This is a genomic window from Streptomyces kanasensis (genome assembly GCF_043077165.1).
In the GTDB taxonomy this organism is placed as follows: domain Bacteria; phylum Actinomycetota; class Actinomycetes; order Streptomycetales; family Streptomycetaceae; genus Streptomyces; species Streptomyces changanensis.
Map to the genome: position 1 here is coordinate 115,344 of NZ_JBIBSF010000002.1, position 113,501 is coordinate 228,844.

Consider the following 113,501-nt stretch of genomic DNA (forward strand, 5'->3'; position numbering starts at 1 on the left):
GCTGGCGCAGTACGACCAGTGGGACCGGTACGACTTCGACGGCGACGGCAACTTCAACGAGGCCGACGGCTACATCGACCACTTCCAGATCGTCCACGCGGGCGAGGACGAGTCGGCCGGCGGCGGCGCCGAGGGCACCAACGCCCTGTGGGCCCACCGCTGGTACGCCTACGGCACCGACGCCGGCAAGACCGGCCCGGCGAACAACAAGGCCGGCGGCACCCAGATCGGCAACACCGGCATCTGGGTCGGCGACTACACGATGCAGCCCGAGAACGGCGGCCTCGGCGTCTTCGCCCACGAGTACGGCCACGACCTCGGCCTGCCGGACCTGTACGACACCTCCGGCCGCGCCGGCGCCGAGAACTCCACGGGCTTCTGGTCCCTGATGTCCTCCGGCTCCTGGCTGGGCACCGGCAAGGACGCCATCGGCGACATGCCGGGCGACATGACCGCCTGGGACAAGCTGCAGCTGGGCTGGCTCAACTACGAGAAGGCCAAGGCCGCCACCCCGTCCCGCCACAAGCTCGGCGTCGCGGAGTACAACACCAAGAACCCGCAGGCGCTCGTCGTCGAGCTGCCGAAGAAGAAGGTCACCACCCCGATCGTCAAGCCCGCCCAGGGCGCCACCCAGTGGTGGAGCAACATGGGTGACGACCTCAAGAACACCCTCAGCCGCTCCGTCGACCTGACGGGCAAGTCGAAGGCCGCCCTGACCCTCGACGGCTGGTGGGACATCGAGGAGGAGTACGACTACCTCTACGCCGAGGTCTCCACGGACGGCGGCGCGCAGTGGACCGCCCTCGACGGCACCGCCGACGGCGCCCCGATCACCAAGGACGCCGGCGGCGCCACCGCCCTGACCGGTGTCTCCGGGGCCTTCAAGAAGCTGGCCTACCCGCTCGACGCGTACGCCGGCAAGAAGATCGACGTCCGCTTCCGCTACCAGACGGACGGCGGCGTCGCGCAGAAGGGCTTCGCGGCGGACAACATCGCCGTGACCGCCGACGGCGCGCCGCTCTTCGCGGACGACGCCGAGACCGAGGTCGCCGGCTGGGCGTCCAAGGGCTTCTCCCGCATCGGCGAGGCCATCACGGACGAGTACCCGCAGTACTACCTCGCCGAGAACCGCCAGTACGTCTCGTACGACGCGACCCTGGAGGTCGGCCCGTACAACTTCGGCTTCGGCGGCGACAAGGCCAGCTGGGTGGAGCACTACCCGTACCAGACCGGTCTGCTGATCTGGAAGTGGGACACCTCCCAGAAGGACAACAACACGGCCGTCCACCCCGGTGAGGGCATGGTCCTCCCGATCGACGCCCACGCCACGCCGCTGACCTGGAAGGACGGGACGCTGATGCGCAACCGCGTGCAGTCGCACGACGCGCCGTTCAGCCGCTTCCGCACCGACCGGATCACCCTGCACAACGCGGACGTGCCGCAGCGCATCGGCGGCCTCGCGGGCAACCCGGTCTTCGACGACCGCAAGGGCGTCTACTGGTTCGAGACCAACCCGCGCGCCGGCGTCAAGGTGACCGACACCAACACCCGGATCGCGATCACCGACCAGCCGCGCAACGGCCGGACGATCAGCGTCCAGGTCGGCCCGTCGAGCAAGTGAGTCGATAGACCGCAGGTCAACGCATGATCGGCCGTCGCCCCCTGGCGGGCGGCGGCCGATCGTGTTTAGGTGCAGCTGACCGGTTTCTCATGACCCACAGCTCGACGGGGGAGCGTTCGACATGCCCGGTGGTGGTTTCTGCAGGTTGCCCGGCGGCAACATGGTGGTCGCGCTGAGCCTGCCCCACCCGGCCGGCGACGGCGACGTCCGGATACTCGTCCACGCCGCCAACCGCCCCCGAGCCCTGACCCGCCTGCGCAACCTCGGACTGCGGGCCCACCTGCGCGGCAACACCCACCCGCCGACGCCCGACGAGATCACGGCGGTCCTGCACCACCCGGACGGGCTGCTGTGGCGCACCGCCCCCGGCCGCGACCAGGACCTCTGGCGCCCCATCCGCGCCCTGCTGCGCCCCTGACCGCCCGGCGGGCCCAGGCGGCCGGACGGGCTCAGACCACCGGCTTGCCGGTCAGTTCCACACCCGCCGCGCGCAGCTCCTCCAGGGCCTTCTCCGTGGTCGCCGCGGCGACGCCGGCCGTCAGGTCGAGCAGCACCTGCGTACGGAACCCCTCGGCGACGGCGTCCAGGGCGGTCGCGCGCACACAGTGGTCGGTGGCGATGCCCACCACGTCCACCTCGGTCACGCCGTGGGCGCGCAGCCAGTCGGCGAGGCGGACGCCGTTCTCGTCGCTGCCCTCGAAACCGCTGTACGCGGCGGAGTACGCCCCCTTGTCGAAGACGGCCTCGACGGCGCCCGAGGCGACGGCGGGTGCGAAGTTCGGGTGGAAGCCGACGCCCTCCGTCCCGGCCACGCAGTGCGGCGGCCACGAGCGGACGAAGTCGGGGGCGGTGGAGAAGTGGTCCCCGGGCTCGACGTGGTGGTCCCGGGTGGCGACCACGTGCCGGTACACCACCCCGGCGGTCTCGCCCACCAGGTCCGTGACGGCGGCGGCGACGTCCGCACCCCCCGCCACCGCGAGGCTGCCGCCCTCACAGAAGTCGTTCTGAACGTCGACGACGATCAATGCGCGGTGCATGGCGGTTGTCCTTACGGTGGGGGAGCGGTCGGGGGACGGGGGTGGGGAAGACTTCGAGCGTAGAGACTTCCCCTCCCCGAGGGGAGGGGGCCCGCCCACCCGCCCTGCGGCGGTCACGGCGTCACGTACTCCGTCGGCAGGACGGCCTCGCCGCGCGACAGCTGCACCGCCGACAGCGGCAGGCCCGCCCGAGCGGCGATGTGCCGCTCGCGCGCCGCTTCCAGCGGCTCGCGGCCGACGACCTTCCCGGCCTCGACCAGCGGCGTCAGCAGCTGCCGTCCGGCCAGCTCCGCCGGCACCTCGCCGGTGCCCACGACCTCCGCCTCCGCGACGCCGTGCGCGTCCAGCCGCCGGGCCGCCCACTTGCGGCCGCCGACCGACGCCTTCCCGCCGAGGGACCGCTTGGCGACCGGCCGCAGCGGCGCCGCCGGGTCGGCCGAGTCGGCGCGGGCGACCAGCTTGTAGACCATCGACGCGGTCGGGTGGCCGCTGCCGGTCACCAGCTGCGTCCCGACGCCGTACGCGTCGACCGGCGCCGCCGCCAGCGAGGCGATGGCGTACTCGTCGAGGTCCGACGTGACGACGATCCGCGTGTCGCGCGCGCCCAGCTCGTCCAGCTGCTCACGCACCCGGTGCGCCACCAGCAGCAGGTCGCCGGAGTCGATGCGGACCGCGCCGAGCTCCGGCCCGGCGACCTCCACGGCCGTCCGGACGGCCTCCGTGACGTCGTAGGTGTCGACGAGCAGGGTGGTGCCCCGCCCCAGCGCGTCCACCTGCACGAGGAACGCGTCCCGCTCCGTGTCGTGCAGCAGGATGAAGGCGTGCGCGGAGGTGCCCACCGTCGGGATGCCGTAGCGGAAGCCGGCCGCCAGGTCGGACGTCGAGTCGAAGCCGCCGACGTACGCGGCGCGGGCCGCCGCGACCGCGGCGAGCTCGTGGGTGCGCCGGGCGCCCATCTCGATCAGCCCGCGCCCGCCGGCCGCGGCCGACATGCGGGAGGCCGCGGCGGCGATCGCCGAGTCGTGGTTGAGGATCGACAGGACCACCGTCTCCAGGAGCACGCACTCGGCGAAGGAGCCCTCGACGCGCAGGATCGGCGACCCGGGGAAGTACACCTCGCCCTCGGGGTAGCCCCACACGTCGCCGCGGAAGCGGTACTCCGCCAGCCAGGCGAGGGTCGCCTCGTCCACGATGCCCCGCTCGCGCAGGAAGGCCAGCTGGGGCTCGTCGAAGCGGAAGTTCTCCACCGCGTCCAGGACGCGGCCGGTGCCGGCCACGACCCCGTAGCGCCGGCCCTCGGGGAGGCGGCGGGTGAAGACCTCGAAGACCGAGCGGCGGTCGGCGGTACCGCCCCGCAGGGCGGCCTGGAGCATGGTCAGTTCGTACTGGTCGGTGAAGAGCGCGGTGGACGGCACAGCCACCGGAAGTCCTAGGTCCGCAGCGTTCATGCCAGGATCGTACCCCCGATCTCGTCAGAGTGACGATTTCTCGTCCGGCGGGTGCGACGCCCCCGGTCGCCGGTCCCCCGTGACGGGGTCCCGCGCCCGCGGCGGCCCGGCGGACGCACGGCGGACCGGGCGGACCCGAGCGGGCACGGCCGGACCCGAGCGGGGCGCGCAGGCGCGAGCGGGCACGGGCCCACGGCGGGCGGGCGGCGGACCGGCGCGGACGTACGCGGCCGCGGTGCGGTGGCGGGCCCGGCCGGGGTGTGGCGGCGGCCGGACCGCGGCGCGATGGGGCGCGGCGGCGGGTGCGACGGTGGCGCGGCGACGGGGTGGGAAGCGGACGGTCGGCTTCCGTTTGTGCGGCACGCCACCCTCGGTGGCAGCATTGGGGGAGTGAGTGTCGCACCCGTAGAGATCGAACGCACGGCCCCGGCGGAAGAGGGCCACGCCGTGGCGGAACCCGACGTCCCGTGGGTGACGATCGTCCACAATGACCCGGTCAATCTGATGAGCTACGTGACCTACGTCTTCCAGACGTACTTCGGTTACTCCAAGGACAAGGCGCACAAGCTGATGCTCGACGTGCACCACAAGGGCCGGGCCGTGGTCTCCAGCGGTACGCGCGAGGAGATGGAGCGCGACGTGCAGGCGATGCACGGCTACGGGCTGTGGGCGACGCTCTCCCAGGACCGCGGCTGATGAGCGGGCACTTCGAGGCGCTGCCCGGCGGCGGCGCGGCCGTTCCGCTGGACGAGGTGGAGGTCGCCATCCTGCGCTCCCTCGCCGTCCAGATGCTGGAGCTGATCGGCCCCGGCGACGAGCCCGCGCAGGGCGAGGACCCCCTCGCCGCCCTCTTCCGCGACGGCCCCAGCAAGCCTCCGTCCGACCCGGCGCTGGCCCGTCTCTTCCCCGAGGCGTACGGCGACGGCGACGACGAGGCGCGGGCGGCGTCCGCCGAGTTCCGCCGCTTCACCGAGAACGACCTGCGCACCCGCAAGCGGGAGGACGCGCTCACCGTCGTCCGCAGCCTCGACCGCCTGACCGCCGCCGGCGGCCCCGGCGGCCGGTTGGAGCTCGACGTCGAGGAGTCCCGCAGCTGGCTCGGCGCGCTCAACGACCTCCGCCTCACCATCGGCACGCGCCTGGAGGTCGGCGACGAGGACGAGGGCAGCGGTCTGTACCGCCTGCCGGACTCCGACCCGCGCAAGCCGATGGTGATGGCGTACCTGTGGCTGGGCGCACTCCAGGAGACGCTCGTCGAGACGCTCATGCCGTAACGGGCCAGCACCGTGTTCGCTCAGCGGACGCTCAATTCCGTATAACGATCCGCCCAAGAATCAGCGCCCTTTTCGCCAAGAGGGGCGGGGATTCGTCCTGATTTCGCCGTGACCCGGGTCACAGAGCACTTCGCCCCATATGTGTGCGGCCGTGATACATCTGCACGACCGCCCGGGTGCGCCACCCATGTGCCCGGGGGCGCCGCGACCGGCCGACCGCCGGCGGCACTCCAGCCATGTCCGGGGGGATCAGCGTGGAGAAAGGCGCACAGAAGAACATGACCTCAGTGAAGGTCGAGACAGACCACCACGGCGACGAGGCCGTCGGCGAGGGCTACCAGCGGGGCCTCGGCGCCCGGCAGATCCAGATGATCGCCATCGGCGGGGCCATCGGCACGGGCCTCTTCCTCGGCGCGGGCAAGGCCATCTCCAAGGCCGGCCCGAGCCTCATCCTGGCGTACGCGCTCGCCGGCCTCGTCATCTTCTTCATCATGCGGGCCCTGGGCGAGCTGCTCATGTACCGCCCGGTGTCGGGCTCCTTCGCGGAGTACGCCCGCGAGTTCGTCGGCCCCTTCGCCGGCTTCGTCACCGGCTGGACGTACTGGCTCTTCTGGGTCGTCACCGGCATCACCGAGGTCACCGCGGCCGCCACGTACATGACGTACTGGTGGAACATCCCGCAGTGGGTCTCTGCGCTGGTCTTCACGGTCATCCTGTACGGCGCGAACCTCATCTCCGTGAAGCTCTTCGGCGAGCTGGAGTTCTGGTTCTCGATGGTCAAGGTCACCGCCATCGTCGGCATGATCCTGATCTGCGCCGGCATCCTCACCATCGGCTTCTCCGACGCCGGTGACACCGCGTCCATGTCCCTGCTCTGGTCCGAGGGCGGCTTCTTCCCGAAGGGCGTCGGCGGCACGCTGATGACCCTGCAGATCGTGATGTTCGCCTTCCTCGCGGTCGAGCTGGTCGGCGTCACCGCCGGCGAGTCGAAGGACCCGAAGGTCACCCTGCCGAAGGCCATCAACACCGTCCCGTGGCGCATCGCGGTCTTCTACGTCGGCGCGCTGATCATGATCCTTTCGGTCGTGCCGTGGACGCACTTCAAGCCGGGCGTCTCGCCGTTCGTCGCGGCCTTCGAGCAGATGGGCCTCGGCATCGGCGCCGCGATCGTGAACTTCGTGGTGCTGACCGCGGCCCTGTCCTCCTGCAACTCGGGCATGTACTCCACCGGCCGGATGCTGCGCGACCTCGCGCTCAACGGCCAGGGCCCGAAGGTCTTCACCCGGCTGACGAAGTCCGGCGCCCCGCTGATCGGCCTCACCTTCTCGGCGACGCTGATGCTCGTGGGTGTCTGGATCAACTACGTCGCCCCCGGCAAGGCCTTCGAGTACGTCGTCTCCTTCGCCACCATCTCCGGCATGTGGGCCTGGATCATGATCCTGGTCTCCCAGATCCGCTACCGGGCCGCCGTCCGGCGCGGCGAGGCCCCGGAGTCGGAGTTCAAGGCCCCCGGAGCGCCGTTCACCAGCTGGTTCGCCCTGCTGTTCATCGGCATGGTCATCGTGATGATGGGCATCGACGAGGGCGCGCGGGTCTCCCTGTACTGCGCCCCGCTGTGGGCCCTGCTGCTCGGCGTCTCCTACCTGGTCCTGAAGTCCCGGAACCCGGAGAGCGCCTCCTTCAAGCGCCGCTGACCGGCGCCGCCGTCCAGCATGTGGGCCCGTCCGTACCGACCCTCGGTACGGACGGGCCCACATGCTTATCCTGAACCCCATGCTGACCATCACACGGGCTCTGTACGACCAGATCGTCGCGCACGCGCGCGCCGACCACCCGGACGAGGCCTGCGGCGTGGTCGCCGGCCCGGCCGGCTCCGGACGCCCCGAGCGCTTCGTCCCGATGCTCAACGCCGCCCGCTCGCCCACCTTCTACGAGTTCGACTCCGGCGACCTGCTGAAGCTCTACCGCGACATGGACGACCGCGACGAGGAGCCCGTCGTGATCTACCACTCGCACACCGCCACCGAGGCGTACCCGTCCCGCACCGACGTCTCGTACGCCAACGAGCCCGGGGCCCACTACGTCCTCGTCTCCACCGCCGACACCGACGGCGCGGGTCCCTTCCAGTTCCGCTCGTACCGCATCGTGGACGGCGAGATCACCGAGGAAGACGTCGAGGTCGTCGAAACGTACTGACCTGCGCCTCCCCCCGCCATGTTCCGCCTGGCGAGCGGTCCCTGTCCGGAATGCGAGATCACACTCCGGGCGGAGGGCCGGGAATCGATACGATGAGCGCATGGTTCTCCTCGACGTGAGCGAAAAGACGCCGGGCACCGTCCTGCTCGTCGCGCGGCTGCACGTCGACCTGTGCCGCCTCGCCAGCGCCATGTGTCCCCGCGGCGCTGCCGCCTGAGACGCGGCCCCCCCCCGCGCACCACCCCTCCCGCACGCGCGCACCGCCCGCGCCCGCTTCCGGGCGCGCGGTGCGACCTGCCCCCGCACGTCCGAGCCCCTTTCCCTCCAGGAGTCCCCATGGCCATCGAGGTCCGCATCCCGACCATCCTCCGCACCTACACCGACGGCGCCAAGGCCGTCGAGGGCAGCGGGGAGACCCTCGCCGAGCTGTTCGCCGACCTCGAGTCCCGCCACACGGGCATCCAGGAGCGCATCGTCGACCGGTCCGCCGGCGGCGAGCTGCGCCGCTTCGTGAACGTGTACCTCAACGACGAGGACGTCCGCTTCCTCGACGGCATCTCCACCAAGCTGGCCGACGGCGACAACGTCACGATCCTCCCGGCCGTGGCCGGCGGCATGCGCTGATGCGCTACGACAGCCCCCTCGCCGCCGTCGGGAACACCCCGCTGGTCCGCCTGCCGCGCCTGTCCCCGTCGGACGACGTCCGCATCTGGGCCAAGCTGGAGGACCGCAACCCCACGGGCTCCGTCAAGGACCGGCCGGCCCTGCACATGATCGAGCAGGCGGAGAAGGACGGCCGTCTCACCCCGGGCTGCACCATCCTGGAGCCCACCAGCGGCAACACCGGCATCTCCCTGGCCATGGCGGCCCGCCTCAAGGGGTACCGCATCGTCTGCGTCATGCCGGAGAACACCTCGCAGGAACGGCGCGACCTGCTCACCATGTGGGGGGCGGAGATCATCCCGTCCCCCGCCGCGGGCGGCTCCAACACCGCCGTACGCGTGGCCAAGGAGCTCGCGGAGCAGAACCCCGACTGGGTGATGCTCTACCAGTACGGCAATCCGGACAACGCCGCGGCCCACTACGCCACGACCGGCCCCGAGATCCTCGCCGACCTGCCGTCGATCACCCACTTCGTCGCCGGCCTCGGCACCACCGGCACCCTCATGGGCGTCGGCCGCTACCTGCGCGAGCACAAGCCCGACGTACGCATCGTCGCCGCCGAACCGCGCTACGACGACCTGGTGTACGGGCTGCGCAACCTCGACGAGGGCTTCGTCCCCGAGCTGTACGACGCCACCGTCCTCACCACCCGCTTCTCGGTCGGCTCCGCCGACGCGGTCACCCGCACCCGGGAGCTCCTCCAGCAGGAGGGCATCTTCGCGGGCGTCTCCACGGGCGCGGCCCTGCACGCCGCGATCGGCGTCGGCCGGAAGGCCGTGAAGGCGGGCGAGGCGGCGGACATCGTCTTCGTCGTCGCGGACGGCGGCTGGAAGTACCTGTCGACGGGCGTGTACACGGCCCCGACGACGGAGGCCGCCATCGAAACCCTCCAGGGCCAGCTCTGGGCCTGACCCACCCGGCCGGGCGGGCCCCCGCCCCCTGACCGACAGTCCCCGCGGGGCGGCCACCCGCCCGACGGCGAACGCCCGACGCCCCGCCCCATCCGGGCAAGGACCGCCTGCCCGGCCGCCGGTGACGGCGCGGCCCCGGCCCCCTGCGACTCCCGCCCCGCCCGGCGACGGCATGCCCCCGGGCGCCCCCGCGAGTCCCGGCCCGCCGGCGACGGCGCGGCCCCGCGGCAACCGGCCGTCGAGGCGCGGCCCCCAGGGCCCCCTGCGGCTCCCGGCCCGTCCGGCGACGGCGTGCCCCGAGCGCCGCTGTGGCTCCAGGCCCGCGACGGCACGCCCGCGAGCGTCCCTGCGGCTCCAGGCCAGCCCGGCGACGGCACGGCCTCCTGGGCCGCTGCGGCTCCCGGCTCATGGCCTGTGCGCGTTCGTCGCGGCCGGTCCGCCGTCCCGTACACCGGGCGCCTTCCGGCCGGTCTGCGGGCGCGGCCGGTGGCGCAGTCGGGGCGGGGGTGGTCCGCCGGTTGTGGAGATCGGCTGGGCGCCTGACCACTTGGCCGGCCGGGTGCCTTCGCCGTTGTTCGTCCGCCCGGCCTGGGGAGGGATGTCCGTCCGGGCCGGCGACGGCGCCGCCTCCAGGGCCGCTGCGGCTCCCGGTCTGTCGCCCGTGCGCGGTCGTCGCGGCCGGTCTGCGGGTGCGTCTGGTGGCGCGGTGGGGGCGGGAGGCGGTGCGCCGTCCCGTGGACCGCCCTGGGGTGATCGCTGGGCGTGCAACCGCCTGGCCGGCCGGGTGCCTTCGCCGTTGTTCGTCCGCCCGGCCTGGGGAGGGGTGCCAGCCCGGGCCGGCGACGGCGCGGCGCGAGCGGCTCCCGGCCCGGGTCCGGCGCGCGGTCACCCCGGACCGCCCGCCGCCCCGCACGCGGCGCTCCGCCGGGCCCGGCCCGGGGTGTCAGTCGGTCGTCAGGTGGCGGACCTGGTCCCAGACCAGGGGGTCCACCGCGCCCACGCGGCGGCGGAACTCCCACAGGGCCACGTCACGCAGTTCGTCCGTCTCCAGGAAGCTCGGCCTGCCCCGGGTGTCGCCGACCGAGCCCGGCGGCAACACGATCACTCCGGCCCGCTCGTCCCGGTACCTGCTCGTGATCTTCGCGACGAGCGCCGCGTCCCCGCGTACCGCCAGCACCAGGCACGGCCGGTCCTTCGAGCCGGGCCCGTCCTCGTACGGCACGTCGGCCCACCAGATCTCGCCCGGCTCCGGCCGCCGCCCGGGCGGCGCCTGGCCCGACCGCCGGGGCCCGGCGGGACGGCCCGCCGGCCGGCGCCCCGGCCGCGCCGGGGGCCGCGTGCTCCCGCCCGGCCGCCGCCCGCGCGGCCCGCCCCGTCCGCGCCCGTCGGCGGAGGCCGCGACCAGGGCGAGCACCACGGCGGCGCCGAGCGCCAGCCACCAGGACGTGTCCATACCCCCGGACGTTACCGGCCACCGCCCCGCACCGCCCGACCGCACCCCGGCCACCGTCCATCCGAACCGGTGACAGCACGGGTGAGTTCCCCCACAACGGGCCGCTGCGGAGGAGCGTGCCGCCGTGCCGCGCCTTACGCTCGTCGCACCGCACGACCTCCCCCCGCCAGCGCTGCCCCGCTCCCGTCCACGGAGGTTCACGCTCCATGAAGCTCACCGTCGTCGGCTGTTCCGGGTCGTTCCCGTCCGTGGACTCGGCCTGCTCGAGCTACCTCGTAGAGGCCGACGGCTTCCGGCTGCTCCTCGACATGGGCAACGGCGCCCTGGGCGAGCTGCAGCGCCACTGCGGTCTGTACGACCTCGACGCCATCTTCCTCAGCCACCTCCACGCCGACCACTGCATCGACATGTGCGGGTACTTCGTCGCCCGCTACTACCGCCACGAGGGGGGCCGTTGCGACGCCCTCCCGGTGTACGCGCCGGAGGGCGCCGAGCAGCGGCTGACCACGGCGTACGCGGACACCCCGTCCCCCACGGCCATGAGCGAGGTCTTCGACTTCCGCACGCTCCGCTCCGGGAGCTTCGACATCGGCCCGTTCCGGGTGCGGACCGAGCGGGTGTGCCACCCCGTCGAGGCGTACGGCATCCGCGTCGAGCACGGCGGCACGTCCCTCGCGTACTCCGGGGACACCGGCGTGTGCGACGCCCTGGACGAGCTGGCGGCCGGCACGGACCTGTTCCTCTGCGAGGCGTCCTTCACGCACGGCAAGGAGGACATCCCCGAGCTGCACCTGAACGGCCGTGAGGCGGGCGCCACCGCCGCCCGCGCCGACGTCGGGCGCCTCGTCCTCACGCACGTCCCGCCGTGGACGGACGGCGAGCGGAACCTCGCCGACGCCCGCGCCGTGTACGGCGGTCCGGCGGAGCTGGCCCGCCCGGGCACGGTCTACGAACTCTGACGCCCCCCGGGCCCACCGGGTCCGCCGGCAGCGCCCGCAACCGCTCCGGGTCCTCGGCCGGGCCCTGCCCGGCGCCCCGCTCCGCCGCAGCCCGCGGCGCCGCCGGACCAGGTCGTACCGGCCGCCGGCCGGCTCCACCGTCGCCCGCCCTCGTACAGCCGCCCCATCAGGTGCCGGTCGTCGAACCGCGCGTCGGGCGTGCCCCGCAGCGGGGGCGCCGCCCGGGGCGCCCGGCGCCCGGCGTCCGGCGTCCGGCGTCCGGCGCCCGGGCCCGGGTCCTGGTGCGGGTCCGGGCCCGGGTCCCGGGTCCGGGTACGGCGAGGCCCGGCCGTCGGTGGGACGGCCGGGCCTCGGGGTGCGGCCGATCAGGTCGGCTCGCGGGGCGTGGCTACTTCGCCTCCGCCTTCTGCAGCTCCGCCAGCTCCTCGTCGGACTCGCGGCCCGGCGTCGGCAGGTCGAACTTGACGATCGCGAAGCGGAAGACCGCGTAGTAGAGGGCCGCGAAGCACAGGCCGACCAGGGCGAGGCCCCACGGGTTGGTGGCGATGCCCAGGTTGAGGAAGAAGTCGACCGCGCCGGCGGAGAAGCCGAAGCCGTCCTTCATGCCGAGCGCCCAGGTCAGCGCCAGCGAGACACCGGTCAGCACCGCGTGCAGGGCGTAGAGGACCGGGGCGATGAACATGAAGGTGAACTCGATCGGCTCGGTGACACCGGTGACGAACGAGGTCAGCGCGAGCGAGAACATCATGCCGCCGACGACCTTGCGGCGCTCGGGGCGGGCGCAGTGGACGATGGCGAGGCAGGCCGCCGGGAGGGCGAACATCATGATCGGGAAGAAGCCGGTCATGAACTGCCCGGCGGTCGGGTCGCCTTCGAGGAAGCGGGCGATGTCGCCGCTCTTGCCGTTGTACTCGCCTGCCTGGAACCACGGGAAGGAGTTCAGCAGGTGGTGCATGCCCACCGGGATCAGGGCGCGGTTGGCGACACCGAAGATGCCCGCGCCGACGGCGCCGGAGTTGACGAGGCTCTCACCGAACCAGTGCAGACCCGCGCCGAGCCAGGGCCAGATCAGCCCGAAGACGATGCCGGTGAGCAGACCGGCGAAGGCGGAGAGGATCGGGACGAGCCGGCGGCCGCCGAAGAAGCCCGCCCAGTCGGGCAGCTTGGTGCGGTAGAAGCGCTGGTAGAGCAGGGCCACGATGATGCCCATGACCACGCCGCCGAGCACCTTGGCGTCGACCGCCTGCTCCACCATGACGATCTTGCCGTCGACGATGGCTTCCTTCTTCGGCAGGCTGCTGTCCGTGAAGGTGCCCAGCACGCTCTTGAAGACCAGGTAACCCGTCACCGCGGCCAGGGCGGTCGACCCGTCGGACTTCTTCGCGAAGCCGATCGCGATGCCGACCGCGAAGAGCAGCGCCATGTTGTCGAGCAGCGCGCCACCGCCCGCGGCCATGTACCCTGCGATCTTGGTGATGAAGGCCGGGAACGACTCCCTGCCGAGCATGTCGGGCTGGCCGAACCGCACGAGGAGCGCGGCGGCGGGCAGCACGGCGACCGGCAGCATCAGACTGCGGCCGATGCGCTGCATGACAGCCATCGCGCCCGCGCCCTTCTTCTTCTCCGCCGCGGGGGCGGTGCTGGCCGTACTCATCTACTTCCTCCAGTGGGCAAGGCGCCGCCCGGGGAAGGAAAAAGGGGGACGGCGGCGTCTCGGGGGACGCGGCACGGGGGACGGGGCCGCGTGGTCTACACCATTGCTGGTGTAGACCTGTTGTAGCACGGTCGGGGATAGATAAGGAACCTGCAAATTCGTGACGCGTCCCCTACAGCCCGTGCGCGGTTCACGAGTCCCTGGTGAAGGCCCGCGCGAAGCCCCCGGACGGGGTGGTCCGGGGGCTTCGCGGGAGCTGTTCCGAGGGAGCCGGGAGCGCGGCCCCGGACCTCGCCCCGACCGGTGCGGCGCGCCCCGGGGGCCGGCCGGGGAGGCGCGCGCGGGCGGGGCCCGCTACGGCGCCGTCGTCCGCCGCTCGGGCTCCTCCTGCACCTCCTCCGGCTCCCGCCCCGGCGTCGGCAGGTCGAAGAACGTGATCGCGAAGCGGAAGACCACGTAGTACACCACCGCGAACCCCAGACCGATCGGCATGATCAACCACGGTTTGGTGTCCAGGTGCCAGTTCACGACGTAGTCGATCAACCCCGCCGAGAAGCTGAACCCCGCGTGCACCCCGAGCGCCCAGGTGATCACCATCGACGCGCCCGTCAGCACCGCGTGCAGCCCGTACAGCAGCGGCGCCGCGAACATGAACGAGAACTCGATCGGCTCCGTCACCCCCGTCACGAAGGACGTCAGCGCCACCGACACCATCAGCCCCGTCACCTCGTGCCGCCGCTCCGGCCGCGCCGTGTGCGCGATGGCGAGCGCGGCCGCCGGCAGGCCGAACATCATGATCGGGAAGAAGCCCGACATGAACTGCCCGGCCGTCGGGTCCTCCGCGAAGAACCGTGTCAGGTCACCCCGCACCACCGTCCCGTCCGGCTTCGTGAACTCACCCGCCTGGAACCAGAAGAACGTGTTCAGGAACTGGTGCATCCCCACCGGGATCAACAACCGGTTCGCCAGGCCGAAGATGCCCGCGCCCCACGCGCCCAGGTCGATCAGGTGCCGGGCGAACCACTCCAGCGCCACGCCGACCGGCTCCCACAGCAGCCCGAACAGCACACCGAGGACCACGCACAGGAACGCCATCTGGATCGGGACCAGCCGGCGCCCGTTGAAGAAGCCCAGCCAGTCGACCAGCTTCGTCCGGTGGTACCGCTGCCACACCACGGCCGTCAGCAGACCGATCAGGATGCCCCCCAGCACCCCCGGGTTCTGCGGCACCCCCTCCGGCAGCTCCTCCGTCACCGTCCCCTCGCGCGGGAACGCCTGGAGCACGTTGAAGTACACGAGGAAACCGACCACCGCCGCCAGCGCCGTCGACCCGTCCGCCTTCTTCGCGAACCCGATCGCCACACCGATGCAGAAGAGCAGCGGCAAGCCGAACGAACCGTCGAGGATCGCCGTACCGCCCTCCAGCAGCACGTCCGACGTCCGCTCCCAGAAGGGCCCGTCCAGATACGCCGAGAACAGGTTGCCCAGACTCACCAGCAGACCGGCCGCGGGCAGCACCGCCACCGGCAGCTGCAGGCTCCGCCCGACCTTCTGCAGCCCCTGGAACAGCCCGCTCCACCGTGACTTCCGCGGGGCGGCCGTGCCCTCCGTGCGCTCCGTGCTCATCCGCGTCCTCCCGAACAGACTGGTGTAGACCAGTTGCGATAGGCTCCCCGGAGCCCGGCCGCGGGCAGGGTGCCGGTGATCGTCATGTTCGAGGACGGAGCGGCGACTCGCCTGCGTAGATGGGCCAACCGTGAGTTACCGTGACAAACGCGGACGAACGGCGCGCCGAGACTGCGCTCTTTGAACACAGGGAGAAAGACATGGCCAGCAAGGCTGAGAAGATCGTCGCCGGGCTCGGTGGGATCGACAACATCGAAGAGGTCGAGGGCTGCATCACCCGCCTCCGCACCGAGGTCAACGACCCCGCCCTGGTCGACGAGGCCGCGCTGAAGGCCGCCGGCGCCCACGGCGTCGTCAAGATGGGCTCCGCCATCCAGGTCGTCATCGGCACCGACGCCGACCCCATCGCCGCCGAGATCGAAGACATGATGTGACCCGCCCCTGAACGGCACGGCACCTCACCGGGCCCGCCCCCGCACCGCCCACCCGGCAGTACGGAGGCGGGCCCCGTCACATCCCCCACCCCCACCCCCGCCCCGCTCCCGCCCACCCGGCACGCACCACCCCCGCCAGCCCCTAGGCTCTTCGCCATGACCCGAATCGACGGCCGCACCCCCGAACAGCTCCGCCCGGTCACCATCCACCGCGGCTGGAGCAAGCACGCCGAGGGCTCCGTCCTCATCTCCTGCGGCGACACCCGCGTCCTGTGCACCGCCTCCGTCACCGAGGGCGTCCCCCGCTGGCGCAAGGGCAGCGGCGAAGGCTGGGTCACCGCCGAGTACTCCATGCTCCCCCGCGCCACCAACACCCGCGGCGACCGCGAATCCGTCCGCGGCAAGATCGGCGGCCGCACCCACGAGATCTCCCGCCTCATCGGCCGCTCGCTGCGCGCCGTCATCGACTACAAGGCCCTCGGCGAGAACACCATCGTCCTCGACTGCGACGTCCTCCAAGCCGACGGCGGCACCCGCACCACCGCCATCACCGGCGCCTACGTCGCCCTCGCCGACGCCATCGCCTGGGCCCAGGCCAAGAAGCTCGTCAAAGCCGGCCGCAAGCCCCTCACCGGCACCGTCGCCGCCGTCTCCGTCGGCATCGTCGACGGCACCCCCCTCCTCGACCTCCGCTACGAGGAGGACGTCCGCGCCGAGACCGACATGAACGTCGTCTGCACCGGCGACGGCCGCTTCGTCGAGGTCCAGGGCACCGCCGAGGCCGAGCCCTTCGACCGCAAGGAGCTCAACGCCCTCCTCGACCTCGCCACCGGCGGCTGCGCCGACCTCGCCCTCCTCCAGCGCCAGGCACTCGACACCACCCTCTGAGCAACCACGCCGCCCCCCGGCGGCGTCCCACCGAACACGGGCGCACGGACACACCCGTGCGCCCGCACCAGCCAGGGGAGGACCCACCCATGCGCCGACACCGCACCACCACCCTCATCGCCGGCACCGCCCTCACCGCCGCCCTCACCCTCACCGGCTGCGGCACCCTCGACACCGCACTCGGCTGCGTCCAGGCCGCCGACGCCATCGCCACCAGCGTCGACCGCCTCAGCCAGGCCGCCTCCGACGCCGGCGACCCCACCCGGATCGAGGAGTCCCTCACCGCCATCGACCAGGAGCTCGCCACCCTCAAGGAGAAGACCGGCGACGCCGACCTCTCCAAGGCCGTCGACGACCTCGCCGGCGGCGTCGAGCAGGTCCGCACCGCCGTCAAGAACGGCGACACCACCCCCGACCTCAAGCCCGTCACCGACGCCGCCGCCGAGGTCGGCAAGGTCTGCACCCCGTGACCCCTGACCCCGTGACCCCTGACCCCGTGACCCCGTGACGCCCTGACCCCGCGACCACCCGGCCCCTGGCGATACTGGACCCCATGACCCGCCTGATCCTCGCCACCCGCAACGCCGGGAAGATCACCGAACTCCGCGCCATCCTCGCCGACGCCGGACTCCCCCACGAACTCGTCGGCGCCGACGCCCACCCCGAGGTCCCCGACGTCCGGGAGACCGGCGTCACCTTCGCGGAGAACGCCCTCCTCAAGGCCCACGCCCTCGCCCGCGCCACCGGCCACCCCGCCATCGCCGACGACTCCGGCCTCTGCGTCGACGTGCTCGGCGGCGCCCCCGGCATCTTCTCCGCCCGCTGGGCCGGCCGCCACGGCGACGACAAGGCCAACCTCGACCTCCTCCTCGCCCAGCTCGCCGACATCGACGCCCCCCACCGCGGCGCCCACTTCGCCTGCGCGGCCGCCCTCGCCCTCCCCGACGGCACCGAACGCGTCGTCGAAGGACGCCTCGACGGCACCCTCCGGTACGCCCCCGAGGGCAGCGGCGGCTTCGGCTACGACCCGATCCTCCAGCCCGACGGCGACACCCGCACCTGCGCGGAACTCACCGCGGCCGAGAAGAACGCCATCAGCCACCGCGGCAAGGCCTTCCGCGCCCTCCTCCCGTCCCTCCGGGAACTGTTGGGCTGAGCGCGCGAGGAGGGGCCGCCCGACCGGGCGGCCCCTCCTCGGTTGTGCGGCCGGTGGGAGTCGAACCCACATGGGCTCACGCCCAGAGGCACCTAAAACCTCCGCTTATACCATTCAGCAACGGCCGCGTGCCCGCCCATGCTACCGGGGGAGCGGGCGCCGTCTACCGGGTACGCCCCTTTCCCCCTCGGCACCAGGTGCTGGTGCTCGCATGGCAGTTCGGGCACAGCAGCCGCAGGTTCTCCCGCCGGTCGTCGCTCCGGTCCCCGTTGACGTGGTCGACCTCCAGCGTCATCGGCCTGCCCAACCACTGGGGGCCTACCCCGCACCCGGCGCACTCCTCGGGCACGCCGACGTCGCGGAGCGCGCGGCGCAGCAGATGCGTCCTGGTCCGGCGGTCGCCGCGGTGCCGGACCAGGATCTCCTCGGGGCGCAGGGCGGGGGTCGTACCCGGTCGGCCGCGTCCGTGGGCCTGTCCGAGGAGGTGATCGGTGGAGAGGCCGTCCTCGGCGAGCCACCGCCGGAGCGCCGCCCGCTGGGCGCTGCCGTCGGGCCGGTCGAGACGGCGCAGTACCTCCGCGACGGAGACCGCGTCGGCGACCGCCGCGCGCACCTCGTCCGGTGTCGGCCGGGGCCGCCCGCCGCCGGCGCCGAAGTGCGAGACGTCGATCCCGAAGTGGGCGAACCGCCGCGTGAGGTACCTGCGCAGCTTGCCGTAGGGGCGGGTGCCGAGGAACGCGATGACCTCGTCGAGGTCGGAGCAGTGCGCGGCCGCCAGCACCAGCCGCTCGCGGGTGTACCGTACGCCGCCGCTCACGGCGTGACGTCCCGGGCGCGTCCCTTGCCGCGGCCGCGGTAACGGTCGGTCGTGGAGTGGCAGTTGGGGCAGAGGAAGCGGAGGTTCCCGATGCGGTTGTCACGCCAGTCGCCGTCGACGTGGTCGACTTCCAGCGGCAGCCGGTTGCCCCGCCAGACCGGCCCCGTCCCGCACAGGGCGCACCGCTCCGGCACGCCGAGCGCCGTCAACGCCCACCGCAGTCGCTCGCCGGGGACGCGCCTGGCCGTACCGGGCGGCTGCTCGACGAGGACCCCTTCCGGCGTCAGGGCGCGCCGGGGCCGACCGCGTCCCGTCGGCGTGCGGAAGTGGGAGGTGTCGATGCCGTACGCCGCGATGCGGCGGCCGATGTGCGCGTGGTGCCCACCGACGGCGTCCAGCTTGAGGTGGCGCAGCACCTCGTAGCGGTTGGTCGATGCCGAGACGGCTGCCTGGAGGACCTCCCTGGTCCACGTGACCCCGTCCCGTTCGAAGTGCGACGTGTCCACCCCGAGCCGCCTCATCCGCTCACGGAGGTAGCGCCGTGTCGGGCTCCCCGGATCCACCCCCAGCCGCACCAGCGCCTCCGACAGCGAGCGCGCGCCCCGAGCGGCCTCCTCCAGGCGCTCCTTCGTGTACGGGCTGACCGACATCGCGTCCTCCCCTCCCGGTTCCCCGTCCGGCCGTGCGTTCGTGGCCTCGTACGGGTCAACGAAACGCTTGTCCGGTGGTCACGTCCGGCGGGCGGAACGGCCCGGGCCGCCGGTGGGGCGGGGCGGGCCGTTCGGGTGGGGTGCGAGGGGGCCGCGCCGGGGGTCAGATGCCGAGGTCCTTGATGATCTTCGCGACGTGGCCGGTGGCCTTCACGTTGTACAGGGCGCGCTCGACCTTGCCGTCGGCGTCGACGATCACGGTGGAGCGGATGACGCCCGTCACCGTCTTGCCGTAGAGCTTCTTCTCGCCGAAGGCGCCGTACGCCTCCAGGACCTTCTTCTCCGGGTCGCCGACGAGCGTGACCCGCAGGTCCTCCTTCTCCCGGAACTTCGCCAGCTTCTCCGGCTTGTCCGGCGAGACGCCGATCACGTCGTACCCGGCGTCGGCCAGGACGTCGAGGTTGTCGGTGAAGTCGCACGCCTGCTTGGTGCAGCCGGGGGTGAGGGCCGCCGGGTAGAAGTAGACGATGACCTTGCGGCCCTTGTGGTCCGCGAGCGAGACCTCCTTGCCGTCCGCGTCGGGCAGGGTGAAGGCGGGGGCGGTGTCGCCGGGCTGCAGTCGCTCGCTCATGGTCGTGGCTCCTCACGGGGGTGTGGTGGTACCGGACCGAGCCTAATGGGGGTCTGTGACAGCCTGCGGGCCGCGGAGCTGACAAACTGTGCGGGACGACCGGAGATCCACGACCACCTACGGAGGCAGCTCGGTGTCGGACGCCAGGACCCCCGCGCAGATCGAGGCGGACATCGTCCGCCGGCGCGAGCAGCTCGCCGTCACGCTCGACGAGATCGGCGTACGGATGCACCCGAAGACGATCATGGGCGACGCGAAGGCGAAAGTGGCGTCCACGGTCGACGAGACGGCCGGCCGGGCCTACGTCGCCGTGAACCGGGTGGTGGCCGACGTCAAGGCGGGACTGGTGACCGAGGACGGCGGTCCGCGCCTGGAACGGGTGATCCCGGTGGCGCTGCTCGCCGTCGGTGTCATCGGCCTGATCGCGCTGTCGGGCCGCGGCAAGCGCCGGAAGTAGTCCGCCGGCCGGCCCCGCCCCGCCGGCCCGCCGCACCCCGCCGCCCCGTCGGCCCGCGGCGTTCCGGCGGGGTGCGGGGCGTCGCTCGCGGTCGGTGTCCCGGCCGGGTGGGGCCCCTCCGGCGCCGGTGCGCGGCGCGGCCGGGTAAGTTCGTGGCGTGAGCGAGAACACCCACGACAAGTTGCCCATCCGGATGCTGCACGACCGGGTGCTGGTCCGGTCCGACGTTCCCGAGGGCGAGCGGCGCTCGGGAGGCGGCATCCTCATCCCCGCGACCGCGGCGGTGGGCCGCCGGCTGGCCTGGGCCGAGGTGGTCGCGGTCGGTCAGAACGTCCGGACCGTCGAGGTGGGCGACCGCGTCCTGTACGACCCCGAGGACCGTGCCGAGGTCGAGGTGCGGGGCGTGGCGTACGTGCTGATGCGGGAGCGGGACCTGCACGCGGTGGCCGCCGACCGCTTCGAGGGGTCGGAGGACTCCACGGGGCTCTACCTCTGAGGGTTCCGGCTCCCGCCGCCCGTCCCGCCGGGGCCGGTTACCCTGGGGGGAACCCGACGAGACGCGCCGTACCGGGTCCGAAGGCAAAGACGACGCACCGCCTGTAGCTCTCGTCTCGAAGGGTGCGTGTCGTCATGGCCTGGGTCCTGCTCGTCGTCGCCGGTCTGCTGGAGGTCGGCTGGTCGGTGGGGATGAAGTACACCGACGGGTTCACGCGTCTGTGGCCGAGCGTCCTGACGTGTCTGGGGATCGTCGCCAGCATGGTGCTGCTGGCGCGGGCGGCCCGGACGCTGCCGATCGGCACGGCGTACGGGGTGTGGGTCGGGATCGGCGCGGCCGGTGCGGCGGTGCTGGGGATGGTCGTCTTCGACGAGCCCGCGACCGCCGCCCGGATCTTCTTCGTCTGTCTGCTGCTGGTGGCCGTGGTGGGGCTGAAGGCCACGTCGGGTCACTGACGGCCGGTCGCGGGCCCCGTCCGGGCGGTGCCGCCCGCGGCGGCCGCGCCCGGGCCCGGTGCCGGGGGGTGGACGGGGGCGGGGGGTTGCCGTTCCGGTCCGTTCCCCGGGGCCGGCGCCCGTCCGCGGCGCTGTGCGCCGCCGGACGCCTGCGCCCGGGTCGATGCCTGGGCGTGTCCCTGCGCCTGTCCCGGGTCCTGTCCCTGTCCCGGGTCCTGTGCCTGCCCTTGGTTCTCGGACTGGTCCTGTGCCGGGTCCTGGGTCTGGTTCCGTGCCTGGGTCTGGGTCCGGCCGGGGGGTTGTTCCGGCCGTGCGGCGGGGGCGCGGCCGGGGCCGTGGTCGCCCTCGGCGTACCGTTCGCCGTCCGGCGCCCACACCTCCTCCTCGTGCGGCCCCTGCCAGGGGGCTTCCGAGCCGGGCGGCCGGTCGGTGTCCCAGGGTGCGTCGAACGGGAAGTCGGCGCCTTCGGCGACCTCCAGGTCGAAGTCGCGGACCGGTGTGCCCTCCAGGGCGGTCCCCGTGTAGTGGGCCCAGATCTCCGCGGGCGGGCCGCCGCCGTTGACGCGGTCGAGGCCGAGCGCCCCGTACAGCGGCCGCTGGGCTCCCGTGTCGGGATCCTGGCCCATGAGGGCGACGACGGTGGCGAGGTCGGGCGTGTAGCCGGCGAACCAGGCGGCCTTGTCGTCCTCGGCGGTGCCGGTCTTGCCGGCGGCGGGGCGCCCCGCGGCGCGGGCGGCGGTGCCGGTGCCGCCCTCGACGACGCCGCGCAGCACGGCCGTGGTGGTGTCGGCGGCCTCGCGGCTGACGGCCTGGCGGACGGTGGCGCCGGCGGCGGGCAGGGGCAGGGGCTGGTCGCCGGCGGGGTCGATCCGTTCGACCTTGTCGACGAGGGTGTACAGGCCGCGCCGGCCGTGGTTGGCGAGCGTCGCGTACGCCTCCGCCATGTCGAGGACGCTGGCGGTGGCGGGGCCCAGGGCGATCGACGGGGAGGCGTTGAGGTCGGGGGTGTCGGCGGGCAGGCCGAGGGCGATGGCGGTGCGCTTGACCTTCTTCGGTCCGACGTCGACGGCGAGCTGCGCGTACACGGCGTTGACGGACCGGTCGGTGGCGGTGCGCAGGGGGATGCCGCCGTAGTTGACGTCGTCCTCGTTGGCGGGGGCGTAGAGGGCGCCGGTCCAGCCTTCGACGGGGCGTTTGTTGCTGCCGTCGTAGACGGTGTTCGGGGTGATGGGTTCGCCGGTCTGGGTGGTGGCGCCGTGGGCCACGGCGGAGGCCAGGACGAACGGTTTGAAGGTGGAGCCGACCTGGTAGTCGCGGCGGGTGGCGTTGTTGACGTACTGCCGCGTGTAGTCGACGCCGCCGTAGAGGGCGACGACGCGGCCGGTGGCGGGTTCGATGGAGGCGCCGCCGACCCGTACGTACCGGTCGGCGGGGTTGGCGGCCGGGTCGAGCCGGTCGGTCACCTGTTCGCGTACGGCGTCGGCGAAGGCGTCCATGCGGCCCTTCTCCAGGGTCGTGGTGATGCGGTAGCCGCCGGCGGCGATGGCGTGTTCGCTGAGGATGCCGTTGCGGGCGAGGAAGGCGTCGACCGCCTGGACGGCGTAGCCGCGCTGGCCGGCCAGGCCGGCGGTGGGACGGGCGGGGAGGACCGCGGGGAAGACGAGGCCCTTGCGTTCGGCCGCGGTGAGCCAGCGTTCCTGGACCATGGCGTCGAGGACGTAGTTCCAGCGGGCGAGGGCGCGGGGGCGGTTGGTGGGGCGGGCTCCGACGTCGTAGGCGCTGGGGGCGTTGAGGAGGGAGGCGAGGTAGGCGCCTTCGGAGGTGCTGAGGTCCTGGACGTCCTTGCCGTAGTAGGCGCGGGCGGCGGCCTGGGCGCCGTAGGCGTTGCGTCCGTAGTAGCTGGTGTTGAGGTAGCCCTCGAGGATCTGGTCCTTGGTCTGGCTGCGGTCGAGTTTGATGGCGATGAAGAACTCCTTCACCTTGCGGGTGAGGGTGCGCTCCTGGCCGAGGTAGTAGTTCTTCACGTACTGCTGGGTGATGGTCGATCCGCCCTGCGTGCCCTTGCCGGTGACGGTGTTCCAGGCGGCGCGGACGAGGGCCTCGGGGTCGACGCCGGGCTCGGTGTGGAAGTCGCGGTCCTCGGCGGCGAGGACGGCCTGGCGCAGGGGGCGGGGGACGCGGGCGAGGGGGACGCTCTCGCGGTTCACGCGGCCGCCCTGGGCGAGGGGGGTGCCGTCGGCGTAGAGGTAGACGTTGGCCTGGGCGGTCGCGGCGGCGTTGGCGGGCGGGACGTCGACCAGGTGGTAGCCGGCGAGGAGGCCGCCGGTGGCGAGGAGGACGAGGAGGAGGAACCCGCCGAGGACGGTCCGCCGGGTGGGGATGATCCTGCGCCAGCCGGTGCGCCGGGTGCGCCGGCGGATGCGGAGGCGGGCGCGGCGGGGCGGTCGGGCGGGTGTGCCGCCGGGGGTGTGGACGGTGGGGTCACGGGGTTCCCAGCCTCCGGTGATGGGCTGCGGCGGGTCGTCGCTCATGGGTCTCCGGCACGGTCACGATCGCGGTCACTGTCCGACTGTCCGACATGTGGCGGTTTGTCGCCTGTCTCATAGTGCACCGGCCCGGCGCCCTTCCCGTGGATCTGGCGACCGGACCCGGCCGGACCGGCCGGGCCCGCCCCTCCCGACCGGCCGCTCCGGGCGGGCCGGCCGTCGCCCGCGGCGCGGCCTCCGGCCGGAAAAAAACGGTCGCGGCCCCCGCGGGCGACTGGCTACGCTCACCCGCTTCGGCCGAGCGTCGGCCGCGCGGGACGGGAGAGGGCGGAGGCGGCGTCATGCGGCTGTACCTGGCCGTGCTGAGCGGCGGTTTCCGGCGCCACGCCACCTACCGGCTGGCCACCGCCGCCGGGGTCTTCACCAACACCGTCTTCGGTTTCGTCCTGGCGTTCACCTACACGGCCCTGTGGGAGGAGCGCCCCCGGCTCGGCGGCTACGACCTGCCCGAGGCCCTCGCGTACGTCTGGCTCGGACAGGCGCTGCTCGCCGCGTGCTCCCTCATGGGCGGCGGCTTCGAGGGCGAGTTGATCGAGCGGATCAGGACGGGCGACATCGCCGTGGACCTCCACCGTCCCACCGACCTCCAGGCGTGGTGGCTCGCCGCCGACCTGGGGCGCGCCGCGTTCCAGCTGCTGGGGCGGGGGGTGGTGCCGATGGCGGTGGGCGCGAGCGCGTTCGACGTGGCCCTGCCCGAACACCCGCTCACCTGGCCCGCGTTCCTGGTGTCGGTGGCGCTCGGGGTCGTGGTGAGCTTCGCGGTCTGGTTCCTGGTGGCGCTGTCGGTGTTCTGGCTGATGGACGGTGCCGGGGTGGTGCAGGTGGCGTGGTTGTCGGGGCTGTTCTTCTCGGGGATGCTGCTGCCGCTGACGGTCTTCCCCGGCGGGTTGGGGGAGGTCGCGCGGATGCTGCCCTGGGCGTCGATGCTGCAGGTCCCCGCCGACGTGTTCCTGGAGAAGCGGACCGGCTGGGGGCTGCTGGAGGCGTACGCCTTCCAGGCGGGCTGGGCGCTGGTGCTGCTGGGGGCGGGCCGGCTGCTCCAGGAGGTCGCGACGCGCCGGGTGGTGGTGCAGGGTGGCTGACGGTCCCGGTGGGCCGGTGGGCCGTGCCGCGTGGGGCGTGCGGGCGTACGGGCTGATCGCCGTGATGTGGATCCGCTCGACGATGACGTACCGCTTCTCCTTCGCGATGACGCTGCTGTCCAACGCGGTGGCGAACTTCTTCGACTTCGTCGTGATCTGGATGATGTTCACGCACGTGCGGGGACTCGGCGGGTTCTCCTTCGCCGAGGTGGCGTTCCTCTACGGGACGACCGGCACCGCCTTCGGCCTGGCGGACCTGGCGATCGGTCAGGTGGGGAAGGTCGGCCGGCGCGTACGGGACGGCACCCTCGACACGCTCCTGGTGCGGCCGGTGCCGGTGCTGGCCCAGGTGGCGGCGGACCGGTTCGCGCTGCGGCGGCTGGGCCGCGTCACCCAGGGGCTGCTGGTGCTGGTGTGGTCGCTGGTGGTGCTGGACGGGGTGGAGTGGACGCCGCTGAAGGTGGCCATGGTGCCGCTGATGACCCTGACGGGCGCCCTGATCTTCGGCTCGCTGATGACGGCCGGGGCCGCGTTCCAGTTCTGGGCGCAGGACGGCGCCGAGGTCGCCAACTCCTTCACGTACGGCGGGAACACCCTCCTGCAGTACCCGCCGTCCGTCTTCGCCGGCGACCTGGTGCGCGGCGTCGTCTACGTCGTGCCGCTGGCGTTCGTGAACTGGGTGCCGGCCCTGTACGTGCTGGGGCGCGACGCCCCGGCGGGCCTGCCGTCGTGGGCGGCCTTCGCCCCGCCGCTCGTCGCCGCCGCGTGCGTGGCGGCGTCGGGCCTGGCCTGGCGGGCCGGTCTGCGTTCGTACCGATCGACGGGGAGCTGAGGCGTGAGCACCACGGAAGCGGACTTCATCGAGCTGGACGGAGTCGAGAAGGTCTTCGACGTCCGGCGCAGGGCGGGCCTGCTGCGTCGGGAGAGGCGCCAGGTGAGGGCGGTGGACGGCATCGGCTTCCGCGTGGCGCGCGGCGAGATGGTCGGGTACATCGGCCCCAACGGCGCCGGCAAGTCCACCACCGTGAAGATGCTCACCGGCATCCTCACGCCGAGCGCCGGCCGGCTGCGCGTCGCCGGCATCGACCCGTCGCGGGAGCGGACGCGCCTGGCCCGCCGGATCGGCGTCGTCTTCGGCCAGCGGACCAGCCTGTGGTGGGACCTGCCGCTGCGCGACTCGTACCGGCTGGTGCACCGTCTGTACCGGGTCCCCGACGCCCGGTTCCGCGAGAACCTCGACCGCTGCGTCGAACTGCTCGACCTGGGCGACCTGCTGGAGGTGCCCGTCCGGCAGCTCTCGCTCGGCCAGCGGATGCGCGGCGACATCGCGGCGGCGCTGCTGCACGACCCGGACGTCCTCTACCTCGACGAGCCGACGATCGGCCTGGACGTCGTGTCGAAGGCGAAGGTCCGCGCGTTCCTGCGGGACCTCAACGCCGACCGCGGCACGACGGTCCTGCTCACCACGCACGACCTCGGCGACATCGAGCAGCTGTGCCGGCGGGTGATGGTCATCGACCACGGGCGGCTCGTCCACGACGGCACCGTGGAGGAGCTGTACGCGGCCGGGGCGGGCGAGCGCACCCTCGTCGTCGACCTGGAGCGGGAGCTGCCGCCCCTGGAGGTCGCCGGTGCGCGGGTCGTCCGGGTCCGGGGGCCGCGGCAGTGGCTGGCCTTCCCCGCGTCGGCGTCGGCCGCGCCGCTCGTCGCCGCGGTCGCCGCCGCCTGTCCGCTGGTCGACCTGTCGGTGCGGGAGCCGGACATCGAGGCGGTCATCGCGAAGATGTACGCCGAACGCCGCACGCCTTAGGGGTGTCCCGGTGCGTAGCGGGAAAGCGTGCCGCGAGAAGGTGAAATGGATCCCGAACGGTCGGGAAGACGGCCGGTCCTGGAACCAGCGGCCCGCCCCGGGAGTAGGTCCTGGAGGACAGGAGACGGCGACGAGGGCGGAGCGCATGACCGGAACCGGCACGAGCACACCGACGGCGGGGGCCGCGCGGACGGCGGGCACCGCGGGCTTCGCGTACACGGCGGAGGACGAGGAGCGGCGCCGCGGCGTGCGCCGGATGAAGACGGCGGCGACGGCCCTGCTGCTCCTCGTGGCGGTGGTCTACGCCCTGGCGACCTGGGCGGAGGCGTCCGGTGTGACGGGCTGGCCGGGGTACGTCGCGGCGGCCGCCGAGGCGGGCATGGTGGGCGCGCTCGCGGACTGGTTCGCGGTCACGGCGCTGTTCCGCCGCCCGATGGGCCTGCCGATCCCCCACACGGCGATCATCCCGACGAAGAAGGACCAGCTGGGCGAGTCCCTCGGCACGTTCGTCGGGGAGAACTTCCTCTCCGCCGACGTGGTGCGCGTCCGGCTGCGGGCGCTGGACGTCGCCGCCCGCCTCGGCACGTGGATGGCGGAGCCCGCGCACGTGGACCGGGTGACGGCCGAGCTGGCCACGGCACTGCGCGGCGCGCTGACCGTCCTGCGGGACGCCGACGTGCAGGCCGTCGTGGGGGAGGCGATCACCCGGCGGGCGGAGGCCGTCGAGATCGCGCCCGGCATCGGCAAGACCCTGGACCGCGTCGTCGCCGACGGGGCGCACCACCGCGCGGTCGACCTGGTCTGCGCCCGCGCCCACGACTGGCTGGTCACCCACGGCGACTCGGTGATGGACGCCGTGCAGGGCGGGGCGCCCGGCTGGACCCCGCGCTTCGTCGACCGGAAGGTCGGCGAGCGGGTCTACAAGGAGCTCCTGCGGTTCGTCACCGAGGTGCGCGACATGCCCGGCCACCCGGCGCGCGGCGCGGTCGACCGCTTCCTCGCCGACTTCGCCGGCGACCTCCAGGCGGACACCGACACGCGGGCGCGCGTCGAGCGGCTGAAGTCGGAGCTGCTGGCCCGCCCCGAGGTGCAGGACGTCATCGCCTCCGCGTGGGCGTCGATCCGCGCCATGATCATGTCGGCGGCGGAGGACGAGAACAGCGAGCTGCGGCTGCGCGCCCGCGCGTCGCTGCTCTCCCTCGGCGTCCGGCTGAAGACGGACACCCGGCTCCAGGGGAAGGTCGAGGGCTGGCTGGAGGACGCCGCCGCGTACGTGGTGACGACGTACCGCGCCGAGATCACCTCGCTCATCACCGACACGGTGGCGAGCTGGGACGCGGACCAGACCTCGCGGAAGATCGAGGCCCACATCGGCCGGGACCTCCAGTTCATCCGCATCAACGGCACGGTCGTGGGGGCGCTGGCCGGGCTCGTCATCCACACCGTCTCCCACTCCCTGGGCGGGTGACCGGCCCCTGCCGGTCGGCCACCCGCCCAGGTACTACGGGGAGGTGCCCATGAGTACGCACCCGGCCCGCGCCGTGTTCAACGGCCGCTCACCTTTCGCGGCGCGTCACCGCCCACGAGGCCAGCGCCATGCCGCCGGCCACGGAGAACACCGCCGGCCACGCCCCGACCTTCTTCGCCAGCGGGTGCGACGCGGCGAACGCGGCGACGTACGCGGCGCCCAGCGCGGCCGCCGCCGGAGTGCCGCTGCGCCGCCGCCACTCGCGCCCGGCCACCGCCCCGGCAGCGGCCAGCGCCACGCCCCCGAGCGGCCGCCTGCCCGTCCACCGGGCGACCCCGTAACCCCCGACGAGCCCACCCGCGGCAACCGCCGCCACCGGAACCCTGGCCATCGCGAACCCTCCTGACTGATCGACTACGCCCCCGAGGCTAACCCGCCTCCCCTCCCCACCCCTTCACTGCCGGAACGTGACGGTTCGGATGCGGTGCGTAAGGGGGGGTGCGAGTGGGGAGTGTTGGCCCATGCCCATGCCCGGACCCACCGCACCCCGCCCCGCGCCCGCCCCCACCGCCGTGCCGGAGCCCGCGGCTCCCGGGGCCCACGCCGCCGTACCGGCCCCCGCCGTCGTACCGGCCCCCGCCGCCGGTCGGGCTGCGGTCCGCACCGACCCCGCCCCCTGTGCTGCCTGCGCCGCCTCTGCTGCCTGCGCCGCCTGTGTTGCCTGCGCCGCCTGTGCCGCCGATCCGCTCGTCGTCGCCCAGGACGGTCTCGCGACCGTCCACCAGCTCCAGGCCATCGGCTGCGCCGCGTACGTGGTCACCGAACGCTGCCGGCCCGGCGGTCCCTGGCGGCGGTTGCTGCCCCGCGTCGTCCTCCTGCGCGGCACCGCCCCCACCCCCAGGCAGTTGCTGCGCGCGGCCCTCCTCTACGCCGGCCCCGACGCGCTCCTCACCGGCGCCGCCGCCCTCGCCCTGTACGGCGCGCGGTCCCCCGCAGCGCCGCCGGACGTACCGCAGACGGTCGACGTGCTGGTCTCCTCCGCCGCGCACCCCCGCAGCCACGCGTACGTACGCGTCCACCCCACCCGCCGGCCCGAACGGCGCGTCCCCGTCGGGGGCCTGCCGTGCGCTCCCCTCCCACGGGCCCGTGAGGACACACTGGCCCTGTGACGGAACTCGACGGAACCCCGGCCGGCGCCGACCAGCTCAGGGCACTCGCCCTGACCAACTACGGCCACTTCTCGACCCTGCGCGTCGAGGACGGGCGCGTCCGCGGTCTCGCCCTGCACCTGGAGCGCCTCGCCCGCGACTGCCGGGCGGTCTTCGGGACGGACCTCGACACCGACCGGGTGCGCGACCTCGTCCGCCGCGCGGTGCCCGCGCCGCCGGGCGGCCCCCTCGTCGTACGCGTCACGGTCTACGACCCGGAGCTCGACCTCGGCCGGCCCGCCGCCCCGGCCACCCCGCGCGTCCTGGTCACCACCCGCCCGGCCGGCCCGCCCGGGCCGCCCCCGCTGCGGCTGCGGACCCTGACGCACGTGCGCGACCGGCCGGCCGTCAAGCACGTCGCCCTCTTCGGCGTCCTCCACGCCCGCCGCGCGGCCCAGCTCCAGGGGGCCGACGACGCGCTCTTCACCGACCGGGACGGCCGCGTGACCGAGGGCCCCACGTGGAACGTCGGCTTCGTCGACGCGGCGGACCGGGTGGTCTGGCCCGAGGGCGAGGCCCTGCCCGGCGTCACGATGGCGCTGCTGCGCGGCCTCCACGCGCACACCACGGCGCCGGTCACGCCGGCGGAGGCCCTCGGGATGCGGGCGGCCTTCGTCTCCAACGCGGCGGTCGGCGTCCGTGAGGTCGCCTCCGTCGACGGCACCCCCCTCGCCACCGGCCACCCCGTGGTGGCCGCCCTCCGGTCCGCCTACCGCGACCTGCCGGGGGACCCCCTCTGAACCGCCCCGGCCGAGCCGCGCACGGCCGCCGCGCGCGAGCCGAGCCGCCCCGGCCGAGCCGCGCACGGCCGTCCGCGGGCGGCGCGGTCCCTCAGCCCTCGCAGCCGACGCCGTCGCCGTCGCGGTCGAGGTGCCGGCCGTAACCGGGGTCGCCCCGGCGGACGGGGGCCGCGCCGGCCGCGCGGGCCTCCGAGCAGTTGCCGTAGTACGCGGCGCTCCCGCCGCCGGACGCCGACCCGTCGCCGCCCGTGTCGTCGGCGCCCGCCTCCTCGGCGGCCGCCCGCCGGGTGACGGTCGCCGTCGCCGTGACCGTCGCGGTGGCCGTGGCCGTGGCAGCCGCGGTGACCGTCGCCGCCGGTGCGGGGGCGGCGGGCGTCGCGGTGACCGTGGTGGTGGCCGTGGACGTCACGGTGGCGGCCGGTGCGGGGCCGGCGGTGGGCTTCGCGGCGTCCGGGCCGTCCAGGGCGGCGCCGCAGCCGGAGCCGATGAGCAGCAGGAGCAACCCCCCGCCCCACACCCGCTTCATCCGGTGCAGCGGCCTCGGCTGCGCGGGGGCGACGGACGGGTCATGCAACGGCCGGGGCTGCTGGGCAGGCTGGTACGGGTTGCTCATGGCGCACGTCTCCCTCGCACACGGGACCGCGGGGCGTGTGGGGGGTCCGGCGGGCCGGCCGGCGGTCGTTCACCGTGAAACTAGTGCACGGGAGAGGCACGGCGGGCGGAAACGGCGGAACCCGTTCCGCCCGGCCCCCGTCCCGCCGTCCGCCCTCGCCCGGGACCCGCCCGGCCCCGTCCCGCCCGGCCTCCGCCGGCCTCCGCCCTCGTCCGGGACCCGCCCCGCCCGGCTTCCGCCCGGCCGCCGTCCCGTCCGCGCCGCGCTACGGCAGTTCCTTGCCGTGGCAGTCTGCGTACGGGCCGCCCGAGCCGCACCAGCACGGGGCCGTGCGCTGCGGGGGCCACGGCACCGCGCGGCCCCGGGCGGCCAGGGTCGTGGCGTACTGGGGGAGGAGGTCGGCGTCGGCCGGCGACGCGCCCTCGGACGCGGCGAACGCCTCGTACGACGGGACCGTGCCCCGGACGACGCCGAGGTTCGGCGTGCCCGCGGCGGCCAGCTCGCGCAGCGACGCCTCCAGGTCGGTGAGGTGCGCGTCGTACGTCGGGTACTCCGCCTCCAGTTCCGGGTAGGCGGTGAGCAGTTCGGTCAGCTCCTCGCGCGGCCACAGCAGCACCGCGACCGGGAACGGCCGCGACAGCGCCGTGCGGTACGAGCCGAGCTCGCTGCGCAGCCGGGTGATCTCCGCCTGGAGCTCGGCCGGGTCCGACGAGCCGAGCGCCCACGTGCGCTTCGGGTCGTGCAGCTCGTCCAGCGGGACGGTGCCCGTGTGCAGCCGGTCCGCCAGGACGTCCCAGTCGTCGTGCTCGCGCGCCAGCAGGCGGCGCACCCGGTGGCGGGAGACCAGCAGCGACACGGCCGCGTACGGCACCTCCTGCTCGTGGGGGAGCGGCACCAGGGCCTTCACCGCCGTCGAGAACGTCTCCTCCGACGCCTCCAGTTCGTCGTGGGCCTCCAGCGCCTCCCCGACGATCTCCCAGGCGGACGGGGACTCGGGCGCCGTGGCCCGCAGGCCCGCGATGATCGCCCGGGCCTCCGCCTCGTGCCCGTACTCCCACAGGTTCGCCGCCTTCAGCGCCCGCACCAGGTGCGGGTCCTCCGGGGCCGGGGGAGTGGACAGCAGCGTGTCGTAGAGCGTCGTCGCCCGGGCGCGGTCGCCGGCCAGCTCCAGGTGCGCGGCGGCCCTCAGGAGGAGCGGCTCGCGGTCCCCGGGGTACTGCTCCGCGGTGCGCAGCAGGCGCTCGGCTTCGTTCGTGTGGTCAGCAGGCGTGTCGAGGCGCATGGTCACCACCGTACTGCCGTACGGCGCGGCTCCGGCGGGGTTGTGCGCGGACCGGGCGGCGACGCCGTCGCGGGGGGTGCGCGGGGTGGGGTTCCGGGACGGTTCCGTGACACGTGCGGCCTGCCGCCGGCCCGGTGAACTCCTGTACGGTGACGGGCAGAAGAGCCGGATCAGGCGAGAGGAGGCAGCGTGTACGGAACGCTCATGCGCCTGCTCCTGCCCCTCCTCCTCGCAGCCGTCCTCCTGGCCGACGGCCCGTCGCTCCCGGCCGTCGCCCTCGTGGCGGCCGCGCTCGTCGCGTGTGCCGTCGTCGCCGCCCGCAGCGTGCCGGCCGTGCCGCCCACCCGGGTGCGCACCGCCCTGCGGGAGCGGGACCGGCGCACGGCCTTCCTCCCGCAGCGCGACCCCGACGCCTCCGGGCGTCGGCGGCCCCGGGCGCCCGGCCACCGCCGTCCGGCGGCGGTCGCGCACGCGTAACCGGGGACGCGCTCCACCTCTCCCCGTACGTCGTACGTCCTCCCGTCCCGCCGCGCCGCGTGCCGGTCCTCCCGGCACGACGACCGGGCCCGCCGCGCCGCCCGGGTGTGCGAAGCACCCGGGCCCCCGGCCGCCCCGGCACCACTCCGGCCTGCCCGTCGGTACGACGAAACGACGGATGACGACGACCCAGGGGTCCCCTTTGTCTGCTTTCACGGAATTTTTCGCGTGGTTCTCCGGGCTGGTCACGGCCCCCGCCGCGATCGTCCTGCTCACCCTCCTCGTCCGCACGGCCCTGCTGCCGATGGCGCTCGCCTCGGCGCGCGGGCAGCGGGCCCGCGCCCGGCTCGCGCCGCAGGTCGCGGCGGTGCGCAAGCGGTACGCGAGGGACCCGGAGCGGTTGCGGCGGGCCGTGCTGGAGCTGCACGCCCGGGAGAAGGTGTCCCCGCTCGCCGGGTGCCTGCCCGGCCTCCTCCAGCTGCCCGTGTTCTTCCTGCTCTACCACCTCTTCTCCGGCCCCGGCCGGGTCGGCGGCCCCTTCCTCGGGGCGCCGCTGGACGGCCGGTGGGTCGACGCCCTCGCGCAGGGCGGCGCGTTCGGGAGGGCCGGGCTGGTCTACCTGGCGCTCTTCGCGCTCGTCGCGGCCGTCGCCACCTGGACGTACCGGACGACCAGGGCGCAGCTCGCCGCCGCCGGAGGTGACGCCGGGGCCGACGCCGGGCTGCCCGGCGCGGCGGCGGTGGCCCGGGTGGCGCCGCTGCTGTCCTTCGGGACGCTCGTGACCGTCGCCGTCGTCCCGCTGGCGGCGGCGCTGTACGTCGTGACCAGTACGACGTGGAGCGCCGCCGAGCGGGCGGTCCTCCACCGGCCGGAGCGCGGGCGCGACCGGTCCAGTACGTGAACACGGGCTTGCGGAGTGGTCCGGTCTCTTGGAGGATCAGCCAAACCTGACGATGGCCGCACCCCATCGGCCGGGGATCACCCTCGACCACCGGGAGACTGACCATGAAGCTGCTGCGTGTCGGACCGGCGGGTGCCGAGCGGCCCGCCCTGCTCGACCCGGACGGCACCCTGCGCGACCTGTCCGCGCTCGTCGCGGACGTGGACGGGGCCCTGCTCTCGGACGCGGGCGCGCTGGACCGGGTGCGGGCCGCGGCGGGCGCGGGCGTGCTGCCCGCCCTGGACGCGACCGGGCTGCGGGTGGGGCCGCCGGTCGCCCGGATCGGCAAGGTCGTGTGCATCGGGCTGAACTACTTCGACCACGCCCGGGAGACCGGCGCCGAGCCGCCCGCCGAGCCGGTCGTCTTCCTCAAGGCCGCCGACACCGTCGTCGGCCCGTACGACACCGTCCTCGTCCCGCGCGGGAGCCGCAAGACGGACTGGGAGGTAGAGCTCGCCGTGGTCATCGGCCGCACCGCCCGCTACCTGGAGTCGGCCAAGGACGCGCTGTCCCACGTCGCCGGGTACGCGGTCGGCCACGACGTCTCGGAGCGGGAGTTCCAGATCGAACGCGGCGGCACGTGGGACAAGGGCAAGAACTGCGAGACGTTCAACCCGCTCGGCCCCTGGCTGGTCACCGCCGACGAGGTGCCCGACCCGCAGGCCCTGCGGCTGCGGCTGTGGGTCAACGGCGTGCTGCGGCAGGACGGCAGCACCGCCGACCAGATCTTCCCCGTCGGGGAGGTCGTGCGCTACGTCAGCCACTTCATGACGCTCCGCCCGGGCGACGTCGTCACCACCGGAACGCCCGCGGGCGTCGCCATGGGGCAGCCCGAGCCGAAGCCGTACCTGCGGGCCGGGGACGTGGTGGAGCTGGAGATCGACGGGCTCGGACGGCAGCGGCAGGAGCTGAAGGACGCCTGACGCGCGCAGGCCGGCCCGTCGGCCCGCCCGCCACCACCGCGCGCCGGGGGGCCGGGGCCGTACCGGGACGTGCCGGCGGGCCGCGCCGCGTGCGTTCCGGGAGGTGACCCGGCGTCGTGCCGGGAGGTGACGGTGGGTCGCGCGGCGGGTGCCGGCCGGGGCGGGCCGCCCCCGGGGGGAGGGCGGCCCGCCGGTCCGGTGGGGCGTGAGCGCCCCTCAGGCGCCGGCGAGGAGGCGTTCGAGGGCCTCCACCACCAGCGCGTGGTCCTCCAGTTGCGGCAGGCCGGAGACGGTGACCGCACCGACGACACCGGCGCCCGCCACGGTGATCGGGAAGGAGCCGCCGTGGGCCGCGTACCGGTCGCGGTCGAGGCGGGAGTCCGTGTCGAACGACCCGCCCTTGGCGCGGAAGCGCGTACCGACCAGCAGCGAGCTCTCCGCGTACCGCTCCACGACGCGGCGCTTGCGGTCGATCCAGGCGTCGTTGTCCGCGCTCGACCCGGGCAGGGCGGCGTGGAAGAGCTGCTGCGCGCCCCGCCGCACGTCGACGGCGACCGGGGCGTTCCGCTCGCGGGCCAGGTCGACGAGGATCGTGCCGAGCCGCCACGCGTCGTCGTGCGTGAAGCGGGGGAGGGCCAGCCGGGCCTGCTGTTCGACCAGTTCGGCGACGGTCGGGGCGGTCACAGCGCCACCGCCACGCCGTCGCGGGCCGAGCGGCGCGCGGCCTCCAGGACGTCGAGCGCCGCCGCGGCCTCCCCGGCGGTGACCGGCGGGGGCGTGCCGTCCCGCAGCGCGGCGGCGACCGCCGCGTAGTACGCCGGGTAGTCGCCCGGCAGCGTCGGCACCGGCCGCCCGCCGCCCGTCAGCGGCGACTCGCCCGCGCCGACCCGGCCCCACAGCGCCTCGGGCTCCACGCCCCAGGGCTCGCCGGCCACCGGCCGCGCGCCCTCCCGCAGGGCCGCCTCCTGCGGGTCGAGCCCGTACTTCACGAAGCCGCCGCGGGAGCCCAGCACCCGGAAGCGCGGGCCCAGCTGGGCGGTCGTCGCGCTGACGTACAGGTGCGAGCGGACCCCGCTCGCGTGCGTGACCGCCACGAACGTGTCGTCGTCCGCCTCCGCGCCCGGCCGCCGCACGTCCACCTCCGCGTACACCCGCACCGCGGGACCGAACAGGACCAGCGCCTGGTCCACGACGTGGCTGCCCAGGTCGTACAGCAGGCCGCCGATCTCCTCCGGCGCGCCCGACTCGCGCCAGCCGCCCTTCGGCTGCGGCCGCCACCGCTCGAAGCGGGACTCGAAGCGCTGGACCTCGCCCAGCTCCCCGGCGTCCAGCAGGGCGCGCAGCGTGCGGAAGTCGGCGTCCCACCGGCGGTTCTGGAAGACGGAGAGCAGCAGGCCGCGCCGCTCGGCGAGCGCCGCGAGGTCACGCGCCTCGGCCGCGGTACCGGCCACGGGCTTGTCGACCACGACGGGCAGACCCGCCTCCAGCGCGGCGGTCGCGAGGGGGACGTGCGTGCGGTTCGGGGACGCGACGACGACCAGGTCCAGCTCGTCCGCCCGGTCCCACAGCTCGTCGGGCGACCCGGCGAGACGGACGTCGGCGAAGGTGTCGCGGGCCTGCCGGCGCCGCTCCTCGTTCGAGGTGACGACCGTGTCGAGCACCAGGCCCTCGGTCGCGGCGATCAGCGGGGCGTGGAAGACGGAACCCGCCAGGCCGTAGCCGACGAGTCCGACGCGCAGCGGAGGTGGAGTGCTCATGCCCGCCACTTAAGCAACACTGTTGCGTTACCGCAACCCGGGCCCGCAGAATGGCCGGGTGAACCTCTCCGGCCTGCGCAGCCACAACACCGCCCGCGTCCTAGGCCTGCTGCGCGCGGCCGGCGCCGCCGGCGTCAGTCGCCTGGAGCTCGCCGAGCGCACCGGGCTCACCCCGCAGGCCGTCAGCAAGATCACCGCGCGGCTCCGGGACGAGGGCATGGCCGCCGACGCCGGGCGCGGCGCCCCCACCGGCGGCAAGCCGCGCACGCTGCTGCGGCTCGTCCCCGACGCCGCCCACGCCGTCGGCCTCCACCTGGACCGGGACGAGCTGACCGCCGTCCTCCTCGACCTGGCGGGCGCCACCGTCGCCGCGCGCACCCGGCCCCTGGACCTGGGCGAGGGCCCCGGGGCGGTCCTCGCGGCGGCCGTCGAGGAGGTGGCCGCCCTGCGCCGGGACGGCACCCTGACGGGCGTGGGTATCGCCATGCCCGGACCGCTCGACCACACCGCGGGGGTGCCGCACCGCGTGACCGGCTTCCCCGCGTGGGACGGCTTCCCGCTGCGCGACACGGCCCGCCGTGCCCTCGCCGAGCGGCTGGGGCAGGACGTGCCGGTGGCCCTCGACAAGGACACGAACGCCGCGGCCCTGGCCCTCGCCCTACGGGCGGACGACGACCGGGAGGCGGGGGACGGCGACGGGGAAGTGGGGGACGGCGTCCCGGACGGGCGCGGCGGGACCCCGGGCCGGCCCGGCGAGGCCCCCGGCCGGGTCGGCGGGGCCCCCGGCCGGGTCGGCGAGGCCCCCGGCCGGGTCGGCGTCGTGCCCGACCGGGTCGGCGCCGCACTCGAAGGGCCCGGTGTCGCGCCCGGCGGGCCCGGTGTCGCGCCCGGCGCCGCACGGGACGGGGGCGCGAGCGCCCCGCCCGAGGACGGGGCCGCCTCGTTCGCGTACCTCCACGTCGGTACGGGGCTGGGCGCGGGGCTCGTCCTCGGTGGCGTCCTCCACCGGGGCGCGCGCACGGGCGCCGGGGAGTTCGGCCACCAGACGGTGCAGCTCGACGGCGCGGTGTGCGGGTGCGGGGGGCGCGGCTGCCTGGAGGCGCTGTGCCTGGCCGCCGTCGCCCGCGGTGACCTCGACGAGGCGGCGCGCGTGCTCGGCGCGGGCGCCGCCAACCTCGCCGGGCTGCTGGACGTCGACCGCGTCCTGCTCGGCGGCCGCGTGGTCGCGGCGGCGCCCAGGCCCTTCCTGCGCGGCGTCGGCGCGGCCCTCGCCGACCGCGCCCGCCGCGCGGGCGAGCCGCCCGTACCGGTCGCCCTGGCCACCGGTACGCCCCACCTGGTCGCCGAGGGCGCGGCCCAACTGGTCCTCGCCCCGCTGTTCGGCCGCTGACCGTTGCGCTGTTCGGGCGGTTCCCGCCGTACGGGCGGGGGCCGCGGGGGACGCGGTGGGAGACCTGTGGGGACGACCGTCGGCGAGCAGCAAAGGCCCTCCCATGCGACTGCGCACCGCCCTGGCCGCCACGGCTGCGGCCGTCTCCGCGGCGGCGGTCGTCGCGGGCCCCGCGCTCGCCCTGGCGCAGTCGCCCCGTGACGTCGCCGTCACCGGCCGCCCGCCGGGCGACGTGACCGTCGCCGGCCGCGAACCGAGCTGCGGCGACACGGCCGCCCGCGACTTCCCCCTCCGTACCCGCATCGTCTCGGGCCCCGCCGCGTACCACCCCGGCGCGGCGCCCAGCACCTGGTACGTCGACCTCACCAACACCACGCGCCACCCGTGCCGCAACATCCACCCGGTGATCGTCGTCGCCGACACGTCCGGCACGCTCACCCCGGCGCAGGTCCGACTGGGCTTCTCCACCGCGCCAGGCGGCCGCCCCCGCCCCGTGCGGGTCGAGCACACCGACCACGACGAGATCGTCGCCGTCCTCGACGACGACACCGACCGGGCCTTCGCCGGCTTCGCCGTCCCGCCCGGCGGCACCGTCCGCGTGCCGGTCCACCTCGCGTTCGCCGCCGACGCCCGCCTCGACGAGCTGACCGCGCACGCCGCCGTCGTACAGCGCAGGGGCGACGACGGCGACTGGGTGGGCGCCTCCCCGTCCTACCGCTTCGCCCTGGTCGCCCCGGAACGGCCGCCCGGCATCCTCCCGGAGGAACTGGCCAGCACCGGCCGCCGCGCCGCCGCGCACGTCGTCCCCCTGTCCGCGGTGGCCGCCACCTGCGTGGCCCTCGGCGCGACGGCCGTCTACCTCACACGCCGCCACCACCGCCGCTGACCGGCCGCCGCCCCGGCACCGTCACTGCCCCGCCGGCCCGGCGCCGCCCCGGCCGTTCGGTCGTCGCGGACCGGCCTCCGCCATCGCCGGCCTTCCCCGTCGCCGGCCGGCCGCCCTCGCCGGCCGGCCGCCCTCGTTGCCGACCGACCGACCGACCGATCGACGGACCGGTTGACGGACCGGTTGACCGCCGTCGTCGCCGACCGGCCGCCCGGTCCGCAGGTCGTGCGCCGTGGGCGGCAGTTCGCCGGCCGTAGTGGCCGGTCGCCTCGCGAGGCGCCGCCGAGGCCGGGGATGGCGGACCTCCCGTCCCCCGTCGACAGGGGGTGCGCAGGGCGCTCCGTGCGGGCGGGGCCATCGCGCGGAAGCTGATCGTCCGTCAGGAATTCACCGCGCGTACCTGGTCTCCGCGGCCTCCCGGCGCAACCATGGCCCGCGCCACACCCGCACCCGCACGTCGCCACGCCGCTCTCCGTACCCGCACCCGCACGCCGCCACGCCGCTCTCCGCACCCGCACGCCGCCCCGCCCGCACCCGCACGCTCCGCGGCCCGCCGGACACACCGGCCGGCCCCGCACCACCACCCGGCACCACCGCGCATCCCCCGCCCCGCACCCGCAGCACCACCCCGCACCCCCGTACCGTCGCGACCCCCTGGAGGAGACCGTGCCGACCGCCGGCATACCCCGCCGTACCGTGCTCACCGCGTCCGCCGCCCTCGCCGTCACCGCCGGTGCGGCCGGTGGGGGCGTCGCGGCCGCCGTCCCCGCCCGGGCGGCGGCCGTGGCCGCGCCCGAGCTGCCCGCCGGCACGAGCGCCGACAAGGTGCTCGTCGTCGGCATGGACGGACTGCGCCACGACCGCATCGACGCCGCGACCGCCCCGCACCTGAAGGCGATGCGCGCGGCCGGCACGTTCGGCACGTCGCTGCTCTACGCCAACCCCATGGCCGCGACCTCCTCCGGCCCCGGCTGGTCGACGGTCTCCACCGGGGTGTGGCCCGACAAGCACGGCGTCCGGGACAACTCCTTCGTCGGCCGTGACCACGGCCGCTACCCCGGCTTCCTCGCCCGCCTCCACCAGGTCCGCCCCCAGCTGTCCCTGTACGCCGCGGTCGACTGGAAGCCGCTCGACACCCACGGCACGGTCACGGCCGGCGCCGACGCCAAGGTCGTCCTGGACGGCGACCGGGACGGCTACGTCGGGCACGACGAGACGATCACCGCGACCAGCGTCTCCGTCCTGCGCGACCAGAACCCCGACGTGGCCTTCGTCTACCTCGGCAACACCGACGTCGTGGCGCACTCCCACGGCACCGGGCAGCGCTACCTCGACGCCCTCGCCGTGCAGGACGCCCAGCTCGGCCGGATGCTCGCCGCGATCGAGGCCCGCCCCACCCGGGCCGCCGAACGCTGGACCGTCATCGTCTGCACCGACCACGGCCACCTCGACGCGGGCGGCCACGGCGGCAGTTCCATCCCCGAGCGGTCCACCTTCGTCCTCGCCACCGGGCCGGGCATCGCCGCGGGCGCGCGCCCGCACGACACCCGGCTGGTCGACGTCGCCGCGACCGTCTTCCACCAGCTCGGCATCACCCCCGACCCGTCCTGGGGGCTGGACGGCCGCCCGATCCAGCAGCGCTCCACCGACCCCTTCGACACCCTGTACGGCTCCCTGTCCGGCCGAGTCGACGAGACGGGCATCCCGGCCGGGGTCCTCGGCCACACGCACACCCCGCCCGGCGGCTGGTCGGTCGTCGGCGGCGCCATGGGCACCGGCGGCGTCGCCGAGTGGCGCGGCTGGACCTTCGCCACCGACGACTTCTGGTCCCGCACCCAGCGCGACCAGTGGCGGGAGCTGAACGTCCGCGCGCGGGGCGTGTTCGCCGTCGCCGACTCCGACGAGTGGGCCGACAAGGCGAGTTCGGGCCGGTTCGAGTCGACGCTCGTCACCCCCGCGTACGACGTGACCGGCCGGCGGCGGGTCACGCTCCGCTTCACCACCCACTACCGGCAGGAGGCCGGCCAGACCGCGCAGGTCCTCGCCTCCTTCAACGGCGGCACCCCCGTCCTCGTCCGCGCGTACACCGCCGACACGGTCGCCCAGCCGCAGGCGCTCACCGTCGACGTGCCCGCGGGGGCCTCCGCCGTCTCCTTCCGCTTCCACTACACCGGGTCGAACAACTGGTACTGGGTGGTCGACGGGGTCGAGATCCGCACATCGTGACTACGCTGGGGGCGCCGCCACAGCGCTGTCGCGGCGCCCCAGCACACACGCGGTATCTGTACGGCAGGAGTCCCGCCCCATGGCAGAGCGCAAGCCGATCGAATCCTGGCTGACCGACATGGACGGCGTCCTCATCCACGAGGGCGTCCCCATCCCCGGTGCCGACGCGTTCATCAGGAAACTGCGGGACACCGAGCGGCCCTTCCTCGTCCTGACCAACAACTCCATCTACACCGCCCGCGACCTCCACGCCCGGCTGTACCGCATGGGCCTGGACGTGCCGGTCCGCAACATCTGGACCTCCGCGCTCGCCACCGCGCAGTTCCTCGACGACCAGCGCCCCGGCGGCACCGCGTACGTCATCGGCGAGGCCGGACTGACCACCGCCCTGCACGACATCGGGTACGTCCTCACCGACCACGACCCCGACTACGTCGTCCTCGGCGAGACCCGCACCTACAGTTTCGAGGCGCTCACCAAGGCGATCCGGTTGATCAACGCCGGTGCCCGCTTCATCTGCACCAACCCCGACGAGACCGGCCCGTCGACCGAGGGCCCGCTGCCCGCGACCGGCTCCGTCGCCGCGCTGATCACCAAGGCGACCGGCAAGGAGCCGTACTTCGCGGGCAAGCCGAACCCGCTGATGATGCGCACCGGCCTCAACGCCATCGGCGCCCACTCCGAGACGAGCGCCATGATCGGCGACCGGATGGACACCGACGTGCTCGCCGGCCTGGAGGCCGGCATGGAGACCTTCCTCGTCCTGACCGGGCTCACCACCCCGGCGGACATCGACCGCTACCCGTTCCGACCGTCGTCGGTGGTCGACTCCATCGCCGATCTGGTCGAACGCGTCTGAGCCCACGGCGCGCCAAGCCCCCAGGTCACCGGGGGTCTACCGGCCGGTAGGCCCCGGGTGGGCGACCGCTGCGGATGCGCGGTGCGCCGAACGGGGTGAATCTTGCCCCAGGAGGTTCACGATGCGTCCACGACTGGTTGCAGTCCGTCCCGCGGCCGGGGCGGCCGCCGCCCTCGTCGTCGCCCTGTCCCTCACCGGCCCCGCTCCGACCGCCCTCGCCGCCGCCCCCGCGGGCGACCCGGCCGGCGACGGCGGTGCCCGCGTCACCGCCGTGGTCATCCCGGCGACCACGGCGCCCGGCGGCGACGTGGACCTCCGCGTCGAGGGCTGCGCAGGCCCGGGCGGCACGGTCCGCTCCCCGGCCTTCGTCGCCGACGCGGAGCTGTCCGGCGTCACCGGCGGCCTCGGCGGCCTCGGCGGGACGGGCGCGGGCGGCACCGACGGGATGGAGGGGACGGGTGGCCCCGGAGGTACGGGCGGTACGGGCGGTACGGGCGGCGCGGAGGGTCCGGCCGACCGCGGGGGCGGCAAGGGCGACGGCGGCCCCCTGTACGGCGACACGACCATCCGCTCCGGCCTCGCCGCCGGCAGCCACCCCCTCACCGTCGTCTGCGCCGGCCGCGAGCACCGCGACGCCGGCCGCGTCCACGTCTCCCCGGACCCACCGGCCACTCCCCACGCCCCGGTACGCGCCGGGGGCGGCGGCGCCGTGGCCGCGCCCCTCACGGCCGCGCCGAGCGTCGCCGAGCAGGGCCCCGGGACCCGTCACACCCTGGTCGGCCTGGCGCTCGCCGCGGTCGCCGCCGTCGCCGTCGCCGTGCGCTCCACGCGCCGGCGCAGCGAACCCGGAACGGACTGACCGTGCCGGGCGGCGCGACCTCCGGTACGGGCAGCGGTCGTCTCTTCGTCGGCATGATCTGGGCGCTCGTCCTGGTCCTGATGTGGCTGTGGGGCAAGGAGGTCACCGCCGGCCAGGGCGGTCTGTCCGCCCCGACCACCGGTGACGTGGCCGCCGTGGGCCGTCCCCGCGGCGTCCCCCTGCCACCCCCGCACGAACCGGTCGGGCCGGCCCGGCCGCTCCGCCTGGACGTCCCGTCGCTCGGCGTGGAGTCCCCGGTCGTCCCGCGCGGCCTGGAGGAGACCGGGGCGGTCGAGCCGCCGCCCTTCCAGATGCCGCGGACGGTCGGCTGGTACGCCGCCGGCACCCGGCCCGGCGAGCGGGGCGCCGCGCTCCTCGTCGGCCACGTCGACACCGAGACCGGCCCGGCCGTCTTCCACCACCTGCGCACCGTGCGTCCCGGCGCCCTCGTCCGCGTCGGACGCGCCGACGGCTCCGTCGCGGAGTTCACCGTGGAGGAGGTGCGCGTGCTGTCCCGGCACGGCTTCGACCCCCACCAGGCGTACGGGCCCCGCGACCCGTCCCGGGCCGAGCTGCGCCTGATCACCTGCGGCGGCACCTTCGACCGGGCGACGCAGACGTACACGGCGAACGTCGTGGTCTCCGCGTACCTGACGGCCGTGCGCTGATCCCCCGCGCCCCTCCCGCCCGCGGACCTGCGCGGCGGTCCTCCTTCGGCGTGCGGGCGGTTCGCCGTCGGCCTGCCCGGTCGCCCCCCGGCAGGCCGCGCGGGCTGCCTCCCGAACCCCGGTCGGCCCGCGCGGCGGTTCGCCCTCAGCGCGCGGGGTGGCGGCTCCCTGTCGGCCCGCCCCGCCGCCCCCCGGCAGGCCGCGCGGGCTGCCTCCCGAACCCCGGTCGGCCCGCGCGGCGGTCCCCCTTCGGCGTGCGGGCGGTGTGCTGCCGGCCTGCCCGGTCGCCCCCCGCAGGCCGCGCGGCCGGCTCCCGCGCCCCTCGGCGGCTCGCCCTACGGCTCCCTGTGGCGCGCGGGGCGACCCCCTGCAGGCCCGCCCGGCCACCCCCGGCAGGCCGCGCGGCCTTCCCCGTCAGCCCGCGCGGCGGCTCCCTGCCGGCCCGCCCCGCGGCTCTCCGGCGGCTCGCCCGGCGGGCGCCGCGACCGGCGGGGTCCGGGGCGCCCCCGCTGTGCCAGGATGGCCGCCGAACGGGTCGTCAGACGCACCCAAGGGGGAGTCGATGTACGGCAGTCGCGGCGGCTACGTCCGGGCGGGCGTGGCCGCGGTGGGGGCGGTGGCGGTCCTGCTCGTGGCCGCCTGCACCTCGTCCGACGGGGACGGCGGGGACGGCGGGCGCGACGGGGGGCCGGGTACCGGTCCGGACCGGCCGGCCCGGACGGCGGACCGGTTCTGGGTCGACCCCGACGGCAACGCGGCCCGCCGCGCGGCAGGCCACCGCCGCGCCGGCGACGCGCGCGCCGCCGCCCTCGTCCACCGGATCGCCTCCCGGCCGACCGGCGTGTGGATCGGCACCGACGACCCCGAGGGCGAGGCCCGCCGGGTCACCACGGCCGCCGCCCGGGCCGACCGCCACCCCCTCCTCGTCCTCTACGACATCCCGCACCGCGACTGCGGGCAGCACTCCGCGGGCGGCGCCGCCGACGGCGCGGCGTACCGGGCGTGGATCGAGGCCGTCGCCCGGGGCGTCGGCGACCGGCCCGCCACGGTCGTCCTGGAGCCCGACGCCGTGATGCACCTGGTCGACGGCTGCACCGAGGGCCGGTACCACGAGGAGCGGTACGCGCTCCTCGCCGGCGCGGTGCGGCGGCTCGCACGGCTCCCGCACACCCGTGTCTACCTGGACGCCGGCAATCCGGGCTGGAGCCGCCCCGAGGCGCTGCCCGGCCCGCTCGGGCGCGCCGGCCTCGCGGACGCGGACGGCTTCGCGGTGAACGTCGCCAACTTCCACACCACGGCGGCCTCCCGCGCGTACGGGCGCCGGATCTCCGCGCTGACCGGTCGGAAGCACTTCGTCATCGACACCGGCCGCAACGGCAACGGCCCGTACGCCGGCGGCGACCCGGCGGGCGACTGGTGCAACCCGCCCGGCAGGGCCCTCGGGGAGCCGCCGACCACCCGGACCGGGGACCCGCTCGTCGACGCCCACCTGTGGGTCAAGCGACCGGGCGAGTCGGACGGCCCGTGCCGGGGCGGCCCGCAGGCGGGCGAGTGGTTCGCGCCGTACGCCCTGGAACTGGCCCGCAACGCCCGCTGATCCGCCGCGCGCCCCGCCGCACCCGCCGCACCCATCGCGACCCGCTCGCGACGCCTGCCCCGCAGCACCCGTCGCCCGGCCTACGACGCCCGGGTCCCACAACGTCCCCGCCCCCGCGACGTCCGCCCCGACAAACGCCCCCGACCCCGCGACGCCCCCGGCCCGCGGCACCCGCCACCGCACCCGCCGCCCCGCTCGGTCCTCCGGGCCGTTCACGGCACCTCCACCCACACCGCCTCCGACGGTGTGCCGCGCCCGTCGGCGACGAACAGCATGTAGTACCCGGAGGGGACGAGGGCGCGGTTGGCCGGCACGGTCACCCGCAGGGCGTCGGGGCCGGTCCGCTCGACCATCAGCGCGACGGACCGCTGGTCGACGTCGGTGACGTGCGTGACGGCGCTCGGGCGCATGAGCCGCGCGGTCCGCACCCGCTCCGCGTCCGGGGTGCGCAGCACGGCGTGGCCGCCGCGGACGATCCGCCGCGGCGCGGACAGCAGCTGCGGCCGCCGCCCCCGGAAGAGGTAGGGCGGGCTGTACACCTCGACGCGCTGTTCGAACGTGCCGGGCCGGGTGCCGTCACGGTCCGCGAAGAGCGGGTCGGAGCCGAAGACCATGACGCGCCCGTCGGGCAGCAGCACCGAGCCGGAGTGGTAGTTGCGGCCCACGCGGGGGTCGGCCACCCGCCGGAACCGTCCGGTCCGCGGGTCGTAGGTGCGGGCCTGGAGGATGTCGGACGCGCCGCGCCCCCGGTAGTCCTCCGAGCCGCCGGTCACCAGCACCGTGTCGTCGGGGAGGAGGGAGGCGCTCGGGTAGCGGGTGCCCCGCTCCAGCGTGGGGCCGTCGCGGAACCGGGGGGAGGGGTCCTTCAGGTCGACGAGACGGGAGCGGGCGCTGGACTCGGGCGACTCGCCGATCCCGCCGCCGCCGACGACGAGGAAGCGCTGGTCCTGCGCCGGCGGCAGCATGACGGTGGCGGAGGTCTCCATCAGGTGCGGGTCGCCCAGTCCGGGCACCTCGCGGAAGGTGTTGCCGCGGACGTCCCACACCCCGGGCGTGCGGCCCACGTCGGCGGGCCCGTAGCCGGCGTTGGACCCGGAGTAGAAGAGCCTGCCGTCGTCGAGGAGGAACAGCGCGGGGTAGGTGGGGAAGCGCCGCTCGGCCGGCGTGTACGTCCACGTCCGCCGGGCCGGGTCGTAGACCTCGTTCCTGCCCGGGACGACCTGCCCGATCGCGTCGAGACCCGATACGGCGAGGACCGTGCCGTCGGCGAGGGGGGTGAGGGTCGGGTACCAGCGGGCCTCGTTCATCGGGTCGACCCGGACGTACCGCTCGGCGACCGGGTCGAACTCGAAGGCGTCGCGGATCCCCTGGAAGTCCTTCTTGTCCAGGGCGAGCTTCTGGGCGGTGCCGTAGACGTTCCGGGCGTCGTCGCCGGTGAGGCCGTGGACGCGGTAGGTGTCCTCGGCGCCCGTCGCGTACCGCTTGCCGGGCCGCCGGGCCTCGACGTAGATCCGGCCGAGCCCGGCCTCGGTGCGCAGGAACCGGCCGGTGCGCCGGTCGAAGACCTTCCGGGCCCGCTCGACGAGGACCGGGTCCCGCGACACGAACGTCCTGCCGGTGGCCCGACCGGTGAAGTGGGTCCCCGCGGGCAGGGTGACCGGCTTGTCCGGGTCCTCGTTGTGGACGATCATCAGGCCGCCGGCGCGGGTGACGTCGCCCTCCAGCGTCTCGTACCGCTTGGTGCCGCCCGCGACGAGCAGCCTGCCGCCGGGGAGCTGGGTGTGGCCGGAGCAGAACATGTCCGCCGGGGTGGGGACCTTGCGGAAGCGGCCGGTGCGCGGGTCCCACAGGAGCGACTCGAACCGCTTCGCGTCGAAGTTCCGCCGGTCGTTGCCGGAGCCGGCGATCAGCAGGACCTTGCCGGTGTGCAGGAGCGCGGCGTGGATGGCGTTGACGCGGACGCCGGCCGGGACGTCGAGGAGGTCCCAGTGGCCGTGGTCGGCCTTGTACGCGGGCCGGTCGACGGCGTACGCCTGGTACCGCTCGGTGCCGTACCGGTGGAGGGCGGGGCCGTTGATCCCGGCGACGGCGGCGGTCACGGCGGCCGCCGCGAGGAGCCGGCGCGCCCGGTTCCTGCGGTGGTGGGGCCGTACGGGCGGGGCGCTCATCGGTCGCGGCCTCCCCGGGCGGCGTGGGGGCCCTCGTCCCCGGCCACCGCCCAGCCCGGCCCCGGCCGCAGCCGGGGCCGGGGGTGGGGGTGGGGTCGGGGCCGCGTCCGGGGCGGCGGGGCGGGGCGTGCGGCGGTGCGGGCCGCGCGGCGCCGTGCGCGCCGCCGGTCGCGGCGGGCGGCGTGCGCGGAGCAGCGCCAGGCGGCGACCGGGGCCAGCGAGAGGACCAGGGCGAGCGCGGCCCACGCGGTCATCGTGGGGTGGTGGTGGCCGGTGGCGGTGGAGGCGGCGAGGCAGCCGCCGAAGACCAGGGCGTGGCAGAGGTGGGTGCGGAAGGTGCCGAGGAGCGTGTCGGGGCTGGCGGAGTCGCCCTTGGGGGTCACCACGAAGGTGCTGGGGCGGCGGAGCACGGCGTCGACCAGCGAGCGGGCGTAGACGGGCGCGGAGAGCGCGGACATGACCATGCCGGCCAGTCCGCCGGACCCCTCCGGTTCGTGCGGGGAGACGTTGTGGCGGCGGTTCCAGACGTACAGGCCGAGCTGGAGCGCGGAGGCGTTGCCGTACAACATGGTCCACACGACGGGGTCGATCCGTACGCCGGAGGCGCCCGCGCCGAGGAAGAGGGCGCAGCTGAGGGCGGCGAGGAGCCAGTTCAGGGCGGCCGTCGGGTAGAAGGCCATGAGCGCGGTGTAGTGGAGGAGCCGGGCGGGCCGGAGCGTCCCCCAGCCCGCGCGGTACTGGCGGGCGATCGTCTCGTAGGTGCCGCGGGACCAGCGCAGCTGCTGGGTGAAGAAGTCGGTCCACGAGGTGGGGCCCTCGCCGACGGCGAGCACGTCCGGGGTGTAGACGGACCGCCAGGGGCGGCCGGTCGCGGGGTTGCGGTGGCGGTGGATCTCGAAGCCGGTCGCCATGTCCTCGGTGATCGAGTCGTACAGTCCGCCGACCTGCCGCAGGGCGCTGACGCGCACGGCGTTGGAGGTGCCGACGAACATGGGGGCGCCGTAGCGGTTGCCGGCGCGCTGGACGAGGGCGTGGAAGAGGAACTGCTGGGACTCGGCGGCCTTGGTGACGAAGGCGTCGTAGTTGCCGTAGACCTGCGGGCCGACGACGAAGGCGACGTCGGGGTCGCGGAAGTAGCCGAGCATCCGTTCCAGGTAGTTGGGGAGCGGGACGTGATCGGTGTCGACGCAGGCGAGGAGGTCGTAGCCGGCGCCGTGCGCCTCCAGCCAGGCGTTGTAGTTGCCGTGCTTGGTGCGGGCGCGGTACGGGCCGGCGGGCCGGTTCCAGCGGGGGACGCCCCGGCGGGAGAAGTGGCGCACGCCGAGCCGGGCGCAGACCCGACGGACGTCGGGGTCGTCGCCCTCGTCGAGCAGCCACACGTGCACCACGCCGCGGTGCCGGACCCGTACGGCGGCCTCCAGGGTCCGGGTCACCAGGGCGAGGGGTTCCTTGCCGGGGACGAAGGAGGTGAGGAAGGCGACGCGGGTGCCCGGCTCGGGCACCACGGGCACGGGGTCGCGGGCGACGAGCGTGGCGTGGGCGATCGACAGGACGTTCAGCGTCCGGAACAGTTCGATCAGGCCGATCGACGCGAGCATGACGAGGTCGAGGACGAGCAGGCGCCCGTCGGCGGCGCGCGGTCCGCCGGCGGACCAGTGGCGGGGCTGCACGAGCCAGCCGAACAGCCCGAGCGAGACCAGCGGGGCGGCGCAGAGCAGGAGCGCGGCGCGCACGCGGTGCGGTTCCGCGGCGAGCAGCGGGCGGTAGCGCACCCGGTGGGGTCCCGCCGCCGGGTCGGGCTGGGTGAGGGGCCCGGCGAGCCGGCTGTGGTGTTCGTAGTCGTACCGGGGCGGAGGTCCGGGCGCGTCGCGGGCGCGGACCGTCCCGCGGGGCGGTCGCGGGGGCGGGGCCGGGGACGCGTCGTCGTCCTGCCGGGCGCCCGTCGGCGTCCACGTCATGGGCCATCCCCCCGCACGCGCGTCGCTGCTGACCGGTCACGGCGCGGCCACCCCCGTGCCCGGGAGCCGGGACGGCGGACGGGACGCGCCGGTGACCTGCCACCCCCCTCAGGTCAGCCGCGGGGGTCACGGCTGGAACACAGCGTGGACGAGCACATTCGTGTCCGCAAGGGTGAAAAAGCAGCATACCCGGATGTGTGTGCGATTCCCGGGCGGGTGAGGGTGCGAGGGCGCGTGCGGGCCGTGTGGGGGAACGACCGAGGCCCCCTCACTCGAAGTGAGGGGGCCTCGACCCTGCGTGCGCCGCCAGGGACTCGAACCCCGGACCCGCTGATTAAGAGTCAGCTGCTCTAACCAACTGAGCTAGCGGCGCCTGCTGACCTGCACAACTCTACCCGACGCCGCGGAGTGCTCCCGACCGCCCGCCGGGTGCCGGTCGAGAATTTTCCGCCCCGATGCGCCTGTCGGATGGTCGTTTTTTCCCTTTTGACCGTCAAAATACGAGTCGTCCGGACAGTTGGGAGGCTGGCGCGTGTGCACCAGTACGGAGAGATCTTGCCCAGTGTGGAGGGGAACCGTATGACCGTCCCGGTCTTCGAGGAATACGCGCCCGCCGCCGACTGCCCCTGCCCGGGCTGCGCCCGGCAGCGGCGGGAGCACGCGCTCCGCCCGGCCGTGCGCGCGGGGGGCCACCCGGCCGCCCACGGCGCCCGCCGCGCCCTCGTGCTGGCCACCGCCGCGGGGGCCGTCCTCGGCGGCGGCGCCACCACGGCGGGCGGCGCGGTCCACCCCGCCGGCCACCCGCTCCTCCCGGCGCTGCCCGCGGGCCCGGCGGGCCACGCGGCGGACGGCGACACCCCGCAGGGCGGCACCGCCGGACTGCACGGCCGGCCGCTGGCGGGGCCGACGACCGGGCCCGTCTCCGTGCGGCAGCTCCCCGAGTCCACTCGAGCCGACATCATCAACCGGGCCAAGCGGTGGGTCACGGCGAAGGTCCCGTACTCCATGGAGAAGTACTGGACGGACGGCTACCGGCAGGACTGCTCCGGCTACGTCTCCATGGCGTGGAACCTGCCCGCCAACGAGTGGACCGGCAGCCTCCACCGCTTCGGCCAGAAGATCGCGTGGGCGGAACTCCAGCCGGGCGACATGCTCCTCTTCCACAACCCCGACAATCCGACCAAGGGCTCGCACGTCACGCTCTTCGGCGGCTGGACCGACCACAAGCGGACGCACTACACCGCGTACGAGCAGACCAAGCCGCACACCCGCCGCCAGGCGACCCCGCTGGCGTACTGGACCAACTCCGATCGGTACGTCGCCTACCGCTACCTGGGCCTCGTCGCGGCGTCCGGCGTCACGCCCGCGAGCCTCACGTCCGCCGGCGGCGCCCCCGCGGCGATCGCCTACCCGGGCGCCGGCCACTTCGGCCCGGGCGCCCACAACCACCACGTCACCCGGCTCGGCCGGATGCTCGTCGCACGCGGCGCCGCCCGCTTCTACACCGGCGGGCCCGGCCCCCGGTGGGGCGAGGCCGACCGGCGGGCGACGCGCGCGTTCCAGCTGGCGCAGGGCTGGCGGGGCGCCGAGGCGAACGGCCTGCCCGGCCCCCACACCTGGCGCCTGCTCGCCACGGGCCGCGGCCGGGACATCCCACCGGGCGGGGGCCGGGCGACGGCGCCCCCCTACCCCGGGCGCGCCCACTTCCGCCCGGGCCGGTCCGGCAAGCACATCGAGACGCTGGGCCGCCAGCTGGTGAAGCGCGGCCACGGCAAGCACTACACCCACGGCCCCGGCGCGCGCTGGAGCGAGGCCGACCGGCGCAACGTCCAGGACTTCCAGCGCGCCCAGGGCTGGCGCGGCGGCGCCGCCGACGGCTACCCGGGCCCGGAGACATGGAGGCGGCTCTTCCGATGACCGAGCACCACGAGCGTGAGAAGGCACCCGACACGGCGGCACCCCCGGACGGACCCGCGCCGGCCCGCCGCGCCCCCCTGAGCGGCCCGGACACCACCGGCCCCGTCCCGGCCCACCCGTTCTTCCGCGCGGAGCACCAGGCCCCGCCCGAGCCGGACGTACCGGACCTGTTGGGCCACGGCGCGCGGATGCTCCTCGACGCCCCGCCCCCCGCGGCCCCGGACCCGTACCTCCCGGACCTGCTGAACCCCGAGACGACGACCCGCAGGCCACCCCGCTTCACCCCGACGCCCCACCCCCAGCACACCCGCCCGGCCCCGCCCCCGGCGGCCGGCGCGGCCCGCCCGGCCCCGCCCCCGGCGCGGCCGACGTCGACACCGGCCTGCCCGGCGGCCGGGACGGCGCAGACCCCGCCGGCGGCCACGACCCCGCCGGCGTCCCCGCCCGCGCCGCCCCCGACCGCGTCCCGGCCCCGGGGCACGGCCCCCACCCGCCCGGAACCGGCCCCGGCTCCTGCTGCGTCGGCCCCGGCCCGCCCCGCGACGACCCCGGCCCGCCCGGAGCAGGCGCCTGCTCCGGGCGCGCCTCCTGCGCCTGCGGGGCAGACCCCGGCCGGACCGGCGCCGACCGCGCCGCCCGCGACGGCCCCGCTCCGGCGGCCGGACCGTAACCGCCCGGCGCCCGGCGACACCCCGGCCCCCGGCCCCGCCCGTACGGCCCGACGCCTGCCGGACTTCCTCCGCCCGTCCGCGGCCCGCTCCACCCCCGGCAGGGGTGACGGCGCACGCGGCGAGCGTCCCACGGGTACACCGACCGGGCGCGGCCCGTCGCTGCGGACGCCCGCGGAGTCGCCGGGCGGGGGTACGGAGGTACGCGCCGGAAGCCCGGCAGCGGCGGCCCCGGCCCCCGAGCGGCCCGCAGCGGTGCCGGAGGCGCCCGCCGCGTCGACCGCCCGGGCGGCGAGCGGGGACGACGTACGCGGCGAGGACCCGGCGGGTACGCCCACCCGGCGCGACCCGTCCCCGCGGGCAGCGGCGGAGTCGCTGCACCCGTCCGCGGAGGGGGTACGCGTCAGCCACCCGCCGGCGGCGGCACCCGGCCCCGAAGCGGTGCCCGGCCCCGAAGCGGCGCAGCGAGCCAGGAGCGATGTCCGCGACGAGCGCCCCGCGGGGGCACCGACCGGGCGCGGCCCGTCCTTGCGGACTCCCGCGGAGTCCCTGCGCGGAGGCGCGGCGGTACGGGTCGGACGCCCGGCAGCGGCGGCCCCGACGGCCGACCGGCCCGCAGCCGCGCCGGAAACGCCCACCGGCGCTTCCACCCCGCCGGCGGCGGGTGTGGCCGGCCCGCGCGCAGTGGCTGCGGACCCGGCTCCGGCGGACGCCCTGACCGGCTGGTTCCCCCATGCGGTCGAGGCATCCGCCCCGCACACGAACGTGCCTCCGCGGCCCACGGCACCGCCGACGCCCCCGGTCGGCCCGACCGCCCATGCGGCACAGGAGGAGCAGGACGTGGCTGCGACAACGCCACCCACCGACCGCTGGACGCCCACCCCGGCACCGGCGCCGGCACCGGCGCCGCAGGGCGTGACGGGCGCCGCCGAGCCGGCAGCGGCCCCGGCAGCATCGGCCGCGACGAGCCGGGAGCCGATGGCACCCGGCAGCGACCCGGCCGCCGTGCCGGAGACCGCCCCACACGGCCGTGAGGCGCAGGCCCCGACCGGATGGGACCCGCCGGCCCCGAACGACCGGCCCGCATCCCCGCCGGAGGCGCCCGTCAGCCCGGGTGTCCGGGCGGCGAAGGGTGTGGCCGGTGCGGAACTGCCGACCGCCGGTGACCGACCCGCCTCCGCGTCGGAGGCACCCGCCGGCCCGGGTGTCCGGGCGGCGAGGAGCGTGGCCGTGCCGGAGGGGGTGTCCACCGGTGGTCCGGTCGCGGATGCCGCGCCCGCCGTGCCCGCCCGCGTGACGCAGGCCCCGACCGACGGGGACCCGACAGCGCCCCACGACCGACCCGCATCCCCGCCGGAGGCGCGCGTCAGCCCGGGTGTCCGGGCGGCGAGGAGCGTGGCCGTGCCGGAGGGGGTGTCCACCGGTGGTCCGGTCGCGGATGCCGCGACCGCCCCGCCCGCCCGCGTGGCGCAGGCCCCGACCGACGGGGACCCGACAGCGCCCCACGACCGACCCGCCTCCGCGTCGGAGGCGCCCGCCGGCCCGAGTGCCCGCGCGGCGAGGAGCGTGGCCGTGCCGGAGGGGGTGTCCGAGGGGCGGCCCGCTGTGGAGGGCGTCACCTGGCCGTTCACCCGTGGGGTCGACGCCCCGGAAGACCCGGAGGCGCCCGTCAGGCGTGAGCGGAGTGCAGACGTGCCGGAGGTCGCCCCGGCGGTCGAGGTCCCGGCCTTCCGGGAGACGGCGACCACCCGTGACCGGTCCGCGGACGCGGCGGCGCTCGCCGGTGCAGTCGCCGCGGGCGGCGCCCGCGTCCCCTCGGAGGGCGGGGCCGAGAGCCGTGCGTCCGTCCGGATCGCCCCGGACGCCCCTGACGCTCCGGATGCCCCGGACGTCCCGGGCCCCGTGGAGGGGCCCGGCTTCGGGCCTCACCCCGGCGGGGCCCGGGACTCCGCCGCCGCCGGGGCCGCCCCGGCGTGGGGCGGGGCGACGGCCGAGCCGCCCCCGTACGGCGCGCACTCCGGGGTAGGCTCCGCCCCCTCCTGGGGTCAGCGGCCGGAAGACGGTGATCCGCGCCGGTCCGATGCCGTGCCGCACGAGGAGCGCGGGGCCGAGTCGGATCCCGCCGTCACCGTGCGGGCCGGCGCCCTCGCGGCCGTGAGTGTCACGCCGCGACGCTCCGAGGCGTCGCGGGCGGCCGGGCCCGGGCGTGGGGGACGGCACGCTGCGGTGACGCCGGTCGGCCGGCGCCGTGCGCGTCCCGTACCCGACGCCGAGCCGCGGCTCGCCGAGCGGCCCGGGGCGGTGCTGCCCGGCTGGGCGGGCGTGCTCGCCGGGGCCGCGGCGCTGGTCGCGTGCGGTCTGGCCCTGTGGTGGGCGGGTGCCCTGCCGGAGCTGGTGGGGCGGGTGTTCGGCCTGCCGGACGTGCCGCCGGCGGGGTTGACGGCGGGGCCGTCCGCCCTGATGGTGTGCGGCCTGCTGCTGGCGCTGTTCGCGTTCGGCGGGCTGGTGCGGGGCCGGGTCGGGCACGCCTGGGTGCTCACCCTGTTCGGTGACTACCGGGGCACGGTCCGCCGTACGGGCCTCCTGTGGCTGAACCCGGCGCTGGCGCGTCGCCGCGTCGACGTGCGGCTGCGTCACTGGCGCAGCGAGCCGCTGCCCGCGGTCGACGCGAACGGCACCGCCCTGCGGGTGGTGGTCCTGGTGGTGTGGCGGGTCGGTGACACGGCTCGGGCGGCGCTCGCGGTCGCCGACCACGAGGAGTACCTGCGCGACCAGGTGGAGGCGGCGCTGGCGCGGGTGGTGTCGCAGCTGCCGGCCGACGCGTTCCAGGTGGGCGGTGGTACGCCGACGCTGCGGGACGCCGAGTCGGTGGGGGAGGCGCTGACGCGGACGGTGTCCGTCGAGTGCGCCCCGGTCGGCGTGGAGGTGTTCTCGGCGCAGCCGACGCGGATCGAGTACGCCCCGGAGATCGCGTCCGCGATGCGCCGCCGCCGGATCGCGGCGATCGACGCGGAGCACCGGGACGCGGTCCTCACCTCGGTCGTGGACGCGGTGGACGACATGGTGCACCGGCTGACCGAACGGGGCCTGATGGAGTTGGACGACTACGAGCGCAAGGCCCTGGTGAAGGACCTGGCCGTCGCCTTCTACACGGGGCACGGCGCCCGGACCGAGGGCGCCTGACCCGGCGGGACGGGCGGACGCGCCGGACATGCGGGAAGGCCCCTCGCTTCCGCGAGGGGCCTTCCCGTGTCTGTGCGCCGCCAGGGACTCGAACCCCGGACCCGCTGATTAAGAGTCAGCTGCTCTAACCAACTGAGCTAGCGGCGCCTGCTGACGGAGTAAATACTACCTGGTCCGAGGGGTGCTTCCGACCGCGCGGCCGTGATCCGGCTCACATCGGGGGCCGGGGAGGTTTAGGGGGCGCCCCGCCGTTGGGCCTCCGCTGCCCGCTGCCCGCTGCCCGCTGCCCGCTGCCCGCTGCCCGCTGCCCGCTGCCCGCTGCCCGCTGCCCGCTGCCCGCTGCCCGCTGCCCGCTGCCCCGCGGGCGGCGCGCGTCCGCGGGCGCGCCCCGGCGCGCCTGAAACCCGCCGCACGCCTGCGGCGCCCCGGCGCGTCTACAGCGCCAGCGAGAGCACCACCGGTGCCGCCTTGCGGTTGAGCGTGTCGGCCGCCGAGCGCAGGCGGTGGGCGTGCTCGATGGGGAGCGACAGCGCGAGACAGCCGACCGACGACCCGGCCGTCAGGGGGACCGCCGCGCAGACCGTGCCCACGGCGTACTCCTGGAGGTCCAGGACGGGGACGGTGGGCGGCTGGCTGTCCAGCTTGGAGAAGAGCACCCGCTCGCTCGTGATCGTCCGCGACGTCAGCCGGGCGATCTTGTGGCGGGAGAGGTGGTCGCGCCGGCCGTTCTGGTCGAGCTGGGTCAGCAGGCACTTGCCCACCGCGCTGGCGTGCGCGGCGGAGCGGAAGTCCACCCACTCGTTGACCTTCGGGGTGTGCGGGCCGTCCGCCATCTGCGTGATCTTGACCTCGCCGTCGATGTACCGGCTGATGTAGACGGCGGCGCCGACCGAGTCGCGCAGCTCCGTGAGGGTCTCCTGCAGCTTGGCCTCCAGGGCCTCGCGGCGCGTGACGCCCGAGCCCAGCAGGACGAGCGAGTCCCCCACGATGTACGCGCCGTCGGCGACCTGCTCCACGTATCCCTCGCGGCGCAGCATCCGCAGCAGCGGGGTGAGGTGCGCCGTGGGCAGCCCGGTCTCGCGCGCGATCTGGACGTCGGTGACCCCGCCGCCGTGCCGGGACACCGTTTCGAGCACGCGCAGGGCGTACTGCACCGAGTGGAACGGCGTGGTCGGCTCAGGCTTCAGCGCCACGGTTTCCCCCTACCAGGTTGTGACCGCAAGCTTCCGTACCACGATAACCGCCAAGGGCCGGTTACGGGCCACCTGTTGACGAGAACCGGCCGCGCCACGGGCGCCCGCGCCGGCCCGTTCGGCCCCTGGCACATGCCAGGGGCCGAACGGGCCGGTCGCGGGGGTCGTCAGAGCACCGCGCCGAGGAACTCGCGGGTCCGTGCGTGCTCCGGATCGGACAGGATCCTCTCCGGAGAACCGGATTCGATCACCCTTCCCGCGTCGAACATGAGCACCTCGTCCGAGATGTCCCTGGCGAAATTCATCTCATGCGTGACGCACACCATCGTGATGTCGGTGCTCCGCGCGATGTCCCGCAGCAGGTCCAGCACGCCCGCCACGGACTCGGGGTCGAGCGCCGACGTCACCTCGTCCAGGAGCAGCACCTTCGGCCGCATCGCCAGGGCGCGGGCGATGGCCACCCGCTGCTGCTGGCCGCCGGAGAGGGTGCCGGGGCGGGCGTCCGCCCGGTCGGCGAGGCCCACCAGTTCGAGCAGGTCCCGGGCGCGCTCCTCGGCCTCCTCGCGGCCGAGGCCGAGCACGCGGACCGGCGCCTCCGTGAGGTTGCGCAGCACGGTCATGTGGGGGAAGAGGTTGAACTGCTGGAAGACCATCCCGATGCGCTTGCGCACCTCCCGGCGGCTCTTGTCGTCGGCCGGGAAGAGCCGGTCGCCGTCGACGTCGATCGTGCCGCGGTCGGGCCGCTCCAGCGTCATCAGCATCCGCAGGATCGTGGTCTTGCCCGACCCCGACGGGCCGATGAGGGTGACGTGCCGGCCGGCGTCGACCGAGAAGGACAGGTCCCGCAGGACGGTGTTGCCGCCGTAGCTCTTGCCGACGCCGGAGAAGCGGATGAGTTCAGTGGACAAGACGGCGCTCCAGGGCTCGGACGAGAAGGGAAGCCGGGTAGGCGACGAGGACGAAGGCGACACCGACGACGGTGAGCGGCTCGGTGTACTGGAAGGTGCCGGCGCTCTCCAGCCGGGCCTGCTGGAGCATCTCCAGCACGCCGATCGCGGCGAGCAGCGGCGTGTCCTTCAGCATCGCGACGACGTAGTTGCCTAGCGCGGGCGTCACGCGGCGCAGCGCCTGCGGCAGGATCACCGCGAACCAGGTCCGGTGGGCGGGGAGGCTGAGCGCGGTCGCCGCCTCCCACTGCCCGGCCGGTACGGCGTCGATGCCGGCCCGGTACACCTGGGCGGTGTACGTCGAGTAGTGCAGCCCGATGGCGAGGGTGCCGGTGACGAACGCCGAGAACCGCACCCCGGCCTCGGGCAGCACGAAGAACAGGAAGAACAGCTGCACCAGCAGCGGCGTCGTGCGGACGAACTCCGTGACGGCGGTCACCGGCCAGCGCACGAGCCGCTTGCGTGAGCGGAGCCCGGCCGCCCACACCAGTCCGAGCGAGAAGGCGATGAGCGAGCCGAGGACGAGGACCTGCAGGGTGACCAGCAGCCCGTCCGCGAAGCGCGGCATGAAGTCCGCCACGGCGGACCAGTCCCACTTCACCGGACCACCGCCCCGACGCGGGCCTTCGCGCGGCGTTCCAGCGCCTTCATGGCGCGGATGACGGCCATCGCGATGACGAAGTACACGACGAGGACGGCACCGTAGACCTGCGCGCTCTCCTGCGTGGCCAGGCGCACCAGGTACGCCGCGAACGACACGTCGCCGACGCCGAGGAGCGACACCAGCGCGGTGCCCTTGAGCAGTTCGATCAGCAGGTTGCACAGCGGCGGCAGCATCTCGGGGAGCGCCTGCGGCAGCAGCACCAGGCGCAGCCGCTGCCACGGCGTGAAGCCCAGCGCGACGGCCGCCTCCCGCTGCGCGGCGGGGACCGCGTTCAGGGCGCCGCGCACGACCTCGGCGCCGTACGCCCCGTACGACAGGCCGAGCGCGAGCACCGCCGCCCACATGGGCAGCAACTGCCAGCCGGCCAGCGGCGGCACGACGAAGAAGAGCCAGAACATCAGCACCAGCGCCGAGACCCCGCGGAAGACCTCCGTGTACGCGGCGGCGACGAACCGGACCGACCGGGAGCGGTGGGTGCGGGCGGTGCCGACGGTGAAGGCGACGACGGCGGCGAGCGCGGCGCCGTAGACGAGGAGCTGGAGGGTGGTCCAGATGCCGGGCAGCACCCAGTTCTGCCAGAGTCCGGCGGTCATCGGCACAGCTCCTCGGCGGTCAGGGTGGTCATCTCGGAGCGGGTGAAGCCGAAGCGCCGCAGGATCCGGTAGAGCTCGCCGCTCTTCTTCATGCGGTGGATCTCGGCGTTGAAGGCGTCGCGCAGGACGCGGTCGGTGCGGCGGAACGCGAAGCCGCCGCCGTCGACCTGCTTCTCCCCGTCCACGACCACGGCGAACGGCGGCACGCTCTCGGCGCGGCTGCTGCCCCGCGCCACCTGGCGGGTGGTGAGCGCGGTCGCGGCGAAGGCGTCCACGCGGCCGGACTCCACGGCGTTCAGACCGGCGACCTGGTCCTGGAGAATGACGAGCCGCTTCTCGGGGTACCCGGCGGCCACGGCGTGACCGGCCTGGGCGTATCCGGTGCCGGTGGCGAGGCGGGCCCCCTCGCGCAGCACGTCCGCGTAGGAGCGCAACCCGAGCGGGTTGCCGCGGCGCACGATGAAGGAGTCGAGCATCTGGTACTCGGGATCGGAGAAGAGCACCTGACGGCACCTCTCCGGGGTGATGTACATCCCGGCGGAGACGACGTCGAACTGCTGGGAGTTGAGGCCGGGGATGAGCGAGCCGAAGTCGGTGGCGACGGGCTGGACGCGGTCGACGCCGAGCCGCCGGAAGACGACACGCGCGAGTTCGGGCGCCTCGCCCGTGAAGGCCCCGTTCTCGTCGACGTACCCGTAGGGCACCTCGCCGGCGATGCCGAGCCGTACGGTGCCCTGCGACCTGAGCCGCGCCAGGGCGTCCCCGGACGGGACCCGGGCGCACCCCGTGGCCGCCAGGGCGCCGGTCGCGCCGAGCGCGGCCGTACCCAGGAGCAGCGAGCGGCGCCCCACCGCCCCCGACCATCTGTTTTCTGTTGGACGAGCTGTTCGAGCCATGGCCGCGCGGCTACCCGGACGCCGACGGGGTATGCGTGATCGCGCCGAGGACAGGAGGCCAGCATGACCACCGTCGGACTTCTCCTCCCGGAGGGGACCCCCGAGGACGACTACCGCCGCATCGAGACGCTGCTCGGCGGCGACATCCGCGTCGATTCCGTCGCGTACGGCGGGCCGGGCGCCGGCGCCGTGTCGTTCGCCGCCGAGGGCGAGCGGTTGCGCCTCGCGGGCGCGGACGCCGTGGTGTGGGCGGCCGCCGGGGCGTCGTTCGCGCCGGGTTGGGAGGCCGCGCACGAGCAGGCCCGGGCCCTCGCCCTGAGCGCCGGCGTCCCCGCGTCCAGCACCGCGATCGGCTTCACCCACGCGCTGAAGGAGCTGGGCGCCACGAGGGTCGCCGTGGCCGGCACGTACCCGCGCGACACCCTCGACGGCCTCGCCCGGTTCCTGGGTGCCGCGGGCGTCGAGGTGGTCGGCTCGGGCGGGGGCTCCGCCACGACGCCGCTGCCCGAGCTGGTGCGCGCCGCGGACGACCCGCTCGCCGAGGCCGTGCTCGTCCCGGACACGGCCACGCCGTGCGTCGCGGAGGTGGCGGCGGCCGAGGCGGCGGTCGGCAAGCCGGTGCTCACCGGGACGCAGGTGACGGTCTGGGAGGGGCTCCGCCTCGCCGAGCGGCGCGGCGCCTGGGCCGACGAGCTGGGCGCGCTGTTCGCCCGGCGCGCCGTGCGGGACGCGGGGCAGCCGGCAGGCTGACGCGGCGCCACCCCGCCCGGGGCGGGCGCTCACGCGGGGCCGACCGGCGCCGCGGGGGCCGCGAGGTCCCCGGGCGGGCCGGCCCGAGACCCCGGGCGCCCGGGCCGGACGGTACGGCGTCCCGGGCGTCCGGCCCCCCGCGGTACGACCCGGTCCGGAATAACCGGACGGTCCCTCCTGTTAGTGCGTGGCGTACCGACGTCATGTGCAGGAGGACCCAGCGGTGAGCGACGACGAGGCGACACGGAAGACGGCGACCGGGGAGACGGCGACCGGGGAGACGGCGGCGCGCGGGGCCGCGCCCGGGGACGCGGTGCGCGGGACGGCGCGCGGCACCGCCCCGGTACCGCTGTCCGTACTGGACCTGGTCACCGTGGGGGCCGGGTCGACCGCCACCCGCGCCCTGGCCACCAGCGTGGCGCTCGCGCGGCTCGCCGAGGACCGGGGCTACCACCGCCACTGGGTCGCCGAGCACCACTCCATGCCCGGGGTCGCCTCGTCGTCCCCGGCCGTGATCCTGGCGCACCTGGCCGCCCACACCCGCCGCATCCGCCTCGGCTCCGGCGGCGTCATGCTGCCCAACCACGCCCCCCTCGTGGTGGCCGAGCAGTTCGGCACCCTGGAGGCGCTCGCCCCGGGCCGGGTCGACCTCGGGCTGGGCCGGGCGCCCGGGACCGACGGGGCCACCGCCGCCGCGCTGCGCCGCGCCGACCGGCTGGACGAGGGCGCCGACGAGTTCCCGCAGCAGCTGTCCGAGCTCGTCCGGTTCCTGGACGACGACTTCCCCGACGGGCACCCGTACGCCAGGATCCACGCCGTGCCCGGTCCGGTGCAGGGCCCCACGGGGCGCCCGCCGGTGTGGCTGCTCGGCTCGTCCGGCTTCAGCGCCAGGCTGGCCGGCACCCTCGGGTTGCCCTTCGCCTTCGCCCACCACTTCTCCGCCCGCAACACGGTCCCCGCGCTGGAGCTGTACCGGGACTCCTTCCGGCCCTCCGCCGTCCTCGACGCGCCGTACGCGCTGATCGGCGTCTCCGCCCTCGCCGCGGACGACGAGCGGGAGGCCCGGCGCCAGGTGCTCACCGGCGCGCTGTCGATGCTGCGGCTGCGCACCGGCCGGCCCGGGCTCGTCCCGACGCCCGAGGAGGCGGAGGCGTACCCGTTCGGCGCGGTGGAGCGGGAGTTCGTGGACGGCTGGCTCGCCAACGTGGTGCACGGCACGCCGGACGCGGTCCGCGCCGGTCTGGACGGCCTGCGCGAGCGGACGGGCGCCGACGAACTGATGATCACGGCGAGCGTCCACGGTGGTGAGGCGCGGCTGCGCTCGTACGAAATGATCGCGGACGCGTACGGGATGCCGGCCGGTGGTTCCTCCTCGGGAAGCGGCGCACAAGATTCCTAAGGGAGGCTTAAACCGCTCGTCACCAGGGGTGGCGAGCGGTCCTTCCGTCCCACGCACGGCTTCTGATGAGGGGTTTTACCCGACAATTGGTCTAGTCCTCATTCTGGTGCAGACCATTGACGGGGCGTTCACGCGGCGGTTATCAATTCTTCGACTTCAGCTCCGCGTACCGCGCTTCACCCCCCTCGGAGGCCGCTCGTGCACGCCCGCAAACCCCTGCTCGCCGCGCTCACCGGCCTGGCCGTCGCCGCCACCGGCGTGCTGGCCGCCGTAGCCGGCCCCGACACCGCCCGCGCGGCGGAGACCGCGCCCGCGGCCGCCCCCGGCGGCGTGAAGATCGCCTACTACGACCAGTGGAGCGTCTACGGCAACGCCTTCTACCCCAAGCACCTCGACACCCGGGGCATCGCCGCCAAACTGGACGTCATCAACTACTCGTTCGGCAACATCCACCCGACCGAGCACACCTGCTTCATGGCCAACAAGGCGGCGGGGGACGACAACAACCCCAACGCCGGTGACGGCGCGGGCGACTCGTACGCCGACTACCAGCGCTCCTTCGCGGCCGCCGACAGCGTGGACGGCGTCGCCGACAAGTGGGACCAGCCGATCGTGGGCGTCTTCAACCAGTTCAAGGAGCTGAAGGCGAAGTACCCGCACCTGAAGATCAACATCTCGCTGGGCGGCTGGACCTACTCGAAGTACTTCCACGACGCCGCGAAGACGGACGCGAGCCGCAAGAAGCTCGTCTCGTCGTGCATCAAGCAGTACATCCAGGGCGACCTGCCCGTCGAGGGCGGCTTCGGCGGCCCCGGCACGGCGGCCGGGATCTTCGACGGCATCGACGTCGACTGGGAGTACCCCGGTTCGCCCGACGGCCACCTCGGCAACCACCACGGGCCGGAGGACAAGCAGAACTTCACGCTGCTGCTCGCCGAGTTCCGCAAGCAGCTCGACGCGTACGGCGCCGCGCACGGCGGCAGGAAGTACCTGCTGACGGCGGCGCTCCCGGCCGGTCAGGACAAGATCAAGCACATCGAGACGGACAAGATCGGCGCGTACCTCGACTACGCGAACATCATGACGTACGACATGCACGGCGCCTGGGACGGCGACGGGCCGACGTACCACCAGTCCCCGCTGTACTCCGGCTCCGACGACCCGACGGACCCGATCAAGCCGGGCACCGAGAAGTACTCGATCGACAACGCCATCGACGCCTGGATCGACGGCGAGCCCGCCTACGGCATCGCGGGCGGCTTCCCGGCGAACAAGCTGACGCTCGGGTACGAGTTCTACTACCGCGGCTGGAAGGGCGTTCCCGCCGGGGGGAGCAACGGCCTCGCCCAGCCCGCGACCGGCGCCTCGGCCGCCCGCCCGGTGAGCCAGCAGGCCGGCATCGCCCACTACAAGGAGCTCGGTGGCATCGTCGACAACCCGGCGACCACGTTCTGGGACGACCGGGCGAAGGCCAGCTACTTCTACAAGGACGGCGAGTTCTTCACCGGCCTCGACAAGCGGGCCGTCCAGGCGCGCGCCGAGTACGGCCGCAGCCGGGGCCTGGCGGGCGCGATGATGTACTCGCTGCTCGGGCTGGACGCCGGTACGACGCTGCTCAACGAGATCGCGGCGGCCGTCGGCGGCACCCCGCAAACCCCGGACCCGACGCCCACCCCGACGCCCACCCCGACGCCGACGCCGACGCCGACGCCGACTCCGACGCCGACTCCGACCCCGACGCCCACCGGCCCGGCCGGCTGCACGGCCGGGGCCTGGGACCGGGTGGCTTCGTACGCCGGTGGCGCGCAGGTCTCCCACCAGGGACGCACCTGGAAGGCCAAGTGGTGGACACGGGGCGAGGAGCCCGGCACCACCGGCGAGTGGGGCGTCTGGCAGGACCTCGGCGCCTGCTGAGCGCCGTACCCGGACCGACCCCGGAACCCACCCCCCACACCACCGCCCCTGACCGGAGAGCCGCGGCCTCCCGGTCAGGGGCGGTTCCCATGACGCGCCCGCCGGGTCCCGTGCCCGCCGCGCCCGCCCGCGCCCGGCCGGTGCTCCGCCCGCGCCCGGGCCGGTGCTCCGCCCGGCCGGCCGGCTCAGGCGACCTTCGCGCCCACGCGGATCATGTCGGCGATCCGCTCCGGGGCCACCGCCCGGGAGTACAACCAGCCCTGCCCGGTGTCGCAGCCGATCCGGCGCAATCGCGCCGCCTGCCCGGCCGTCTCCACGCACTCGGCCGTGACGGTCAGCCCCAGCCGGTGCGCCAGGTCCACCATCGTCTCGACGATCACCTCGTCGGCCGGGTTGGGGTGGGCCTCGTCCTGGAAGCCGCGGACGAACGAGCCGTCGAGCTTCAGCACGGACACGGGCAGCCGGCTCAGGTAGGCGAGGTTGGAGTACCCGGTGCCGAAGTCGTCGATGGCGATCCGCACGCCCATGTCGCTGAGCGCCTGGAGGGCCTGGAGCGGGCGCCCGGCCGAGCCCATCACCGCGGACTCGGTCAGCTCCAGCTGGAGCAGGTGGGCGGGGAGCCCCGTCTCGGCCAGGATCCCGGCGACGTCCGTGACGAGGTCGGAGTCCCACACCTGCCGCACGGCGACGTTGACGCTGACGAACAGGGGCCGCTCGCCGGGGTGTTCGAGCTGCCACCGGCGGGCCTGCCGGCACGCGGTCCGCAGCACCCAGCGGCCCAGCTGCACGATCGAGCCGTCCTCCTCGGCGATGCCGACGAACCGATTCGGCGCCAGCGCGCCGAAGCGCGGGTGGTGCCAGCGCACCAGCGCCTCGACGCCCCGCACGGTCCCGTCGGCCATGCCCACCAGCGGCTGGTACTCCAGGGCGAACTCGCCCCGCTCCACGGCCGGCCGGAGCGTGGAGCTGAGCGCCTGCCGGGTCATGCGGTGGGCGTTGCGCTCGGGATCGAAGAGCGTCCAGCGGGCCTTGCCGTCGGCCTTGGCCCAGTACAGCGTCGTGTCGGCGGCCTGCATCAGGCCGTTCACCGTGGTGCCCGCCGCGAGCCGCTCGACGACGCCGATGGAGGCGGAGACGGACAACCGCTGCCCCGCGAGGTCGAACGGCCGCTGCACGGCGGCGAGTACGGCCCCGGCGAGCCCGGCGAGCTGGTCGGTCCCGGAGGAGTCCTCGACGAGGATGGCGAACTCGTCGCCGCCGAGGCGGGCCACGAGGTGGCCGCCGCCGCGGGCGTGCCCGTCGTTGTCGGCGCACTCGGTGAGGCGGGTGGCCACGGCGGCGAGGAGCCTGTCGCCGACGCGGTGGCCGAGGGTGTCGTTGACGGCCTTGAAGCCGTCGAGGTCGAGGTAGCACAGGCCGATCCGGCCCGTGCCGCCGTCGCCGTGGGGGCCGTACGACTCGTAGGCGTCGTACGAGGAGTTCTCCAGCGCGGAGGTGAGGCGCTCGAAGAACAGGGTCCGGTTGGGCAGGCGGGTGACCGGGTCGTGCATCTGGAGGTGGCGCAGCCGGGCCTGGAGCTCGCGGCGGTCGCTGATGTCGGCGATGGACAGCAGCACGTTGTGGCCGCGGGGCACCGGCGCGACGGTCACCTCCGCCCACAGGGACCGCCCGTCGGGATGCTTGAGCCGGCGCGTGCAACGGAACCGCGAGCGGTGGCCGCGCAGCACCTCCCGGTAGGCGTGCCAGGTACGGGGGTCGCCGGCCAGGTCGACGAGGTCGGCGGCGACCTGGTCGCGCAGCGACGCCGCGTCCGTGCCGAGGAGCGCGGCGAGCGCGTCGTTGGCGTTGAGGACGAGGCCGTCGGGGTCGACGACCGCCATGGCGAGCTGCGCGGCGTTGAACGCCGCGTGGACGTCCCGCAGCTCGCCCGCCGGGACGGGACCGGACCGGGGCGGCGGCTCGGTCCGCGCCGCGTACCGGCGGATGCCGGAGTCGCCCGCCGCCCCGCAGTCACCCTCCGTGATCACGCGGAGCGTGGTGCAGGGCTGCGCGACTGCCGTGTGTCCCGGTCCTTCTGGAGTTCCGCTCACCGCTCGCTCCCGCAGGGCAGTTGTGACGTACAGATGTGGTCGGGCGAGGTCAGCCAAGGAAAGTGTGCCGATCATAGAGGCTGCCGTTGGGCCGTTCCAGCGCCACCGCCGGGTCGTCGGGGCCCCCGTGTCCGCCTGCCGAACAGGGCCGATCGTTTCTGCACGGGTCTGGCGGCGCCCGGTCCTGGTCTGACCGGTTGTGACTGTCAGTGAAGTGACCGATGTGGTCCGGGAGTGTCGCTGCTCACCCGAGTGGTGCAGCGGAACAGGGCGAAACCTGGCAAACCGTCACAGGGTGGGATGACGTTCCGCATCTCGCACCCGGAGGTCGACGTGCAGGGTCAGCAGCCACCCGCGCAGCCACCCGGGGGAGTGCACCTGCCGAGCCTGCGCTCCACGGCCGCCGGTGTGTTCTCCCTGATCGCCATCGCCGCCACCGGCCTCGCCGCCGGCCCGGTGGCGGCCGTCCCGTCCACGGGGCCGTGCGTCCTGCCCCGTACCGAGGCCCACCACTCCCTGGGGCTGGACACCTGGAACACCGCCTACCCGCGGCCCGACCGGGCGCTGGACGCGGTGATGGTCTTCCTCTCCTTCCCCGACGCGACCCCCGTGCACGGCACCGAGGTGATCGCCGCGGACCACTTCCCCGGTACCAGCGAGTTCTTCGCGCGCGCCTCGTACGGCCGCTTCGCGCTGCGCGCCGAGCCCCGGCACGGCTGGCTGCGCATGCCGCGCCCCTCCACGGCGTACGCCGTGCGGCGCGACTGGGCGCCGGACCGGCGGGCCGCCTATCTGCGCGACGCGCTGGCCGTGGCGGACCCGGTGGTGGACTTCTCCCGGTACGACATCGTCTACCTGGTCGCGGACCCGGACGCGCCGGGCGTCGACTCGGACGCGACGAAGGTCGTCAACCTGCGGACCCCGCTGCGGGCGGACGGCACGGACATCGACCGGGTCGTCACCGTCTTCGAGCGGCACCCGCCGGACCGCAACGTCCTGGCCCACGAGACCGGCCACGTCTTCGACCTGCCCGACCTGTACAACCGCCCGGTGGACGGCAAGGGCGACTGGGACACGCACGTCGGCGACTGGGACCTCATGGGCAGCCAGTTCGCCATGGCCCCCGAACCCTTCGGCTGGCACAAGTGGAAGCTCGGGTGGCTCGACGAGCACCAGGTGCGTTGCGTGCGCGCCCCGCAGTGGGTGACGCTGCGACCACTGTCCGGCGGGACGGACCCGGACGGCGCGGACGGGGGCGGCGCGGATCCGGCCGTTCCCGTCCCGGGCGGTGCGGACGGGGGCGGCTCCGCCCCGGACGGCGCGGTCCCGGCCGTTCCCGTCCCGGGCGGCGGCGCGGTCCCAGGCGGCACCGGCGCGCAGGGGACGGGTGCGGGCGGCGGCTCCGTTCCGGTCGGCACCGGCGCGCCGGGTACGGGGGCGGAGAGGCCCGGTGCGGATACGGGCACAGGCGCGGGTACGGCGGCCGACGGCGTGCTGCCCCGCGGTGCGGGGCCGGGGACGCGGCTGGCGGTGGTGCGCACGGGCCGCGACACCGTGCTCGCCGTCGAGGCGCGCGGCGCGGTCGGCAACGACCGGGACACCTGCGCGGAGGGCGTGCTCGTCTACCGGGTGCGGGCCGGCGCCGAGTCCGGCGCGGGACCCGTGGAGGTGGTCGACGCGCACCCGCTGACCGCGGCGTGCCGGGACCGCTCGGTGTACCCGCCGCTGGCGGACGCGCCACTCCGCGAGGGCGAGTCGTTCACCGTGCCGGGGGAGGGCGTGCGCGTACAGGTGGGGGCCCGGACCCCGGCGGGGGACTGGACCGTCCGGATCACGCCGTAGCCACGAGGAAGGCGCACGAAGAAGCCCCCCGCTTCCGCGAGGGGCTTCTTCCGTCTGTGCGCCGCCAGGGACTCGAACCCCGGACCCGCTGATTAAGAGTCAGCTGCTCTAACCAACTGAGCTAGCGGCGCCTGCTGACGTCGTAGACCTTAGCATCCTGCTCCGGGTCGGGCGAAATCGATACGCGGACGGCCCCGGCGGACGTGGCGCGGGCCACGCGGACGCACGCCCACAGGACCACATCGGGGCCCGGCAGCCAGGGGCGGCGGGTGTCGGGGGCGACGACCCAGCGGGGCCCCTCGCCCGCGCCCCGGACGAGCGGGGGCACGGTGACCGCGTCGCCGAGACCGTGGCAGAGCAGTGGCGGGACCGCGTCGCCCCACTCCTCCCAGCCCAGCAGGGAGGGCAGCCGCTGGCTCGTGCCGGGGGCGGTGAACAGCAGCATCCGTCCGTGGTGCGCCGCGACCGGGCCGGAGCCGGGGCCCTCCTCCCACAGCCGGTCCAGGAGGCGCCGCCCGAAGACCGCGGGCACGTTCACCACGTCGAAGACGGACCCGCAGGGCAGCACCGCCGGGGCGGTGGGACGGGCCTCCCACCGCGAGAGGGTGGCGGCCGGGTACGAGGAGCCGGACACCAGCCACTCCGCGCCGTCCGCGGTGATCCGCGTGGCGTGGTGCGGCCCGTCGCCCCCGGGGTGCGGGAGGACGTCGGCGCGGCGCTCGTCGGCGTCGCCGTGGACGGGGCTCAGCGGGGTCTCGTCTCGCAACCAGGTCCTCATGACCACCGGTCTACCGAAGGTGACGAAGCGATCTCGCTGAGTTCCCGGAAATGGGGACAACCGGGGAGCGGGAGGGGTATCTTTCCCCCTCGGCATATGCCCAGGGCGTGCCCGTGCGGCTCAGTCCTCGCCGGTCCGGCCGCCGCCGCGCAGCAGGTCCCGGCCGAACTCGACCATCTTCTTCGCGTAGTCCTCGGTCCACTCGGCGCGGTGGGCGATGTCCGCCGTGGTCAGCCGGTCGAACCGGCGGGGGTCGGCGAGCTGCGCCGCCGCCATCGCCTGGTACTCCACCGCCCGGTCGGCCGCCGCGCGGAAGGCCAGCGTGAGCTCCGTGGACCGGGAGAGCAGCTCGCGCGGGTCCTCGATGGACTCCAGGTCGAAGAAGTGCTCCGGGTCCGCGGCGGCCTCCGCAGGCTCGAAGAGCAGGGGCGCCGGTTTGAACCGCCGCTGCTGCTCGCTCCGCTCGGTCTCCGCCATCGGTGAACTCCCATCGCTGCTGCCGTGCCGTGCCGTGCCGTGCGCTGCCGTGTCGTGTCATGAGCTGCCGTGTGTGCGCAGCCGTCCGGTCGTCCCGGCCGTACCGACGGCCACCGACCATTGTCCCGCCTCCCACAAGACCACGTCCCCCGCCTCCGCCCGAGGCCCGCCCCCGGGTCCGGACCGAGGCCGCTCCCGGCTCCGCCCGGCCCCCGACCCGCGGGCTCCGCGCCCGGCGCCCGACCCGGAGCCCGTTCCCCCGCTCCGGGCGGCGCCGGGCCGGGACCGACCCGCGGGGTCAGGGGCGGTGGCGGACGCGGTGCTCGGCGAGGTGCGAGAGGACCGCGTGGTTGGCCTCCCAGCCGTCCGGGAACTTGACCGTGACGCCCAGCTGGACCGGCTCCGTCGACGGGTGCTCGTCCAGGAGGTCCGCCACGCCCTCGCGGCAGACCACGACGCACGCGTGCCGGTGCCGGGAGGCCAGGACGCACAGGCGGCCGGTCTCCAGGTGGAAGGCGGTGGCGTCCGGCCGGCCGGACAGCGGGTGGAGGACGACCGTCACGTCGTACTCACGCCCCTGGAGCCGGTTCGCCGTGTCCACCGTCACGCCCCGCACGCCGAGGTCGGCCAGCGCCGCGCGGACGGCCGCCGCCTGGTCGCGGTGGGCGGTGCCGACCGCGACGCGGTCCGCGGTGACGGGCACGGGGCCGTCGGACCGCTCGCTGACGGCGACCGCCCCCCGGTCCAGCAGGCGGCGCACCACCAGGGCGCAGGCCCGGACCGCCTCCGGGTCCGTGCGCGGCGTGTGGCGGGCGGGCAGCTCCAGCAGGCCCCAGCCGCTCTCCGCCGCCTCGTCCAGGACGCGGTCGGCGGCCGACGCGTCCGACGGCACGCCGAAGGACAGGCGCCGGTCGCCCGGGCCCGTGCCCGCCCGGAACGGCGTGTACGGGTAGAAGGCGTCCGACACCAGCGGCGCCGCCGACGCCGGCAGCCGCCACGACACCGGCAGCCGGTGCTGCGGCAGCCGCGGGTTGTGCGCGAGCAGCGTCGACACGGCGCTCGCCGACGGGTCGTACGACAGGCCCGCCCACTGGTCGGCGCCCACCACCGAGAACGGGTCGAGCTGGCCGGGGTCGCCCACGAACAGCGCCCGCTCGAAGAGGCCGGCCACGGCGAGCAGCGCGTCCGACCGCATCTGGTACGCCTCGTCGACGATGGCGTGCCCCCACGGCTCGGCGCCCTGCACGTGCGCCCACTTCGCGGCCGTGGAGATGACCACGTCCAGCCCCGTCAGGTCCGCCGCCTTGGCCGACTTCCGGACGTTGCCGAGGTCGTCGAGCGCCTTGTCGTACGGGTCGGAGTCGTTGCTGTGGAGCCGCCCCACCGGCAGTTCGGGGTCCTTCTCGGCGAGCCGCAGCACCAGGTCGTCGACCTGGGCGTTGGTCTGCGCGACCACCATGAGCGGCCGCCCGGCCGCCGCGAGCTCCAGCGCGGCGCGCACCACGAGCGTGGACTTGCCGGCGCCCGGCGGCGAGTCCACGACGACGCCCCGCGCGTCGCCGTGCAGCGTGTCGTCGAGGATCTCCCGGGTGGCCCGGGCGGCCTCGGCGGCGGGATCGAACGGAACGGACGTCACAGCAGGTCCTCCGGCGTCACGGGATCGGGGCTCTCGGCGGTGTCGGAGCGCGGGGGCCCGCCGTGGGTCCACGGCGTCTCCTCCGGGTCCGGCAGCTTCGCACCCACCCGCGGCTCGTGCTCGAACAGCGTCCACACCAGCCGGTCGCCCTTCTCGGGCACCGAGCCCTCGGCCGGGTCCCTGCCGCGGCCCATCCGGTCGAGCAGCCGCAGCACCAGCGACCCGTCCTCCTCGTACCGGACGAACTCCGCGGCCTGCGGCCGGCCGTCCAGCGACCGGTACGCCTTCACCCGCTCACCGAGGTGCGGGGCGTCGTCCGTGCGCACCGTCAGCAACGGGCGAGGGGAGGGCCGCTTCGACTCCGTCCAGGCCATCGTCACGTCGACCACCTCGGCGAGGAACGCCTCGCCGGCGAGCCGCCGCCCCGCCATCGCCAGCGGGTCGTCCAGCGCCTCCTGCGCCTCCAGCTGCGTCTGGGCGCTCTCCCGCGCGGCGAGCTTGTTCGCCGCCGTGACGGCGTCGTCCCGGCGCGGCTGCGGCGGTTCGCCCGCCCGTACCCGGTCGCGGTGGCCGGTGAACGACCAGCGGTCGCGGGTCCACCGGTCGGTCACGCGCGCCCCCGGCGGCAGCTCCCGCGCCAGGTCCAGCGCCCGCCACACGGCGTGCCACGTGGGCCGCAGCTGGGAGAGGACCAGCCGCCTGACCTCGCGTTCGGCGCGGTGCAGGTCCCCCAGCCGCTCGTCGGCCGCCTCCCCGTCCTCGGCGGACGCCAGGGCCTGCCGGGCGCGGTCGTACCGCTCGATCGCGGGGGCGAGGAGCCGGTTGTCGAAGGCGGGGTCGGTCGCCGGGCCGGCCGGCGGGCACAGCAGCTGCCCGTCCCGGTCGCGCCCCAGCTCGGCCCGGAGCGCCGCCTCCGCCCCGGACCCGCCCCCCGGCGCCACCGGGGTGACCGCCGCGTCGGGCGCGTCGATCCAGGCGAGCAGCGCCCCCAGGTGCTGGTCCTCCAGCGACGACTGGCCCGTCGCCCAGTGGCGGTTCAGCAGGTCCGTCGCCGCCAGCAGCAGCGACGAGCCGGGCACCCGCGCCCGCTCCCCGTAGTGCGTCAGCCACCGCCCCAGCAGCGGCACCCGCGGCGGCGCCGGGAACGGCGTCTCCGGGTCCTGCTCGGCCGTGCGCCGGAACCGCATCGACCGGCCCAGCAGCCGCACGTACTCGACGCCCGCCCGGCTCGGCACGATCAGCTGCGGCGCGTCGGCGCACAGCTCCACCTCGACCTTGACCTTCTTGCCGGTCTCCGGATCCGTCTGGCTGCGCTCGGCGGCCTCGACGTCGTCCGCGTACCCGTCGACGTACGGCAGGACCGCCTCGGCCAGGTCCGCCAGGAACGCGAAGCGCAGGTCCCGGTCGCGCGGCTGCGGCACGACCAGCAGCCGCGGCTCCTCCCGGTCCGTGCCCACCAGCGCCCCCAGCGGCGCACCCGCCTCACCGGCGGTCGTCAGCGGGACGAGGACGAGGGGCCGCTCCGACAGGTGCCGGTGGCGCACCGTGGCCAGCGGCCGGGCGCGCCCGCACTCGACGGCCTCCAGCCGGGCGAGCGTGGAGATCAGCGACACGCGCCCGCCCCCTCCAGCGACTCGGCCCGCAGCGCGGCCGCCCGCCGCAGCGCCGCCACGGCCGGGTCGCGGGGGTCGCCCGCCTCGCCGCGCGCCGCCGCGAGGACGTCCCCGACGGTCGTCAGCCCGCCCAGCTCGCCCCGTACGGAGCGGCCGAGCGCCTCCACGGCGCCCGCGGCGCGGGCCCGGCCGCGGCAGTGGAACGCCAGCTCGCACGCGGCCAGGCACTCCGGCGCGTACGCGTGCGGCACCGCGTCCACGGCGGCGGTGAGCTGATCGGCGGAGCACGTCGACATGTCGAAGGAGACCCCTTCGGGCAGGGCCGCCGCGATGTCCTCGACGCGGGTCAGCCGGGCCAGCTGCCGCCGGGTGACGGACAGCTGCTTGCGGACGTCGACGAGCGAACCGGTCGGCTCGTTGGAGAAGTCCCTCGGGCAGACCAGCAGCACCGCGTGGTCCACGGCGGCGCCGTCCGTGACGGCCGCGACCCGCTCCAGCGCCAGCACGTACACCGCGGCCTGCCGGGCCGCCGCGCCGACCTTGGCCGCGTCCGCCGAGCCGTCGATCATCGGGAAGGACTTGATCTCCACGACCGCCCACCGGCCGTCCGGCCGCACCACGACCGCGTCCGGCTCCAGGTAGGCCGGGGAGCCGGCCACCTCCAGCGCCAGCATCGGGTGGTCGAGCAGGGCCCAGCCGCCGCCCGCCGTGGCCTCGCGCAGCGCCAGCGCCGTGCGCGCCGCCCGCCCCTCGGGTCCGGCCGCGGCGAGGTCCGGCGTCCACACGTCGTCCGGCCCGTCCGCGCCGAGCAGCCGCAGCAGCTCGGCGCCCCCGTCGGCCTTGACCTTCGCCTCGAAGGCGTTGCCGCGCATGAAGGCGAACTGCGACTGCCCGAGCCCGGACGGCGCGCCCAGGGCCGTCGCCAGCGCGGCCTTGTCGACCCCGGCGCCGTCGAGCAGGGCCCGGCGTCGGCAGCCCGGGTTCGCGGCGAGGGCGGCCAGCGCACGGGCGTCCAGCGGGTGCGGCGCGGCGGCGGGGCCGCGCAACTCCGCCAGTCGCCGCCGCAGCGCCCCCGGTGGGACCTGCGGGGTCTGCGGGACGTGCGGGGCCCGCTGCGCCTGTGGGGCCTGCGGGGCCGGCCGGTTCTGCGGGGTCCGCGGAGCCGGAAGCGGTCCGCTGCCCAGGGAATCGCTCACCGCGGCAGTCTCGCATCCGCCACTGACACGTGGGGCCGGGTCACGCCACTCGCCCCCCGCGGCCGTCCGTGATCCCGTGCGCGATGATGGACGGGTACGTCGCTGCACCCGCCGAAGTGTGCACCCCCCGCGTAACCCCCAGGAGTACGCCCCATGGCACCGCGCATCCTGCTCGCCCGGCACGGCCAGACCGAGTGGTCGCTGCTCGGCAGGCACACCGGCCGGACGGACATCCCCCTCCTCGACGAGGGCCGGCAGGGCGCCGAGCTGCTCGGCAAGCGGCTCCACCGGGCCCGCTGGGCGGGCCTGGAGGGGTACGAGATCCGCACGAGTCCGCTGTCCCGCGCGCGGGAGACCTGCGACCTGGCCGGCTTCGGCGCCCGCGCCGAGGAGTGGGACACGCTCATGGAGTGGGACTACGGCGCGTACGAGGGCATGACGCCCGCCGAGATCCACGCCGTCCGGCCGGGCTGGCTCATCTGGCGCGACGGCGTGCCGGAGGGCGAGACGCTGGCGCAGCTGTCGGCCCGCGCCGACGAGGTCGTGGAGTGGGCCCGCTCGGCCGACCGGGACGTGCTGGTCTTCGCGCACGGCCACATCCTGCGGTCGATCGCCGCGCGCTGGCTGGGCGAGGACGTCTCCTTCGCGGCGCGCGTCCGCCTCGACCCGACGAGCCTGTCGGCGCTCGGCTGGGCGTACGGGGCACCGGCGATCGAGCGCTGGAACGACACGGGGCACCTGGAGGCCTGACCCCGCGCGCGGGGCGCCTGCCCGCCGTCCGCGCGTCGGCGTCGAGCGGCGCGGCGGCCTGGCCCCGCGCGCGGGGCGCCCGCTCCCGACCGCCCGTGCGGACGCCCTGGGCGCCCTTGGCCCCCGGGCCGCCCCGCTGGCAGCCTCCGGCCGCGCCCCGCCGGGGCCCCGAGCCGCTCCACAACGGCCCCGAGCCGCTCCACAACGGCCCCGAGCCGCTCCACGGCGACCCCGGGCCGCGACCCGCGGGCAGCCCGGGCCGGCCCGCAGGCATCCCGGGGCGTCCGGCGGAAACGCGCCCGCCCGGCCGCCGGCTCCCCCTAGGCGCCGCCGCCCGGTCCCGCTCCCGTCCCCGGGTCCGGGGCGAGGGCCGGGACCGTCGACCGGTGGCGGGCCAGGAACGCCGCCACCTCCGGCACGTCGCGCCGGGCGTGCAGCACCCGCGCCGTGTCGGCGAGCATCGCCTGGACCCGCGCCGAGCGGACCTCCACGTCGTCCAGCAGGTCCAGGACCCGGCCGCCGACGGCCGCCGCCTCCTCCACCGCGCCCCCGCGCGCCAGGTCGCCGGTGAGCTGGGCGTGGTACAGGGCGAGGTTGCGGGCGAAGTGCGGGTCGTTCAGGGCGGCGGCGCGGCGGGCGTGGCGCACGGCGCGGGCCCCGTCGCCCAGCAGCGACCACGCCTGGGCCTCCAGGAACTCCAGCTCCGGCGCACCGAAGAACGACATCCACTCCGGGTCGGCGTCCGAGGCGCCCCGCCCGAACTGGGTGTGCGCCCGCCCCAGGGCCTCCTCGCACGCCGTGCGGTCGCCGAGCCCCGCCCAGCCGGCCGCCTCCCGCATCGCCAACAGCGACAGCAGCCGTGCCGACGACAGGTGCTTCGCCGCGTGCTGCCCGGCCTGTGCCGCGCGCACCGCCTCCCGGAACCGACCCGCGTCCTTGGCCAGGAAGGACGTGTTGGAGAAGGCGTGCGCCTCCAGACCCGGATCGGCCCCCACGCGCGCGGTGGCGAGCGCCTCCGCGTAGTGCGAACGGGCGTCCTCCAGGCGGCCCGAGTCATGGGCGAGCCAGCCGACGGAGAGGGCCAGTTCACCCGCGCCCGCCGTGAGCCGGTCGGCCGTCGACCTGCGGGCGGTCGTCCCCGCGTCGAGCAGCGCGTACGCCGTGCGCAGCGGCTCCGCGGCGCGGCGGTACAGTCCGTCGGCGCCGTACCGGTCGTCCAGCAGCCGGATCCGCCGTACGGCCTCCTCGACCGCCGCCACCTCGGACTCGCCGAAGCGGCCGCCGGCACGCGGCGCCGGGATCGTTCCGAGCGGCTCCGTCCCGCCGCCCCGCTCCGCCGCCGCCCGGGCGGGAGCGAGGCCGAACGAGACGGCTGCCACGGTGACGGTGCCGCCCGTCATGAATGCGCGACGCAGCACGTCGCTCTCCTCATCGTTCGGGATGGTGGTGGGGGGTTCGGGAGCGGCGGCCACCGCACGCGCCCCCCGACCGCGTACCCGTTCCCGCGCGACGAACCCCAGATCGGTCAGCGACAGACCGGGGAACATGTGCAGGAACACCCGCTCGTACGCGTAGTTGGGGCAGCGGATCTCCCCCGACTCGACGCGTCCGACGTAGCGGGCGTCGCACGCCACGTGCTCGCCGATCTCGCGGCCCGCCCGGCGCACCGCGGCGGCGAACTCCGCCGGGGAGCGCCGGCCCCGCAGCCGTCGGAAGGCGAGATTCGGAACTGCCCGTGACGAGGCCATGGCGAGCCCTCTCCTGCGTGCTGCCGATGCTCCGGCGATGCAAGAACGTACCTGCCGGGGCGGGGCACACACGCACGGTTTGGCTACAAACGGGATATCTCACCCACGATCCGCCATGAACTGCCATCCTTTGCGGCGGCATCCGGCCGTAGCTGTTGACGCCGCCGGCCGTTGAACCCCCCGGAGAGACGGCCCGTGTCTCCACTCGGGGCTCGAGCGAGGAGGCAATCCCTTGTTGGAGGTCGGTATGGAGACAGGACGACCCGCCCACGGCGTGCCGGGCGGCACCGCGCGGCACGCGCCCGTCCCCGACGGCGGCGCCTGTCCGGCCGGGGGCCACGGCGCACCGGACGGCGCCCGGGAGCACACCGCGGACGGCAGGGGCGCCGCGCCCTGCGGTGGGGTGCCGTGCGACCTGGTCACCGTGCCCGCCCGGCGGGGTCTGGAGGCCGTCGACATCCTCCGCCGCGTCGCCCCCGCGGTCGGCCCCGTCCTCCACGACGACGCCAGCGACACGCTCGGCTTCGTCGTCCCGCCGGGCACGGCCGCGGCCTGGGACGTACCGGGCAGCGCCTGTACCGGCACCGACGGCAGGGGCCTGCGCCTCCCCGCCGACCCGACCGCCGCCCCCGACGCCGCGCCGCCCCCGCCCCCCGCCGGCACCGGCTGGCTGCTCCCGCCCGCCGACACCGACCCGGTCACCGACCCCGAGGCCCTACGCGAGGCCCTGGACGAGGCGGCCCGCCTCATCGAGGCGGCCGACAACTGCCGTTAGGGTCACGTGGCGCTTTGACGTCAGATCCTGGTTCCGCAGGACCTTCACGGCCCGGTCGAAGGCCGAGTCCTCCTTCCGGTCGAACTCCTCCGAGGTGAAGACCGGTTCGGTGAGGTGCGGCGGGATGCCCGCGCCGTCGAAGGTCCTGCCCGACCGGGTCAGCAGTTCCTCGTTCGGCAGCCAGACCGACATGCCGTTGGGGAGCTTGCGCACCAGGACGTCCGAGAAGACGCCCTGGGTGGGCTGCCCGATCCGCACGGTGCGGCCGGGCCGGTCCATGAGGGCCTGGGTGAAGGTCTCTCCCGCGCTGACGGTCGAGCCGCCGGTCAGCACGGCGACCGGTCCGGTGTAGCGGGGGCCCGGGGCGGGCGTGACGTACAGGGGCTGGGGACGCGTGTGCCGGGTGGGGTCCGCGGGATCGTTGCGGGCCCGCTTGGAGTAGGCGAGGTAGGGGGTGTCGGTCAGCCGCCCGGCGACGTGGAGCCCCATGGCGTCGGAGCCGCCGCCGTTGATCCGCAGGTCGATGACCAGGCCCTTCAGGTGCCGGGTGCGCTCCTGGCTGAGGACTGTGTCCAGCGCCTTGTCGAGCTCGGCCAGCTCGGCGGCGTATGGGGCCTTGCCGCCCGCGTAGCCGCCGAAGCCGGAGATCCGCAGGTAGCCCTGCCCGCCGGGGAGGTCGGCGTAGGTGATCCGCCCGTTGGCGAAGTCCTGCAGGTTCCGGGCGTTTTCGAGGTCGCGCTCCACGACGAACTTCTTGACCTTGGCGTCGAGCTCCCCGTCGGGCCGGACGGTGCCTGGGCGGACCTGCGCGAAGGTCCGGTCGGGGTCGCCGTCGCCGTCGCCGTCGACGTCCCGGACGGCGACGTGGGCGTCGTGGAGCGGCGCGACCATCTTGCCGAAGACGGCGAAGAGTTCGTCCGGGGTCGTCCCTTCGTGGACCGAGGGCCGGTACCGGTCGCGTACGGCGTGCCAGTCGATGCCCTTGGCGGCGAAGAAGGGGTAGTTCTCCTCGAAGGACTGCCAGAAGACGTCGAAGGAGGCGAGCGGACCCCCGGGGGCGGAACGCGTGCAGGCGTCGGGCAGTTCCCTCATCCGGCGCAGGTTCCGTTCGCCGACGTCGCCGTCCTGCCGTAGGGAAGCGCGGTCGCGGTCCCCGCGGGTGCGCACGGTGAGGACGGTGCCTCCAGGCGTGGTGTAGGCGCCGGGGCCGGTCCGCTGCGCGGTGTCGCCCCGGATGCAGCTGACGGCGGTGGTCTGGTACTCCTGGAGGGTTCCGTTCCGGATGGACAGCACGGTGCCGTAGCCGTCCATGCGCCAGATTCCGTCGGTGGCCGGCTGGTGGGCGGTGGCGGCCGGCGCGGCTGCGCCGACGAGGGCCAGGGCGACGGCGGTGGCCGTGACGATGCGCACGATCTTGCCTTCTCTGCAGGTGACGTGTCGGGTACCGCCCCACCGTCGCCGACACGGGACCCACCGGGCCACCCGGCTGTCCGGCCGAACGGCGGTGGGGCCAGCACCCGCTACCCCTGGTAACCCGGGACCGGCGCCTGGGGTGTGTCGTCGAAGTGGCGCCAGCCGGGCGGGACTCGGTGATGGCCTGCCCCTCCACCGCCGGGGCGCCGGTGGTCAAGCCGGGCGTACCGGCGGAGTGGAAGGCGGTGGTGGCCGGCTGGTCCAGGCCGCCACCGCACCGGCCGTCAGCCGGCTGCCGTGGCGCCGGTGGCGGCCGGCGCGGTCCGGCCGCGGCGCCACAGCGCCACGATCACCAGGAAGAGGACGAGGCAGACGGCCGCCAGGACCCACAGGATCGTGTCGAAGGCGGAGTCGTACGCCCCGACCAGGAAGTCGGTGAACCGGTCGCGCTGGTCGGCGGGGACGGTCCGCGCCGCCACGGTCAAGCCGCCACCCGCCACCTGGTTGGCGAGGGCGGTGGGGTCGCCCGCGGCATCGAAGCCCCCGACGCCCTCGCGGATCCTCGCACCGAGGGTGGTGGCGAGCATGGAGCCGTAGACGGCGACGGCGATGGCCTCGCTGCCCAGCCTCAGCGTGTTGAGGAAGCCGGCCGCCATGCCCGCCTTCTCGGGGGCGACGTTCTCCAGCGCCTGCCCGTCGACCAGCCCTGCGGACAGCCCCATGCCCGCGCCGGTGACGAGCATCGGCAGGGCGACGACCGCGATGGCGACGTCCGGGCTGAAGAGGGTGAGCGCGAGGTCGCCGACGACCAGGCAGGCGAGGCTGAGGTGGAGCAGGGTGAGGGCGGGGACGCCGCGGGAGACCAGCTTGGCGGCCAGCATCGGGCAGACGAGGACCGGGAGGGTCAGCAGGACCATCGTGAGCCCGGCCGCGCCACTCGTGTATCCCGCCACGGCGGTGAGGTAGGTCGGCAGGTAGGTCAGCATCGTCACGAAACCGAAGGACGCGGCGACCGGGACCAGGCACAGGGCGAGGAAGCGGCGGTTGGCCAGCACGCTCGGATCGAGCATCGGGTGCTCGCGGCGCTTCTCGACGGCGGTGAACACCACGAGGACGACGAGTGTTCCGGCGAAGAGCCCGAGCACGCCCGCACTGCCCCAGCCCCACTGCGATCCCTGCACGATGCCGGTGGTCAGCAGCAGCATCGCGACGACGAACAGGGTGCTGCCGATCACGTCCACGCGGGCGTCGGTGCGGCGGGACCCGGCCGTCGAGCGGGCGATGGCCGGGACGGCGAGGAGCACGAGGGCGAGGGCCACGGCGTGCAGCGCGAAGACCCATCGCCAGCCGAGGGTCTGGACGAGCAGGCCGGAGACGGAGGGCCCGACGGCGACACCGATGCCCGCGACGGTCCCGAAGAGCGCGAACGCCTTGGCGCGCGCCGGGCCGCTGAAGGCGGTGGACAGGATCGCGCTGCCGCAGGAGAAGATCGCGGCTCCGCCGAGTCCGGCCAGCGCGCGGGCGGCGTCGAGCAGGAGTACGTTCGCGGCCAGCGCGCTGCCGAGCGAGGCGACGGCGTAGATGCCGGCGCCGATGGCGAAGGCGCGGACCCGCCCGACGATGTCGGCGATGGAGCCCCAGGCGAGCGTGAAGCACGCGAACGAGACGTTGAAGGCGTTGACCACCCATTGCAGGGGGACGAGGCCCGCCTGGGTGTCGGCGCCGATACCGGGCAGGGCCACGGCGGTACCGGAGATCGAGGTGGGCACGACGAAGACGGCGAGGAGGACCGCGATCAGGGTGAGCGTCTGCCGGGGGCCCGCGCCGGGGTGCGGTGCGGGGGCGGCTGTCTCGGTGGGCGCCGGTGCGCCGCCGAGGGGGGACTCGGTCCGTGTGGACATGGCGTGCTCCCTGGACGTCCCCGCGTCGACCGACCGGGGAGGTTCGTATTCTGTCGAACCTTAACCTGGCATGCGGCGCAGGTACCATGCAAATAGAACCTTCCGAAGGAGCCGTCATGCCCGACGCAGAGGGGCACCCCTCGCTGGAAGAGATGCACCTGCGTTCCGTGATGAACGCCCTGTCCGATCCCCTGCGGTACGAGGTGGTCTCGGAACTCGTCCGGGGGCCGGAGGGGTCCGAACGGCACTGCTCCTCGTTCGGCCTGCCGGTGTCCAAGTCGACCCGCAGCCACCACTTCCGCATCCTGCGGGAGGCCGGGCTCATCCGTCAGGTCGACCGTGGCAACAGCCGCATGGCGCAGCTCCGCAGGGCGGATCTGGACACCCGGTTCCCCGGCCTGCTGGCCCTGGTCCGGGAGAACCCCCCGGAGCCGCGGCGCGCGCCCTGACGCCACCCTTGCCCCCCGCCCCCGCCCCGGCCCCGGCCGCCCCGGCCCGCGGGGCGGGCGGGAGGGGGCGCGGCCGATAATGGTCCTGTGGCGAGGAACAGAGAGCGGCGCGGGCGTACGGCGGCCCCGGAGACCCTGAGCGAGACCGTCGACGGCGGGCTCGCCGAACTCGTCCCCGACCGCGAGCGGGCCCGCGCCTGGACGCTGCTGCTCGACGGCGCGCCCCAGTCGCACGTGGACCTCGACGACCCCGCCCACCTCGACTTCGCGTACCAGCGCCGCCTCGGCCACGTCATCGACCTCGCCGCGCCCGCCGGCCGCCCCCTGCACGCCGTCCACCTCGGCGGCGGCGCCCTCACCCTCGCCCGGTACGTCGCGGCGACCCGGCCCCGCTCCACACAGCAGGTCGTCGAGATCGACGCGCCCCTCGTCCAGTTCGTCCGCCGGGCCCTGCCCCTCGACCCGGCCGCGCGGATACGGGTGCGGGGCGGCGACGCGCGCGCCGGCCTCGGCAGGCTCCCCGACGGCTGGGCCGACCTCGTCGTCGCCGACGTCTTCAGCGGCGCCCGCACCCCCGCGCACCTCACCAGCACGGAGTTCCTCACCGAGGTGCGGCGCGTGCTGAAGCCGGGTGGCCACTACGCCGCGAACATCGCCGACGGGCCGCCCCTGGCGCACCTGCGCGGCCAGATCGCCACCGCGGCCGCCGTCTTCCCCGAACTGGCGCTCGCCGCCGACCCCGTCGTGCTGCGCGGCCGGCGCTTCGGCAACGCGGTGCTCGTCGCCGCCGACACCCCGCTGCCCGTCGCCGAGCTCACCCGCCGCGTCGCGACCGACCCGCACCCCGGCCGGGTCGAACACGGGCGCGCCCTCGCCGACTTCACCGGCGGCGCCACCCCCATCACCGACGCCTCCGCGAAGCCGTCCCCGCCGCCCCCGCCGTCGGTCTTCGACGCGTAGCCGCCGCACCCCGCCCCGCCCGCCCGTTCGGATCACCGAACGGGTTTTCGCGGTTTCCGTTATCCGCGTCCCGCCCTCGGGTCTCCCCTCGTGCCAGAGGAACGAGAGGACCGGGCGCCGCCCGGGGACAGTGAGGGGCGCGACGTGCAGAGGGAACCGGAAGCCGCGGTGGTCAGGGCGGCGCAGCAGGGGGAGGCGTGGGCGCAGGACCGGCTGATCGCCGCCTACCTCCCCCTCGTCTACAACATCGTCGGGCGGGCCCTGAACGGTCACGCCGACGTGGACGACGTCGTCCAGGAGTCGCTGATCCGGGCCCTGACGGGACTCGACGCCCTGCGGGACCCCGACCGCTTCCGATCGTGGCTGGTGGCCATCACCATGAACGGGATACGCGCCCACCACGCGGCGCGGGCGTCCGGCGCCGTGGCGGTGGAGCCCGACCGGGTCCAGCAGGTCGCGGACCCCGGAGCCGACTTCGTGGACCTGACCATCGTCCGGCTGGGCCTGTCCGGGCAGCGCCGCGAGGTCGCCGAGGCCACGCGGTGGCTCGACCCCGACGACCGGGAGCTGCTGTCCCTGTGGTGGCTGGAGGCGGCGGGCCGCCTCACCCGCGTCGAGGTGGCCGCCGCGCTGGACCTGTCGCCGCAGCACACCGCCGTACGGGTGCAGCGCACCAAGGGCCGGTTGGAGACCGCGCGGCTGGTGGTGCGGGTCCTGGCGGCGGTGCCCCGGTGCGTGCTCCTCGACGACGCGCTCGGGGGCTGGGACGGCGTGCCGTCGGCGCTGTGGCGCAAGCGGCTCGCACGCCACGTGCGCGACTGCACGGTGTGCTCCGGGTACGAGTCCGGGCTCGTGCCCGCGGAGGGGCTGCTCGCCGGGCTCGGTCTCGTGCCGGTGGCGGCCGGGCTGCTGGCGGCGCTGCCGGGGGGTGACGGCCCGTCGCTCGCGGAGACCACCGCCGTCACCCCGGCCGTCGCCGCGGCGGGCGGCCCCGCCGTCGTCGTCGGCCGCCGGGCGGCGCAGCGCGGCGCCGCGCGGGCGCGCCGCCGCCGTACGGCCGCGGGTGCCGCGGTGGCGCTGCTGGTCGGCGCGGGCGCGGTGACCGGGGTGGTGCTGCTGCCCGGCGACGGCGACACCGACGCCGCACGCGTCCAGTCGGCGCTGCCCGGGGACGGCGCCCCGCGGCCCCTCGCGGTGGGGTCGCTGCCCCCCACCGCCCCGGCCGCGCCGAGCCCGTCGACGGCGTCGTCCTCCCCGTCCCCCTCCGCCTCCACGTCGCCGTCGGCGTCCACCTCGCCGAAGCCCTCCGCGACGGCCGGCCCGACCGCGACGCCCAGCCCGAGCGCCACCCCCTCCGCGCGCCGGAGCACGCCCACCGCCGAGCGCGACGACTCCGACCGGTCCGGCGGGACGAGCCGGCGGTACAGCGCCACCCGGCCCTCGGGCGACGGCTCGTACGGCGACCGGGTCACCGCGCTCGTCAACACCGAGCGAGCGCGCAACGGCTGCGGCCCCGTCTCCCGCAACGGCCTGCTCGACACGGCCGCGCTTCGGCACTCCGAGGACATGGACGCGCGCGACTACTTCGACCACAGCTCCCCGGACGGCACCGACCCCGGCGACCGCATCACCGCCGCCGGGTACCGGTGGAGCACGTACGGCGAGAACATCGCCCGCGGCCAGCAGACGCCCGAGGCCGTCATGGAGTCGTGGATGAACAGCCCCGGCCACCGCGCCAACATCCTCAACTGCTCGTTCAAGGAGATCGGCGTCGGCCGGCACGACGCGTCGGGCGGTCCCTGGTGGACGCAGGTCTTCGGCGCGGCGGGCTGACGGACGCCGCAACCGGCAGCGCGGGTGCTCCCGGTGCTCCCCGGGGCCTCCCGGTGCTGCCGGTACCACCGGTGGCGCCCGCGCGGCCGGTCTACGCGTCGCGCTCGTCGACCTCGACGCGGGGCGGGCCGTCGTGCCAGACGCAGAACACGGAGATCTCCCGGCCGTCCCGGGTGAACGTCACACGGATCCAGGTGTCCTGCTTCCACACCTGCATCCGCCACCCGGACGCCGGGGTCGCCGAGACGAGTTCGGCCGACGTCTCGCCCAGGTCGAACGCCACCCGGCCGCCGTCGACGACGTGACTGCGCACCGTCCCCGCCGACGAGCCGGACGGGTCCGGCGGGTTCGGCGCCGACGGCCCGGGGGCGGGCCGACGGGCGGACGGCGAGCCGCCCGGGTCCGCCGGCGCCGGCGACGGGGGCCGCCCCGACGGGCGGGCCGGCGAGGCGGACGGGGACGAGGACGCGGACGGCGCGGGGGAGCCGGGGTCCGGCCGGGCCGGCGAACGCGGCGGCGCGGGCGGGTCGTCGTCGGTCACCGCGGCGAGCGGCAGGGCGCTCGGCCGGTCGTAGACGCTGCCCGCCAGGACCGTGTGCACGCCCCACCACGAGAGGGTGACCGCCGCGCCCGTGGCGAGCGACCACGCCAGGGCATGGACCAGTCCTCTTCGCATCCGGGCCATACTGCACCACACGGCCACGGCGTCAACACCGGTCCCCCTCATTCCGCCTGATGGCGTACGGTGCCGCCCATGGCAAGTGTGCTCGTGGTCGAGGACGACCAGTTCGTGCGCTCCGCCCTCATCCGGCACCTGACCGACGCCTCCCACACCGTGCGGAGCGTCGGCACGGCCCTGGAGGCGCTGCGCGAGGTGGCCCACAACCGGTTCGACGTGGTCATCCTCGACCTCGGTCTGCCCGATCTGGACGGGGCGGAGGCGCTGAAGATGCTGCGCGGCGTCACCGACGTACCGGTGATCATCGCGACGGCCCGGGACGACGAGGCGGAGATCGTCCGGCTCCTCAACGACGGCGCCGACGACTACCTCACCAAGCCGTTCTCCGTGGAGCACCTGTCCGCGCGGATCGCCGCCGTCCTGCGGCGCGCCCGGGGCGGTGCCGCGGAGACCGGCCCGGACACGGTCCTCCGCGTCGGCGGCCTCGCCGTGGACCCGCTGCGGCGCCGCGCCGAACTCGACGGCCGCCACCTCGACCTGACCCGCCGGGAGTTCGACCTGCTGGCGTTCCTCGCCGGGCGGCCCGGCGTCGTCGTCCCGCGCCGGGAACTCCTCGCCGAGGTGTGGCAGCAGGCGTACGGGGACGACCAGACGATCGACGTCCACCTGTCGTGGCTGCGCCGGAAGCTGGGCGAGACCGCCGCCGACCCCCGCTACCTGCACACCCTGCGGGGCGTCGGCGTGAAGCTGGAGCCGCCCCGGTGAGGTGGGCGCTCGTCAAGGTGGCGCTGGCGGTCACGACGATGGTCGTCATCGCCTTCGCCGTCCCCCTCGGACTCGTCACCCAGGAGCTGGCCCGCGACCGGGCCTTCGGCAACGCCGAACGGCAGGCCGCCGCGATCGGCCCCACCCTGTCCGTCACCACCGACCGGTCCGCGCTGGAGCGGGCCGTCGCCTCCACCCAGGCGGGCGCCGACGGCCGCATGGCCGTGCACGTCCCCGCGCCGCCCGGCCGGCCCGGCGCGCGGGACGTGCGGATCGGGACGGGCCGGGCCACGGCCGCCGACCTGGACACCGTACGGCGGGTGCCGCGCGCCTCGGTGACGGAGGTGGCGGGCGGCTCGGTGCTGCTCCAGCCGACCGCGCTCGGCACCGGGCAGATCGCCGTCGTCGAGGTGTTCGTCCCCGAGGGCGAGCTGACCCGCGGCCTCACCACCGCCTGGCTGGTCCTCGCCGGGGTGGGCGCCGCCCTCGTCGTCGGGTCGGTCGCCGTCGCCGACCGGCTCGGCGTACGGACGGTGCGGCCCGCGCAGCGCCTCGCCCGCGCCGCCCACGACCTCGGCGAGGGCCGGCTCGGCGCCCGCGTGCCGGAGGACGGGCCCGCGGAACTGCGGGCCGCTGCCGTCGCGTTCAACGCGATGGCCGACCAGGTCGTCCGGCTCCTCGCCAACGAGCGGGAGCTCGCGGCCGACCTGTCGCACCGGCTGCGCACCCCGCTGACGGTGCTGCGCCTCAACGCCGCCTCCCTCGGCGACGGCCCGGCCGCCGACCAGACGCGGGCGGCCGTCGAGCAGTTGGAGCGGGAGGTCGACACGATCATCCGTACCGCCCGGGAGGCCAAGCCGCAGACGCGGGCGGCGGGGCCGGGCGCGGGCTGCGACGTCTCCGAGGTGGTCCGCGACCGGATGGCGTTCTGGTCGGCGCTCGCCGAGGACGAGGGCCGCACCGTGCGGCTGGCCGGCGTGGAGCGGCCCGTACGGATCCCGGTAGCCCGCCCCGACCTGGCGGCGGCGCTGGACGCGCTGCTGGGCAACGTCTTCCGGCACACCCCGGAGGGCACCGCCTTCTCGGTCGACGTCCACAACGGCGACGACGCCGTCATCGTGCTCGTCTCGGACGCCGGGCCGGGCATCGCGGACCCGCGCGCCGCCCTGGCCCGCGGCAACAGCGGCGCGCGGGACGGCTCGACGGGGCTCGGGCTGGACATCGTGCGCCGGGTCGCAGAGTCGACCGGCGGCGACGTCCGCATCGGCCGATCCGTCCTCGGCGGTACGGAGGTCCGGGTCTGGCTCGGCCTGGACGGCCGCCGCCCGGACCCGGGCGGGCGGCGCGGCCGGCGCGGCCGCCGGACGGTCCCCCGCCCCGGCCCCGGCCGCTGACCGACCCGGAAGGGCCACGGGCGGCAGGCCCGGACCGCCCCCGCGCACCCGACAGTGGCGGCCCACACCCGGCAGGGGGCGCCGGGCGCGGGCGCAGGTCGGACGACGCCCCCCGCCACGCCACCGGGCAGCCGCGCCCGGCACCTGGCACCTGACCGGCAGCCGCGGCCCGCAACCGGCGGCTCAGACCTCCCCGCGCGCCGGCACCCGCGGCCCGCGCCCGACAGCCGACACTCGCCCGGCACCCCGCGACCCGCACCCCGCACCCGGCACCGGGCCGCCGCGTCCGCTATCCGGCACCGGGCCGCCGTACCGGGCACCCGCGCCCGACAGCCGCGGCCCGCGGCCGGGTGTCGGGCGTGCGCCGTCAGGGGGTCACGCGGGTGAGTTCCTCCATGCCGCCGCCCTCGCGGTCGGCGCGGGCGACGTAGAGCTTGCCCTCCCCGGCCGGGGTGAGGACCATGCGGCCGCGCACCGGGCAGGCGTCGCTGCCGGGTTCGAGCGGGCTGAGGACGAGCCGGTCGCTGTGGGCGCCGGTCAGGACCGAGATCCAGGCGCACTCCGCGTGCCGGCCGGAGCCGGTGGCGGTGGCGACCTTCTTCCCGAACCGGCCCTGGGTGATGGTGAGCTTCAGCCGGTCGTCCTCCTCCGGCGTGTCCAGCCGCCACGTGCCGAGGAACTTCGGGTGCACGGCGGCCTCGCTGGTCGTGGCCGGTTCGAGGACGGCCTTGGCGTCGCCCATCCGCCAGTCCAGCTTGCCGTCGGTGCGCACGGCGAGGGTCAGCGGCGGGGGCGGCGTGCACTGTTCCGCCCCCTTCGGCACGGCCGTCTTCCGTACGCCCGCGCCGAGGGAGATCCGCCGGTCGTCGACGGCCGCGAGCGGGCTCTCGCCCTCGCACAGCGCGGTGGGGCCGGTGAGGGTGACCGTGGCGACCCGCATCCCCTTCTCGCCCTGCACCACCTCGAACCGCCCGTGCAGCTCCCCGTCCGAGTCCGTGCGGATCATGCCTTCCCACGAGCCCAGGTACGCGTCGGGGACGGCGCCCTCGATCTTGTGGATCTCGGGTGCCTTCTCACCGTCCTTGCTGACGAGGAGGCCGATCAGGAAGAGCAGCACCGGCACCAGCAGGATGCCGCCGACGACCGAGCCGATCACGATCAGCGCCGTGCGCCCCCCGCTCCTGCGCGGTGCCGGCGCCGGTGCCGGCATCGGCACGGGGGTGGGCGCGTAGGGCTGGACGGGCGGCCCGTACGGGCCGGAGTGCGCCGGGGCGTACGGGCCCGGCCCGGGCGGCGGCGTGCCGAAGGCGGTCGGCCCGTACGGCGAGGGGGCCGGGCCCTGCGTCGGGAACGGCGCCGGCGGTGCGGGCGCCGACAGCCGCGTCGAGGGGTGGGCGCCCGTCGCGGCGGGCGCCTCCGCGTCGAGGAGCCGCGCGGCACGCCGGCCGAGCTGCGCCAGGAGCGCCCCGGGCAGCCACGCGCCCGCCGGTTCGGCGTCCCGCGTGGCCTCGACGAGCTCGGCGACCGTCGGCCGGCCCGCCGGGTCCTTCACCAGGCACGCCCGGACCAGCCCGGCCACCGCCGACGGGACGCCGTCGAGGTCCGGGTCCTCCTGCGCGATCCGGTACAGCAGGCTGTGGACGCCGCTGTCGGCACCGCCGAACGGGGTGCGCCCCGTCGCCGCGTACGCGAGGACCGCGCCCAGGCAGAAGACGTCGGACGCGGGCGTGACCACCTGGCCGCGGACCTGCTCGGGTGACATGAAGCCGGGGGAGCCCACCATCACGCCGGTCTGCGTGCGGACGTCGCCCGTGGCGGCGAGCCCGTCCAGCGCGCGGGCGATGCCGAAGTCGATGACGCGCGGCCCGTCGACCGTGACCAGGATGTTCGACGGCTTCAGGTCACGGTGGACGAGGCCGACGGCGTGGATGGCCGCCAACGCCTGGGACAGCCCGCTCGCCAGGGCCCGCACCGACGTGTCGGGCAGCGGCCCGTGGTCCTCGCCGACGACCTGCGTGAGGGAGGGGCCCGGCACGTACCCCGTCGCCACCCACGGCACCGCGGCGCCGGTGTCGGCGTCCAGCACCGGGGCGGTCCACTGGCCGCCGACCCGCCGCGCGGCGGACACCTCCTGCGCGAACCTCCGCCGGAACTCGGCGTCCTGGGCCAGCTCCGCCAGGACCAGCTTCACGGCGACGGTACGACCACCCTCGCTGCGGGCGAGGTACACACGGCCCATGCCCCCCGCCCCGAGCCGGCCGAGGAGACGGTAGGGGCCTATCCAGGAGGGGTCTTCAGCGGTGATCGGTTGCACCGGGGGATCTTCGCACAGCGGCCCCGGCGGGAGGGGCCGGGCAGCGACCGCAGGGTCGGGCCCCACCTTTAATCCACGCCCATGGCTTCCTTAAGCGGAGCCTAAGATCGCCAAGTCCCGTCCGTGGAGGGCGTTTTGTCCGGTGGGCGGCGGCTAGCGTGCTGCCGCATCCACCCCCCACCCGTACACGAGGCAGGCACATCGATGGGAACGACCACGCACCGGCGCAGGGCCGGCGGCAGGGCGAAGGCGGTCGGCGCGCTGGTCGCGGCGGCGGTGGCCGCCGGCACGGCGCTCGCGTTCACCGGCACGGCGCAGGCCGCCGGCGTCAGCGCCGCGTACACCCGGACCAGCTCCTGGGCGGGCGGCTACACCGGCCAGTACGTCGTCACCAACACCACCGGCGCCGCCCGTTCGGGCTGGAAGCTGGAGTTCGACCTGCCCGCCGGGACGCGTCTGACCTCGCTGTGGAACGGCCGGCACACCGTCGAGGGACGGCACGTGACGGTGGAGCCCGAGAGCTGGAACCGGGACCTCGCGCCGGGCGCCTCGGTCGGCGTCGGCTTCGTCACCGGCGCGGACGGCGGCGCGGCGGGCGATCCGACGGGCTGCCTCATCGACCGGGTCGCGTGCTCCGCGGGCCCCGGTACGACGCCGGTCCCCACCGGCCGACCCACCGGGCAGCCCACCACCGGCCCGGGCACCACCGCGCCGCCGGTGCCGACCGCCTCCCCGACGACCCCCGCCCCCACCCCCACGGCCGTGCCGACCCCGACGGCGACGGCCCCCACCACCCCGGCGCCCACCACCCCCGCCCCCACCGGCGCCCCGGCGGCCGGCGCGCGCTTCGCGCCGTACGTCGACACCTCCCTGTACCCGGCGTACGACCTGCTGGACACCGCGGCGAAGACCGGCGTCAAGCAGTTCAACCTCGCCTTCGTCACCGCCGGCGGCGGCTGCGAGCCGCGCTGGGGCGGTGTCACCGCACTCGCCGACGACCGGGTCGCCGCGCAGATCGGCGCCCTGCGCGCCGCGGGCGGCGACGTGCGCGTGTCGTTCGGCGGCGCCGCGGGCCGTGAACTGGCCCTGAACTGCGCGACGACCGCCGAACTGACCGCCGCGTACGGCAAGGTCGTCGACGCGTACCGGCTCACCAAGGTCGACTTCGACGTCGAGGGCGCCGCCCTGCCCGACGCCGCCGCCAACACCCGCCGGGCCCAGGCCGTCGCCCGGCTCCAGAAGACCCACCCGGACCTCGACGTGTCGTTCACCCTGCCGGTCATGCCGGAGGGCCTGACGCAGCCGGGCGTGGACCTCCTCGCCGACGCCCGCCGCAACGGCGTCCGCGTCGACGCCGTCAACATCATGGCGATGGACTACGGCCCGGCCTATGCCGGCGACATGGGCCGCTACGCGGTCCAGGCGGCCACGGCGACGCAGGCGCAGCTCAAGGGCGTGCTCGGGCTGTCCGACGCGGCCGCGTGGAAGACGGTGGCCGTCACCCCGATGATCGGCGTCAACGACGTCACGACGGAGGTCTTCCGCGTCGACGACGCGACCGAGCTGGTGGACTTCGCCCGGTCGAAGGGGCTCGGCTGGCTGTCGATGTGGTCCTCGACCCGCGACAGGCAGTGCCCCGCGGGCGAGGTCGGCCACGCCGACGCGACGTGCAGCTCCATCCTCCAGCAGCCGCTCGCCTTCACCCGGGCGTTCGCCGCCTACCGCTGACCGGCGCCGGGGGGGGCCGGGGCCCCCCCCCCCCCCCCCCCCCCCCCCCCCCCCCACCCCCCCCGCCCCCCCCCCCCCCCCCCCCCCCCCCCCCGGGGCACCCCCGCCCCGGCGCCCCCGGCACCCCCCTGCACCGCGCGCTCCGGCCGACACCCCCACCCCGGCCGGAGCGCGCGGCCTCACGCCCCCGGCAGCTCCGGCAGTTCGCCGCTGCGCGCGACCCGCCCGTACCAGTGGGCGCTCGCCTTCGGGGTGCGGACCTGTGTGTCGTAGTCGACGTGGACGGCGCCGAACCGCTTGTCGTACCCGTACGCCCACTCGAAGTTGTCCAGCAGCGACCACAGGAAGTACCCGCGCACGTCGGCACCGTCCTCCACGGCCCGGTGCACCGCCTCCAGGTGGGCGTGGACGTAGGCGATGCGCTCCGGGTCGTGGACGGCGCCGTCCGCCCCGACCGCGTCCTCGTACGCGGCGCCGTTCTCCGTGACGTACAGCGGCAGCTCCGGGTACCGGCGCGACAGCCGCGTCAGCAGGTCGTACAGGCCGGAGGCGTCCACCGACCAGCCCATCGCGGTGAGGTCGCCGGGCGGCTGGTGGAAGGCCACCTCGTCCGCGGCCGGCCACGGCGACGACGTCCCGCCGCCGTGCCCGCCGTCGCCGCCGGCCGGCCCGTCGCCGCCCGCGGACACCAGGGTCGGCGTGTAGTAGTTGACGCCCAGGAAGTCCAGCGGCTGGTGCGCCGTGGCCGTGTCGCCGGGCCGGACGAACGACCAGTCCGTGAGGCGCGCCGTGTCGGCCGGCAGGTCCTCCGGGTAGGCGCCGTCGAGCATCGGCCCCAGCCACACGCGGTTGCCGACCGCGTCGATGCGGCGGGCCGCGTCCAGGTCGGCGGGCGCGTTCGTCAGCGGCCGGACCTCGTGCAGGTTGAGCGACACGCCCACCTCGGCGCGCGGCGGCAGCGCCGCGCGCAGCGCCTGCACGCCGAGGCCGTGCGCGAGGTTCAGGTGGTGCGCGGCGCGCAGGGCGGCGACGGGGTCGGTGCGGCCGGGCGCGTGGACGCCGGAGCCGTACCCGAGGAAGGCGGTGCACCAGGGCTCGTTGAGGGTCGTCCAGCGCTCTACCCGGTCGCCGAGCGCGTCCGCGACGAGCGCCGCGTACGCGCCGAACCGCTCGGCGGTGGCCCGCTGCGGCCAGCCGCCCGCGTCCTCCAGCTCCTGCGGCAGGTCCCAGTGGTACAGGGTCAGGGCGGGCCGGATCCCGGCGTCGAGCAGCTCGTCGACGAGGGCCCGGTAGAAGTCGAGGCCCTTCTGCACGGCGGGGCCCCGCCCGGTGGGCTGCACCCGCGACCAGGAGACGGAGAAGCGGTAGGCCGTGAGGCCCAGCTCCCGCATCAGCCGGACGTCGTCGCGGAAGCGGTGGTAGTGGTCGACGGCCACGTCACCGGTGTGCCCGCCGAACACCTTCCCCGGGGTGTGGGAGAAGGTGTCCCAGATGGAGGGCGTACGGCCGTCCTCGGCCGCCGCGCCCTCGATCTGGTACGCGGCGGTGGCGGCTCCCCAGAGGAAACCGGGCGGGAACTGGCGGGTCGCGGTGAGCGGCCGGGCTTCGGACGCAGTCATAGGAGAGCGCTCCCAACGCGGGTAGGAAGGAGTGACGTGGTGGGTGCCGGACCGGCGGCGCGGTGCGGTGCACGGCGGTGCGGCGCGGTGCGAGGCGCGGCGGTGCGGGGTGCGGCGGTGTGGTGTGCGGCGGTGTGGTGTGCGGCGGTGCCGGCGCGCGTCAGCTCTTGACCGCGCCCGAGGTGATGCCGCCCACGATGTGCTTGCCGAGCAGCGCGAAGACCAGCAGCAGGGGCACGGTGGAGATCAGCGCGCCCGTCAGCACGACGGCCTGGTTGATGGTGTGGTTGCCGGAGCCCAGACCGGCGAGCGCGACCTGGAGCGTCGGGTTCCCGTCCGGCGTCAGCGCGATGAAGGGCCAGAAGAAGTCGTTCCACGCCTGGACGAAGACGAGCATGCCGAGGACGGCCATCGCGGGCCGCGCCACCGGGAACACCACGTGCCAGATGATCCGCAGGCTGTGCGCGCCGTCCACCCGCGCCGCCTCGACCAGTTCGACGGGCAGCGCCTCCAGCAGGTACTGCCGCATGAAGAACACGCCGAACGCGGCGACCAGCGACGGCAGCACCACCGACTGCAGCTGGTCCACCCAGCCCAGGTCGGTGATGATCTGGTAGAGCGGGATGACGCTGAGCTGCGGCGGGATCGTCATCGTCGCGACCACCAGGGCCAGCAGCACGTTGCGGCCCCGGAACGGCAGCTTGGCGAAGGCGAACCCGGCCAGCGTGGAGAACAGCACGGTCGACACGGCCACCAACCCGGCCACCACCGTCGTGTTGACGAGGGCCTCGCCCATGTCGACCTGGTTCCAGGCGAAGGACAGGTTCTCGAACAGGCGCGGTCCCGGCAGCAGCGGGGCGGGCGCCTCGACGACGCGCTCCCCGGTGTGCGAGGCGGCGACGAGGTTCCAGTACAGCGGGAACAGGGACACCAGGGCGGCCAGCCCCAGCAGGACGTAGGTGACGGGCCCGGCGTGGTGCTGCCGGCCGGCCGTCTGCGTGAGCTTCATCGGTCAGGACCCCTGCCTCTTGCGGTGGACGCGGGCGGACAGCAGCCGGAGGGCGCCGATGAGCAGCAGGAGCAGCAGCATCACCCAGGCGATGGCCGACGCCTGCCCGAGCGCGCCCGTCACCCAGCCCTTCTCGTACATGAGCAGGCTGAGCGTCTGGAACTGGTTGCCGCTGCCGCCGCTCACGCCGAGGCTCCCGCCGAAGAGCATCGGCTCACCGAACAGCTGGGTCGCGCCGATCGTCGACACGACGATGGTGAAGAGGATCGTCGGCCGGATCGAGGGGATCGTGACGCTGACGAACTGCCGCCAGCGCGACGCCCCGTCGAGCGCGGCCGCCTCGTACAGGTCCTGCGGGACGGCCTGCATCGCGGCGAGGTAGATCAGCGCGTTGTACCCGGTCCACCGCCACGTCACGATCACCGAGATGGCGATCTGCGCCGGCCACTTCGAGGACTCCCAGCTGACCGGCTCGAAGCCGACCCAGCCCAGCACGGTGTTGATCAGCCCGTAGTCGCTGTTGAACAGCTGCGCGAAGACGAGCGTGGCGGCGGCGATGGACGTGGCGTACGGGGCGAGCACCGCCACGCGGAAGAAACCGCGCCCGCGCAGCTTGTAGTTGAGCAGGTGCGCCAGGCCCAGCGCCATCAGCAGCTGCGGGACGGTGGAGATCACGCCGATGGTGAACGTGTTGGCCAGCGCGTTCCAGAAGAAGTCGCTGTCCCACAGGGCGGTGTAGTTGTCGGCGCCGCGCCACTCGGCCTCGCCGCCCAGCTCGACCCGGTGCAGGGAGAGCCAGCCCGTGTACACCAGCGGGAAGAGCCCGAACGCGGCGAAGCAGAGGAAGAAGGGCGCGACGAACGCGTACGGGGTCGCCTTGAGGTCCAGGCGGTAGAGCCTGCTGCGCCAGCCGGCGCGCGCCGGGGTCGGCGTCGGCTTCCGGAGGGCGGGGGGCGGAGGAGGAGGGGGCGGCGGCGTACCGTCGGCCGCCGCCCGGACGGAGGTGGCCACGAGGGGGTCCTTTCGGTCGGGGGTGCTGGTGGCCCCGTTGCGGGTCCTGGGGGCCCGGCCGCGGGTTCTGGGGGCCCGGCCGCGGGTTCTGGTGGCCCGGCCGCGCCGAGGGAGTCGTGGGCCGGGCGCTCGGCGGACGACGGGGTGCGGGCCGGTGCCGGTGTCCGCTCACTGTCGTGTGGGGCGGGCCCGGCGACGGGGCGCGCGTCAGGGCGTCCGCGGGTGGGCGCCGTGCACCCTCGGGCGTGGCACACCCGGGGCGCCGCGGTGTGCCTGTCGGTTCGGTGCGGGGCCGGGCGCTGTCCGGGTGGGCCGGGGTCCGTATCGGCGGCGGACCCCGGCGCCGGCCCGTCCCCACGACCCGGCCCGTCCGCACCACCCGGCCCGGCCCGGTCCCGCCCGCGCCGGGCCGGGCCCGGTCCCGCGTCCGCCGGGGCCGGGGTCCCCCGGGCGCTACTGGACGATCTTGTCGTCGACCAGCTTCTTCACGTTGTTCCACGCCGCCTCGGGTGACGTGCCGCGCTGCTCGATGTCGAGGATGCCGTTGTCCGTGACGAACGTCTTCACCTGGCCGTCGTACCGGCTGACCGGTGCGGGGGTGATGCCCGCGGCCGCCGACGAGTAGATCTTCCCGACCGGGGTGTCACCGAAGTACGGGATCTTGGCGTTCTGGACGGCGTCGGAGGCGAGCGTGTCCTTGGTGGACGGGATGTTGCCGTTCACGCCGAAGACCTTGGCGTGCTGCGCGGGCGCCGTCAGCCAGGCGGCCAGCTTCGCGGCCTCCTCGGTGTGCTTGCCCGCCTTGGGGACGGCGAGGAACGACCCGCCCCAGTTGCCGGCGACGGGCGGCGCCGCGATGTCCCACTTGCCCTGGTTGGCGGGGCCGGCCTGGTCCTTGATGATGCCGGTCATCCAGGAGGGGCAGGCGACGGTGGCGAACCGGGAGTTCTTGAACCCGGCGTTCCAGGTGCCCTTCTCGTCGAACTGGCGCAGCTTCGCGGTGATGCCGCTGCGCGCCGCGTCGACGGCCAGGCCCCACGCCTTGCGCACCCCGGGGCTCTCCTCCCAGGCGAGGTTGCCCTCGGCGTCGGCGTACTGCTGGGGCTGGCTGGACAGGACGGCGTTGAACAGCCCGCTGGCGGAGTCGTGGAAGGCGGTCCCCGCGGGGGCGTTGCGCTGGTACGTCTTGCCCGCGGTCACGAACTTCGCCCAGTCCCCGGCCCACAGCCGCGCGACCTGCTCGCGGTCCGTGGGCAGCTTCGCCTTGGCGAAGAGGTCCTTGTTGTAGCAGATGGCCATGGGGCCGATGTCGGTGCCGAGGCCGATGACCTTGCCGTCGGCGGTGGTGGCCTGCTTGATCTTCCAGTCCAGGAACGCGGAGGTGTCGGCGCCCCCGGTCTTCGACAGGTCGACCCACTTGCCGGCCAGGGTGGAGCCGGTCGCCTCGGCGATGTATCCGACCTCGACGGCCTGGATGTCGGCGAGGCCGCTGTTGCGGGAGAGGCGCAGCTTCAGGGTGTCCCAGTACTTCTGGCCGTCCGCGACGTTCGACTCGACGATCTCGACGTGCGGGTTCAGCTTCTCGTACTCGGCATACAGCTTGGCGCCGTTCTTGTCGTCGTAGCCGAACGACCCGAAGGTGCCGATCCGCAGGGTGATCTTCCCGTCGGCACCCGCGCCCGATCCGGAGCCGTCGCCCCCGCCGTCGCTGCAACCGGCGATCAGGGCCGCGCAGGCCGCGAAGGCGGTCACCGCGAGTGCGGGGCGGCGTCTGCGGGCCAGGTCACGGGTACTGCTCGAAGTGCGCATTCTCCACTCTCCTCGTCCAGGGTGGTGCGGGTCGCGCCGGGGTGGGGCGGCCGGGGCCGGGGGACCGGGTGGCCTGACCGGGGCGGATCGGATCGGCGTGCGGCGGCTCGTGCGTCGGATCCGGCGAGCCCTCGCGGGGTGGTGGTGGGAGCGCTCCCACGTCGCCATGCCCGGAAGGTTGCTGCCTGGCGGGTACGGGTGTCAAGAGATGAACGCGAATTGATCCCCGCACGGGCGCCCGGCGTCCGCGATGCGGTGCGTGCCTTCAGGACCTCAAGGCCGACCGCTGGAGCCAGGCGCCACCTTCCGCTACGGTGGGAGCGCTCCCACCACTCTCGGTCAGAACCCGGCCCTCCCGCTGGGGCCCGTGCGCGGGGCAGGCTCTACTTTGACTCCAAGGAGCCCCGCCCGGCCGGGCGGTCGGCTCCGCGGCTCTCCGCCCCGGGCGAGCCGGCACTGAGGACGGACGGGAGACGTGACCCCATGGCGGTGAACGGACGGCAGACGGGCAGGCCCACCCTGGAGGAGGTCGCGGCCCGGGCGGGCGTCGGCCGCGGCACGGTGTCGCGCGTCATCAACGGCTCGCCCCGCGTCAGCGACCGGGCCAGGGCCGCCGTCTCCCGGGCCGTCGCGGAGCTGGGGTACGTCCCGAACCGCGCGGCCCGCGCGCTGGCCGGGGCCCGTACGGACGCGGTGGCGCTGGTCATCCCGGAGACCGAGGCGCGGCTGTTCGCCGAACCGTACTTCCTCGACATCATCCGCGGGGTGAGCGCCGAGCTCGCGGACGCCGACAAGCAACTGCTGCTCACCCTGATCCGCACCAGCCAGGAGCGCCAGCGCTTCGAGCAGTACCTCGCGGCGCAGCGCGTCGACGGGGTGCTGCTGGTGTCGGTCCACGCGGACGACCCGCTGCCGGACGTGGTGCGCGGCCTGGACATCCCCGCGGTCCTCAACGGCCGCCGCTCCGAGGCGGAGCCCGTGGCGTACGTCGACTCCGACAACGTCGGCGCGGGCCGCTCCGCCGTCGCCCACCTGGCGGAGGGGGGCCGGCGCCGCGTCGCGACCATCACGGGGCCGCTCGACATGTACGTGGCCCGATGCCGCCTCGACGGCTACCGCCAGGGCCTGGCGGCCGCCGGCCTGACGGCCGACGAACGCCTCGTCGCCGCAGGTGACTTCACCGAGAAGGGCGGCCACCGCGCGATGGTGGAGCTCCTGGAGCGCTGCCCGGACCTGGACGCCGTGTTCGCGGCCTCGGACGTCATGGCGGCGGGCGCGCGGGTCGCCCTGCGCGAGGCGGGCCGCCGCGTCCCGGACGACGTGGCCCTGGTCGGCGTGGACGACTCGGCGGTCGCCCGCCACATGGACCCGCCGCTCACGAGCGTGCGGCAGCCGATCGAGGAGATGGGCCGCGTGATGGCCCGCGTCCTGCTCCAGGAGATCACCGGCACCGGCTCCGAACCGCGCCAGCTCGTCCTGCCCACGTCCCTGGTCGTCCGCGACTCCGCGTGAACGGGGCGGTACCCGGCGCGTGACGCGCCGTGCCGCCCCTTTCCGCCCCCGAGCGGGGCGCCGCCGCACGACAGGAGGCTCGCGCCATGCCTGGGCGCACTGCGCCGCACCCGGCGCCGGGTGGTCAGGACATCCTCCGAAGCGGACGTCGGGGTCTCCCGGCCCCCTGGCGGGCAGGTTCAGGCCGCCGATCCAGGCGCGTCGCACGACAGGTCTCGGCATGCACGCTTCCCCGACGGGCCGGAGGTGCACGGGATCCGCGAGGCCGACCAGCAGTCCCTTGTTTCCAGGCCTATGGTCAACTCCGTCGCTCCGCCCCATGGGCCAGCACCTGGGTCGCCGGCACTCCGCTTCCCGCGCCATGGCCCTGGACCGACATCATCACCATCAGGATTCAGCGATTCCACCCCCGGAACGCTGGTCGACCAGCAGACCCGGCCGTCGCGGCGTACCCGCATCGCCCACCGAACCTGTGTAGCCCGGCGGGCACATGGCGCGACAGTCGGGGCCTGGCCCGCCCGCAACGCACCGAAACAGACTGCAGCATTCCGCCGGAACGACCGGCGGAACGCCATGAAAGGTCAGGCGAATAGACGAAAGAACAGTTCTGGCCATCCCCGAAGAGATCTATTGATCATTAATCGCAGCGCATGTAGCGTTCGGATTGCGCAGGGGTCAAAAGCCGTCGGCGCGCAGGGGGTTGCAGACCGTCCCGGCGAGGGCATGGGCTGCTTTTTTCCTGCTCAATTCGTGCCGCAGAAGCGGAGGAGTAGAGTCATGCGTATCTTTGAGAAGAAAACTCTCGCGAGCGTTGCCGGGCTGACGGCCACAGCCGTTGCGACGCTCGTCCTCGTTGTGCCGGGGACGGCGCACGCGGCGCCGGCTGCCTACTGGAGTGTTGACTGCGACAAGTCGGTGGCCGACAACGACCCCGATGCCAACGACTTGCTTGCCACCATTTGGAGGTCGAGCGACTCCACCAAGGCTGCTCGCGCATCCTTCAAGGGCAGCACCGAGACCCTGTCCATCAGTAACTGGTCGGGCGCCATGATGAACTACAGCCTCCAGTGGGCAACGGCAGACGGAACTCGCATCGAAAAGGCGTGGAGCTTCGACCTCGGATCCGGTAATTCGAAGACCGTGGACTTCGATATCCCTGACAGGCGTACGGTGCGCATGTCTGTCGGGACGCCCGGCGGGAGTACGGCTTTCTGCACGGGTAAGGCGTAAGTCCGTAGCCTCGCTGTTTGGGCTGGGCGCGGCTGAAGGTCGGGCAGAAACGTAGAAACGGCGTCCTGGGTTGGGACGATGGACCTGTCCTGTCTCTCAGGACTGTCCCGCACGATCCCCGAGTTGCCTCGGATATGGCGGTCTGTTGTCCAGGTCGCTGACCTTCCGGCGAGGGCGAGGTCATGCACGGTTCGACAACCCCATCGACCCGTTCCCACGCTCGGCTGATCTGTACGACTGCCCCGCCTGTGCGCTACCCCGTAGCGCACAGGCGGGGTTCATGCTGCCCTAGAGGGCGAGCTACGCGCCCGTGGGAGTGCATACACAGAGCACACCGCCCGGTGCGGCTCAATTGCCGTGCGGGGCTTTCGCCTTGCCTGACGTGTGCGTATGCGCAGACCGCGTAGTCGGACCTGTGGGGGTCTCCGCGCGGAGCTCTCATGGACATGAGCGACATGACCTTCGACCCCCGCTACCTCCCCGCCACGTCCCTCCCGGGGGTGGCGGACGCCGAACGTCTCACCCGGCGACAGCGCGACGGCGGTGACTGCGTCCACTGCGGGGTCACGCTCGGCCCCGAGACGGCTGTCGGCCTCGGTGCCCAGGTCTACAAGGTGGTCGGCGTCGCAGGCCTCACCGAGTGGAGGCCGCGCGCCTGCCGTACCTGCCACACCCGGCGGACGGACACGTGACGGGCCCGCGCGGTCCGGGGACGTCGCCGCGTCGCCGAAACCCGGGTGCCGACTCGACGGCGCGTCCCTTAGGGTCGCGCGCATGCCTTCCGCACCCCGCCTCGAGAAGATCACGCCCGACAACGTCACGGACGCGTGCCGGCTGCGCGTACGGCCCGAGCAGGCGGGGTTCGTCGAGTCGGTCGCGGAGTCCCTCGCCGAGGCGTACGCCTCGCCCGACATCGCCTGGCCGCGGCTGGTGTGCGACGGTGAGGAGGCCGTCGGCTTCGTGATGGCCTTCTTCGACGTCCCGTTCGACTTCGACGGGCCCGGCGCCGCGCCCCGCAGCGGGCTGTGGCGGCTGGCCGTCTCCGCCGACCACCAGGGCGCCGGCTACGGCCGGTTCGCCGTCGCGGCCGTCTGCGACGAGGTCCGGCGCCGGGGCGGGTCGACGGTGACGGTCACCTACAAGCCCGGCGATCACGGCCCGGAGGGCTTCTACGCGCGACTCGGCTTCCGCGCGCTCGGAATGACGGACGACGGGGAGGTCCTCGCCGAACTGGACCTGCCCGAACGCGATCTGTCTTGGTCGGACCTGTCCGGGGTGGACCGGACCGAGGCGGAGCGGACCGAGGCGGACCGGACCGGGTCCGGCCCGACTGAAGTGGGCCCGGCCGCGCCCGCCGCCTGAACCCGGACCCGTTCCCGTACCGGGACTCCCGCGCGGGCGGGACCCGGACCCGGGTCGGGCCCGTTCGGACGGAACCCGTACCCGTCCCGCACCCGCACCCGTACCCGGACTCCCGCTCGGACGGGGGCCGTACCCAGGGCGGGGCGCGCCCCGCGTCGTGCGGCGCGCGCCCCCGGCCCGTCCGGAGCGGCGCGCCTACGCGGGGCGCGCGTACGGGCGGGTGATGATCTCCATGTTGTGGCCGTCCGGGTCCTCGAAGTAGGCGCCCCGCCCGCCGAAGAGGGTGTTGACCTTCCCCCTCTCGGTGTGGTGCGGGTCGGCGTAGTACGTCACGCCCGCCGCCTCCAGACGGTCGATCATGGTGTCGAACTCCTCGTCGGGGACGAGGAAGGCGTAGTGCTGCGAGGCGACCTGTCCGTCGGGCGCGGTGTAGAAGTCGAGCGTCACGCCGTTGCCGGTGTCCACCGGCACGAACGGCCCGAAGGGCGCGCCGACCTCCAGCCCGAGGATCCCGGCGAGGAACTCGGCGGACGCCTGCTTGTCGGTGGCGTGGACGACGGTGTGGTTGAGATCTGCGGTCATGGATGTTCCCTGTGGTCGATGGGCGTCAAGGCGTGCGAGAAGTCCCCCGTGCGAGGGAGGAACGGAGAGGAGCGCGTCGGAGGGACGCGCGCACGCCGAGGGGGGCCTCTGGCCCGCCCCGCGCTCACGAGGAGGCCGGGTGCCCCACTCGCTGTTGGCCCATGGCCGACCCGGCAGTCACGCCGTCGACTCTAGTCCCGCCGGTCCCGCGCCGACAACGCGGTTCCGGCCGAACTCCGGTCCGTTCAGCGCTGATCCAGCAGCTCGACCATCCCCGCGACGTCCTCCGCGCCGTGCCCCGCGGCGACCCGCCGCGCCATCAGCTCCATGTACGGCGTGAGGAGCTCCGGGCTGACGCGCTGCTCCTCGGCGGTGCGCAGCAGCGTCGCGTTCCCCGCCGACTGCATCGCGAGGTTGGACACGACGCCCTTGCCGTAGTCGCCGGTCTCGATCTGCTCGGCCGTCGCGTGCGCCGCCCCGGCCATGGCCGTCAGCCAGTCGACGAGGAGCGCGGCGAAGTCCCGGGGGGCGACCTCCTCGTGGCGCACCAGGGCGAAGGCGTGCAGGACCCCGGCGAACATCCCGCTCATCGCGCTGAGCAGCGCCACGTCGTGCAGCGCGGCGAAGCCGGGGTCCTCGCCGACGTACCGCGCGCCGGCCGGGACGGCGAGCGTGGCGCGGTGCTCCGCGAAGAGGTCGCGGGAGCCGCTGTAGAGGACGTAGGCGCCCGAGTCGGGCGCGCCGATCATGGGCGGTACGGCCATGATCCCGGCGTCCAGGAAGCGGGCGCCGCGCTCCCGCGCCCAGGCCGCCCGGGAGCGGCCCTCACCGGGGGTGCCGGTCGTGAGGTTCACCAGGTCACGGCCGGCCAGGTCCGCCCCGTCGAGGGCGGCGCCGACGGAGTCGTCGTCGAGGAGGCAGGCCACGACGAGCCGGTTCGCCGCGACCGCCTCGGCGGCCGAGGAGGCCACCACCGCCCCCAGCGCGGCGAGCGGCTCGGTGCGGGAGGGGGTGCGGTTCCAGACGGTGAGCGGGTGGCCCGCTGCGAGCCAGGCCCGGCCCAGGGCGCTGCCCATGTCGCCGGTGCCGAGCAGGGTCAGGGGAGTGGGCGACGGCGTCGGGGAGCCTTCGGGGGAAGGGGTGGTGTCGGTCATGACCGTTAGGCTCGTCGGTGCGGGGCGGCCGCTCAAGTACGCACTTTCGAGTGGGTGGTCACCTCCGGGTAAGCATCCAGGTGGAGGGGGTGGCGGCATGGCGGTGGCCAGGCGGCCGGGGGCGTACGTGTGCGGGATCGACGCCGCGATGGACGTGATCGGCGGGAAGTGGAAGGTCCTCATCCTGTGGGCGCTGCACGAGCGGCCGTGCCGCTTCGGCGAGCTGCGCCGCGAGCTGCCCGGGGTGACGGAGAAGGTCCTCGCCTCGCACCTGCGGGAGCTGGAGGCCGACGGTGTCGTCCACCGCGAGGAGTACGACGAGGTGCCGCCGCGCGTCGAGTACTCCCTGACCCCGCGGGGCGTGTCGCTGAACGACGCCCTCGCCCCGCTCGGCGCCTGGGGCCGCGACCACGTCCTGGCCCCGGCACGCGAGGCCGCCGCCGCACCGCGCTGAGCGGCCGCCCGCCGCCGCACCGCGCTGAGCCGCCGTACCCGCGCCGGGCCGCCGCCCGCCGCCGCACCGTTCCGGGCGATGGGACGAGCCCCCGCCCCCGGGAACGTACCGCCGGGGGAGGGGGCTCGTGGTCAGGAGCCGGCTGCGGGCGTCAGAGCGCCGGGTGGGCGTTCTTCAGCAGCTCCTGGAACTGGGCCGAGAACCAGGCGCCCGAGATGGGGGCGTCGGGCAGGGCGCCCGACATGTTGTTGTTGTTCCGCGGGTTCCCGGTGTACGTGGGGTCGCACATCCGGTCGAAGCCCTTGCCGTCGGGGTTCGGGATGAGCTTGCTCGACCCGTCGGACTCGCCCGGGGGCTTCATCCACACGTAGGCGTCGATGCCCGGCTCCGGGTTGGCCCGGGGCCGCTCGCCGAGGCCGGCGCCCGCCTGGTTGCACCAGTTGCCGAGGTGGATGCGGCGGTCGTAGCGCCCGCCGTTGACGTACGTGTCGACGTTCGTCTGCGCGCCGGGGCCGGTCGGGCGGGCCGCGCCGCCCCAGCCGTTGCGGGAGGTGTCGATCAGCATGCCGAGGTTCGGCGAGAAGCCGATCCGGACCAGCTCGTTCCGCATGGCCTGCGCGAACGACAGCTCGTCGGTGTACCGGTTCCAGTCGATCCACTTCGAGGTGCGGACCGACTGGCCGGCCACCGTGTCGTTGACGGTGAAGTGGTCCTCCTTCAGGGCGCTGTAGTTGGCCGTGTTCACGATGAAGCCGTGGACGTTGGCGACGGTCGAGCCCTCCGCCGTGGCCGCCTGCTTGAAGATCTGGGCGGACGCGCCGAAGTTGTCGTCCCAGCCGAGCCAGCCGTGGTGGCCGGCGTCGACGTAGTTGTAGACGTTCGGGACGGCGCCCAGCTTCGCCAGGGCGTAGCCGACGCCCTTCACGTAGTTGCCGTTCGCCTTCATCACGTCGCAGTTGGGCGTCGCGGTGGGGCGCGGGGTGACGTTGGTGACGAGGTTCGGCAGGCTGTCGATCTCGACCGTCGTGACGATCCGCAGGCCCTTGTACTTCGGGTCGGCGAGGATCGCGGCGATGGGGTCGATGTACTCGCGCTGGTAGCGGCCGATCTCCGTCGGGCCCAGCTCGCCGTTGGAGGCGAGCGCGGCGCAGTCGCGGCCCGGCAGGTTGTAGATCACCAGCTGGATGGCGAGCTCGCCGTTGCCCTTCTGGCGCAGCGCCTCGTCGAGGTGGTCGCGCAGGCCCATGCCGCCGTTGGCGCCCTCGATCGCGGCGATGCGGTCGAGCCAGACGCCCGTGGGCTGGTTCGCGACCTTGGCGCCGCCCGGTTCGGCGGCGGCCTTCGCGGACCACTCGGGGTTCACGTACACCTTGGCGCCCGCGTACGGGTTGTCGACCCGGTTGCCGGCCGGCGGGTCCGTGGGCGGGTCGGTCGGCGGGTCCGTCGGGCCGGTGGAGCCGTTGCAGACGACGCCGTTGAGCTTGAACACGGTCGGCACGGCGTTGGTCCCGCCGTAGGAGCCGTTGAACCCGAAGGACGTGGACGCGCCGGTGGCGAGGGAGCCGTTGTACGCGAGGTTCTTCGCGGTGACGGCGGCCCCGGACTGGGTGACCGCGGCGTTCCAGTGCTGGGTCACCTGCTGGTTGCCCGCGTACGTCCACTCCAGGGTCCACGCGGCGACCGGGTCGCCGGTGTTGGTGACGGTGACGTTGGCGCCGAAGCCGTTGTTCCACTGGTTGGTGACGGTGTAGTCGACCTTGCAGCCCGGGGCGGCGGCCCCGGCGGGGGAGGAGAGCGCGGTGGCGGTCGCGCCCGCCGTGGCGATCAGGGTGCAGGCGGCCAGCAGGGCCGTTCTGCTGCGGCGGCGAGGTACCTGAACGGTGGTGCTCGCGGTGCTCGTGCGGCTCATGGGGATGATGTTTCCTCTCTGGTTCTTCCCGGTCTCTCCGGGCGTGCGGTGTGCCGTGTTGCGTGTGCTGCGGTGTGCTGCGGTGTGCTGCGGTGTGCTGCGGTGCGTGACCGTGTGGTGCCGTGTGCGGCGCCGGGCGCGGCGGGTCCGTGCTCAGCCGGCCAGCGCGCGCAGGTGGTCCCGCAGTCCCGCGCCGAACGGCGTGGGGGTGCCGTCGTACGCGCTGATCAGGGCCGGGCCCGCGGAGCAGTCCCAGGTGTTCCAGGTCCAGCCCAGGTACGACAGGCCGCGGGCGTCGAACCACGCCATGACGCGGTCGATGAACCCGTGGCCGCAGGTGTTCTCGCCGATCTCGCCCGCCACCAGCGGGACGCGGGCGGCGACCGGGGCGAGCGTGGCGTCCCAGCAGCTCTCGGTGGAGCAGGTGTTGAAGTTGTAGACGTGCCAGGCGGCGGCGAGATTGCCGGCCGGGTCCGTCGGGGCGTGCGCGAGCCACCGGCTCAGGTCGTTGGCGTAGGCGAGGCCCGGGACGAGCACGAGGTTCCTCGCGCCCGTGGCCCGTACCGCGTCCAGCAGGTCCTGCATGCCGGCCACCTCGTAGCCGATGCCGGGGCAGGTGCCGCCGTCCCGCCAGCACGCCCACGCCGCGTCGGCCGTGGGGGTGGCGCGGTCCGGGTACGGCTCGTTGAACAGGTCGAACACGACGCGCCGGTCGTTTTTGAAGGTGTCCGCGACCGAGGTCCAGAACGCCGGTGTGTACCGGGCGTTGGGCATCGGCTTCTGGCAGCTCGCGTGCTCGTCGGCGCAGCCGGCGGAGTTGCCGGTGTACCGGCCCCAGCTCCAGTGCAGTTCGAGCACGGGGGTCATGCCGTGCGCCAGCACGCGGCCCACGAAGCCCTTGACGGCGTCGACGTAGGCGGTCCCGCGGTACCTGGGGTCGATGTTGTCCAGGCCCAGCCAGCACTCCTCGTTCAGGGGGATGCGTACGGTGTTCGCCTTCCAGTCCGCGATGGCGCGCACGGAGGCGTCGTCCACGGGGCCGTCGAAGATCCCGTAACCCTGGACGCACATGAACTCGCCGCCGGAGCGGTTCACGCCGAGCATGCGCCGCGTCCGGCCGTCCGCGTCCACGAGCCGGTTGCCGCTCGCGGTGAGGACGGGCGCCCCGTCACCGGGGTCCGGCGGGTCCGGCGGATCGGGTGGATCCGTCGGGCCGCCCGGGTCACCGCAGGGGGTGCCGTCGAGCGTGAAGGCGGTCGGCGCCGGGTTGGCGCCGGAGTACGAGGCGACGAAGCCGGCCGTGACGGTGGCGCCCGGGGCGAGCGCCGCGTTCCAGCTCTCGTTCACGACGGTCACCGAGGCACCGGACTGGGACCACCGGGCGCCCCAGCCCTGGGTGACCCGCTGGTCGCCCGGGAAGCCGAAGCCGAGCCGCCAGCCGTCCAGCGCGGGGCCCCGGTTGGTGACCGTGACCGAGCCCTGGAACCCGCCGGACCACTGGTTGACGACGGTGTACTCCACCGTGCAACCCGCGGTGGGGGCCGCCGCCCGGGAGGGGACGGTCCCCGGCGGGGCGTCCGCCACGGGGGCGGCCGCACGGACCGGGGTGGCGGCCGCGGGGGCCGCCGGTGCGAGAACGACGCCCGCCAAGGCGAGCGCGGCTCCCACGACGAACGATGACGTGCGCGGGGGGTGTCGCATGAGCGACTCCTTGCCATTTAGGCGCGTACCTGACAACGCGCCGGCTGACGTGGAACCGCTCCCACTGGTGCCGCCGACCGTAACCCCGGTCCGCCGTCAAGCAACAGAGGGTGGGTCAAGTTTTTCTTTCGAACTTCTTCGAGTCTTCACACACCTTGACCGCGCACCCGCCCCTCCTCATAGTGGGAGCGCTCCCACTGGTTCAAGGCTTGTCACCCCCACTCCTCCTGCCCTACAGAGCCGCTAGGAGAGACCGCATGTCGCCAGGACCACGTACGGGCCGGCGCCGACGGCTGACGGCCGTCCTGGCCGCCGTCCTCGCCCTCCCCCTGGGCATGACCGCGGCCAACGGCGCACCCGCCGGGGCGCGCACCGCCGCAACCGCCGCCGCAGCCGTCCAGTGCAGCGTCGACTACCGGACCAACGACTGGGGCTCCGGCTACACGGCCGAGCTGACCCTCACCAACCGGGGCACCGCCGCCCTCGACGGCTGGACCCTGCGCTACGACCAGACCGGCAACCAGCGGCTGACCAACGGCTGGAACGGCACCTGGACCCAGACCGGGAAGACCGTCACGGTCACCCCCGTCGGCTGGAACAGGACCGTCCCCGCGGGCCAGGCCGTCACCGCCGGCGCCCAGTTCACCTACAGCGGCGCCAACGCCGCGCCCACCTCCTTCACCGTCGACGGCACCGTCTGCGCCGGCGCCCAGCAGCCGCCGGTCGCCGTGCTGACCAGCCCCGCCCCGGGCGCCACCTACACCGCCGGCGACCCGGTCCCGCTGGCCGCCACCGCGGCGGCCGCCGACGGGGCGACCGTCGACAAGGTCGAGTTCTACGACGACACGACCCTGCTCGGCACGGACACCACCGCGCCGTACGCCCTCACCGCCCGGGGCCTCGCCGCGGGCACCCACTCGCTCTACGCGAAGGCGTACGACAGCCGGGGCGCCGCCGCCGAGTCCGCCCCCGTCGGCATCACCGTCGCCGCCGGACCGGCCCTCGTCGCGACCCCCGCCCAGCTGCCGGTCCGCCAGGGCCAGTCCGCGACCTTCGACGTGAAGCTGTCCACCCGGCCGGCCGCGAACGTCACGGCGACCGTCGCCCGCGTCTCGGGCAGCACCGGCCTCACCGCGGCGCCCGGCACGCTCACCTTCACCCCGGCCGACTGGAACACCGCCCGCAAGGTGACCGTCACCGCCGCCGCGACCGGCACGGGCTCCGCCGTGTTCGCCGTGACGGCCCCCGGCCACGCGAAGGCCGAGGTGACCGCCACCCAGCTGGACGGCGACTCCACGTACGACGCCCGGTTCCTCGCCATGCACGCCAAGATCACCGACCCGGCGAACGGGTACTTCTCGCCGGAGGGCATCCCGTACCACTCGGTCGAGACGCTGATCGTCGAGGCGCCCGACCACGGCCACGAGACGACCTCCGAGGCGTACAGCTACCTCATCTGGCTCGACGCCATGTACGGCAAGGTCACCGGCGACTGGACCCGCTTCAACGGTGCGTGGGACACCATGGAGAAGTACATGATCCCCACCCGCGCCGACCAGCCGACGAACGACAAGTACAACGCGTCGAAGCCGGCCACCTACGCCCCCGAGCACGACCTGCCGACGCAGTACCCGTCCCGCCTCGACGCCGGTGTCCCCACGGGCTCCGACCCGATCGCGGGCGAGCTGAAGAGCGCCTACGGCACCGACGACGTCTACGGCATGCACTGGCTCCAGGACGTCGACAACGTCTACGGCTTCGGCAACGAGCCCGGCAAGTGCTCCGCCGGTCCCGCCGCCACCGGCCCCTCGTACATCAACACCTTCCAGCGCGGCCCGCAGGAGTCGGTCTGGGAGACCGTGACCCATCCCACCTGCGACAACTTCGCCTACGGCGGCCGCAACGGCTACCTGGACCTCTTCACCGGCGACGCGTCGTACGCGAAGCAGTGGAAGTTCACCAACGCCCCCGACGCCGACGCCCGCGCCGTCCAGGCCGCCTACTGGGCGGACGTCTGGGCCAAGCAGCAGGGCAAGGGGACCGCGGTCTCCGGCGTCGTCGCCAAGGCCGCCAAGATGGGCGACTACCTGCGGTACTCCCTCTTCGACAAGTACTTCAAGAAGGCGGGCGACTGCGTCGGCGCGACCACCTGCCCCGCCGGCACCGGCAAGAACAGCGCCCACTACCTGATGTCCTGGTACTACGCCTGGGGCGGCGCCACCGACACCTCCGCCGGCTGGGCCTGGCGCATCGGCTCCAGCCACGCCCACAGCGGCTACCAGAACCCGCTCGCCGCGTACGCGCTGAGCGAGTACGCCCCGCTGAAGCCCAAGTCGGCCACCGGCGCGCAGGACTGGGGGACCAGCCTGGACCGGCAGGTCGAGTTCTACCGCTGGCTCCAGTCCGACGAGGGCGCCATCGCGGGCGGCGCCACCAACAGCTGGCAGGGCCGCTACGCCACCCCGCCGGCCGGCACGCCCACCTTCCACGGCCTGTTCTACGACGAGAAGCCCGTCTACCACGACCCGCCGTCCAACCAGTGGTTCGGCTTCCAGGCCTGGTCCATGGAGCGGGTCGCGGAGTACTACCACCAGAGCGGTGACGCCCTCGCGAAGAACGTCCTCGACAAGTGGGTCGACTGGGCCCTGTCGGAGACCACCGTCAACCCCGACGGCACGTACCGCTTCCCGTCCACGCTGCGCTGGTCCGGCAAGCCCGACACGTGGAACGCCGCCAACCCCGGCCCCAACGCCGGTCTGCACGTCACCGTCGCCGACTACACCGACGACGTCGGCGTGGCCGCCGCGTACGCCAAGACCCTGACGTACTACGCCGCCAAGTCCGGTGACGCGGACGCCAAGCGGGTCGCGAAGGCGCTCCTCGACGGCATGTGGCAGCACCACCAGGACCCGCTGGGCATCGCGGTCCCGGAGACCCGCGCCGACTACAACCGCTTCGACGACCCGGTGCACGTCCCCGCCGGCTGGACCGGCACCATGCCGAACGGCGACCGGATCGACTCCACGTCCACCTTCGCCTCGATCCGCTCCTTCTACCAGGACGACCCCGCCTGGCCGAAGGTCGAGGCCTATCTGAAGGGCGGCGCCGCGCCGGTCTTCACGTACCACCGCTTCTGGGCGCAGGCGGACATCGCGCTCGCCATGGGCGCGTACGCGGAACTGCTCGAATAGCCCCGCGGCGGCTTTCGCGTACGTCACAGCCGGGTGGGCCGCGCTGTTCGCGCCCCACCCGGCTTCCGCACGCCCCGACCCCCACCGCGCGCCCCGACAGGAGGCACCGTGCGCACGAAGTGGACCCTGCTCACCGGACTGGCCCTGACCGCCGGTCTGCTCACCGCCGCACCACCACCCGCCCCGGCCGTCCCCACCACCCCCGCGGTCCCGGTCGCCCACGCGGCCCCGACCGCTCCCGGGAACGCGACAGCTCCGCCGGTCCCCGGCACCGCACGGACCCCGGGAGCCCCCGGCGGCCTGCGGATCCCGACCGTCCCCGGCACCGCACCGCACCTCTCCCGCCCTCCCGCCCCTGCCGGCGCACCGGCCCCCGGCACCACCTCCGCCGACACGTACACCTGGAAGAACGTCCGCATCGACGGCGGCGGCTTCGTCCCCGGCATCGTCTTCAACCGCGCCGAGAAGGACCTCGCCTACGCCCGCACCGACATCGGCGGCGCCTACCGCTGGCAGCAGTCCACCAAGACGTGGACCCCGCTCCTCGACCACGTCGGCTGGGACCGCTGGGGCCACACCGGCGTCGTCAGCATCGCCACCGACTCCGTCGACCCCGACCGCGTGTACGCCGCCGTCGGCACCTACACCAACGACTGGGACCCCGGCAACGGCGCCGTCCTGCGCTCCACCGACCGGGGCGCCACCTGGCGCACGGCCGACCTGCCGTTCAAGCTCGGCGGCAACATGCCGGGCCGCGGCATGGGCGAGCGCCTCGCGATCGACCCGCACCGCAACGGCGTCCTCTACCTCGGCGCGCCCAGCGGCCACGGCCTGTGGCGCTCGACCGACTCCGGCGCCACCTGGTCGAAGGTCACCGCCTTCCCCAACCCGGGCGATTACGCCCAGGACCCCACCGACCCCTCCGGTTACGCCTCCGACAACCAGGGGATCGTCTGGGTCACCTTCGACGAGTCCACCGGAACACCCGGCTCCGCCACCCGCACGATCTACGTCGGCGTCGCCGACAAGGAGAACGCCGTCTACCGCTCCACCGACGCCGGCGCCACCTGGTCCCGGCTGCCGGGCCAGCCCACCGGCCTCCTCGCCCACAAGGGCGTCCTCGACGCGCGCGGCGGCCGGCTGTACCTGGCGTACAGCGACACCGGCGGCCCGTACGACGGCGCCGACGGCGCGGTGTGGCGGTACGACACGAAGGCCGGCACCTGGCAGGACATCACCCCGGACGCCGACCCGTACTACGGCTTCAGCGGTCTGAGCCTCGACCGGCAGAGGCCCGGCACGGTCATGGTGACCGGCTACAGCGCCTGGTGGCCCGACACCCAGATCTTCCGCACCACCGACGGCGGGACGAACTGGACCCGGGCGTGGGACTTCTCCCCGTACCCCGACCGGACCGACCGCTACACGATGGACGTCTCCTCCTCGCCCTGGCTGGGCTGGGGCGCGACCCCGGCCCCGCCCGAGCGGTCCCCGAAGCTCGGCTGGATGACGGAGGCGCTGGAGATCGACCCGTTCGACTCCGACCGGATGATGTACGGCACCGGGGCCACCGTCTACGGCACCGAGGACCTCACCCGGTGGGACACCGGAGGCCGGATCACCATCCGGCCGATGGTCCGGGGCCTGGAGGAGACGGCCGTCAACGACCTCGTCTCCCCACCGTCCGGCGCGCCGCTCCTCAGCGCCCTCGGCGACATCGGCGGCTTCCGCCACACGGACGTCACGAAGGTCCCGGCGATGATGTTCACCTCCCCGAACTTCACCAGCGGGACGAGCCTCGACTACGCCGGGACCAGGCCGGACACCGTCGTCCGCGCCGGGCACCTCGACGGGGGCCCGCGCATCGCGTTCTCCACCGACAACGGCGCGACCTGGACCCCGGGGCAGGAGCCGGCGGGCGTCTCGGGCGGCGGCACGGTCGCCGCCGCGGCGGACGGCAGCCGCTTCGTGTGGAGCCCGGACGGCACGGGGGTGCACTGGACGACCGGACCGGGCGGCGCGTGGACCGCGTCGCGGGGCGTGCCGGCGGGCGCCGTCGTCGAGGCCGACCGCGTCGACCCGCGCACGTTCTACGCCTTCGCGGCCGGCACGCTCCACGTCTCCACGGACGGCGGCGCGACGTTCACCCCGAAGGCGACGGGCCTGCCCACCACCGGGAACGTCCGCTTCCAGGCGGTCCCCGGCCGGTCCGGCCACCTCTGGCTCGCGGGCGGCGCCGCCGGGGCGTACGGACTGTGGCGCTCCACCGACGCGGGGACGACGTTCACCAGGCTCCCGGGCGTCGAGGAGGCCGACACCATCGGCTTCGGCAAGGCCGCGCCGGGCGCCTCGTACGACACGCTCTACACGAGCGCCCGGATCGGCGGAGTACGCGGCATCTTCCGCTCCACCGACACCGGCGCGACCTGGACCCGGATCAACGACGACGCCCACCAGTGGGGGTGGACCGGCGCCGCCATCACCGGCGACCCGAGGGTCTTCGGCCGCGTCTACGTCTCCACCAACGGCCGCGGCATCGTCTACGGCGACCCCTCCGGCACCCCCGCCCCGGACCCGGATCCGGAGCCCGACCCGGACCCGGAGCCACCGGCGAAGGCCCCGTGTGAGGCGTCCTACCGGGTGACCAACCAGTGGCAGGGCGGCTTCCAGGCCGAGGTGACCGTCCGGAACACCGGCACGACCGCGTGGAACGGCTGGCGGGCCGCCTGGACCTTCCCCGACGGCCAGCGCGTCACCCAGGGGTGGAACGCCGCCCTCACCCAGTCCGGCACCGAGGTGACCGCCGCGCCGGTCGGCTGGAACACGCGGGTCGACCCGGGCGGCACGGTCGCTTTCGGCTTCACCGGCACCTGGTCCGGCACGAACCGTCCGCCACCGGCCCTCACCGTGGACGGCACGCGCTGCGCGACCGCGTCACCGTGACGGCGGTGCCGGGGGTGTCGGTCCGGCACCCCCGGTGCCCCGGCACCCCCGCGTCAGGTCACGCCCACCGCGCGAGGCGTGCCTGCCGCCGGCGCCGGTGGTAGGCGACGGTGACGGCGACCAGCAGCGGCGGCCAGGCGAGCAGCGGCAGGTAGCAGACGAGGAGCAGCAGATCCTGCGCGGGCGTCCCGATGGTCCCGTCCCCGAGCCCGGCCGCCTGGGCGTGGAAGCCGTACACGGCGATCCCCGCCAACCCGGCGGCGCCGAGCAGCGCGGGCACGACCGCGGCGAGCGGCCGTACGCCCCGACCGCCCAGCAGCGGCACCCAGCGGGGCACGACCTCCCCCCACCCCTGTACCAGCCCCAGCGTCAGCAGCGCGAGCAGCTCCGACAGGACACTCAGGCCCACGACGTACGCGATCTCCCACCCGCCCTCGACGGGCTGTTCGGCGACGGGCAGCCCGGCGACGAGGGCGATCCGCCACAGCCCGGACGGCAGGGTGACGAGCGGGACGGCGTGGGCGGCGAGCACGGCCCAACGGGGCACGTTCGGCAGGGCGTTCATCGTCAGCATGCGGCCATGCTGCCGCCGGCCCCGGGGCCCCGCCGTCGCCGCCGGGTCGCATCATCCGCCCACCCCTCCGCCACACGGCGGACCCACCCCTACGACCTGGGTCGCCCACGGCGCCGCGTCCTCCGCGTCCACCCGTCTGACTCCCCTCCGCAGGTCTCGGGGCTGAAGTCGGCCCCTTGCGGGCCTGGGAACCGTGCAGCTGCAGGTCCGTGGAGGCCTCTCTGCCTGAGCCCGCGCAACGACCGGCCGCACCGACGGCCCACTTCACCGCCCAAGGCTTGTCCCGCGGTTCCCCGTAGGCCTTCGCGGGTGCTGGCGGTGGGCGGTCAGCGCCTCTCCTTCAGTGTCGAGTAGGCCCTCTCAAGGCCCTGGGCGTGGCCGGCGCCCAACTCGACGTAGACGTGCCCGCTGGCCGCACAGGCTTCACGCAGGGCAGTGCTTTGTTCCCTGACCCACGCGGCGATCTCCCGATAGGTGGTGTCATCGGATCCGTCGAGCCAGTCCGGGGCGGCCCTCAGGTGTTCGGTGGTCAGCTCCGTGTTCCCAAGGAAGACGCAGCTCAGTGGTATCCCGAGAGCAGCGGCGGCGGTGGCTGCCGCCGGTGTGACGATGTCGCCCTCGACCACGTAGCCGTCCAGGGGATCGGAGTCGTCGAGGCTCTCCGCGGTGGCACGGATGAACTCGACGAGGAAGGGCTGCGCCGGTACGGCCTTGTCCGGGTGCGTGCCGTGGCGCACGCCGTGCTGGGGCGCGGCGCGCTGCAGCATCGAGACCAGGGCGTCGGTCGGGCATCCGGGGATGCCGTCCCGTTCCAGCAGCATCCACGCGAGGGTGCTCTTGCCCACTCGTGGCGGGCCGCCTATCAGGTAGATCACGTAACGACCGTACCCCGGAGGGCAGTTCGGGTGATCCCGCGGTGGCGAAGTCGTGCCCACACCTCCGGATCGGACAGGTCAACGTGCCATGGGACGATCTCGGCCGTGGCTGGTGTGATCACGGCGTCGCAGCCGTCCTGGACAGCCCGGCGCGCCGTCGTCGAGCCGGGTGACGACGGGCTCGTCGGAGTGGAGCAGTGCGAGCCGCCCGTCACCGGTGACGGGCACGCACTCGGTGGCCGTCTGCCGCCAGGCCGTCTCCGGGGCGAACGCCGCCCGGGGGACGCCGAGCCAGATGCGGCGCCAGTCCGCGTCGAGCAGCCCGTGCTCATGGAGCAGGTCCACGAGCACGGCGTGCCCGCGCTGCGGGGCGAGAGTCATCCGGCCCCCTACCTGCCGGGTCCGGAACCGTCGGGCGACGGCGGCGCGGGCGGCGGGTTCCACGGCTTGTCGGACGGCGGCCCGGCGTGCTTCCCGTCGGTCATGAGGGGACCTCCTTCGTGAGGGGTACGGCGGTGGTGGCAGGACCGGCAGGAGCGCGGCCACCAGGAGAGGTGGTAGTCGACCCAGTCGTCCGGTTTGTAGTCGTGCCGCCCGAGGTCGACGGCGGTGCGAGGCGTGAGGACGACACCGCAGTGGACGCAGTCCGCACCCCGCCGCTGCCGCTCGGTGACCCGCCGCACCGGGGGCACCCCGCCCGGTGCGGCCGCCGGGACGCGCCCGCAGCTCACCGCCCCGCCTCCCCGCCCGCGCACCGCGCGCACGCGCAGGGCGGATAGCGCAGCCCGTCGACGGGCGGATCACCGGCCTCGAACTCCCGCCGCTCGCGCAGGGTGTCGGCGGTGCCGTCGGCACGGACCCGGTACACGCGCAAGGTCATGCCGCTCACCGGCCGGCCCCGCCGTCCGACACGTAGGGGCGTACCGGTGAGCCCGTCTCGATCAACACGTCCGGCCCTGCCGCTGCCCGCGGCAGATGCGCGGCGACGGGTTGCCAGGGAGCCGCCCGCGCGGCACCCCAGACAAGGAAGCCACTGCTGGTGCGGGTCGGGCAGTGGGGACGTTGCAGCGATTGTCCCCTCGCCATGTGAGGATGCGGGGCGGCGACACGGACCATACGATCACCTGCATTTCGCTACGCTGAGTTGTCCTTGATGACTCTTCGACAGTAGAAGCCCACGCCCACGCGTTGAACCGACTGCCAGTACCGGTTATGGGCGTCTCTTCGGGCAGGAGGAGCGAGTGCGAGGCAAGCGGAACGTAGGAACCCGGACAGTCGGTCGGGGTCCCTCCCCACCGTCACGTACAGGGTTGATCTCCGGATTCGTCTTTCGGCTGGCGCGGGAGCAGTTAGGGCTCACGCAGGAGAGGCTCGCCGAGCGGTTGCGGGTGTCTTCCGACACCATCGCCGGATGGGAGTCCGGCAGGCGGGCACTCACCGCCGTTCCCACCGGCCAAACGCTCGTCCACCGGCACATGCTGCTTCGGATGGGGGCTTCGCCCCCTCTGCTCCAAACGCTTGAACGAGCCATAGAGGCGGATGTCCTGTTGACGAGCATGCTCGATGACGGAGCACCGGAAGAGAGCCCCATGGGCGCGTGGGTGATGCGGCGCGATCTCATGGAGGTGATCACGTGGCCTCTGACCGGCATGGTGCCGACCCCCCTCCGCTCGCTGCCCCAGCCGCCGCGACTCCGGCGAGGGCCCGCACCCGCTGGGCCAGAGATGTGCAGGGCTGACCGAGAGTGCCTCTTCGGCCGCCTACGGCACACAGCCGAACTCGCACGGGACCCCGATTTGTTCCTTCTGCGACGCCAGA

At 74.8% G+C, this 113,501-nt stretch carries 100 protein-coding genes, 4 tRNA genes and 1 riboswitch (2 of these 105 cut by a window edge); of the genes, 55 read left to right on the forward strand and 49 right to left on the reverse strand.

All coding sequences use genetic code 11. From position 1 onward, the window contains the following. Together ACF053_RS05870 and ACF053_RS05875 are read left to right on the forward strand one after the other, a co-directional pair. Positions 1–1,621 carry the 3' portion of an immune inhibitor A domain-containing protein gene (locus tag ACF053_RS05870; RefSeq protein WP_391952723.1) on the forward strand. Its footprint begins 824 nt before the window's first position, so the window shows 1,621 of its 2,445 coding nt (coding positions 825–2,445); the start codon falls outside the window, past its left edge; the stop codon is at positions 1,619–1,621. Positions 1,622–1,742: 121 nt separating this feature from the next. Further along, positions 1,743–2,039, forward strand: coding sequence for a hypothetical protein (locus ACF053_RS05875; protein ID WP_391952724.1), 297 nt, complete (start codon positions 1,743–1,745; stop codon positions 2,037–2,039). Between the two features lie 31 nt (positions 2,040–2,070). Here the strand turns inward: ACF053_RS05875 and ACF053_RS05880 are convergent, their stop codons facing one another. Further along, positions 2,071–2,658, reverse strand: coding sequence for an isochorismatase family protein (locus tag ACF053_RS05880; RefSeq protein ID WP_391952725.1), 588 nt, complete (start codon positions 2,656–2,658; stop codon positions 2,071–2,073). Between the two features lie 113 nt (positions 2,659–2,771). Beyond that, positions 2,772–4,106 (reverse strand): nicotinate phosphoribosyltransferase, encoded by a 1,335-nt coding sequence (locus ACF053_RS05885; RefSeq protein ID WP_391952726.1) that lies wholly within the window; start codon positions 4,104–4,106, stop codon positions 2,772–2,774. A gap of 390 nt (positions 4,107–4,496) precedes the next feature. Here ACF053_RS05885 and clpS point away from each other — a divergent pair, with 390 nt between their 5' ends. From clpS to ACF053_RS05920, 7 genes are all read left to right on the forward strand, one after another. Beyond that, positions 4,497–4,802, forward strand: coding sequence for an ATP-dependent Clp protease adapter ClpS (clpS, locus tag ACF053_RS05890; protein WP_031135634.1), 306 nt, complete (start codon positions 4,497–4,499; stop codon positions 4,800–4,802). After that, positions 4,802–5,380, forward strand: a complete 579-nt coding sequence (locus ACF053_RS05895) for a DUF2017 domain-containing protein (protein ID WP_391952727.1) — start codon at positions 4,802–4,804, stop codon at positions 5,378–5,380. Before clpS ends, ACF053_RS05895 begins: the two co-directional genes overlap by 1 nt. Positions 5,381–5,658: 278 nt before the next feature. After that, positions 5,659–7,074 carry an amino acid permease gene (locus tag ACF053_RS05900; RefSeq protein WP_391952728.1) on the forward strand — a complete coding sequence of 472 codons (1,416 nt, stop codon included), beginning with the start codon at positions 5,659–5,661 and terminating at the stop codon, positions 7,072–7,074. 79 nt (positions 7,075–7,153) lie between these two features. After that, the gene (locus tag ACF053_RS05905) at positions 7,154–7,576 is read left to right on the forward strand and encodes a Mov34/MPN/PAD-1 family protein (RefSeq protein WP_391952729.1); all 423 of its coding nucleotides are present in this window, start codon (positions 7,154–7,156) and stop codon (positions 7,574–7,576) included. A 100-nt stretch (positions 7,577–7,676) separates the two neighbouring features. Continuing rightward, on the forward strand, positions 7,677–7,793 hold the full coding sequence (locus tag ACF053_RS05910; protein ID WP_328517154.1) for a putative leader peptide: 117 nt from the start codon (positions 7,677–7,679) through the stop codon (positions 7,791–7,793). A gap of 119 nt (positions 7,794–7,912) precedes the next feature. Next, entirely contained in the window at positions 7,913–8,200 is a 288-nt protein-coding gene (locus ACF053_RS05915) for a MoaD/ThiS family protein (protein WP_058945482.1), read from the forward strand. Further along, positions 8,200–9,150: a PLP-dependent cysteine synthase family protein gene (locus ACF053_RS05920; protein ID WP_391952730.1), complete on the forward strand. Its 951-nt coding sequence runs from the start codon at positions 8,200–8,202 to the stop codon at positions 9,148–9,150. The genes ACF053_RS05915 and ACF053_RS05920 overlap by 1 nt, the downstream gene beginning before the upstream one ends. Before the next feature lie 943 nt (positions 9,151–10,093). Here the strand turns inward: ACF053_RS05920 and ACF053_RS05925 are convergent. After that, positions 10,094–10,603 carry a type II toxin-antitoxin system PemK/MazF family toxin gene (locus ACF053_RS05925; RefSeq protein WP_391952731.1) on the reverse strand — a complete coding sequence of 170 codons (510 nt, stop codon included), beginning with the start codon at positions 10,601–10,603 and terminating at the stop codon, positions 10,094–10,096. Positions 10,604–10,809: 206 nt separating this feature from the next. On the opposite strand from ACF053_RS05925, the gene ACF053_RS05930 reads away from it, so the two are divergent. Beyond that, on the forward strand, positions 10,810–11,562 hold the full coding sequence (locus ACF053_RS05930; RefSeq protein WP_391952732.1) for an MBL fold metallo-hydrolase: 753 nt from the start codon (positions 10,810–10,812) through the stop codon (positions 11,560–11,562). A gap of 388 nt (positions 11,563–11,950) precedes the next feature. Here ACF053_RS05930 and ACF053_RS05935 read toward each other — a convergent pair whose 3' ends face one another. Then, positions 11,951–13,216, reverse strand: a complete 1,266-nt coding sequence (locus tag ACF053_RS05935; RefSeq protein ID WP_391952733.1) for a PTS transporter subunit EIIC — start codon at positions 13,214–13,216, stop codon at positions 11,951–11,953. A 354-nt stretch (positions 13,217–13,570) separates the two neighbouring features. After that, positions 13,571–14,842, reverse strand: coding sequence for a PTS transporter subunit EIIC (locus ACF053_RS05940; RefSeq protein ID WP_391952734.1), 1,272 nt, complete (start codon positions 14,840–14,842; stop codon positions 13,571–13,573). A 140-nt stretch (positions 14,843–14,982) separates the two neighbouring features. Here ACF053_RS05940 and ACF053_RS05945 point away from each other — a divergent pair, with 140 nt between their 5' ends. The 4 genes from ACF053_RS05945 (at position 14,983) to rdgB (ending at position 17,320) form a co-directional block, all read left to right on the forward strand. Continuing rightward, positions 14,983–15,276, forward strand: coding sequence for a glucose PTS transporter subunit EIIB (locus tag ACF053_RS05945; RefSeq protein ID WP_391952735.1), 294 nt, complete (start codon positions 14,983–14,985; stop codon positions 15,274–15,276). A gap of 156 nt (positions 15,277–15,432) precedes the next feature. Next, a complete protein-coding gene (rph, locus tag ACF053_RS05950; RefSeq protein WP_391952736.1) occupies positions 15,433–16,164 on the forward strand; it encodes a ribonuclease PH in 732 nt (243 codons plus the stop codon). Positions 16,165–16,253: 89 nt separating this feature from the next. Beyond that, a complete protein-coding gene (locus tag ACF053_RS05955; RefSeq protein WP_391952737.1) occupies positions 16,254–16,634 on the forward strand; it encodes a hypothetical protein in 381 nt (126 codons plus the stop codon). Positions 16,635–16,717: 83 nt separating this feature from the next. Then, a complete protein-coding gene (rdgB, locus tag ACF053_RS05960; RefSeq protein ID WP_391952738.1) occupies positions 16,718–17,320 on the forward strand; it encodes an RdgB/HAM1 family non-canonical purine NTP pyrophosphatase in 603 nt (200 codons plus the stop codon). Positions 17,321–17,365: 45 nt separating this feature from the next. Here rdgB and ACF053_RS05965 read toward each other — a convergent pair. The 4 genes from ACF053_RS05965 to bcp form a co-directional block, all read right to left on the reverse strand. Continuing rightward, a tRNA-Leu gene (locus tag ACF053_RS05965) sits at positions 17,366–17,448 on the reverse strand. A gap of 35 nt (positions 17,449–17,483) precedes the next feature. Further along, positions 17,484–18,137 (reverse strand): HNH endonuclease signature motif containing protein, encoded by a 654-nt coding sequence (locus tag ACF053_RS05970; protein ID WP_391952739.1) that lies wholly within the window; start codon positions 18,135–18,137, stop codon positions 17,484–17,486. Further along, entirely contained in the window at positions 18,134–18,787 is a 654-nt protein-coding gene (locus ACF053_RS05975) for an HNH endonuclease signature motif containing protein (RefSeq protein ID WP_391952740.1), read from the reverse strand. The genes ACF053_RS05970 and ACF053_RS05975 overlap by 4 nt, the downstream gene beginning before the upstream one ends. Before the next feature lie 163 nt (positions 18,788–18,950). Next, entirely contained in the window at positions 18,951–19,418 is a 468-nt protein-coding gene (bcp, locus tag ACF053_RS05980; RefSeq protein WP_058943935.1) for a thioredoxin-dependent thiol peroxidase, read from the reverse strand. Between the two features lie 133 nt (positions 19,419–19,551). Between bcp and ACF053_RS05985 the strand changes: the two genes are divergently transcribed. From ACF053_RS05985 to ACF053_RS05995, 3 genes are all read left to right on the forward strand, one after another. After that, positions 19,552–19,875: a DUF3618 domain-containing protein gene (locus ACF053_RS05985; RefSeq protein ID WP_391952741.1), complete on the forward strand. Its 324-nt coding sequence runs from the start codon at positions 19,552–19,554 to the stop codon at positions 19,873–19,875. Between the two features lie 157 nt (positions 19,876–20,032). Further along, positions 20,033–20,371: a GroES family chaperonin gene (locus tag ACF053_RS05990; protein WP_391952742.1), complete on the forward strand. Its 339-nt coding sequence runs from the start codon at positions 20,033–20,035 to the stop codon at positions 20,369–20,371. Positions 20,372–20,406: 35 nt separating this feature from the next. After that, a riboswitch (guanidine-III (ykkC-III) riboswitch) is annotated at positions 20,407–20,470 on the forward strand. 35 nt (positions 20,471–20,505) lie between these two features. Further along, positions 20,506–20,826: a DMT family transporter gene (locus ACF053_RS05995; protein ID WP_391952743.1), complete on the forward strand. Its 321-nt coding sequence runs from the start codon at positions 20,506–20,508 to the stop codon at positions 20,824–20,826. Here the strand turns inward: ACF053_RS05995 and ACF053_RS06000 are convergent. Then, positions 20,820–23,357 carry a transglycosylase domain-containing protein gene (locus ACF053_RS06000; RefSeq protein ID WP_391952744.1) on the reverse strand — a complete coding sequence of 846 codons (2,538 nt, stop codon included), beginning with the start codon at positions 23,355–23,357 and terminating at the stop codon, positions 20,820–20,822. The genes ACF053_RS05995 and ACF053_RS06000 overlap by 7 nt on opposite strands. A gap of 296 nt (positions 23,358–23,653) precedes the next feature. On the opposite strand from ACF053_RS06000, the gene ACF053_RS06005 reads away from it, so the two are divergent. The 4 genes from ACF053_RS06005 to ACF053_RS06020 all read left to right on the forward strand — a co-directional run bounded on the left by ACF053_RS06005 (position 23,654) and on the right by ACF053_RS06020 (position 27,732). Beyond that, positions 23,654–24,454 (forward strand): ABC transporter permease, encoded by an 801-nt coding sequence (locus ACF053_RS06005; protein ID WP_391952745.1) that lies wholly within the window; start codon positions 23,654–23,656, stop codon positions 24,452–24,454. 64 nt (positions 24,455–24,518) lie between these two features. Continuing rightward, complete coding sequence (locus ACF053_RS06010; protein WP_391953190.1) at positions 24,519–25,286, forward strand: ABC transporter permease; 768 nt, start codon at positions 24,519–24,521, stop codon at positions 25,284–25,286. 3 nt (positions 25,287–25,289) lie between these two features. Beyond that, positions 25,290–26,264, forward strand: coding sequence for an ABC transporter ATP-binding protein (locus tag ACF053_RS06015; protein ID WP_391952746.1), 975 nt, complete (start codon positions 25,290–25,292; stop codon positions 26,262–26,264). Between the two features lie 145 nt (positions 26,265–26,409). Continuing rightward, positions 26,410–27,732, forward strand: a complete 1,323-nt coding sequence (locus ACF053_RS06020) for a DUF445 domain-containing protein (protein WP_391952747.1) — start codon at positions 26,410–26,412, stop codon at positions 27,730–27,732. Positions 27,733–27,820: 88 nt separating this feature from the next. On the opposite strand, the gene ACF053_RS06025 is transcribed toward ACF053_RS06020, so the two are convergent. Further along, entirely contained in the window at positions 27,821–28,123 is a 303-nt protein-coding gene (locus ACF053_RS06025; RefSeq protein ID WP_391952748.1) for a hypothetical protein, read from the reverse strand. 130 nt (positions 28,124–28,253) lie between these two features. On the opposite strand from ACF053_RS06025, the gene ACF053_RS06030 reads away from it, so the two are divergent. After that, positions 28,254–28,901 carry a hypothetical protein gene (locus ACF053_RS06030; RefSeq protein WP_391952749.1) on the forward strand — a complete coding sequence of 216 codons (648 nt, stop codon included), beginning with the start codon at positions 28,254–28,256 and terminating at the stop codon, positions 28,899–28,901. Continuing rightward, the gene (locus ACF053_RS06035; RefSeq protein ID WP_391952750.1) at positions 28,898–29,680 is read left to right on the forward strand and encodes an aminotransferase class IV; all 783 of its coding nucleotides are present in this window, start codon (positions 28,898–28,900) and stop codon (positions 29,678–29,680) included. The genes ACF053_RS06030 and ACF053_RS06035 overlap by 4 nt, the downstream gene beginning before the upstream one ends. Before the next feature lie 91 nt (positions 29,681–29,771). On the opposite strand, the gene ACF053_RS06040 is transcribed toward ACF053_RS06035, so the two are convergent. Beyond that, positions 29,772–30,293, reverse strand: coding sequence for an excalibur calcium-binding domain-containing protein (locus ACF053_RS06040; RefSeq protein WP_391952751.1), 522 nt, complete (start codon positions 30,291–30,293; stop codon positions 29,772–29,774). A 265-nt stretch (positions 30,294–30,558) separates the two neighbouring features. Next, entirely contained in the window at positions 30,559–31,575 is a 1,017-nt protein-coding gene (locus tag ACF053_RS06045) for an SEC-C metal-binding domain-containing protein (RefSeq protein WP_391952752.1), read from the reverse strand. A 204-nt stretch (positions 31,576–31,779) separates the two neighbouring features. Between ACF053_RS06045 and ACF053_RS06050 the strand changes: the two genes are divergently transcribed. The 3 genes from ACF053_RS06050 (at position 31,780) to ACF053_RS06060 (ending at position 33,915) form a co-directional block, all read left to right on the forward strand. After that, entirely contained in the window at positions 31,780–32,052 is a 273-nt protein-coding gene (locus tag ACF053_RS06050) for a DUF6412 domain-containing protein (RefSeq protein ID WP_391953191.1), read from the forward strand. Between the two features lie 202 nt (positions 32,053–32,254). Further along, on the forward strand, positions 32,255–32,953 hold the full coding sequence (locus ACF053_RS06055; protein ID WP_391952753.1) for a YidC/Oxa1 family membrane protein insertase: 699 nt from the start codon (positions 32,255–32,257) through the stop codon (positions 32,951–32,953). A gap of 104 nt (positions 32,954–33,057) precedes the next feature. Then, the gene (locus ACF053_RS06060; protein ID WP_391952754.1) at positions 33,058–33,915 is read left to right on the forward strand and encodes a fumarylacetoacetate hydrolase family protein; all 858 of its coding nucleotides are present in this window, start codon (positions 33,058–33,060) and stop codon (positions 33,913–33,915) included. Between the two features lie 216 nt (positions 33,916–34,131). On the opposite strand, the gene ACF053_RS06065 is transcribed toward ACF053_RS06060, so the two are convergent. Beyond that, positions 34,132–34,599, reverse strand: coding sequence for a heme-degrading domain-containing protein (locus ACF053_RS06065; RefSeq protein ID WP_391952755.1), 468 nt, complete (start codon positions 34,597–34,599; stop codon positions 34,132–34,134). Then, positions 34,596–35,672, reverse strand: a complete 1,077-nt coding sequence (locus tag ACF053_RS06070) for a Gfo/Idh/MocA family protein (RefSeq protein ID WP_391952756.1) — start codon at positions 35,670–35,672, stop codon at positions 34,596–34,598. Before ACF053_RS06070 ends, ACF053_RS06065 begins: the two co-directional genes overlap by 4 nt. A gap of 58 nt (positions 35,673–35,730) precedes the next feature. Here ACF053_RS06070 and ACF053_RS06075 point away from each other — a divergent pair, with 58 nt between their 5' ends. The 7 genes from ACF053_RS06075 to ACF053_RS06105 all read left to right on the forward strand — a co-directional run bounded on the left by ACF053_RS06075 (position 35,731) and on the right by ACF053_RS06105 (position 44,157). Next, complete coding sequence (locus ACF053_RS06075) at positions 35,731–37,062, forward strand: ROK family transcriptional regulator (RefSeq protein WP_391952757.1); 1,332 nt, start codon at positions 35,731–35,733, stop codon at positions 37,060–37,062. Between the two features lie 103 nt (positions 37,063–37,165). Then, the gene (locus tag ACF053_RS06080) at positions 37,166–37,948 is read left to right on the forward strand and encodes a hypothetical protein (RefSeq protein ID WP_391952758.1); all 783 of its coding nucleotides are present in this window, start codon (positions 37,166–37,168) and stop codon (positions 37,946–37,948) included. Between the two features lie 666 nt (positions 37,949–38,614). Next, positions 38,615–40,174, forward strand: coding sequence for an alkaline phosphatase family protein (locus ACF053_RS06085; RefSeq protein WP_391952759.1), 1,560 nt, complete (start codon positions 38,615–38,617; stop codon positions 40,172–40,174). Positions 40,175–40,253: 79 nt separating this feature from the next. Continuing rightward, positions 40,254–41,033: an HAD-IIA family hydrolase gene (locus ACF053_RS06090; protein WP_228977078.1), complete on the forward strand. Its 780-nt coding sequence runs from the start codon at positions 40,254–40,256 to the stop codon at positions 41,031–41,033. Positions 41,034–41,154: 121 nt separating this feature from the next. Continuing rightward, a complete protein-coding gene (locus ACF053_RS06095) occupies positions 41,155–41,892 on the forward strand; it encodes a hypothetical protein (protein ID WP_391952760.1) in 738 nt (245 codons plus the stop codon). A gap of 53 nt (positions 41,893–41,945) precedes the next feature. After that, entirely contained in the window at positions 41,946–42,560 is a 615-nt protein-coding gene (locus ACF053_RS06100) for a class F sortase (RefSeq protein WP_391953192.1), read from the forward strand. A gap of 562 nt (positions 42,561–43,122) precedes the next feature. After that, complete coding sequence (locus ACF053_RS06105; RefSeq protein ID WP_391952761.1) at positions 43,123–44,157, forward strand: glycoside hydrolase family 6 protein; 1,035 nt, start codon at positions 43,123–43,125, stop codon at positions 44,155–44,157. Between the two features lie 212 nt (positions 44,158–44,369). Here the strand turns inward: ACF053_RS06105 and ACF053_RS06110 are convergent, their stop codons facing one another. The 3 genes from ACF053_RS06110 to ACF053_RS06120 all read right to left on the reverse strand — a co-directional run bounded on the left by ACF053_RS06110 (position 44,370) and on the right by ACF053_RS06120 (position 48,656). Continuing rightward, entirely contained in the window at positions 44,370–46,325 is a 1,956-nt protein-coding gene (locus ACF053_RS06110) for a galactose oxidase-like domain-containing protein (protein ID WP_391952762.1), read from the reverse strand. Then, positions 46,322–48,283, reverse strand: a complete 1,962-nt coding sequence (locus tag ACF053_RS06115; protein ID WP_391952763.1) for a glycosyltransferase family 2 protein — start codon at positions 48,281–48,283, stop codon at positions 46,322–46,324. Before ACF053_RS06115 ends, ACF053_RS06110 begins: the two co-directional genes overlap by 4 nt. Positions 48,284–48,582: 299 nt before the next feature. Continuing rightward, positions 48,583–48,656, reverse strand: a tRNA-Lys gene (locus ACF053_RS06120). Between the two features lie 206 nt (positions 48,657–48,862). Here ACF053_RS06120 and ACF053_RS06125 point away from each other — a divergent pair. Then, a complete protein-coding gene (locus tag ACF053_RS06125) occupies positions 48,863–50,200 on the forward strand; it encodes a peptidoglycan-binding protein (RefSeq protein WP_391952764.1) in 1,338 nt (445 codons plus the stop codon). A 2,894-nt stretch (positions 50,201–53,094) separates the two neighbouring features. Next, positions 53,095–54,051, forward strand: a complete 957-nt coding sequence (locus ACF053_RS06130; RefSeq protein WP_391952765.1) for an SPFH domain-containing protein — start codon at positions 53,095–53,097, stop codon at positions 54,049–54,051. Positions 54,052–54,124: 73 nt separating this feature from the next. Here ACF053_RS06130 and ACF053_RS06135 read toward each other — a convergent pair. The 6 genes from ACF053_RS06135 to ehuB form a co-directional block, all read right to left on the reverse strand. Further along, positions 54,125–54,198: transfer RNA gene (locus ACF053_RS06135), tRNA-Lys, on the reverse strand. A gap of 287 nt (positions 54,199–54,485) precedes the next feature. After that, complete coding sequence (locus tag ACF053_RS06140) at positions 54,486–55,244, reverse strand: IclR family transcriptional regulator (protein WP_391952766.1); 759 nt, start codon at positions 55,242–55,244, stop codon at positions 54,486–54,488. Positions 55,245–55,411: 167 nt separating this feature from the next. Then, complete coding sequence (locus ACF053_RS06145) at positions 55,412–56,152, reverse strand: amino acid ABC transporter ATP-binding protein (protein ID WP_391952767.1); 741 nt, start codon at positions 56,150–56,152, stop codon at positions 55,412–55,414. Next, complete coding sequence (gene ehuD, locus ACF053_RS06150) at positions 56,142–56,792, reverse strand: ectoine/hydroxyectoine ABC transporter permease subunit EhuD (RefSeq protein ID WP_391952768.1); 651 nt, start codon at positions 56,790–56,792, stop codon at positions 56,142–56,144. The genes ACF053_RS06145 and ehuD overlap by 11 nt, the downstream gene beginning before the upstream one ends. Further along, entirely contained in the window at positions 56,789–57,448 is a 660-nt protein-coding gene (gene ehuC, locus ACF053_RS06155; protein ID WP_391952769.1) for an ectoine/hydroxyectoine ABC transporter permease subunit EhuC, read from the reverse strand. The genes ehuD and ehuC overlap by 4 nt, the downstream gene beginning before the upstream one ends. Then, the gene (gene ehuB, locus ACF053_RS06160) at positions 57,445–58,344 is read right to left on the reverse strand and encodes an ectoine/hydroxyectoine ABC transporter substrate-binding protein EhuB (RefSeq protein WP_391952770.1); all 900 of its coding nucleotides are present in this window, start codon (positions 58,342–58,344) and stop codon (positions 57,445–57,447) included. Before ehuB ends, ehuC begins: the two co-directional genes overlap by 4 nt. A gap of 63 nt (positions 58,345–58,407) precedes the next feature. Here ehuB and ACF053_RS06165 point away from each other — a divergent pair, with 63 nt between their 5' ends. The 3 genes from ACF053_RS06165 (at position 58,408) to ACF053_RS06175 (ending at position 62,407) form a co-directional block, all read left to right on the forward strand. Next, entirely contained in the window at positions 58,408–59,094 is a 687-nt protein-coding gene (locus ACF053_RS06165; protein ID WP_391952771.1) for an aspartate racemase/maleate isomerase family protein, read from the forward strand. Between the two features lie 223 nt (positions 59,095–59,317). Beyond that, complete coding sequence (locus ACF053_RS06170) at positions 59,318–60,493, forward strand: LLM class flavin-dependent oxidoreductase (protein WP_391952772.1); 1,176 nt, start codon at positions 59,318–59,320, stop codon at positions 60,491–60,493. A gap of 198 nt (positions 60,494–60,691) precedes the next feature. Further along, positions 60,692–62,407: a glycosyl hydrolase family 18 protein gene (locus tag ACF053_RS06175; RefSeq protein WP_391952773.1), complete on the forward strand. Its 1,716-nt coding sequence runs from the start codon at positions 60,692–60,694 to the stop codon at positions 62,405–62,407. Positions 62,408–62,592: 185 nt separating this feature from the next. On the opposite strand, the gene ACF053_RS06180 is transcribed toward ACF053_RS06175, so the two are convergent. Continuing rightward, positions 62,593–64,497 (reverse strand): putative bifunctional diguanylate cyclase/phosphodiesterase, encoded by a 1,905-nt coding sequence (locus tag ACF053_RS06180; protein WP_391952774.1) that lies wholly within the window; start codon positions 64,495–64,497, stop codon positions 62,593–62,595. A 300-nt stretch (positions 64,498–64,797) separates the two neighbouring features. On the opposite strand from ACF053_RS06180, the gene ACF053_RS06185 reads away from it, so the two are divergent. Next, on the forward strand, positions 64,798–66,339 hold the full coding sequence (locus ACF053_RS06185; RefSeq protein ID WP_391952775.1) for a M6 family metalloprotease domain-containing protein: 1,542 nt from the start codon (positions 64,798–64,800) through the stop codon (positions 66,337–66,339). A gap of 57 nt (positions 66,340–66,396) precedes the next feature. On the opposite strand, the gene ACF053_RS06190 is transcribed toward ACF053_RS06185, so the two are convergent. The 6 genes from ACF053_RS06190 to ACF053_RS06215 form a co-directional block, all read right to left on the reverse strand. After that, a tRNA-Lys gene (locus tag ACF053_RS06190) sits at positions 66,397–66,470 on the reverse strand. Further along, entirely contained in the window at positions 66,461–67,117 is a 657-nt protein-coding gene (locus ACF053_RS06195; protein ID WP_391952776.1) for a hypothetical protein, read from the reverse strand. The genes ACF053_RS06190 and ACF053_RS06195 overlap by 10 nt, the downstream gene beginning before the upstream one ends. A gap of 120 nt (positions 67,118–67,237) precedes the next feature. Continuing rightward, a complete protein-coding gene (locus ACF053_RS06200; protein ID WP_391952777.1) occupies positions 67,238–67,594 on the reverse strand; it encodes a hypothetical protein in 357 nt (118 codons plus the stop codon). Positions 67,595–67,892: 298 nt separating this feature from the next. Then, a complete protein-coding gene (locus ACF053_RS06205) occupies positions 67,893–69,230 on the reverse strand; it encodes an AAA family ATPase (protein ID WP_391952778.1) in 1,338 nt (445 codons plus the stop codon). Then, positions 69,227–70,843, reverse strand: a complete 1,617-nt coding sequence (locus tag ACF053_RS06210; RefSeq protein WP_391952779.1) for a hypothetical protein — start codon at positions 70,841–70,843, stop codon at positions 69,227–69,229. The genes ACF053_RS06205 and ACF053_RS06210 overlap by 4 nt, the downstream gene beginning before the upstream one ends. Next, the gene (locus tag ACF053_RS06215) at positions 70,834–72,039 is read right to left on the reverse strand and encodes a hypothetical protein (protein ID WP_391952780.1); all 1,206 of its coding nucleotides are present in this window, start codon (positions 72,037–72,039) and stop codon (positions 70,834–70,836) included. The genes ACF053_RS06210 and ACF053_RS06215 overlap by 10 nt, the downstream gene beginning before the upstream one ends. A 153-nt stretch (positions 72,040–72,192) precedes the next feature. Here ACF053_RS06215 and ACF053_RS06220 point away from each other — a divergent pair, with 153 nt between their 5' ends. Next, complete coding sequence (locus ACF053_RS06220) at positions 72,193–72,789, forward strand: histidine phosphatase family protein (protein WP_391952781.1); 597 nt, start codon at positions 72,193–72,195, stop codon at positions 72,787–72,789. Between the two features lie 320 nt (positions 72,790–73,109). Here the strand turns inward: ACF053_RS06220 and ACF053_RS06225 are convergent, their stop codons facing one another. Continuing rightward, positions 73,110–74,537, reverse strand: coding sequence for a tetratricopeptide repeat protein (locus tag ACF053_RS06225; RefSeq protein WP_391952782.1), 1,428 nt, complete (start codon positions 74,535–74,537; stop codon positions 73,110–73,112). Between the two features lie 247 nt (positions 74,538–74,784). On the opposite strand from ACF053_RS06225, the gene ACF053_RS06230 reads away from it, so the two are divergent. Then, a complete protein-coding gene (locus ACF053_RS06230) occupies positions 74,785–75,312 on the forward strand; it encodes a hypothetical protein (protein ID WP_391952783.1) in 528 nt (175 codons plus the stop codon). On the opposite strand, the gene ACF053_RS06235 is transcribed toward ACF053_RS06230, so the two are convergent. Then, a complete protein-coding gene (locus ACF053_RS06235) occupies positions 75,253–76,722 on the reverse strand; it encodes a S41 family peptidase (RefSeq protein WP_391952784.1) in 1,470 nt (489 codons plus the stop codon). The two genes, ACF053_RS06230 and ACF053_RS06235, sit on opposite strands and share 60 nt — an antisense overlap. A 287-nt stretch (positions 76,723–77,009) precedes the next feature. Then, complete coding sequence (locus tag ACF053_RS06240) at positions 77,010–78,626, reverse strand: MFS transporter (protein ID WP_391952785.1); 1,617 nt, start codon at positions 78,624–78,626, stop codon at positions 77,010–77,012. A gap of 116 nt (positions 78,627–78,742) precedes the next feature. Between ACF053_RS06240 and ACF053_RS06245 the strand changes: the two genes are divergently transcribed. From ACF053_RS06245 to ACF053_RS06255, 3 genes are all read left to right on the forward strand, one after another. Next, entirely contained in the window at positions 78,743–79,075 is a 333-nt protein-coding gene (locus tag ACF053_RS06245; protein WP_391952786.1) for an ArsR/SmtB family transcription factor, read from the forward strand. Between the two features lie 87 nt (positions 79,076–79,162). Further along, on the forward strand, positions 79,163–80,035 hold the full coding sequence (locus ACF053_RS06250) for a spermidine synthase (protein ID WP_391952787.1): 873 nt from the start codon (positions 79,163–79,165) through the stop codon (positions 80,033–80,035). A gap of 144 nt (positions 80,036–80,179) precedes the next feature. Next, positions 80,180–81,868: a sigma-70 family RNA polymerase sigma factor gene (locus tag ACF053_RS06255; protein ID WP_391952788.1), complete on the forward strand. Its 1,689-nt coding sequence runs from the start codon at positions 80,180–80,182 to the stop codon at positions 81,866–81,868. A gap of 91 nt (positions 81,869–81,959) precedes the next feature. Here the strand turns inward: ACF053_RS06255 and ACF053_RS06260 are convergent, their stop codons facing one another. Beyond that, positions 81,960–82,553: a hypothetical protein gene (locus tag ACF053_RS06260; RefSeq protein WP_391952789.1), complete on the reverse strand. Its 594-nt coding sequence runs from the start codon at positions 82,551–82,553 to the stop codon at positions 81,960–81,962. Between the two features lie 69 nt (positions 82,554–82,622). Here ACF053_RS06260 and ACF053_RS06265 point away from each other — a divergent pair, with 69 nt between their 5' ends. Then, positions 82,623–83,312 carry a response regulator transcription factor gene (locus ACF053_RS06265; RefSeq protein ID WP_391952790.1) on the forward strand — a complete coding sequence of 230 codons (690 nt, stop codon included), beginning with the start codon at positions 82,623–82,625 and terminating at the stop codon, positions 83,310–83,312. Beyond that, positions 83,309–84,706, forward strand: coding sequence for a sensor histidine kinase (locus tag ACF053_RS06270; RefSeq protein WP_391952791.1), 1,398 nt, complete (start codon positions 83,309–83,311; stop codon positions 84,704–84,706). The genes ACF053_RS06265 and ACF053_RS06270 overlap by 4 nt, the downstream gene beginning before the upstream one ends. 367 nt (positions 84,707–85,073) lie before the next feature. Here ACF053_RS06270 and ACF053_RS06275 read toward each other — a convergent pair whose 3' ends face one another. After that, a complete protein-coding gene (locus tag ACF053_RS06275) occupies positions 85,074–87,020 on the reverse strand; it encodes a serine/threonine-protein kinase (RefSeq protein ID WP_391952792.1) in 1,947 nt (648 codons plus the stop codon). A 204-nt stretch (positions 87,021–87,224) separates the two neighbouring features. Here ACF053_RS06275 and ACF053_RS06280 point away from each other — a divergent pair, with 204 nt between their 5' ends. After that, positions 87,225–88,748: a glycoside hydrolase family 18 protein gene (locus ACF053_RS06280; RefSeq protein ID WP_391952793.1), complete on the forward strand. Its 1,524-nt coding sequence runs from the start codon at positions 87,225–87,227 to the stop codon at positions 88,746–88,748. A gap of 179 nt (positions 88,749–88,927) precedes the next feature. Here the strand turns inward: ACF053_RS06280 and ACF053_RS06285 are convergent, their stop codons facing one another. From ACF053_RS06285 to ACF053_RS06300, 4 genes are all read right to left on the reverse strand, one after another. Further along, a complete protein-coding gene (locus tag ACF053_RS06285; protein ID WP_391952794.1) occupies positions 88,928–90,367 on the reverse strand; it encodes a GH1 family beta-glucosidase in 1,440 nt (479 codons plus the stop codon). A gap of 160 nt (positions 90,368–90,527) precedes the next feature. Further along, the gene (locus ACF053_RS06290) at positions 90,528–91,376 is read right to left on the reverse strand and encodes a carbohydrate ABC transporter permease (RefSeq protein WP_058945026.1); all 849 of its coding nucleotides are present in this window, start codon (positions 91,374–91,376) and stop codon (positions 90,528–90,530) included. Positions 91,377–91,379: 3 nt separating this feature from the next. Then, positions 91,380–92,387 carry a carbohydrate ABC transporter permease gene (locus tag ACF053_RS06295; protein ID WP_391952795.1) on the reverse strand — a complete coding sequence of 336 codons (1,008 nt, stop codon included), beginning with the start codon at positions 92,385–92,387 and terminating at the stop codon, positions 91,380–91,382. A gap of 453 nt (positions 92,388–92,840) precedes the next feature. Further along, positions 92,841–94,196, reverse strand: a complete 1,356-nt coding sequence (locus ACF053_RS06300; protein ID WP_391952796.1) for an ABC transporter substrate-binding protein — start codon at positions 94,194–94,196, stop codon at positions 92,841–92,843. 483 nt (positions 94,197–94,679) lie between these two features. Here ACF053_RS06300 and ACF053_RS06305 point away from each other — a divergent pair, with 483 nt between their 5' ends. From ACF053_RS06305 to ACF053_RS06320, 4 genes are all read left to right on the forward strand, one after another. After that, complete coding sequence (locus ACF053_RS06305) at positions 94,680–95,708, forward strand: LacI family DNA-binding transcriptional regulator (protein WP_391952797.1); 1,029 nt, start codon at positions 94,680–94,682, stop codon at positions 95,706–95,708. Between the two features lie 777 nt (positions 95,709–96,485). Beyond that, positions 96,486–96,938: a hypothetical protein gene (locus tag ACF053_RS06310; protein WP_391952798.1), complete on the forward strand. Its 453-nt coding sequence runs from the start codon at positions 96,486–96,488 to the stop codon at positions 96,936–96,938. A gap of 446 nt (positions 96,939–97,384) precedes the next feature. Then, positions 97,385–97,630 carry a hypothetical protein gene (locus tag ACF053_RS06315; RefSeq protein ID WP_391952799.1) on the forward strand — a complete coding sequence of 82 codons (246 nt, stop codon included), beginning with the start codon at positions 97,385–97,387 and terminating at the stop codon, positions 97,628–97,630. Between the two features lie 82 nt (positions 97,631–97,712). Beyond that, a complete protein-coding gene (locus tag ACF053_RS06320) occupies positions 97,713–98,300 on the forward strand; it encodes a GNAT family N-acetyltransferase (protein WP_391952800.1) in 588 nt (195 codons plus the stop codon). Positions 98,301–98,495: 195 nt separating this feature from the next. Here ACF053_RS06320 and ACF053_RS06325 read toward each other — a convergent pair whose 3' ends face one another. Together ACF053_RS06325 and ACF053_RS06330 are read right to left on the reverse strand one after the other, a co-directional pair. Then, positions 98,496–98,882 carry a VOC family protein gene (locus ACF053_RS06325; RefSeq protein ID WP_391952801.1) on the reverse strand — a complete coding sequence of 129 codons (387 nt, stop codon included), beginning with the start codon at positions 98,880–98,882 and terminating at the stop codon, positions 98,496–98,498. Positions 98,883–99,127: 245 nt separating this feature from the next. Beyond that, entirely contained in the window at positions 99,128–100,036 is a 909-nt protein-coding gene (locus tag ACF053_RS06330) for an NAD(P)-dependent oxidoreductase (RefSeq protein ID WP_391952802.1), read from the reverse strand. Between the two features lie 97 nt (positions 100,037–100,133). Between ACF053_RS06330 and ACF053_RS06335 the strand changes: the two genes are divergently transcribed. Beyond that, on the forward strand, positions 100,134–100,490 hold the full coding sequence (locus tag ACF053_RS06335) for a winged helix-turn-helix transcriptional regulator (protein WP_391952803.1): 357 nt from the start codon (positions 100,134–100,136) through the stop codon (positions 100,488–100,490). 151 nt (positions 100,491–100,641) lie between these two features. Here the strand turns inward: ACF053_RS06335 and ACF053_RS06340 are convergent, their stop codons facing one another. Together ACF053_RS06340 and ACF053_RS06345 are read right to left on the reverse strand one after the other, a co-directional pair. Next, positions 100,642–102,399: a glycoside hydrolase family 6 protein gene (locus tag ACF053_RS06340; RefSeq protein WP_391952804.1), complete on the reverse strand. Its 1,758-nt coding sequence runs from the start codon at positions 102,397–102,399 to the stop codon at positions 100,642–100,644. Positions 102,400–102,552: 153 nt separating this feature from the next. Beyond that, positions 102,553–104,100: a cellulose binding domain-containing protein gene (locus tag ACF053_RS06345; protein ID WP_391952805.1), complete on the reverse strand. Its 1,548-nt coding sequence runs from the start codon at positions 104,098–104,100 to the stop codon at positions 102,553–102,555. 257 nt (positions 104,101–104,357) lie between these two features. Here ACF053_RS06345 and ACF053_RS06350 point away from each other — a divergent pair, with 257 nt between their 5' ends. Both ACF053_RS06350 and ACF053_RS06355 read left to right on the forward strand, forming a co-directional pair. Then, positions 104,358–107,291, forward strand: a complete 2,934-nt coding sequence (locus ACF053_RS06350; RefSeq protein ID WP_391952806.1) for a glycoside hydrolase family 48 protein — start codon at positions 104,358–104,360, stop codon at positions 107,289–107,291. Between the two features lie 300 nt (positions 107,292–107,591). Next, complete coding sequence (locus ACF053_RS06355) at positions 107,592–110,234, forward strand: cellulose binding domain-containing protein (RefSeq protein ID WP_391953193.1); 2,643 nt, start codon at positions 107,592–107,594, stop codon at positions 110,232–110,234. A gap of 58 nt (positions 110,235–110,292) precedes the next feature. Here ACF053_RS06355 and ACF053_RS06360 read toward each other — a convergent pair whose 3' ends face one another. The 5 genes from ACF053_RS06360 to ACF053_RS06380 form a co-directional block, all read right to left on the reverse strand. Beyond that, a complete protein-coding gene (locus ACF053_RS06360) occupies positions 110,293–110,808 on the reverse strand; it encodes a hypothetical protein (RefSeq protein WP_391952807.1) in 516 nt (171 codons plus the stop codon). Between the two features lie 326 nt (positions 110,809–111,134). Continuing rightward, complete coding sequence (locus tag ACF053_RS06365; RefSeq protein WP_391952808.1) at positions 111,135–111,683, reverse strand: hypothetical protein; 549 nt, start codon at positions 111,681–111,683, stop codon at positions 111,135–111,137. Positions 111,684–111,761: 78 nt separating this feature from the next. Beyond that, the gene (locus ACF053_RS06370) at positions 111,762–112,064 is read right to left on the reverse strand and encodes a hypothetical protein (protein WP_391952809.1); all 303 of its coding nucleotides are present in this window, start codon (positions 112,062–112,064) and stop codon (positions 111,762–111,764) included. Between the two features lie 8 nt (positions 112,065–112,072). Beyond that, complete coding sequence (locus ACF053_RS06375) at positions 112,073–112,414, reverse strand: hypothetical protein (RefSeq protein WP_391952810.1); 342 nt, start codon at positions 112,412–112,414, stop codon at positions 112,073–112,075. Beyond that, a complete protein-coding gene (locus tag ACF053_RS06380; RefSeq protein ID WP_391952811.1) occupies positions 112,411–112,563 on the reverse strand; it encodes a hypothetical protein in 153 nt (50 codons plus the stop codon). Before ACF053_RS06380 ends, ACF053_RS06375 begins: the two co-directional genes overlap by 4 nt. Before the next feature lie 433 nt (positions 112,564–112,996). On the opposite strand from ACF053_RS06380, the gene ACF053_RS06385 reads away from it, so the two are divergent. Continuing rightward, positions 112,997–113,501, forward strand: partial view of a helix-turn-helix domain-containing protein gene (locus ACF053_RS06385; RefSeq protein ID WP_391953194.1) — the beginning only. It continues 536 nt past the right edge of the window; only the first 505 of its 1,041 coding nucleotides appear in the window; the start codon lies at positions 112,997–112,999; its stop codon lies beyond the right edge, outside the window.

Excerpts from the sequence above, each read along its gene's own strand:
- ACF053_RS05875 (WP_391952724.1), top strand. The coding sequence starts at position 1,743 with ATGCCCGGTGGTGGTTTCTGCAGGTTGCCCGGCGGCAACATGGTGGTC.
- ACF053_RS05880 (WP_391952725.1), bottom strand. The coding sequence starts at position 2,658 with ATGCACCGCGCATTGATCGTCGTCGACGTTCAGAACGACTTCTGTGAG.
- ACF053_RS05885 (WP_391952726.1), bottom strand. The coding sequence starts at position 4,106 with ATGAACGCTGCGGACCTAGGACTTCCGGTGGCTGTGCCGTCCACCGCG.
- ACF053_RS05895 (WP_391952727.1), top strand. The coding sequence starts at position 4,802 with ATGAGCGGGCACTTCGAGGCGCTGCCCGGCGGCGGCGCGGCCGTTCCG.
- ACF053_RS05900 (WP_391952728.1), top strand. The coding sequence starts at position 5,659 with ATGACCTCAGTGAAGGTCGAGACAGACCACCACGGCGACGAGGCCGTC.
- ACF053_RS05905 (WP_391952729.1), top strand. The coding sequence starts at position 7,154 with ATGCTGACCATCACACGGGCTCTGTACGACCAGATCGTCGCGCACGCG.
- ACF053_RS05910 (WP_328517154.1), top strand. The coding sequence starts at position 7,677 with ATGGTTCTCCTCGACGTGAGCGAAAAGACGCCGGGCACCGTCCTGCTC.
- ACF053_RS05915 (WP_058945482.1), top strand. The coding sequence starts at position 7,913 with ATGGCCATCGAGGTCCGCATCCCGACCATCCTCCGCACCTACACCGAC.
- ACF053_RS05920 (WP_391952730.1), top strand. The coding sequence starts at position 8,200 with ATGCGCTACGACAGCCCCCTCGCCGCCGTCGGGAACACCCCGCTGGTC.
- ACF053_RS05925 (WP_391952731.1), bottom strand. The coding sequence starts at position 10,603 with ATGGACACGTCCTGGTGGCTGGCGCTCGGCGCCGCCGTGGTGCTCGCC.
- ACF053_RS05930 (WP_391952732.1), top strand. The coding sequence starts at position 10,810 with ATGAAGCTCACCGTCGTCGGCTGTTCCGGGTCGTTCCCGTCCGTGGAC.
- ACF053_RS05935 (WP_391952733.1), bottom strand. The coding sequence starts at position 13,216 with ATGAGTACGGCCAGCACCGCCCCCGCGGCGGAGAAGAAGAAGGGCGCG.
- ACF053_RS05940 (WP_391952734.1), bottom strand. The coding sequence starts at position 14,842 with ATGAGCACGGAGCGCACGGAGGGCACGGCCGCCCCGCGGAAGTCACGG.
- rph (WP_391952736.1), top strand. The coding sequence starts at position 15,433 with ATGACCCGAATCGACGGCCGCACCCCCGAACAGCTCCGCCCGGTCACC.
- ACF053_RS05955 (WP_391952737.1), top strand. The coding sequence starts at position 16,254 with ATGCGCCGACACCGCACCACCACCCTCATCGCCGGCACCGCCCTCACC.
- rdgB (WP_391952738.1), top strand. The coding sequence starts at position 16,718 with ATGACCCGCCTGATCCTCGCCACCCGCAACGCCGGGAAGATCACCGAA.
- ACF053_RS05975 (WP_391952740.1), bottom strand. The coding sequence starts at position 18,787 with ATGTCGGTCAGCCCGTACACGAAGGAGCGCCTGGAGGAGGCCGCTCGG.
- bcp (WP_058943935.1), bottom strand. The coding sequence starts at position 19,418 with ATGAGCGAGCGACTGCAGCCCGGCGACACCGCCCCCGCCTTCACCCTG.
- ACF053_RS05995 (WP_391952743.1), top strand. The coding sequence starts at position 20,506 with ATGGCCTGGGTCCTGCTCGTCGTCGCCGGTCTGCTGGAGGTCGGCTGG.
- ACF053_RS06000 (WP_391952744.1), bottom strand. The coding sequence starts at position 23,357 with ATGAGCGACGACCCGCCGCAGCCCATCACCGGAGGCTGGGAACCCCGT.
- ACF053_RS06005 (WP_391952745.1), top strand. The coding sequence starts at position 23,654 with ATGCGGCTGTACCTGGCCGTGCTGAGCGGCGGTTTCCGGCGCCACGCC.
- ACF053_RS06010 (WP_391953190.1), top strand. The coding sequence starts at position 24,519 with ATGTGGATCCGCTCGACGATGACGTACCGCTTCTCCTTCGCGATGACG.
- ACF053_RS06020 (WP_391952747.1), top strand. The coding sequence starts at position 26,410 with ATGACCGGAACCGGCACGAGCACACCGACGGCGGGGGCCGCGCGGACG.
- ACF053_RS06025 (WP_391952748.1), bottom strand. The coding sequence starts at position 28,123 with ATGGCCAGGGTTCCGGTGGCGGCGGTTGCCGCGGGTGGGCTCGTCGGG.
- ACF053_RS06030 (WP_391952749.1), top strand. The coding sequence starts at position 28,254 with ATGCCCATGCCCGGACCCACCGCACCCCGCCCCGCGCCCGCCCCCACC.
- ACF053_RS06040 (WP_391952751.1), bottom strand. The coding sequence starts at position 30,293 with ATGAGCAACCCGTACCAGCCTGCCCAGCAGCCCCGGCCGTTGCATGAC.
- ACF053_RS06045 (WP_391952752.1), bottom strand. The coding sequence starts at position 31,575 with ATGCGCCTCGACACGCCTGCTGACCACACGAACGAAGCCGAGCGCCTG.
- ACF053_RS06050 (WP_391953191.1), top strand. The coding sequence starts at position 31,780 with ATGCGCCTGCTCCTGCCCCTCCTCCTCGCAGCCGTCCTCCTGGCCGAC.
- ACF053_RS06060 (WP_391952754.1), top strand. The coding sequence starts at position 33,058 with ATGAAGCTGCTGCGTGTCGGACCGGCGGGTGCCGAGCGGCCCGCCCTG.
- ACF053_RS06070 (WP_391952756.1), bottom strand. The coding sequence starts at position 35,672 with ATGAGCACTCCACCTCCGCTGCGCGTCGGACTCGTCGGCTACGGCCTG.
- ACF053_RS06080 (WP_391952758.1), top strand. The coding sequence starts at position 37,166 with ATGCGACTGCGCACCGCCCTGGCCGCCACGGCTGCGGCCGTCTCCGCG.
- ACF053_RS06090 (WP_228977078.1), top strand. The coding sequence starts at position 40,254 with ATGGCAGAGCGCAAGCCGATCGAATCCTGGCTGACCGACATGGACGGC.
- ACF053_RS06095 (WP_391952760.1), top strand. The coding sequence starts at position 41,155 with ATGCGTCCACGACTGGTTGCAGTCCGTCCCGCGGCCGGGGCGGCCGCC.
- ACF053_RS06100 (WP_391953192.1), top strand. The coding sequence starts at position 41,946 with ATGATCTGGGCGCTCGTCCTGGTCCTGATGTGGCTGTGGGGCAAGGAG.
- ACF053_RS06105 (WP_391952761.1), top strand. The coding sequence starts at position 43,123 with ATGTACGGCAGTCGCGGCGGCTACGTCCGGGCGGGCGTGGCCGCGGTG.
- ACF053_RS06110 (WP_391952762.1), bottom strand. The coding sequence starts at position 46,325 with ATGAGCGCCCCGCCCGTACGGCCCCACCACCGCAGGAACCGGGCGCGC.
- ACF053_RS06115 (WP_391952763.1), bottom strand. The coding sequence starts at position 48,283 with ATGACGTGGACGCCGACGGGCGCCCGGCAGGACGACGACGCGTCCCCG.
- ACF053_RS06125 (WP_391952764.1), top strand. The coding sequence starts at position 48,863 with ATGACCGTCCCGGTCTTCGAGGAATACGCGCCCGCCGCCGACTGCCCC.
- ehuC (WP_391952769.1), bottom strand. The coding sequence starts at position 57,448 with ATGACCGCCGGACTCTGGCAGAACTGGGTGCTGCCCGGCATCTGGACC.
- ehuB (WP_391952770.1), bottom strand. The coding sequence starts at position 58,344 with ATGGCTCGAACAGCTCGTCCAACAGAAAACAGATGGTCGGGGGCGGTG.
- ACF053_RS06165 (WP_391952771.1), top strand. The coding sequence starts at position 58,408 with ATGACCACCGTCGGACTTCTCCTCCCGGAGGGGACCCCCGAGGACGAC.
- ACF053_RS06185 (WP_391952775.1), top strand. The coding sequence starts at position 64,798 with ATGACGTTCCGCATCTCGCACCCGGAGGTCGACGTGCAGGGTCAGCAG.
- ACF053_RS06195 (WP_391952776.1), bottom strand. The coding sequence starts at position 67,117 with ATGAGGACCTGGTTGCGAGACGAGACCCCGCTGAGCCCCGTCCACGGC.
- ACF053_RS06200 (WP_391952777.1), bottom strand. The coding sequence starts at position 67,594 with ATGGCGGAGACCGAGCGGAGCGAGCAGCAGCGGCGGTTCAAACCGGCG.
- ACF053_RS06220 (WP_391952781.1), top strand. The coding sequence starts at position 72,193 with ATGGCACCGCGCATCCTGCTCGCCCGGCACGGCCAGACCGAGTGGTCG.
- ACF053_RS06225 (WP_391952782.1), bottom strand. The coding sequence starts at position 74,537 with ATGGCCTCGTCACGGGCAGTTCCGAATCTCGCCTTCCGACGGCTGCGG.
- ACF053_RS06230 (WP_391952783.1), top strand. The coding sequence starts at position 74,785 with ATGGAGACAGGACGACCCGCCCACGGCGTGCCGGGCGGCACCGCGCGG.
- ACF053_RS06240 (WP_391952785.1), bottom strand. The coding sequence starts at position 78,626 with ATGTCCACACGGACCGAGTCCCCCCTCGGCGGCGCACCGGCGCCCACC.
- ACF053_RS06245 (WP_391952786.1), top strand. The coding sequence starts at position 78,743 with ATGCCCGACGCAGAGGGGCACCCCTCGCTGGAAGAGATGCACCTGCGT.
- ACF053_RS06260 (WP_391952789.1), bottom strand. The coding sequence starts at position 82,553 with ATGGCCCGGATGCGAAGAGGACTGGTCCATGCCCTGGCGTGGTCGCTC.
- ACF053_RS06265 (WP_391952790.1), top strand. The coding sequence starts at position 82,623 with ATGGCAAGTGTGCTCGTGGTCGAGGACGACCAGTTCGTGCGCTCCGCC.
- ACF053_RS06280 (WP_391952793.1), top strand. The coding sequence starts at position 87,225 with ATGGGAACGACCACGCACCGGCGCAGGGCCGGCGGCAGGGCGAAGGCG.
- ACF053_RS06285 (WP_391952794.1), bottom strand. The coding sequence starts at position 90,367 with ATGACTGCGTCCGAAGCCCGGCCGCTCACCGCGACCCGCCAGTTCCCG.
- ACF053_RS06290 (WP_058945026.1), bottom strand. The coding sequence starts at position 91,376 with ATGAAGCTCACGCAGACGGCCGGCCGGCAGCACCACGCCGGGCCCGTC.
- ACF053_RS06300 (WP_391952796.1), bottom strand. The coding sequence starts at position 94,196 with ATGCGCACTTCGAGCAGTACCCGTGACCTGGCCCGCAGACGCCGCCCC.
- ACF053_RS06305 (WP_391952797.1), top strand. The coding sequence starts at position 94,680 with ATGGCGGTGAACGGACGGCAGACGGGCAGGCCCACCCTGGAGGAGGTC.
- ACF053_RS06310 (WP_391952798.1), top strand. The coding sequence starts at position 96,486 with ATGCGTATCTTTGAGAAGAAAACTCTCGCGAGCGTTGCCGGGCTGACG.
- ACF053_RS06315 (WP_391952799.1), top strand. The coding sequence starts at position 97,385 with ATGAGCGACATGACCTTCGACCCCCGCTACCTCCCCGCCACGTCCCTC.
- ACF053_RS06320 (WP_391952800.1), top strand. The coding sequence starts at position 97,713 with ATGCCTTCCGCACCCCGCCTCGAGAAGATCACGCCCGACAACGTCACG.
- ACF053_RS06325 (WP_391952801.1), bottom strand. The coding sequence starts at position 98,882 with ATGACCGCAGATCTCAACCACACCGTCGTCCACGCCACCGACAAGCAG.
- ACF053_RS06330 (WP_391952802.1), bottom strand. The coding sequence starts at position 100,036 with ATGACCGACACCACCCCTTCCCCCGAAGGCTCCCCGACGCCGTCGCCC.
- ACF053_RS06335 (WP_391952803.1), top strand. The coding sequence starts at position 100,134 with ATGGCGGTGGCCAGGCGGCCGGGGGCGTACGTGTGCGGGATCGACGCC.
- ACF053_RS06340 (WP_391952804.1), bottom strand. The coding sequence starts at position 102,399 with ATGAGCCGCACGAGCACCGCGAGCACCACCGTTCAGGTACCTCGCCGC.
- ACF053_RS06345 (WP_391952805.1), bottom strand. The coding sequence starts at position 104,100 with ATGCGACACCCCCCGCGCACGTCATCGTTCGTCGTGGGAGCCGCGCTC.
- ACF053_RS06350 (WP_391952806.1), top strand. The coding sequence starts at position 104,358 with ATGTCGCCAGGACCACGTACGGGCCGGCGCCGACGGCTGACGGCCGTC.
- ACF053_RS06360 (WP_391952807.1), bottom strand. The coding sequence starts at position 110,808 with ATGCTGACGATGAACGCCCTGCCGAACGTGCCCCGTTGGGCCGTGCTC.
- ACF053_RS06370 (WP_391952809.1), bottom strand. The coding sequence starts at position 112,064 with ATGACTCTCGCCCCGCAGCGCGGGCACGCCGTGCTCGTGGACCTGCTC.
- ACF053_RS06380 (WP_391952811.1), bottom strand. The coding sequence starts at position 112,563 with ATGACCTTGCGCGTGTACCGGGTCCGTGCCGACGGCACCGCCGACACC.